Here is a 115,343-nt window from a genome sequence, read left to right on the forward strand (position 1 = left end):
CACTCGCCACCCAAGGAGCAAGCTCCTCTGTGCTGCCGTTCGACTTGCATGTGTTAGGCCTGCCGCCAGCGTTCACTCTGAGCCAGGATCAAACTCTTCACTTAAATTTTTCGATTCCACCTTGCGGCTTCATCAAAGCTTTGAGTGCAGACTTCGTTCCAGGCCAATTACTCGATCGCTGCATTTGCATGCTGCTATTGAATTGATTTGGACTCTGTTACGAACGTCTGCAAGATGGACAACCATCCACTCGCCAGACGCCCGCACAAGTCACCTGCGCACACTGTCAAAGATCTCGGGAACCGGCCTCAGCGCCTTGTTCCGTCCTCGCCACCGAAGTGCCCGAGGGAGCCGCACACTATACAGCAGTTTTCGTGAACGTCAACACCTGTTCGCGAACTTCTTGCTGCTTCCCGTTTCGTCCGAACCCTTCGTTTTCCGAAGCGTCCGTCTCACCGGGCCGCGCATCTTACAGCATCGTTTCGTTTCGTCAACCACCCGCCGAAACCGCCTGCCGTACCGCGCTCCGATCAACCATCCAACCGCCGATCGGGCCGCGCATCTTACAGCATCGTTTCAGTTCGTCAACACTCACCGAAACCGCTGTTTTTGCGCCTTCCCCGCACCCGGCGAACCGTCTGCGGGCCGCGCATCTTACAGCCTGTTTTCGATTCGTCAACACTCGTCGAAACCGCTGCTTTCCGCGCTTCCCACCGGCGATCTTCCTGCCAGCGGGCCGCGCATCTTACAGCCTGTTTCCGATCCGTCAACACGTATCGAAACCGCCGCCTTCCGCGCGCCCCGAAACAATCCAACTCGTCCCGGGGAGCCGCACATTATGCAGACATGAACAGGGCTTGGGAAGAGGTCGCGCGCCACTTCAGCGAAGTTTTTTCGAACCATCGAGTCACCCCGTACGAGCGACCGCTTTTTTGCCGCCCGCCGTCGGGGTCGGGCTACTGCTTGCTGACCTCACCCGCCAAGCGCGACAGGGGCGCTACTGGCAGGACGGCAGCGGATCGGTCCGCAAATTCACCGCCAGGCCCGGATGCCACATGAACGAAAAGGCCCGCGCAGTCGCGCGGGCCCATCGGGCGCTTGAATGGGCGCGCCCGGATCGGGCGTGCGGTCGCCTCAGGCGGCGATCAGGCGCACCCGGGCGAAATTGCGCTTGCCGACGGCCAGCACCCCCTCGAAGCCCGGGGCGAACAACTGCTGGGCGTCTTCGATCACGTTGCCGTCGATCCGCACCGCGCGCTCCTTGAGCTTGCGGTTGGCCTCGGAATTGCTCGGGGTCAGGCCGGCCGCGGTCAGCAGGGCGGCGATGCGCAGGCCCTCGGCGGGCACGCTGAGGTCGGTCAGCGGCAACAAGGCGGTGTCGCCCTCGCCGCGCACCGCGGCGTTCCAGCCGGCCACCGCCTGCTCGGCCGCGGCGGCGCCGTGGAACCGCGCCGCCAGCTCGCGCGCCAGGCGCAGCTTGAGGTCGCGCGGGTTGAGCTGGCCGGCCTCGATCTCGCCCTTCAGGCGCGCCGCCTCGGCGATGCCGATCTCGAAGCTGAGCAGGTCGATCCAGCGCCACATCAGCACGTCGTCGATCTTCATCGTCTTGGTGACGATATCGATCGCCGGCTCGTTGATGCCGATGTAGTTGCCCAGCGACTTGGACATCTTGTTGACGCCGTCCAGGCCTTCCAGCAGCGGCATGGTCAGCACGATCTGCGCCGGCTGGCCGTGGTGCTCCTGCAGGCCGCGGCCCATCAGCAGGTTGAATTTCTGGTCGGTGCCGCCGAGTTCGACGTCGCACTGCAGCGCCACCGAGTCGTAGCCCTGCACCAGCGGGTAGAGGAATTCGTGGATCGCGATGGGCTGCTGGGCGGCGTAGCGCTTGGCGAAGTCGTCGCGCTCGAGCATGCGCGCCACGGTGTGCTGGGCCGCCAGCTTGATCATGTCGGCCGCGCCCATCTGCCCGAACCACTCGGAATTGAAGCGGACCTCGGTGCGCTCCTTGTCCAGCACCTTGAACACCTGGTCGGCGTAGGTCTGGGCGTTGGCCAGCACGTCCTCGCGGGTCAGCGGCTTGCGGGTGACGTTCTTGCCGGTCGGGTCGCCGATCATTCCGGTGAAATCGCCGATCAGGAAGATCACCTGATGCCCCAGGTCCTGGAACTGGCGCATCTTGTTGAGCAGGACGGTATGGCCCAGGTGCAGGTCGGGCGCGGTCGGGTCGAAGCCGGCCTTGATGCGCAACGGGCGGCCCCCGGCCTTCATGGACGCGCCGAGCCGCGCCTCCAGCTCGTCGAGCTTGAGGATTTCGTCGGCGCCGCGGGCGATCAGGTCGAGGGCTTCTTGTACGGATGTGGACACGGGGGGACTCTGGGACTCGTCGGGTCGGCCGCGGCCGCGCTTTGCGCAATCGGTCACGGATTCAGGTTAATTGGGAGTTAAACGAAAACGGCCTCGTTCGATGCGAAAACCCCATTCAGCTCAAGGGTTTGACGCGTACAACTCGCGTGTCTATGGTAACGCCGCAACGCGGCCTTCACACCTCGAACGAGGGATCGATCCATGACAGTACCCGAGCAGGCTTCCAGTGTGGGCGCCGAACGACGCGAACGCCTGAAAGCCCTGCGCGAGGCCGCGCTTCGACGCCCCGTGCTGGCGCGTCATATTTCCGATGGTTTCAACGGCCGCTGGTCGGGCCGGCAGTGGGTGCAGGCCGGCCTGTTCGCGACCCTGGGCATGATGGTCGCGGCGATCGTGCCGGGCTTCAGCCAGCCCGCGCCGACCCTGCGCGCCCATGAGCCGCGCCAGTCGCTGGCGCTGGCTCTGCCGCCGCTGCCGCTGGCGCGGGTGCGCGGCCAGAACGGCGACAGTTGGCAGTTGGTCCGGGTCGGCCGCGGCCAGACCCTGGGCTCGGTGTTCGAGGATCTGGAGATCCCGGCCTCGACCCTGAGCAAGATCCTCGAACAGCCCGGCGCGAAAGACGCGCTGACGCGGATGAAACCCGGCACCGAACTCGCGTTCGACATGCCGGTCGACGGCAGCCTGCGCACCTTCCGCTACGACCGCGACGACAGCCACCGCATCGAGCTGAGCATCGCCGGCGACAAGATCACCCAGAAAGTCATCAACCGACCGACCGAGACCCGCACCGTGGTGCTCAGCGGCAAGGTCGGCAAGTCGCTGTTCCGCTCGGCGCGCAAGGTCGGCCTGACTCCGGCCAACATCAACACGCTGACCGACGAGATCTTCAAGTACGACATCGACTTCAACGAAGACGTCGGCGCCGACGACCGCTTCAGCGTGGTGGTCGAACAGACCTGGCGCGAAGGCGAGTTGCTCAAGACCGGCCCGGTGCTGGCGGCGACCTTCACCAGCGACGGCAAGCTGCACACCGGTTTCCGCTTCGAGCGCGGCGGCAAGGCCGAGTACTTCACCGGCGACGGCCGTCCGCTGAAGAAGAGCTTCATCCGCATGCCGATCCCCTACGCCCGCCTGACCTCGGGTTTCGGCTCGCGCCGTCACCCGGTGCTGGGCCGGATCCGCATGCACACCGGCGTCGACTACGCCGCCGGCACCGGCACTCCGATCATGGCCGCCGGCGACGCGCGGGTGCAGTTCGTCGGCTGGAAGGGCGGCTACGGCCGTGCGGTGATCCTCGATCACGGCCGCGGCTACACCACCCTGTACGGGCACATGTCCAACTTCGGCCGGGTCAAGCCGGGCCAGCGCATCGGCCAGGGCACGGTGATCGGCTACGTCGGCAGCTCCGGCCTGGCCACCGGCCCGCACCTACACTATGAATTCCGCATCAACGGCGTGCACCGCAATCCGCTGTCGATCACCATGCCGCCGCCGGAGCCGCTGAGCGGCATGGCGCTGGCGCAGTTCCGCACCCAGACCAGCGTCGCCCTGGCGCGCATTCGCCAGGTCGAGAACATCATCTACGCCGATGCGGGCTCGGCCCCGGCCGCGCCGGCCAAGACGGCGGCCAAGACGACGGCGAAGAAGAAGACCACGCGGGCCTGAGCGGCCGCCGCGGGTACGCAACGAGAGCCTCTTCGGAGGCTCTATTTTTTTGCGCCAGTTGTTAGCCTTCCACGATGGGACACAGGGAAGCCGCGCCGTGACTGAAACCTCTTCGACCCGCTCGGACGCCGGCGCGGGCCTGCCGCCCTCCGGCCTTTATCTTGGACTGATCTCCGGCACCAGCGCCGACGGGATCGATGCGGCGCTGGTGCGTTTCGCCGCCGGCACGCCGACCCGTTGCGAACTGGTGCTGGGCCGCACCTATGCCTGGGAAGCGCGGCTGCGCGAGCGCTTGGTCGAACTCGGCCAGGGCGGCGATGCGCGCGCGCTGGAAGAACTGGGCACGCTGGACGTGCAGGTCGCCGAAGCCTTCGCCGACGCCGCCACCGCGCTGATCGGCGAGGCCGGGATCGCCGCGGACGCAGTCGCCGCACTGGGCTCGCACGGCCAGACCGTGCGCCATCGCCCGGCCGGCGCCGGCTACGACGGTCGCCACCCCTTCACCTGGCAGATCGGCGACGGCGCGGTGATCGCCGAGCGCAGCGGCATGACCACGGTGGCCGACTTCCGCCGCCGCGACGTCGCCGCCGGCGGCCACGGCGCGCCGCTGATGCCGGCCTTCCACGCCGCCCTGCTGCACGACCCCGGCGAGGATCGGGCAGCGCTCAACCTCGGCGGCATCGCCAACTTCACCCTGCTGCCGGCGCGCGGCGAGGTGCGCGGCTTCGATACCGGGCCGGCCAACTGCCTGCTCGACGCCTGGGCGCTGCGCCACCTGGGCACGCCCTACGACGCCGACGGCCGCTTCGCCGCGTCCGGCGCGGTCGACGCCGGACTGCTCGCGCGCCTGCGCGGCGAGCCCTGGTTCGCCCTGCCGCCGCCGAAGAGCACCGGTCGCGAACAGTTCCACCTGACCTGGCTGGAGGCGCAGTTGCGCGGCGGCGAGGCGCCGCAGGACGTGCAGGCGACCTTGCTGGAACTCAGCGCGATCACCGTCGCCGATGCCCTGCGCGCGCACCAGCCGGCGACCCGACGGGTGCTGGCCTGCGGCGGCGGGGTGCGCAACGGCGCCTTGCTGGCGCGGATCGCGGCGCACCTGCCCGGGGTGACGGTGGAATCGACCGCGGCTTATGGCCTGGACCCGGACTTCGTCGAAGCGATGGGCTTCGCCTGGCTGGCGCGGCAGACCCTGGCCGGGCTGCCCGGCAACCTGCCCAGCGTCACCGGCGCGCGCGGGCTGCGCGTACTCGGCTGCGTGCACCCGGTGGCGTGAGCCGCTGCGGGGCGGCGGCGCAGGCCGGGCAGGCGGATTCGCCTGCCAGGACAGGACGAACGCCCTGGGCGCTGCGATGCCGAACGTTGCGGTGCGCGCGGCGCGGGCTTAGGCCGGATCGCGGTCGAGGCGGTACTCGTCCAGCAGGTCCAGGCCGCTCAGGTCCGGCCCGGCGGGCTTGGGCGCGACCGGCTCGGCGCGGCCGATCTTGGAGAAGCCCGGATCGCTGGGGATGCCCTCCAGCGCGGCGATAGCCTGCTGCAGCGCGATCGCGTCGGAATCGTCGAAGCGGCCGACCATCTCGGCCTCGACCGCGAACAGGCCGTTCTCGATCAGGTACAGCGCGGTACGCGGCAGGCTCCAGCCACGCGTTTCCGCGACCCGACGGATGCGGTCGGCCAAAACGCCGTCGAGGTTGTGCAGGATGATGTCGGTCACTGCCGGGAAAGGTGCCACCGCACACTGACGACCGCAACACAAAGTTGGCGGATTCGTGTTCAGGTACTCGACTGCCCCCGGCGCCGCGCCGATCCGGCACCGCCGTGCCGCCGTTTCGGCGAGACGGGAACGCCGTTCAGCCGCCCCGTCTTCAGCCGGCTGCCGCGGGCGGGCGGCGCAAGGCCAGCACGATGCACAGCACCAGCGCCGGCACGCCGATCAGCGCAGTGCCGACGAAGAACAGCGAATAGGCTTCCAGCAGGCTGCGGTCCAACGCCAGGTGCTCGACCGCCACCCCGGACAGCCCCTTGAGCAGCTTGCCGAGCAGGGCGTAGAACGAACTCAGCAGGGCGTACTGGGTGGCGGTGTAGCCGACGTTGGTCAGGCTCGACATGTAGCCGACCAGGGCCACGCCGGCGTAGCCGTTGCAGAAGTTGTCGATCACCATCGCCGCGGTGAACACGCCCGGGTCGTTGCCGTGGATGGCCAGGTAGGCGAAGGCCAGGTTCGAACCCGGGCCGAGCACCGCGCCGGCGAGCAGGGTCGGAATGAAGCCGAAGCGGACCGCGGTCAGGCCGGCGGCGGCGACCCCGGCGATGGTCGCGACCAGGCCGAACGAGCCGCGCACCGCGCCGACGGTTTCCTTGGCCACGCCGAGGTCGGCGTAGAACGGATTGGCCATCGGCCCGAACAGGAAGTCCGGCAGGCGATACAGGCTGATGGTCAGCAGCATCAGCAGCGCCCACTGGCCGTGCTGACGGAAGAAGGCCACGAACGGACCGACCAGGGCGTCGAACAGGCCCTGCAGCGTGAACAGCGCCGGATGCGGCACGGCCGCGGCCTGCAGCGACGCGGCCGGCTCGCGCGCGATCAGGGTCGCCAGCACGCCCACGCCCATCAGCGCCGCCATCGCGCCGTAGGACAGCGACCAGCCGGCCTGCGCGGCCAGGATCAGGATCAGCGAGTCGGTCACCAGCAGGGCGCCGCGGTAGCCCAGGGTCGAGGTCGAGGTCAGCAGGCCCTGCTGCTCGGGATTGGACGCGCTCTCGATGCGCCAGGCGTCGATGACGATGTCCTGGGTCGCCGAGGCGAAGGCCACCACCAGCGCCAGCGCGCCGAACACCAGCAACTGATTCAGCGCCACTCCGCCGAGCAGCAATTGGCCCTGGCGCGGCTCGACCAGGGCCATGCCGATCAGGGCGACGGCGGCGACCACTTGGGTCAACAGCATCCAGCCGCGACGGCGGCCCAGCCAGCGGCCGACCACGGGGGCGTCGAGTTTGTCGACCAACGGCGCCCACAGGAACTTCAGCGAATACGCCAGGCCGACCCAGGACAGGAAGCCGATCGTCGACAGCTCGATGCCGTTCTCGCGCATCCAGAAGCCGAGGGTGTTGCCGACCAGGTAGATCGGGATGCCCGAGCTGAACCCGAGCAACAGCATCACCAGCACCTTGGGCTCGCGCAGGTTGGCCAGCACCAGGCGCCAGCCCTTGCGCGCCGGCGCCGCCGCGCGCGCGCCCGCGGCGCCGGCCTCAGAGGTCATAGTCGACGACGAAGGGGGCATGGTCGGAGAAGCGCGGCTCCTTCAGGATCGAACAGCCGCGCAGCCGATCGCGCAGGCTCGGGGTGGCGAACTGGTAGTCGATCCGCCAACCCACGTCGTTGGCGCGCGCCGCGCCGCGGTTGCTCCACCAGGTGTAGTCCTGGCCCTCGGCCTTGAGCGCGCGGTAGGCGTCGACCCAGCCGCTGTCGTCGGCGCACACGCCGTTGAGCCAGTCGCGCTCGGGCGGCAGGCAGCCGGAGTTCTTCTGGTTGCTGGTCCAGTTCTTGATGTCCAGGCGGCTGCGCACGATGTTCCAGTCGCCGCACAGCACGTAGTCGCGGCCGCTGGCCAGCCATTGGTCGAGGATGGGCTTGAGCCATTCCATGACTTCGAACTTGAAGCCCTGGCGCAGCTCGCCGGACGAACCGGACGGAATGTAGAACGAGACCACGCTGAGGTTGCCGTAGCGCGCCTCGATGTAGCGGCCCTCGTCGTCGAACGGGGCCCAGCCCAGCGCGGTGCGGACCTCGTCCGGCTCGCGCTTGGAGTAGATCGCCACGCCGCTGTAGCCCTTCTTGGTGATCGCGTCGCGGAAGAAAGCGCGGTAGCCGTCGGGCAGGAAGGCCGGGCCGGCCAGCTGGTGCTCCTGGGCCTTGGTTTCCTGAACGCAGAGCACGTCGGCGTCCTGGGTCTTGAACCAATCGAAGAAGCCCTTGGTCGCAGCCGAGCGCAGACCGTTGGCGTTGAAGCTGATGATGCGCATGCGCGCTCCACGTCAGGGGTGCGGGGATCATAACAACGGGCACGGGTATCATGCCGGCCATGTCCTCGCCCCCGGCCTTTCCGACCGCCCCGCCGCCGGCGACCGCCGATGCGCCTGTGCGCGTCGTGGCGGTCGACGCCGCGCTGGCGCCGGCGGTGCGCGCATTGCAGGTCGCGCCCGAACAATGGCCCTTCGTCGGCGACGCGAGCGCCAACCTCGATCAGGCCTGGGCCGATCCGGCCAGCGAGGCGATGGCGATCCTTGCCGGCGAGCGGGTGGTCGGTTTCTACCGCCTGGATTTCGCGACGGCCGCGATCGCCGGCCGCGCCTTCGCCGAACCCAGCGTCGGTCTGCGCTCCTACGTCATCGACCGCGATGCGCAAGGCCGCGGCTACGGCCGCGCGGCCATCGCCGCCTGCCGCGACGACGTGCGCCGACGCCATCCGCAGCGGCGCCTGCTGGCCCTGACCGTCAACGTCCGCAATGCCGCCGCCATCGCCGTCTACCGCAAGGCCGGCTTCGCCGACACCGGCGAGCTCTACCACGGCGGCAGCGCCGGGCCGCAGCACCTGATGCTGCTGCGCCTGCAGCCGGCTGCCGATTCCTCTTCCCCCGATCCCGTTCGCGACGCCCCATGACCGACCACCGCTCCCGTTTCCTGCAACTGGCCCTCCAGGCCGAGGCCCTGCGCTTCGGCGAATTCACCCTGAAGTCCGGCCGGGTCAGCCCGTACTTCTTCAACGCCGGCCGCTTCGACTCCGGCGCCCGCCTGGCCGGCCTGGCGGCGTGCTACGCCGACGCGATCGAGCAGCACGGCCTGCCGTTCGACCTGCTGTTCGGCCCGGCCTACAAGGGGATTCCGCTGGCGACCGCGCTCGGCTGCGAATACGCGCGCCGCGGCCGCGACCTGCCGTTGGCGTTCAATCGCAAGGAGGCCAAGACCCACGGCGAGGGCGGCACCCTGATCGGCGCGCCGCTGGCCGGGCGCCGGGCGCTGATCGTCGACGACGTGATCACCGCCGGCACCGCGATCCGCGAGGCCCTGGGCCTGATCGGCGCGGCCGGCGGCGAAGTCGCCGGGATAGTCATCGCCCTGGACCGGCAAGAAGCCGTGGACCCGGCACAATCCCGACGCTCGGCGGCAGAAACTGTCGCAATCGAACACGGCTTGCCCGTGATCTCGATCGCCGGTCTCGACGACCTGCTGGCCTTCACCGGCGAAAGCGCGGAATTCTCCACGCAGCGCGAACGCTTGCTGGCCTACCGTGCCGCCTACGGCCGCGGCGACGCGGCCTGAACGATCTTCCGCGGCGACCGGCGCGCCGGCGCCGCGGGATCGAACCGTGACCGCTGCCGCAACCGGCGCGCATGCCATGGCCCGACTCTTGCTTGGTTTTGCTCGAATGACCGCGGGTTCCGACGGTACGAGGGCGCTATGAACCGAATCCCATCCCTGACCGCGGCTGCCGTGCTGCTGGCGCTGGCCTTGCCGTTCGCCGCCGGCGCCCAAGAGCAGACCGCGAAGAAGAAGCTGTACTGCTGGAACGAGGGCGGCCGCAAAGTCTGCGGCGACGCCCTGCCGGCCACGGCGGTGGACAGCGCGCGCACCGAGATCAGCTCGCGCAGCGGTCTGCCGGTGGGCCAGGTCGGGCGCGCCCTGACCCCGGAAGAGCGCATCGCCGCCGATCAGGCCGCGCGCGCGGCGCGCAGCGCGGCGATGGCGGAAGAGGCGAAGAAGCGCCGCGACCACGCCATGGCCGAGTCGTATTCGACCGAGGAAGAGCTGCGCAATTCCTTCCAGGAGCGGATCATCCTGCTCGACGAGACGGTCAAGGCCTCACGGCTCGGCATCGAGGGCCGTCGCCAGACCCTGCTGAGCCTGCTGCGCAAGGCCGGCGAAGCCGAGCTCGGCAACAAGCCAGTCGACAAGTCGCTGGCCGACAACATCCGCCACCAGCACGACGAGCTGCTGCGCCAGCAGGATCTGCTCAAGCAGCAATTGGTCGAACGCAGCCTGGCCGACGAAGACCTGGCCACCGCCCTGCTGCGCTACCAGTCGATGCGCAAGCGTCCCGGCCAAGGCTGAGCCGAGCGGCCGGCGGCCGGACGGTTTCGTCGCCGGCGCCGTCGTCCCAACGAAAACGCCGCGGCCAGGCCGCGGCGTTTTGCTGGGTTCCTCGCCGGCGGCGCCAGTGGCGCCGCCTTAGGCACGACGCTCAGAACGGCAAGGCCAAATCCGGCTTGAGCGCCAGCAACTGCTCGCGGAACGCGTCCTGGATCCGCTTCAACGCCTCGACGTTGTCGGCGTCGAAACGCATGACCAGGATCGGGGTGGTGTTGGACGCGCGCACCAGGCCCCAACCGTCGCTGAAGTCGACCCGCAGGCCGTCGATGGTGGACAGCCGCGCCCCGTCGAAGCTGGCCTCGTTGCGGAAGCGCTCGACGAAGCTGTGCGGGTCGCCGTTGGGTGCATCGACCTTGATCTCCGGGGTCGAGATGCCGTTGGGCAGGGCGTTGAGGGTCTCGCTCGGGCTCTGCGGCTGCGCGGCGAGGATCTCGAGCAGACGCGCGGCGGCGTAGATGCCGTCGTCGAAGCCGTACCAGCGTTCCTTGAAGAAGAAGTGGCCGCTCATTTCGCCGGCCAGCTCCGCATCGGTCTCGCGCATCTTGGCCTTGATCAGCGAGTGCCCGGTCTTCCACATCAGCGGGCTGCCGCCGTGGCGCAGGACATGGCCGGGCAAGCGGCCGGTGCACTTGACGTCGTAGATGATCATCGCGCCGGGGTTGCGTTCCAGCACGTCGGCCGCGAACAGCATCAGCAGGCGGTCCGGGAAGATGTTCTGGCCGTCGCGGGTGACCACGCCCAGACGGTCGCCGTCGCCGTCGAAGGCGATGCCGAAGTCGGCATTGAGGCGGCCGACCATCTTGATCAGGTCGTTGAGGTTGTGCGGCTCGCTCGGATCGGGGTGGTGGTTGGGGAACTCGCCGTCGATCTCGCAGTACAGCGGCGTGACCTCGGCGCCGATCGCCTCCAGCACGCGCGGGCCGACATCGCCGGCCACGCCGTTGCCGGCGTCGACCACGACCTTGAGCGGGCGGTCGATCTGGATGTCCGAGGCGATGCGCTGGACGTAATCCTCGGAAATGTCGCGATGGCTCAGCTGGCCCGGCTCCTGCGCGGTGTGCAGGCGGCCGCCGACGATGCGGCGGTAGAGGTCGGTGACGGCGTCGCCGGACAGGGTCTCGCCGCCGACCACGATCTTGAAGCCGTTGTAGTCCGGCGGATTGTGGCTGCCGGTGACCGAAACGCAGGAGCCGGCGCGCAGGTGATAGGCGCCGAAGTACACCACCGGCGTCGGCGCCATGCCGATGTCGACGACGTTGCGCCCGGCCTTGCGCAGGCCGGCGATCAGGCCTTCGACCATCGTCGGGCCGGACAGGCGGCCGTCGCGGCCGACCACGATCTCGCTGAGCCCCTGCTCCTGCATCACCGTGCCGATGGCGTGGCCGATCTTCTCGGCGACGCCCGCATCGAGGCTGCGTCCGACCACGCCGCGGATGTCGTAGGCGCGGAAGATGCCCGGATCGACGGCCAAGGGACCGGATGCGGCGGCTTGCGAGGATGGGGTCATGTCGTGAGCGTCCGGCTGGGGAGAGGCCGATATGGTCTCAGCCAGCGTCTGAACCGGACCTTCGTCCACCGCCGGCGGCGGCGCGTTGAAGCGTTGACGCAGGCGCGCCAGCACGAACCCGAGCACGGCGAAAATCACCGCGGCGATGAAGCAGGGAATCGCGCCCAGGCCGAACGGCCCGCCGGCCACGTCGGGCACCGCCGCCGCCACGCGCAGGTCGCTGCCGGGGATCTTGGCGGCGAGCGCTTCGGCGCCGTTGCCGAGCGCGGTGTCGCCGCGCTCGATCACGCTGAATCCGCCCTGGCGCAGGGCCAGGTAACTGCTGCCGTCGACCGGCGCGTTCTCCAGCGCGGCGCTGATGCGCTGCAAAGGCAGCTGCAGATACGCCACGCCGACCAACTGCTCGCCGACCCGGGCCGGCGCGGCCAGGGCCAGCACGGGCTTGCCGCCGGCGCGCACGATCGAGGCCATCGGCTTGTCGGCGACCATCGCCGCTTCCATCGCCGCCAGCCGGCCGTAGCCGCCCTTCGGCAACTGGGCGTAATCGGGGGCCAGATCCTGAGCCAACACCTCGCCCTCGCTGGCCCCGGCCCAGCCGCGGGTCAGCTGCGCCGAGGCGGCGGCGAAATCGCCGGCCTGCAGCGCGGCCTGCATGTCCGCCGCGGCCAGGCGCTCGCGCAAGCGCTTGTGCTCGACTCCGAGCGCGTTGTGCGCCTCGCCCACCGCCTGGTCGCGCAACTGGCTGATGTCGGCGCGGCGCTGGGTGTCGACATGCTGCTGCACGCCGCTCCAGCCCAACCACAGCGCCAGCACCAGGCTGACCGCCGCCAACGGCACCAACGCCGGCTTGAGCTGCGCGGCGCTGATCTGCGGTTTTTCCATCTTCAGATCGACCATTCCAAGATCCTTTCCCCTGTCTGTGCTACGCGCACGACCCGTTCAGTGTGCACCGGAGGCGGCGACCGATTCCGTCGACTACGCCTCGCGCCGAGCTAGCAGGCCGCGCGCCCCGCACATTCCTAGCAGGTTGCGTGCCATCGCCCCCCCCGGCGCCGGCCCGCCTTGCGCTCAACGCACGCCGGTATGGCCGAAGCCGCCGGCGCCGCGCTCGCTGCTTTCGAACTCCTCCACCACCTGCAGGCTGGCGCGCACGATCGGCAGCACCACCAGCTGGGCGATACGGTCCCCCGGCTGCATCGTAAAAGCCTCGCGGCCGCGATTCCACACACTGATCAGCAGCGGCCCCTGGTAATCGGCGTCGATCAGGCCGGTGCCGTTGCCGAGCACGATGCCGTGCTTATGGCCCAGCCCGGAGCGCGGCAGGATCACCGCGCACAGGCCAGGGTCGCCGAGGTGGATCGCCAGGCCCGAGGGCACCAGGGCGGTGTCGCCGGGATGCAGGACCAGCGATTGGTCCAGCGCAGCGCGCAGGTCCAGGCCGGCGCTGGCCGCGGTGGCATAGCTCGGCAGCGGCCATTCGCCGCCGTGGCGCGGGTCGAGGATCTTGATTTCCAGGGTGTGGTGCATCGAAAGCGTTCCGCTGAGAGAAAAGAGTCGGTCCGGCCCGCGCTGCGGCGCCGGCCCCGGGCCGCACGGGCGGCGGAAAGCGGGCTGACGCGGCGTCAGGCCGGCCAGCGTTCCAGGATCAGGTCGAGCAGGCGGTCGGCCAGCTCGGTCTTCGGCGCCGGCCCCAGCGCGCGTTCGCCATCGATCCAGTACACGGTCAGGGCGTTATCGTCGCTTTCGAAGCCGCTGCCGGCGACGCCGACGCGGTTGGCGGCGATCAGGTCGACGCGCTTCTTCTCCAGCTTGCCGCGGGCGTAGAACTCGACGTCGTGGGTCTCGGCGGCGAAACCGACCACCAGGGTCGGCCGCTGCGCGTGCACGGCGACCTCGGCCAGGATGTCCGGAGTACGCACCAGCGCCAGGGTCAGCTGCTCTTCCTTCTTCTTGATCTTGCCCGGGGCGACCTCGGCCGGCGCGTAGTCGGCGACCGCCGCCGCGCCGATGTAGGCGTCGGCCGGCAGCGCGCCGATCACGGCCTCGCGCATCTGCCGCGCCGAACGCACGTCGATGCGCTCCACGGCGGCCGGGGTCGGCAGCGACACCGGGCCGGCGATCAGGGTCACCCGGGCGCCGCGGCGCGCGGCGGCCTCGGCGATGGCGAAACCCATCTTGCCGCTGCTGCGGTTGCCGATGAAGCGGACCGGGTCGATGTCCTCGAAGGTCGGCCCGGCGCTGACCACCAGCCGGCGACCGGCCAGGTCGCGCAGGTCGCGTTCGCCGCCGCTCATGCGCCGGCTCCGGCCAGCGCAGCGACCAGCTCGTGCGGTTCCAGCAAGCGGCCCGGCCCCGATTCGGGTTCGGCCATGCGGCCTTCGCCGGGGCCGAAGAAGCGGACTCCGCGGCTGCGCAAGGTGGCGATGTTGGCCTGGGTGGCCGGGTGCCCCCACATCCGATGATTCATGGCCGGCGCGATGGTCACCGGCGCCTCGGACGCCAGGCACAGGGTGCTGATCAGGTCGTCGGCGAAGCCGTGGGCGAGCTTGGCGATCATGTCGGCGGTGGCCGGCGCGATCAGGATCCGCTGCGCCCAGCGCGCCAGTTCGATATGGCCCATCGCCAGCTCCGCCGCCTCGTCCCACAGCGAGGTGCGCACCGGATGGCCGGACAGGGCCTGGAAGGTCGCGGTGCCGACGAAACGGGTCGCGTTCTCGGTCATCGCCACGCGCACCTGAGCGCCGGCATCCTGCAGGCGGCGCACCAGGTCGGCGGCCTTGTAGGCGGCGATGCCGCCGCAGACGCAGAGCAGGATGCGCTGGTCGTGCAGCGTGGGTTGGGAATCTGGCGCCATGTTCGGCAGGGGCTCTTCGATACGGTTCGGACAACGGACACTGAGCGGGGGAACGTGATGCGGTCGCGACGGCACTCGCGTCGGCCGATCCCTACCCCGCTCCGGGCACCTAGCTTACCCGATGCGCCGGATCCGCCCGATGGCCGCCCCGGCCGGCGCCGCGGAGGCTGTGCGCATGAGAATCCACGAATGGCCCAGCGCGGAACGGCCGCGCGAAAAACTCCTGGCCCGCGGCGCCGGCGCGCTGTCCGACGCCGAGCTGCTGGCGATTTTCCTCGGCTCGGGCCTGCGCGGCCAGGACGCGGTCGGCACCGCCCGCAGCCTGCTCAGCCGCCACGGCCCGCTGCGCGCCTTGCTCGAACAGCCGCCGGCCCAGCTGATGCGCATGCGCGGAATCGGCGCCGCCCGCGCCTGCGCGCTCAAGGCCGCGCTGGAGCTGGCCTCGCGCAGCCTGCACGCCGAGCTCGAACGCGGCGCGGCCCTGTCCGACCCCGGCTCGGCCGGGTTGTATTTCGCCCAGCGCCTGCGCGGCCTGCAGCACGAAGTGTTCGCGGCCATGTTCCTGGACGCGCGGCACCGGGTGATCGGCTTCGAGGAGCTGTTCCAGGGCACGGTCGACGGCGCCGAGGTGCATCCGCGCGAGGTGGTGCGGCGCGCGCTGCAACGCAACGCCGCGGCGGTCATCGTAGGTCACAACCACCCCAGCGGCAATGCCGAGCCCAGCCAGGCCGACCGCCAGGTCACCGCCCGGCTGCGCCATGCCCTGTCCCTGGTCGACGTGCGCCTGCTGGATCACTTCGTGGTCGGCGACGGTCGGCCGGTGTCGATGGCCGAGCGCGGCTGGATGTAAGGCGACGAACGAATGCAGGGCCGTAGCGGGCGGGTCGCCGGGGGCATGGCGGAAGGAACGACGGACGGGGCGAGCGCCGACGCCAACGGGAGACGAGCGGGCAAAGGCGAGGGTGCGGGTACGCTCCGGGTCGGGCACCGCATTCTCGGCATGACCGGCAGCGCAGCGATCGCGGGCCGGCGTCGGAAGAGCCGGTCTTCACTCATTCCTCACCCCTGTGTCCTCACTTCTATCGCCGTCGCCGCCGCCCCGGGCAGCGGCGGAAGCTAGTAAAATGCCCGGTTCCGTAACGCCCGCGAACACGCCCATTCCCGTGAAAGCCACCCTTCAAGCGCTCGTCGCGCAGGCCATTGACGCCCTGCGCTCCGCCGGCACCCTGCCGGCCGATCTGCCTGCGCCCGATTTCGTCATCGAGCGTCCCAAGACCCGCGCCCAGGGCGACTTCTCGACCAACGCCGCGATGCTGCTGGCCAAGCCGGCGCGCGCCAATCCGCGCGAGATCGCGCAGAAGCTGGTCGATGCGCTGCCGGCCAACGCCGACATCGCCCGGGTCGAGATCGCCGGGCCGGGCTTCATCAATTTCCATGTCGACGAATCCGCCTGGCGCCGCCAGCTCGGCGAAGTGTTCGCCGACGGCGCCGGCTACGGCCGCAACGCCAGCGGCGGCGGCCGCCGCGCCGGGGTCGAGTTCGTCTCCGCCAATCCGACCGGTCCGCTGCACGTCGGCCACGGTCGCGCCGGCGTGATCGGCGACTGCATCGCCCGCGTGCTCGCCGCCAACGGCTGGGACGTGGCGCGCGAGTTCTACTACAACGACGCCGGCGTGCAGATCAACAACCTGGCGATCTCCACTCAGCTGCGCGCGCGCGGCCTCAAGCCCGGCGACGAAGGCTGGCCGGAAGCGGCCTACAACGGCGACTACATCGCCGACGTCGCCCGCGCCTATCTGGACCGCGCCACGGTCGAATTTGAGAACCACGCCGTCACCGGCAAGGGCGACATCGACGACCTCGACGCGATCCGCCAGTTCGCCGTGGCCTACCTGCGCCGCGAACAGAACGAGGACCTGGCCGCGTTCGGCGTCGGCTTCGACGTCTACTTCCTGGAAAGCTCGCTGTACGAGCAGAACAAGGTCGAGGAGACCGTGCGCGAGCTGGTCGCGCACGGCCACACCTACGAGGAAGGCGGCGCGCTTTGGCTGCGCAGCACCGACTTCGGCGACGACAAAGACCGGGTGATGCGCAAGTCCGACGGCACCTACACCTACTTCGTGCCGGACGTCGCCTACCACCTGAGCAAATGGCAGCGCGGCTACGAGCGCGCGATCACCGAACTGGGCTCGGACCACCACGGCAGCCTGGCGCGCGTGCGCGCGGGCCTGCAGGCGCTCGACCAGGGCATTCCGCCGGGCTGGCCCGAGTACGTGCTGCACCAGATGGTCACGGTGATGCGCGGCGGCGAAGAAGTGAAATTGTCCAAGCGCGCCGGTAGCTACCTGACCCTGCGCGATCTGATCGACGAAGCCGGCCGCGACGCGGTGCGCTGGTTCCTGATCGCGCGCAAGCCCGATTCGCAGCTGACTTTCGACATCGACCTGGCGCGTTCGCAATCGCTCGACAACCCGGTCTACTACGTCCAGGTCTCGCATGCGCGCATGTGCGGCCTGATGCGTCAGTTGGCCGAACGCGGCCTCAGCTACGATCAGGCCGACGGCCTGGCCCAGCCGCTGGACCTGAACGACGCCGCCGCGCACGAGCTGGTGGTCACCCTGTTGCGCTACCGCGACGTGGTCGCGGCCGCCGGACGCGACCTGGAACCGCACCAGATCGCCGCTTATCTGTTGGAATTGGCGCAGACCTTCCAGACGTATTACAACGATCACCAGTTCCTGGTCGACGACGCCCATCAACGCCATGCGCGCCTGGTCCTGGCGATGGCGACCAAGCAAGTCCTGGCGAACGGTCTCGAGCTATTGGGGGTCCAGGCCCCGGAGGTGATGTAAGTGGCTGCACGTCGCGGAAAGTCCCAGGCCAAGCGCAACCATCAGAGCAACGAGAGCCTGCCCGGCTGGGCCTGGGGCGTGCTCGGGCTGTTGCTGGGCGTGGTCTTGATCCTGGTCGCGCCGAAGTTCCTCAAGTCCGAAGGCGACGGTTTCTTCCGTCCGCAGCCCAACCCCGACGCCCAGCCGGCGGCGGTGGCGGCCGACGAGGAATCCGTCGCGCCCGAAGGCGATACGCCTGCGCGCGCGGCCGCCGGCGAGCGCGCGCAGGCCGCCAAGGCCGAGCCGAAGGCCGCCGAGGCCAAGGACACCGACTACGATTTCTACACCCTGCTGCCGGGCAAGGAAGTCGAGATGAGCGATGCCGAACTCGCTGCGACCGAGGCCGCCGAGGAGCAGCGCCGCGCCGCGCAGCAGCGCCGCGCCAACCAGGCCGCCGCCACCCAGATCGCGGCGAACGGCTCGTCCGGCCAGACCGCGCCGGCGGCGACACCGGCCCGGCCGTTGCCGGCGCCGGTCGCGTCCAATCCGCAGCCCGCCGCGCAACCGGCGCAGAACGCGCCGGCCACGGCCAGCCTGCCCAAGCCGGTCGACACCATCGCTCCGCCGCCGGCACGGCCGAACGCCGCCGCCCAGATCGCGGCGTCCGCTCCCGTCGGCGCGACGCCCAAGCCGCCGAGCGTCTCGGCTAGCCAGGGCGCGGCGGCCAAACCGGACGCCGCGGCGGCCGCGATCGACGACAAGACCCGCTACCTGCTGCAGGCCGGCGCCTTCCAGGCGTCCGGCCAGGCCGAGGAGATGAAGGCCAAGATCGCCATGCTCGGTCTCGGCGCCCGGGTCGAGTCAGCGCAGATCGGCGGCAAGACCGTCTACCGCGTGCGCATGGGGCCCTACGGCACCGCCGGCGACCTGGCCGAGGCCAAGCGCAAGCTCGCCGACGGCGGGCTGCCGGGGATGGCGATCAAGGTGCAGTAAGCGCCGCCGCAGCGCGAACGACGTACAGGCCGGGCCTAGCGCCGGCCTTTGTTTTTTCGTCGACCGCACGCGGACGACATCGGCCGTCCGGGCAGCGCCCGGCGCCGCCGAGGTGACGCCGCACGTCGGCGCAGTGACGCCTTCCGGCAGTGCGCGCCGTCACAGCGCGACGTCGGTCACCCTGATCGTCACTTCCGGCCTATTAGACTTCGCCGGCTAGTCGTCGTTGGGGAAGTAATGAACAAGCGCGTATTGAACGGCTGCCTCGGTGCGGCAGGCCTGTTGTTGCTGTTCGCGATGGTCACCAAGCTGTCCGGCCTGGACGCCCGGCAGATGATCGAAACCGGTGCCGGCGCGATTCCGTTGCTCGATATCGCCGCGGCCCTGGTGGCGATGGGGGTCGGCGGCGCGATCGCGCGCCATGCGCAATTCCGCTGGATCGCCCTGTTGCTGATGGTCGCGATGTGGACCCTGACCCTGTTCGCGGTGGTATCGATGGCCCTGCCCGACAGCCCGCCGCCCATGCGCAGCATGTTCGGCGCCCTGCGCTACAACGCGATCGCGATCGTGCTGACCGTGGTGGCCGCGTTCGTCGGCGCGGTGCTCGGCGAACGCCTCGGCCGCGGCCGGTTCGGCGCGCCGGCGCATTGAACCGGTCGCTGCGGCGCGCGCGCGCCGCAGCCTTCGCCCGGATGCGGCTCAGCCTCGCTTGAGCGCGATCAGCGCGGAGGTATCGGCTTCGCCGTAGCCGCGCTCGATCAGTTCGGCGTAGTCGGCCAGCGCCTGCTCGATGGTGTTGGTGCGCACGCCGCTGTCGCGGGCCATGCCGTGGACGATGCGCAGGTCCTTGAGCATGTGCAGGCACTTGAAGCCCGGCGCGAATTCGCTGCGCAGCATGGTCTCGCCGCGCTTTTCCAGGAACCAGTTGCCGGCCGCGCCGGCCATCAGCGTCGGCAGCAGCCGTTCCGCGTCCAGGCCCAGCTTTTCGCCGAGGGCCAGGCCTTCGCACACCGCTTCGTTGATCCCGGCCACCAGCACCTGGTTGACCGCCTTGGTCGCCTGGCCCGCGCCGGTCTCGCCCATGTGGGTGATGCGTGCGGCATAGGCGCCGATCACCTCGCGCACGCGCTCGAGCTGGGCGGCGTCGCCGCCGACCATGATCGACAGCTTGCCGTTGCGCGCGCCCTCGGCGCCGCCGGACACCGGCGCGTCGAGGAAGCCGATGTCGTGCACCGCCAGCAGCGCCGCCGCACGGCGCGCGGTTTCCACCGACACGGTCGAGTGATCGACCACGATCGCGCCGGGCTTGAGCACCTCGGCCAGCGCAGTCACGTTCTCCAACACGTCGGCGTCGAGCGACACGCACAGGATCACCACGTCGCAGTCGGCGAAGTTGGCCGCGGAGCGGGCCGCGCGCACCTCCAGCTCGGCCGCCAAAGCGTCGGCCCTGGCCTGCGTCCGATTGCCGACCGCGGTCAGCATGCCCTTGCCGTGAACGTGCCGCGCCATCGGCGCGCCCATCGCTCCCAGACCGATCACCCCTGCTTTCATTTCGACCTTCTGCCCGTGCGGGCGCTTATGTTGCAAAAACTGAATGGAGCATCGACCGCGAAACCGGACCGGACACGGCCGGCGCGCACGCCGATCTTTTCATGGACGGCGGCGGCGCGCCCAGGTCCGCGGACCGCAGCCGTGCGGATACGTGAACGCTTCAGCGCCGATTCGGTGAAACCGGTCCGACGCCGCTCAGGCCGCCTGCCACTCGAACACGTCGATCCGCGACGAGCCGGTCAGGTGCAGCGGATCGCCGAACGCCAGCACCCGCGCCTCGTCGATGTCGCTGGCGCGCAGCACGTAGGCCCCGCCGCTCTTGTCGGAAAAACCGCCGGCCAGCTCCAGCCGGCCCCGATCGCGCAGGCCGTCGAGGAAATCGCGGTGCGGACCGATCTGCGCCGTGTCGAACTGCGGCAGGCGCATGGCCATGACCAGATAGCGGTTCATCGTGTCGTCCTCAGGCCAGCGGCGCGTCGTCGAGATAGGTATAGCCGGTCAGCCCCGCCTCCAGCGCCTGGTCCAGGCGCTGCGCCTCGTCGGCCGGCAGGTTCGCCGCCGCGACCTTGGCGCGGTAGGTCGCGCGCAGGTCGGCCAGCTTGTAGCCGACGTAGTCGAGCATGACGTCGGTGGTGTCGCCGCGGCGCTGCTGCGCCAGCCGGTAACCGTCGCCGTCGACGCGCACTTCGACCGCGTCGGTGTCGCCGAACAGGTTATGGATGTCGCCGAGAATTTCCTGGTACGCGCCGACCAGGAAGAAGCCGAGCCGGTAGCTCTGGCCCGGATTGAGCGTGTGCAGCGGCAGCGAGCTGTCCAGGCCCTCGGTTTCGACGTAAGTGTCGATCTTGCCGTCGGAGTCGCAGGTCAGGTCGGCGATCACGCCGCGCCGCGACGGCGCCTCGTCGAGGCGCTCGATCGGCGCGATCGGGAACACCTGGTCGATCGCCCACACGTCCGGCATCGACTCGAACACGCTGAAATTGACGAAGTACTTGTCGACCAGGCGCTCGTTGAGCTCGTCGAGCAGGTCGCGATGGCTGCGCTCGCCCACGTCCAGGCGCGCGCGCACCGCATGGGCGATGGCGTAGAACAGGTCGTCGATGCGCGCGCGATGGGTCAGGTCGATCTGGCCCAGCGCGTACAAAGACAGGCCCTCGCCGTGATGATGTTGGGCCTCGTGGAAGAGTTCCACCGCCGGGCGCTGGTCGAGTTCGTCGTGGATCTCGCGCAGATGGCGGATCACCGCCGGCTCGTCCTCGTGCGCCGGCGGTACCCGGCCTTCCGGCGCCTCCTCGATCTCCGAGACGTTGGCGACCAGCACGGCGTGATGCGCGGTCATCGCGCGGCCGCATTCGGTGACCAGGCGCGGCGGCGCCAGGCCGTATTCCTGGCAGGCTTCGGCCAGCGGCTGGACGATGTTGGAGGCGTACTGGTTGACGCCGTAGTTGATCGAGCAATAGCTGCGCGAGCGGGTGCCTTCGTAGTCGATGCCCAAGCCGCCGCCGACGTCCATGTAGCGCACCTTGGCGCCGAGCTTGGACAGTTCGACGAAGTAGCGGGTCGCCTCGCGCATGCCGTTGGCGATGTCGCGCACGTTGGAGATCTGCGAGCCCATGTGGAAGTGCAGCAGGCCCAGGCAGTCCTGCAGGCCGTTGTCGCGCAACTGCTTCCACAGATCCAGCACCTGGCGCGGGCTGAGGCCGAACTTGGCCTTGTCGCCGCCGCTGTTCTGCCATTTGCCGGCGCCCAGCGAAGCCAGGCGCATGCGCACGCCGAGGCCGGGCTTGACGCCCAGGGCCTTGGCCTCCTCGAACACCAGCGCCAGCTCCGACGGCTTTTCGACCACGATGAAGGTCTCCATGCCCAGCTTGCGCCCGATCAGGGCCAGGCGGATGTACTCGCGGTCCTTGTAGCCGTTGCAGACGATCAGCCCGCCCGGCCGGCTCAAGGCCAGCACCGCCATCAGTTCGGGCTTGCTGCCCGCTTCCAGGCCGAAGCCGTCGCCGGCGTGCGAGGCCAGCGTGCCGGCCACGCCGTGATGCTGGTTGACCTTGATCGGGTACACCGCGGTGTAGCCGCCGGCGTAGTCCCAGTCCTGCATGGCCTGGGCGAACGCGGCCTGCAGCTTGCCCAGGCGGTCGCCGAGGATGTCGGGGAAACGCACCAGCACCGGCAGCTTGGCGCCGGCGGCGCGCGCCGCATCGACCACCTCGGGCAGGACCACGGTCGGGCCGCGCTCGCCGCGCGGCTTGACCACGATGCGGCCGGCGCCGTCGATGTCGAAATAGCCCTCGGACCAATGCGGAATCGAATAGGTCTTGCGGGCCTGATCGAGCGACCAGTCGGACATCGGCGTGCTACCAGCGTGCGGGGAGGAGCGGGCATTCTAGCGTCGTCCGCCCCCCGGGTCCCGCCCGGCGGGGGCGTCCGCGCTCAGCCGCGGACGTAGTCGGGCCCGCCCAACGCCTGGATCCGCTTGGCCACGGCCCGTTCGGCGCCGGCGTCCAGGACGATGCACGAGCCCGGCAGCTCGATCGCGTCGACCACCTTCTGCAGCGCGCCCGACTGGCTCCAGCGCCAGCCGCGGGTTTTCACCAGCACCACGTAATGCGGCACGCCGCTGTCGTCGCCCGGGATCGCCTTGCGCGCGATCCAGGCACGGGCGACGTTGCCGGCGCGTTGCAGCCCGGTCACGGCCACGGCAAGCGCCTGCGGCGCCAGCGCATGCGGCAGGAACTCGTCCTTGGCGCCGATCTGCTCGCGCGCCTGCAAAGCCAGCGCGCGTTGGCGCTGCAAGGCTTCGATCCGACGCCACACGGCCTGGTGGCCGGCTCGGTCGCCGATCTCGCGGTAATGGCGCTCCAGCACCGACAGGCCGGACTCGAGCAGGCGCGGGTCCAGGGCGATGGCGCGCTCGACATGGTCGACGCCGGCGACGTCGTTGCGCGCCAGCAGCCAGGCGCCGTAGCGGCCATGGCTGAGCGCGTGCTCCGGCAGGGCCTGCAGCGCGGCGCGATAGAGCGGGCCGACATCGCTGTCCGGCCGCAACTGCTCGACCAGCGAAGCGTACTCGGCACGCTCCTCGCCGCTCAGCGCGTCCGCGCGCGCGTCTAGCTCGCTCAGCCGGGCCTGATCGTCGGCATGCCGCAGGTGGCTTTCGCGCCACTGCGGCCCGGCCTGTTCCTGCCATTCCCGGCTGAACTGCCGCTCCAGCGCGTCGGCCAGCGGGCCGAGCAGGACCTGCGCCGCATCGGCCGCCGGCGCCGCAGGCGGCGCGGGCGTCTGCGCCAGGGCCTGCAGACGCTGGCTCAGGGTCGGATGGGTGTCGTCCAGGTCCGGCGCCCGTCCCAGCAATTCCTGCAGCCGCGCCGGCGCCTGCGGGTCCGGCTGGGCCAGGTCGGCCGCCATGTCGCGGAACAACAGCGCCGGCGGCTCGGGCTGGGCCGGCACGCGGCCCTGCACGGCCGGCCAGAAGTCGCGCTCCAGGCGCGCGTCGCTCAAGCCCAGCCGCTGCAGAGCCTGCGCCAGCGGCGCCGCGCCGACCACCCGCGCGGCGGTGGCGTCGGCATCGTATTCCTGTGCCCGGGCCAGCACGAAGCTGTAGGCGTCGAAGTAGGGCGCGTACCAGCCGAAGAAGCGCACGAACGCCGCGGTCGTCCAGGAGCGCCGCTCGGCCAGGCCGTGCAGCACCCGGTACCAGCCGGCGCGCACGCGGTAGATCCAGCCGGAAAACCGGCTGTGGCCGCCGCCGAAATGACCGAACTCGTGCGCGATCACCGCCGCGAGCTGGTCGCGGTCGAGCAGTCGCATCAGCGGCAGGCCGAGCACCAGATAGTGCTCGTGGCCGAGCAGGCCGAGCGCGCGCGGCACGCTGGCCGCACCGGCGTTGAGCGAGGAATCGAGCAGGATCGCGCGCAACGGCGGCGCTCCGGCCTCGCGGCGCAGGCGCTCGATTTCGGCTTCCAGGGCCGGTGCCTCGCCCGGCTGCAGCGCGTGGCCGGCCGGCGGCTCGAACTTCACCCACAGCGCCTTGAGCATGAAGCCGCCGAAGGCGACCGGAATCCACACCACCTTGATCAGCTTGAGCAGCAGCAAGGGACTGATCGCGACCAGCGCGGCCACCAGCCCGACCGACAGGCCCAGCGCCAGCAGCACGCTGCCGCCCAACACCGCAAAGCCCAGTGCGGCCAGCAGGCCGAGCTTGAACTTGTACGTCCCCGGCGCCCGCTGCGCCTGCGCTTCCAGCCGGTCCACCAACTGCCGGTACCGCTCCATGGTCGCCATCCCGGCGCTCCCCCTTTCCCTGAATGCGGTCATCATAGACCGCGCCCGCCGCCGCAGGCGCCTGCATTACAGTCCCTTACAATATCGCCCCCTCGCCTTCCCGCCGCGCCACCGTCATCGGCGCGGCTTACCCTGGAAGCGCGTCCCGTCACCGGAATCCATCGGCATGAGCAGCAACACCTCCTGGCATTACGAAAACTTCGACCCGACCGGTTCGTCGATCGGCTATCGGATCACCCGCAAGCTCGATGAGGTGCAGTCGCCGTTCCAGAAGATCGAGATCTACGAGACGACCGACTGGGGCAACCTGATGCTGATCGACGGCGCGGTCATGCTGACCACGCGCGACAACTTCCTCTATCACGAGATGATGTCGCACCCGGCGCTGTTCACCCATCGCGCGCCCAAGAACGTGGTCATCATCGGCGGCGGCGACTGCGGCACCCTGCGCGAAGTGCTCAAGCACGACGGTGTCGAAGAGGCCGTGCAGTGCGACATCGACGAGCAGGTCACGCGCATGGCCGAGAAGTGGTTCCCGGAACTGTGCGAGCGCAACGCCGACCCGCGCGCGCAGCTGCTGTTCGACGACGGCATCGCCTACATGGCCAACCGTCCGGCCAACAGCGTCGACATCGTCATCGTCGACTCCACCGATCCGGTCGGCCCGGCCGAAGGCCTGTTCAACAAGGCTTTCTACGACAGCTGCTTCCGCGCCCTGCGCGAGGACGGCATCCTGGTCCAGCAGTCCGAGTCGCCGCTGATGCTGCTCAAGCTGATCCAGGAAATGCGCACCGAAATGGGCAAGGCCGGCTTCCGGACCTTCAAAACCCTGCCGTTCCCGCAGCCGTGCTACCCGACCGGCTGGTGGAGCTGCACCCTGGCGCGCAAAGGCGACGGCTTCGAATTCCGCCAGGCCGACGCACAGGCCAAGGGCTTCGCGACCCAGTACTACAACGCCGGCATCCACCAGGGCGCGCTGTCGACTCCGGCCTTCGTCGCCGAAGCGCTGGGCGAGTAAACGCCGCAGCCGCCCGTCCGGCGCCGATGCGGCGCCGGACGACGCACTCGAGTCCGGCAGGCGCCGGGCTCCGCGCCGTCCGAAACCGTGCCTTGCGCAACGCAATGCACGTATTGCGTGCCCGCCGCGCACGCACGCAACCGCGCCAACGGCTCGACGGCCTCGGTCGCCAAACTGCGCGAACCGCTTTTGCGCTCGCACCGCTCGCGAGAGGTGTGCGGGCGCTTGGATTGTGCGACTTCAGGCGCGCGAGCCCGATAGAGCCCATGCATATGTACCGTTGAAACAATCTATTTCCCAAATGGGAAATCGCCCCGCATCGTAGCCGGCAGACACCGGGCACTCGACGAAGCCGCCGCATCGCACTGGCGATCGGCGGCCCGAACTCGCATTCGGCATCTCCTCACGCACACCGATGCAGGCGCGCGACTCGCCTGCCAAGCAGCGCCCCGCTGTTTCGGCCTGCCTCGGCGTTGGATGGAGCGGCGACGGCGACCGATGCGCCCGCACGCTTTGAGTCACAGCCGACAGGAGTATGTATGTCCCAGATTCTGCGTTCCGCCTCGATCGTCGCCGCGCTCGGGGTCGCCGCCTGCAGCGGCCAGGCCAGCCGCCCCGCCCCTGCGCCGTCCGCGACGGTGGAGATGATGCCGGCCTCCGGCAGCCGGGTCAGCGGCAAGCTGGTCGTGCGTCCGAAGGGCGACCGGATGTACGTGAGCGGCGAGATCGCCGGACTGGAACCCGGCAGCACCCATGCCATCCACATCCATGAGAAAGGCGATTGCAGCGCCGCCGATGCCAGCAGCGCCGGCGGCCATTTCAATCCGGCCGGGCAACCGCACGGCCAGGTCGAGCATGGCGCCCATCACGCCGGCGACATGAACAATCTGGTCGCCGATGCCAAGGGCGTGGCCAAGGTCGAAGCCTACGCCAGCGGCGTCGCGCTCGGCGGCGGCGCGGCCGACGACATCGCCGGCCGCGCGGTGATCGTTCACGCCGCACCGGACGACTACAAAAGCCAGCCGACCGGCAATGCCGGCGCGCGCCAGGCCTGCGGCGTCATCGAACTCGCGCTCTGAGCGATCGCGAGCGATCGCAGCGATCCGCGTGGATCGCTGCGACGGCGCCCTTTGTCGACGATACGAGCGCCAGCCTGCGCTGCGAACACGTGCCGGCCAATGCCGACAGCGCGTGCACGCCCGTGGCGATGCGCCGTGTCCGCCAGGCCGGCGGGCGTCGCTGCGCCCTCGCCGCTCAGCCGAACAGCTTCGCCGCGCCGACGTTGAGCGCATACCCGCCCACCGTCAGCACGCCGAACAGGATCGCCGCCAGCAGCATCGGCTTGGCGCCGGCCTGCTTGATCGCGCCGACATGGGTGCGCAGCCCCAGCGCCGCCATCGCCATCGCCAGCAGCACGGTATCGAGCTGCACGATCGCCGCCTTCGCCGTCGCCGGCAGCAGATGCAGCGAGTTCAGTCCGCTGACCGCGACGAAGCCGAGCGCGAACCAGGGGACCACGATCTTCGACGCGCGCGCGGCGCCGTCGGCCGCGCCGACGCGCGAAGACAGCAGCAACAGGAACGGCGCCAGCAGCATCACCCGCAGCATCTTCTCGATCACCGCCGCCGAGGCCGCGGTCTCGCCGACCGCGCGCCCGGCCACCACCACCTGGGCGACTTCGTGGATGGTCGAACCGGCGTAGACGCCGTAAGCGTGTTCGCTCAGGCCCAGATACGGATACAGCCACGGGTACGCGAACATGCCGACGGTGCCGAACACCACCACCGTCGCCACCGCCACCGACACCTTGTGCGCTTGCGCGCGCACCACCGGCTCGGTCGCCATCACCGCCGCCGCGCCGCAGATCGCGCTGCCGGCGCCGATCAGCATCGATGTCTCGCGGTCGAGCTTGAGCCAGCGCGTGCCCAGCCAGGTGGCCAGGCCGAACACGCTCGCCACCACCACCGCATCGATCGCCAGCCCGGCCCAGCCCACTCCGGCGATTTCCTGGAAGGTGACCCGGAAGCCGTACAGCACGATGCCCAGCCGCAGCAGCCGTGCCTTGCAGAAGTCCACACCGCTGCCGGTGGCCGGCGCCAGCGCCGGGAAGAAGGTGTTGCCGGCGGCGATGCCGAGCACGATGGCCAGGGTCAGCGCGCTCAAGCCCAGCCCTTGCAGCGCCGGCAACGTGGCCAGACCCATCGCCGCGGCGGCGATCGCGCCGGTCAGCGCCAGCCCCGGCCAGAACCCGCGCTGCCGGTGAACCCCGAGCGGGGCGGCGGGGGCGGACGAGGTCGGATTCAGGGCGGACACGGTGGCGGGCTCCCGCGGAAACTGGCGCCACGGTAGGCCTGCCCGTTCAGGGAGTCCAATACATATAATTCAAGTATCCATGAGCTGGACTCATGCAATGAACTTGCACCTGCTGCGCGTATTCCTGACCGTGGTCGAGCAGCAAGGCTTCTCGCGCGCCGCCGAGGCCTTGTTCGTCAGCCAGTCGGCGGTGTCCAAGGCCGTGCGCGAACTCGAACACCAGCTCGACCTGCCGCTGATCGAACGCAGCGGCGGCGACGCCAAGGCGGTGCGCGGGGTGCGCCTGACCGAACACGGCCGGGCGGTGTTCGAACATGCGCGGGCGATCTTCGCCCTGGAACGGATCGCGATCGAAGACGTGCGCGACCGGGTCGAGCTGCGCCAGGGCCGGCTGCGCATCGGCGCCAGCACCACCATCGCCGGCTACTGGCTGCCGCAGCGGATCGGCCCGTTCGTGCGCCGCCACCCGGGCCTGGCCTTCGAACTGGTGGTCGGCAACACCGAGGAGGTCAGCCGCGCGGTGATCGATTGCGCGGTCGACCTGGGCTTCGTCGAGGGCCGGGTCGAAGACCCGCGCATCGAGTCGACGCTGTGGCGCAGCGAACCGCTGCGCCTGATCGCCGCCTCCGGCAGCGCGCTCGGCGCACGCCGCCGACCCTCGCTGGAGGAACTGGCGCGGCAGACCTGGCTGCTGCGCGAGCCCGGATCGGGCACGCGCCAGGTCGCCGAATCGCTGTTCGCCGTCCATGCCATCGTCCCGTCGCGGGTGATCGAGATCGGCAGCAACGAGGCGATCGCGCGCGCGGTCGCCGCCGGCGCCGGCATCGCGCTGCTGCCGGAAACCGTGATCGCCGACCTGGCGACCATGCGCCGGGTACGCACGATCGGCTTCGACGGCGGAGACGGCGACCAAGACCGGGCCTTGAACCGACCTTTGTACCGGCTGGAACTGGTCAACCGCCCGCGCGCGCCGGCCCTGCAAGCCTTCCTCGACGCCGACCGCGAGGATTGAAGGCTCCGGCGATCCCCGATCACCGCGCAGCACGGGCGAGGAGCGGCGCAAACCGCGACCGCATTCCCCCGGCCGCGCCGCCGCCCGCCGCAGCCCGCGAAACAATCGTCCGCGCAAACACTGTCGCTCGCACACGCGCCCGTGCGCCAACGGCGTTCGAAACGATCTCTGCGCGCACGGGCCCGCGATGCCCCGGAGCGCTGTCGCGAGCGCCGATCGATCGACGTCTTCTCCTGAGCGAAACGGCGCGCTACGGCGACGCCGCAGCCGACTTACAACGCGTCGCCGTCCAGCTCTCCGGTGCGGATGCGCACCGCGCGTTCCAGATCCCAGACGAAGATCTTGCCGTCGCCGATCTTGCCGGTGCCGGCCGCTTTCATGATCGCCTCGACCACGGTTTCGACCTGATCGTCGGTGACCGCGACCTCGAGCTTGATCTTGGGCAGGAAGTCGACCACGTACTCGGCGCCGCGATAGAGCTCGGTATGCCCCTTCTGGCGGCCGAAGCCCTTGACCTCGGTAGCGGTGATGCCGGCCACGCCGGCCTCGGCGAGCGCTTCGCGCACGTCGTCGAGCTTGAACGGCTTGATCACCGCCATGACCATCTTCATACGCCTGTCTCCACCGCGCCGATTGCGTCCGCCGCACCCGGATCGGTGCGGCGACTGGCGCGCAGGATAGCGCGCCGGCGCGCCGCGACCTAGCCGCGCGCCGGCCGCCCGCCGTCGCGCGGCGGGATGGACGGCGTTCACATCGCCTGCGCGGCATGCGTCGGAGGATGGCAACGCTGGATGAAGACTCCGGCGAACCGCCCGAACCAAGGCTTGCCGGCCGCGTCGGCGCCATGATGTAGTGACCGCCTCATCCACTCCGGACTTTTCCCACAGCCCGCCGCGGCCTCGGCCGACGGCGTCGCCCCGGTCCGACGCCGACACTGGCGTCCTGCCGGAGGAGCACTTCCCCTCATGATCGACCTGAACGCCATCGACGACCTCGCCCGCCGCCTCAGCTCCCTGGTTCCGCCGGGTTTGCGCGAAAGCCGCGAGGAATTGCAACAGAACTTCAAGTCGGTGCTGCAGACCGGCCTGTCCAAACTCGATCTGGTCACCCGCGAAGAATTCGAAGTCCAGCGCGCGGTGCTGCTGCGCACGCGCGAGAAACTCGAAGAACTGCAGCGCACCGTGGCCGAACTCGAAGCCCAGCTCGACAACGCGTCGACGCCGCAGCACTGACGCCCGACGGCATCGCGCCGTCGCGGCGCTGACAGGCGCCCGCCCACGGGCATCGGCGGTGCCGGTGCCCTCCTCCTTCTTCCCCTCGCCCCGCGCGCGGCGGCCGAATCTGCGGCGATGCGGCCTTTTGCCGCACCCTGTAGCGACCGTCGCCGGTCATCGCTGCCGCGCGCGAACGGCCTGAGTTGCGGCCAAGGAAGGCGCAAAAAAGACAACGCTCACTCGCCGCCCATCGAGGCATCGAACACTCGCGTCCTCCTGCCCCCGCGATGCAGGCCACCGCGACGAAACTCACGATGGCCCAGCGCGGCTATCGCCGAGCGAGCCCGCGCGCGACGCAGCCGCGGCAATCCGCCTGCCGCGCCGCTTGCAACATCGCCTCTCCCCGCGCAGCGCTTGCTCCGGCGCCACACTCGCCGCCGCACACTGCGATGCGGCATTTTCCGACGACCGCGCGCCGCAGCCACCGACGGCATCGAACTGCGCCCTCGCCCAGACTGCGGCCATCGTCATCGGAACCGGACCATGCCTACACGATGCCCGCCGCCGCCCGCCAGGAACCGGCGATGAACCTCGCCCTCGTCCACAGCCGCGCGCGCAGCGGCGTACGCGCGCCCGCGGTGCGGGTCGAAGTGCACCTCGGCGGCGGGCTGCCGTCGATGTCGATCGTCGGCCTGCCGGAGGCCGCGGTGCGCGAAGCCAAGGACCGGGTGCGCGCGGCGATCCAATGCGCGCGCTTCGAGTTTCCGCAGCGGCGCATCACCGTCAATCTGGCGCCGGCCGACCTGCCCAAGGACGGCGGCCGTTACGATCTGGCGATCGCGCTCGGCATCCTCGCCGCCAGCGGCCAGATTCCGCTCGACGCGTTGGGCGAATGCGAGTTCCTCGGCGAACTCGGCCTGACCGGCGAACTGCGCGCCGTCGACGGCGTGTTGCCGGCGGCGCTGGCCGCCGCGGCCGCTGGCAGGCGCTTGATCGTGCCGGCAGGCAACGGCGCCGAAGCCGCGTTGGCCAGCCGGGTCGAAGCGCGCACCGGCCGCACGCTGCTGGAAGTCTGCGGCCAACTCGCCGGCCGGCAAACCCTGCCGCTGGCGCAGGCCGTGCCGCTGCAGCACGCACCCGGACCGGACCTGCGCGACGTGCGCGGCCAGGCGCAGGCGCGGCGCGCGCTGGAGATCGCCGCAGCCGGTGCGCATCACCTGCTGCTGATCGGTCCGCCCGGCTGCGGCAAGACCCTGCTCGCCTCGCGCCTGCCCGGCCTGTTGCCCGAAGCCAGCGAAGACGAAGCCCTGGAAACGGCCGCCGTGGCTTCGGTGGCCGGCCGCGCGGACGGTCGCGGCCTGGACCCGGCGCGCTGGCGCGAGCGCCCGTTCCGCGCCCCGCACCACACCGCCAGCGCGGTCGCGTTGATCGGCGGCGGCGCCGACCCGCGTCCCGGCGAGGTCTCGCTGGCCCACCATGGCGTGTTGTTCCTCGACGAATTGCCCGAATGGGAACGGCGCGCGCTGGAAGTGCTGCGCGAACCGCTGGAATCGGGCACGGTGACGGTGTCGCGCGCGGCGCGCAGCGCCGAGTTTCCGGCGCGGTTCCAATTGGTCGCGGCGATGAATCCCTGCCCCTGCGGCTGGGCCGGCGACAGCAGCGGCCGTTGCCGCTGCGCCGAGGAAGCGATCCGCCGCTACCGCGCGCGCATCTCCGGGCCGCTGCTCGACCGCATCGACCTGCACCTGGAGGTGCCGCGACTGCCGCCGGCGCAACTGCGCCCCGACCAGCCCGAAGGCGAGAGCAGCGCCTGCGTGCGCGAACGCGTGCTCGCCGCGCGCGAGCGCCAACACGCGCGCGCCGGCCAGCCCAACGCCCGCCTCGACCAAGCCCAGACCGAAACGCATTGCCGCCTGACCGCGCGCGATCAGGCCCTGCTCGAGCGCGCGGTCGAAGGGCTGCAATTGTCGGCGCGGTCGCTGCACCGGATCCTGCGCGTCGCCCGCACCATCGCCGACCTCGCCGGCAGCGAAAGCATCGCCACCGCGCACCTGACCGAAGCGATCGGCTACCGGCGCGGCGAACGCGGCAGCGCCCATGCGCCACAGGCCGCGTAGCGCGAGCGGTGCCCGCTCATGGTCCGGACGATTGCGGCCGGACGATCGCGGCCCGCCGGCTACGCGCATCGTCCATCACTCAGCGATGCTGCGACGCTGCGGACCGCTATCGGGCGAACCTCTTCGCCCCGCCGACGCAGATCACCGCGCCCAGCGTCACCGCCAGCATGGTCCAGCTCACGTTTTCGTGCAGCAGCAACGCAGCCAGGCCCAGGCCCATGAACGGCTGCAGCAACTGCAATTGCCCGACCGCGGCGATGCCGCCTTGGGTCAGGCCGCGATACCAGAACACGAAACCGATCAGCATGCTGAAAAGCGAGACATAGGCCAGCCCCAGCCAGGCCGGTACACCGACGTGGCGCAACGAGGCCGGCGTGGTCCATACGGTGATCGCGAGCATCGCCGGCAGCGCCAGCACCAGCGCCCAACTGATGACCTGCCAGCCTCCCAGCGTGCGCGACAGCCGTGCGCCTTCGGCGTAGCCCAGGCCGCATAGCACGATCGCGGCCAGCATCAGCAAGTCGCCGCGCAGCGAGGTTTCGATCCCGCCCCAGGCGGCATAGCCGACGACGAACGCGCTGCCGAGCAGCGAAAACAGCCAGAACGGCGGCCGCGGACGCTCGCCGCCGCGCAGCACCGCGAACACCGCCGTGCACAGCGGCAGCAGGCCGACGAACACGATCGAATGCGCGGCGGTCACGTGCTGCAAGGCCAGGGCGGTCAGCAAGGGGAACCCGACCACACAGCCCAGGGCGGTGACGGCGATGGACGGCAGGTCCGCGAGTTGCGGCCGCGGCTGCCGCAACAGCACCAGCAGGGCCAGGCCCAGCACGGCGGCGATGGTGGCCCGCGCGCAGGTCAGGAAGGTCGGATCGAAATCGGCGACGGCGATCCGCGTCGCCGGCAGCGAGCCGGCGAAGATGGCCACGCCGATGAAACCGTTGATCCAGCCGCGGGTGCTCGTTTTCACCGAAGACTCCTTCATCGCCGGCGCCCAGCAAATCACCCGGCGGTCGGCTCGAACAGGCACAATCCCAATACAATTCGAAGTGACTGTTATGGCAATAGAACCAGCACAGTCGAAGGAGATCGGATGCAACGCAAGGGCACGCGCATCGCCGCGGTGATGGCGGACGTCCGTTCGAAGATCGCCGCCCGGGCCTATCTGCCGGGGACGCGCCTGCCCTCGGTGCGCGCCCAGGCGCGGGCGATGCGGCTGTCGGTCTCGACCGTGGTCGAGGCGTATGAGCGGCTGGCCGCCGAAGGCGCGGTCGCCTCCCGTCCGGGCTCGGGCTTCTACGTCGCCGGTCCGGCCGCGCCCCTGGCGCTGACCGACATCGGCCCGCGGCTGGACCGTGCGATCGACCCGTTATGGGTCTCGCGTCAGGCGCTGGAAACCGGTGCCGGATCGCTCAAGCCGGGCTGCGGCTGGCTGCCGGCGTCGTGGATGTACGAAGCGGGAATGCGTCGCGCCCTGCGCGCGCTGGCGCGGGCGGACACGCTGGAGCTGACCGACTACGCCACGCCGCTGGGCCATCCGGCGCTGCGCCGTTTCCTGTGCCGGCGCCTGGCCGCCACCGGGGTCGAAGCCGCGCCCGAACAGCTCCTGCTGACCGAATCAGGCACTCAGGCGATCGACTTGATCTGCCGCTATCTGCTCGAACCGGGCGATACCGTGCTGGTCGACGATCCGTGCTATTTCAACTTCCATGCCCTGCTCAAGGCGCATCGCGCGCACGTGGTGGGCGTGCCCTACACCGCCAACGGCCCGGACCTGGAGCGCTTCGAGACTGCGCTGCGCGAGCATGCGCCGCGGCTCTACATCACCAACTCCGGCATCCACAATCCCACCGGCGCGACGCTGTCGCCGGTGGTCGCCCATCGCGTGCTCAAGCTCGCCGATGCGGCGGGGCTGGCGATCGTCGAGGACGACATCTTCGCCGACTTCGAGCTCGCGCCGGCGCCGCGCCTGGCCGCGTTCGACGGTCTGGCGCGGGTGGCGCATATCGGCAGCTTCTCCAAGACCATCTCCGCCTCGCTGCGCTGCGGCTACATCGCCGCGCCGGCCGGTTGGATCGAGGGCCTGACCGACCTGAAGATCGCCACCAGTTTCGGCGGCGGACGCCTGGCCGCCGACGCGGTGCTGACCGCACTGACCGACGCCGGCTATCGCCGGCACATGGAGGCGGTGCGGCTGCGCCTGGCCGAGGCGATGGACAAAACCCTGAGCCGGCTGCAGGCGCTCGGCATCGAGCCCTGGCTGCGGCCGCAGGCCGGCATGTTCGCCTGGTGCCGGCTGCCCGACGGCAGCGACGCCGCCGCCATCGCCCGTACCTGCCTGAAGGACGGAGTGGTCCTGGCGCCGGGCAATGCCTTCAGCCAGTCGCAGAGCGCCGGCGATTTCCTGCGCTTCAACGTCGCCCAATCCGCCGACAGCCGGGTGTTCGAGGTCCTGGCGCGCGCCATCGCCGCTCCGCCGTAACGCCTCACCGGCGCCTGCCCGTCGCATGCCCGATCCGGGCAACCCCGCCCCACGCGCCCCAGAACCAGCGACATCGGTCGCCGCCGCCGCGGCGCGCGGCCACGACGACAACGTGCGCGGTAAGCGACGAGCATGCCGACTGCGGTGCGCCCCATAAGAAACAAAGCCTTAGGCCGTTTTATTCCCGTTTTATACCCGCGGCTGCGCTGGCTTCGGCGCGCCGCGGCCACCTACCCTGGACCGGTCTCCCAGCCACAGGAAGTGCTCATGTTTTGCATCCGTGCTTTACCTCCCCTGATCGTCGCCGTTGCCGCCGCCATCGCCTTCGTCCCCAGCGCCCGGGCGCACGAAACCCTGCCGCCGGACTGGTGCCTGGACAGCAAGCGCGAAGCCGAGATCGTCGCCAAGTTCGAGTTCGACGGCGACGAGCTGCGCGAAGTGGCCGACAAGTGCGGCATCGTCGAGCACGACGACTGGCTGACCGCCAGCGCGACGCTCGCCGCCTATTGCAAGATCGTCACGCCGCTGAAGGACGCCGTGCCCTTCGTGTTCGGCCCCGACAGCTATGCCGGCGAAGGCCACCACGCCGAGTATCGCCTCGACGACGGCGCCACCGGCGTTTGCGCGGTGTGTCCGCCGCGGCCGGCCAAGTGAACCGATGCGGCAGGGACGCCGCTCACACCATCGCGTCGCGACGGGTATAGGCCAATACCGCATCGACGCGTTGCTGCAAGGCGGCGCGGCTGTCGGCCGGCAGCCCGTCGCAACGGCTCAGTACGTAGTAGGCCGAGCGCAGCACGTCGCGCCAGCGCGGATTGCGCGGCAGTTTGGACACGGCCAGATAACGCTCCAGCGCCCGCGCGCGCAGGCGGCCGTCGTCGATGTTGACCCGCCAGATCCGGCTCTTCTCCGCCAGTTCCAGGCGACCGGTGCCGGTGGCGCGTTCCCAGGCTTCGAGCGTGGCCAACATCAGTTCGACCAGACTGCGGCGGAAGCCGTCGCGCATCGCCGCGTCGGCGGCGCCGTCGGCGGCCGCGACGGACGCCGCGCCGACCACGACACCGGGCTCCGCGCCGGTCGCATCCGTCGCATCCGTCGCATCCGTCGCGGCCGTTGCGGCGATCGGCGCGCCGGCCGTCGTAGCGGCGTCGCTCGGTTGCAGCGCCAGCACCACCAGCCCGTCGCCGCCCGACCAGGGTTCCAATGCCGCGATCAACGGCCGGCCCTGACGCGTGGCCAGCGACAGGCGCTGCGCCGCACTGTCTTCCATGCGTTCCAGCGCCGAGGCCAGGGCATGGCCGCCGGCCTCGTCGAAAAACCCCGCCAGCGGCTGCCCGACCAGGCCCTCCTCGTCGCCGGCGCCGAGGCGCAAGCGGCCGGCGCGGTTCACCGCGAGCACCTGGCCTTCCGCATCGAGCAGGCACAACGCGTCGTCGCGGCTGTCGAGCAGGGCCTGCAGCAGGCTGCGGTCTTCGGCCAGGGCGTCGGCCTCGCGCCGATAGCGCGCCAGCTCCTCCTCGTGGCGCACGCGCCGCGCCTCCTCGCGCAAGCGCTCGCGCTGGCGCCGCCGCTGCAACAGCAACCACACGCCCAGCACCGCCGCCAACCCTGCCGCTCCGGCGAACCACAGCATCAGCGTGCGCTGCTGGAACTGCGCGCTGCGCAGTCGGTTTTCGCTCTCCAGCGCGGCGATGGTGCGTTGCTGCTCAGCGGATTCGAAACGCACCCGCAACCAGTCCAACTGACGGTCGTGCTGGGCGCGCGCCAGGGCGATCGCCTTGGCGTGCGCTTCGCGCAGGGTGGCGTTGGCCGCGGCGGCCTCGCCGGCGCTTTCCTGAGCGGCGGCCAGCGCTTCGAGCAAGGCCACCCGCATCGGATCGCCCTCAGGCACCGCCGCCAAGGCTTCGCGCAATCGGGCCGCGGCCACCGCCGTGTTTCCGGACAACTGCGCGGTGCGCGCGATCTGCAGCTGCAGCGCCGGCGGCAATGGCAGCTTCCAGGCGTCGGCCAGGGCCAACGCGGCGGCGCTCCAGCGCTGCGCCTGGGCGATGCCGCCCTGCGACAGCGCGACCCGGGTCAGGCCGTCGTGCACGCGCAATTCGTACACCCGGTTGCCGTCGGCGCGATAGGCCGCCAGCGCCTCCTGCAACCAGGCAGAGGCCTGGCGCGCATCGCCGGTGTCCAATGCGACCTCGGCCATGGTTTCCAGCACATGCGCGGCTTCCACCGGCTCGGCCTTGGCCCGGTACGCGGCCAGGGCATCGCGGTAGTAGCGCATCGCCGGTTCGGTTTCGCCGAGTTCGCGATAGACGTCGGCGAGATTGTTCAGCACCGCGCCGGAGACCTCGCCGCGCGCGCGCTGGATGTCCAGGCTCGCGGTAAGGCTGCGCAGGGCGCCGCGGAAATCGCCGAGCCGGCGCAAGGCCGCGCCGACGTTGCTCAGGTCGCGCGCGGTCGCGGCGCGATCGCCGAGTTCGGCCGACAGGGCGGCCGCGCATTCGAAGCGCGTCAGCGCCTGCGGAACCGCTTCGCGACGGAAGTCGAGGATGCCGCGACGGCGCACCAGCTCGTAACGCAGGCCGGCGTCGCCGGGGTTGCCGATCACCGCTTCGGCGCAATCCAGCGCGCGCTCGGCCTCGTCGAGACGTCCCGCCTCGAGTTGCGACTTGGCCTGCGCGAACAGCGCCGCGGCGCCGCCGTCGGCGGCGGTAGGCGCGATCTTGGCCCGTTGCAGGCACAAGGCCGGCTGCGGCAAGGTCCGGGCGGCCCGCGGCGGGTCGCACTGGGCCGCGGCCTGCGCGCTCGCGCAGACGCTCGACACGGCGACGGCGATCCAGGCGCCCAGCCACACCGCCGCGCGAGTCCGCACCGGGGGACGACAACGAACCGCCTCGGCCCATCCAGGCATCGCGCCGCCCCTAGTCCTTATCCGCCGGCATGCCGGCAGCCGGCCCCGGGCCGTCGGGGGCGATCGCATCGTCCGGTCGCGCGGGCCGGCGTCCGCCGGCGCAGGCGCGCTGCCCGCAGACCCGCACGCTGTGCCGGTCCGCGACCCCAAGCTTGCTCATCTGCCACCTGCCTCATGCGGATATGGGCCCAGCGCGGAGTGCGTCCGTCCGGGCGAAACACCTCGTCCTTGTCGGGGTCGGGCCCAGCTTAGCAGCCCGCTCAGGAGCGCTGATAGCCGGCCCGACCGCGGCGCGGCAAGCCGGGAGCCGCGGCCGGCCGGTGCGCGGCGCCCGATCCGCACCGGACGTCGCGACGGCGCCGAACGTGCCGGCGACGGCAGCGCTCCGTTGCCGATGCCTGAGCCTTTCGCCGGCACGCCATCCACCGCCGTCGCAGGCCGGGCCGGTGCGCCGTGCGCGCTCGACCGTGGCGAGGCAGGCATCGCGAAGACACGCGACGAAGCGCCTGCACAGCGAGCCTCTTCGAACACAAGCCGACGCCCGCGAGCGTCGATGCGTCCGTGACGCGAGTCGCGAACGCACGCATTCGCTACACATCCGATCGTGCGGAAACATCTCGAAAACATGTCGTTTCGATGACAAACGGTATCCGTGATCTCCCTAGCTAGTCGATCCCTTCGCTTGTTGTTCTAATCCGCCGACCTCCCCTCAGCGCAGGCGATCGCCCCATGGGCTTCCCGACTCTCGACGGCGTTTCCTACTACCCGCAGTACTTCCAGCAGCCGGCGCAGACGGTGCCGCCGCCGCAACCGCAAGAGCAATTCCACACCGTCGAAAACGGCGAGAGCTTGGAGTCGATCGCGCAGAAGTACAGCACGCCGGAAGCGCCGGTCACCGCGCAGGACATCGCGGACCGCAACCAGATCGACGCCGGCGACGTGCAGCCGGGCCAGAGTCTGATCGTGCCGACGATCAAGCAGCACGCCGCACCCAAGGCAGCGCCGAACGCCACGCCCGAGCAGGGCAAGAGCGACCAGGCGATGAGCAAGTACCTCACTGCCGAGGACAATCTGACCGCATTCGAGAGCGGCTACCAGCGCAACCACAACGACCCGGACTATCAGCCGCTGCGCAGCGGCTACGCCAGCCAGGCCGATACCGCGCGCACCGAACTGCGCGACGCGATCGGCGCCGAGATCAAGGCCGAATTCGCCGCGCACTCGCGCCCGACCGGCGACATCTTCGACAGCAAGGCGATCGAGCAGTACGGCGCGGCGGTGATCAAGCGCTACGAAAACGACCCGGCCGGCAAGGCCGCGGCCGAGGCCGCGGTCAAGGACTTCGGCGTGCAGCACGAAGTCGACACCGCGCTGTCGACCGCCAACGCCATGGGCGACGCCAAGGGCGCGGTCGAATCGCTGAGCCGCGATCTGTCCAAGCTGTCGCCGGAGGCGCAGTCGCGGTTGCTGTCCAGCCCGGGCTTCGACAAGCTGATGGACGAGAAGATCGTGCCGTCGTTCACCAAGCCGCTGCAGGGCGAGCCATGGGAGAACGCGCGCAACGGCGCGAGCGCACCGCCGAAGGAAAGCCTGCTGCAGTTGCAGGCCTTGGTCGAGAAGGCCGATCCGCGCGTCGCCAACGAACTGGCCGGACGCGGCGTCGATGCCCTGAACGATTTCTTCCAGCGCGCCGAGAAGGACGGCTACAGCATTCGTCTGGGCATCGAAGGCACCACCGCCCTGGTGCAAATCGCCGGACGCGTCGGCAACACGGCGGACGGCCTTGCGGTGGTCCAGCGCATGGCCGACCTGCCGGTCGACGCCAGCCAGATCCATCTCGCCGTGGCCGACGGCGCGCGTCCCGACCTGCTGGTCGCGATCGCCAAGGCCGGCGGCGGCGACCGCATCACCGCCACCGCGATCGAAGGCGTAAAGACCTATGCCGGCAGCCTCAACGGCGATGTCGACAAGCTGGCCAAGGCCACCGACGAGCTGACCTGGCTGATCAGCAATCACGGCGGCTCGATGACGCCGGATCAGCTCAACAAGGCGATCCAGGACTACACCGCCGACAAACTCAAGAAAGACCCGAACTGGGAAAAGAACATCCAGGCGATGGAGGAAAAGGTCGCCCAGGGCGGCCAGACCCTGCTCGACCAGATCGAAAGCCTGAGCAACCTGCCGCCGGACCAGAAGGCCGCCGCCGACAAGGCCATCGAGGGCATCCTCGGCGACAGCAAGTCCTCGTACGCGATCAGCCTGGCGCTCAAGAAGCATCCGGAATACATCGACACCGAGGCCGGCAAGCGGCTGATGCAGAAGAACGCCTACGACGCCAAGCTCGGCGAGCAGGGGCTGAAGCTGACCAAGGAACTGGCCAACGCCTACATCCGCAACGACGTGCTCTCGGCGGCGCAGAACTACGACCCGCGCAACCCGGCCAGCATCCAGCAAGCCGAGCAGGCGATCGAGCGGCTCAAGAACCCGACCCTGGTCAAGGCGCTGGGCATGGACGTCGACAGCAGCAAGTACCAGAGCTACGTCAAGCTGGTCGATGAGCTGAAGAAGAGCCTGCCGGCGGCCGGCGACGGCACCCAGCAGATCGTCGACAAGCTCAAGACCCACGCCGAGGCGATGGACAACGTCGACAAGCGGTTCACCGCCGAAGGCCATCGCCCGACCTTCGAGAAGAACCAGCCGGTCGGCCAGGTGCTGCGGATGGTCGGGGTCGGTTTCGCCACCATCGGCTACCTCAATTCGCAGGGCAAGGCCAACGACGGCCAGTTCACCCTGGCCAACCGCAACGACATCAAGGCCATCGTCGACGCCGCCTCGCTGGGCCAGAAGGGCACCGAGCTCGCGGTCGGCCTGGGCATGGTCGCCGAGAATTCGGCCCTGGGCCGCTTCGGCGCCGGCAACCGCGCCAACGACAACACCAGCCTCGATCCGGGCCGGATGACCCGCGCCGACCGCGTGTTCGGCCACCTCAGCGCCGGGCTCGATTACTGGGCGGCGGCGACCAGCTACTCCGCAGGAGACAACGTCCGCGCCGGCTTGTACGCGGTCAGCGGCGTCGGCGGCACCATGGCCGCGCTGTCGGGCACCAGCCTCGCCGCTTCGCTCGGCGCCGGCAGCTGGCTGGGACCGGTCGGCATCGCTCTGGTCGCGATCGGCACCATCGGCCTGACCATGAAGGATCGGGTCGATCACTCCAATGCGCACATGAACGAAACCTCGGCCAAGTTCCTGAGCCATGCCGGTTTCGGCGAGGCCGCCTCCACGGCGCTGGTCGATCAGAGCGGCGAAGGCTGGAGCCCGGTGACGCTGCTCGCGCGCTATGCCAGCGACAAGGGCTACAAGCTCGACGACCCCGCGGACCAGCAGAAGTTCGCGCTCTGGATCAAGGGGCTGGACAGCGGCAAGCTCGAGCGGCTGCGCGATGAGATGCACCACGCCCTGGACGACATCGACGGCGACGTCGGCAAGTTCGGCGGCGACACCACGGTCTATCGGCCGGAGAAGTTCATTCACGGCGGCAACGGCATGGCGGTGAAGGTGCCTGCGAACATCAGCACCATCGGCCACCTGGATGCGGTCATCCGCGACCTCGGCCTGCCGGAGTTGCCGAAGGCCTGAGGCATGGCGCGCCGAGCGCGGCGCTGCGGTGCAGCGAATCGCCCTTCCCCCTTTTTTGGGGGGAAGGCATCCGGCGGCGGATGACAAGCGCCTACGGGTTCGCGCAACTCGAGCGGCTTCCTCCTTTTAAAAAGGGGTTGTCGTCATTCGCTTTCGCTGCGCCCTGCGTGGCCCGCTCAACCCGCTGCGCGCGCCAGCATCGCCAGGCTCTCCTCGGCCAAACTGCGCGTCAGCGCGTACGCCGACAGATCCCGCCCCAGCCGCGCCGCCTGCCCCGACCACAGCGGGGTGAAATCGGCGCCTCCGGCGGCTTCGGCCTGCGCGCGCAACGGCGCCAAGGCACCGCCGGCGAGCGGGAATTCCGGGGCCAGCGGCGACATCGGGCCGAGTTCGCGCATCAGCCGGTTGACGATCCCGCGCGCCGGCCGGCCGGTGAACAGATTGGTCAGCGCCGTGCCGTCGTCGCGCGCCTCGCGCAGGGCTTGACGGTGCATAGGCGACAACTTCGCTTCGGGACAGAACAGATACGCCGTGCCCAGCTGCACCGCGGCTGCGCCCAGCGCGAACGCGGCGACGATGCCGCGCGCATCGCCGATGCCGCCGGCGGCGATCACCGGCACCCGCACCGCATCGACCACCTGCGGCAACAGCGCGAACAGGCCGAGCTGGGTCGAGACGCCGTCTTGCAACGGGCCGTCGTAGAGAAACACGCCGCGATGGCCGCCGGCCTCCGCCCCCTGGGCGACGATCGCATCGCAGCCGTTCGCCTCCAGCCAGCGCGCTTCGGCCACCGTGGTCGCCGAGGAGATCACCCGCGCTCCGGCCGCACGCACGCGTTCGAGCAAAGGCGCCGCCGGCAGGCCGAAATGGAAACTGACCACCTGCGGCCGCACCTGCTCGACCAGCTCGCAATAGGCCTCGTCGAACGGCGCACGGACGGACGGCGTCAGCGGCATCGCCGGGTCCAGGCCGTATTCGCGGTAGTAGCCGGCCAGCCGATCGCGCCAGGCCGCCTCGCGCGCGGGGTCCGGCTCGGGCGGCCGATGACAGAAGAAATTGAGATTCAGCGGCGCCGCGGTCGCCTCACGCACCTGCCGGCACTGCGCCAACGCCTGCTCGACGCCGAGCATCGCGCACGGCAGCGAGCCGAGCGCGCCGGCCTGCATGGCGCCGATCGCCAGCTCGGCCAGATTCGGCCCGGCCATCGGCGCCTGCACGATCGGCAATGGGATGCCGAACAAGTCCTGGATACGGCGGTCGGGCCACATGCGCGCGCACCTGTCGCAACGGAGCTACAGCATGACATCGTCCCGTGTGCGTCGTCTCGCCGCGGCCGGTACGCAGCGTTGCGCGCTACTGCGGCGCTCGCGGCCAGATCGCGCCGCTGGGATCGAACTCGGTATTGCGCATGCGTTCGCCGCGCCAGCCGAAGCCGCAGATCGCCAAGGGACCTTCGACCAGCGGGTCCAGGCCGAACGCGCGCTCGATATCGACCTCGTTGATCGCCGCGGTGACGAACGCCCCCAGGCCCAGCTCGGTCGCGCTGAGATACAGGGTCTGCGACAGGTGGCCGCTGTCCAGCACCAGGGCCCGATAGGCCTTGGCGTGGTAACGGTATTTCCAGAAGCTGCGCGCGTAGCGCGGCGTCAACACCGCCATCGCCGCGGCGTCGGCGAACCAGTGCTGGCCGGCCAGGGCGCGCAGCGCGAACGCATGCAGCTCGCCTTCGGGCGCCGGCAGCGGCTCCAACGCGTGCTCGACCGGGTGGTAGTGATAGAGCCCCGGGGCGATGCCGTCGACCCGCTGCACGATCAGATAAGCCTCGGTCGGGTGCAGGCCGCCGCCGGAAGGCGAGTGCTTCTTGAGGAAAACGGTGTCGTCGGCGACGGCGACCATCGACTGCGCGGCGAACACGCGCTGCAGCATGTGCGCGAACAGCTCGCGGCTCAGCGCGCGCTCGGGATCGAAGTTGCGGCAGGTGGCGCGCTGCGCGAGCAGGCGGTCGAAGTCGGTGTCGCCGACGCGCGGCAGGGCCAGCGTCGGCCCGGCATCGGCGCGCGAGGGCGCATGCGCCGGCGGCGCGCCGAGCTTACGCCGCAGGTCCGGCGCGGTGTGCAGTTGGTTGGCCTCCATCGCGCCGACGCTGTCCAGGCCCTGCCAGCGCGCCAGCCGGTGCATCATCGCCGCGGCCGGCCACCAATGCGCCTCGCGCAGGCGTTCGTCGCGCTCGCGCAGCGCCGCCCGCGCGGGCGGGTCGCCGTCGCTCAGCACCAGGCCCGCGTCGAGCAGGCCCGCCAAGGTCGCCGCATCGGCGTCGAAAGCCGCCGCCTCGCTCCATTCGCCCGGACTGATCCGGCCAAGCAATTCGCGCTGCGCCGCATCGATCTCGATCTCGCCGTCCAGGTGCGCGGCCAGCGCCAGCCAGCGCCGCTGCCGCGCCAACCCGGCGCCGCCGGCCAACAGCGACGACAGATCGAACGCCACGTCTTCGCGCGGCTCCAGGAACAGCACGCTGCAACGGCGGATACGCATGAACGCCCCGAGTGGTGGTAGGACCGCCGCCGCGCGGCGCGTGCGGCGCGCGAATCGCGCCGGCAGGCGCCATGATGCCGGGCGATGCCGCAGGCAGCTAGCTGAACGCGTTCATCGGATCGCCATTGGCCGACCGTTCTGCGCTTTCGCGTGACTGCTCTGTGGAGCCCGAAGGTTGTGAGTCGCTCCATATCAGGGATAAATTCCGCCGCAGACAGATCCAAGACGGATCTTCACAAGGGGAAACAGATGTCCATCGAAAACACCGGCCAGGGCGGGCATCCGCCGTTGGCGCCCGAAATCGCCGACAAGTTGCTCGACTTGCTGAGCTCGGACGACCAGTTCCGCCAACTCTTCGCCAGCAACCCCGAAGGGGCGCTGCAGAGCGTCGGCCTGGCGCCGCTGCAGAGCGAAGCCGCGCTGACCGGCGGCAGCTGCCTCAACGTCAGCTTGCTGGCGAGCAAAGAGGAACTGCAGGCCTCGCGCGACGTGCTGCGCGATTACTTCACTTCGGCCGGCACCCACACGGTGGTGTTCGTGCTCGAGTTCGGCCATGTCCAGGCCACCGCGGCCGGCGCCGTCGGCCCCGGCGGCACGATCGGCTCGGGCGGCGGCACGCTGAGCTGAACCGCATCGGCGATTCCGCGCGGCGCCGGGCCGGGGAGCCTGCCGCCGCGACGGAACCGCCCGTCGCGCTCCGTCGTATCGACCTCGCCGCCGTCCGATCGCGGCACAGATCGCGCCGGATCGCGCTGCGGTCCGGCGAACCCTCGAGCAGCGCCGCCGCCGGCGCCCGGTCGAAGCCGATGCGGCGCCTCAGCCCGCGGCGGCGACCGGCGCGAGCACCTGGATCAGGGCCGCCGTGCGCGGCGCCTCGCGCCGGGCGCGCGCAGCATCGGCCACGTTCATCGCCAGATAGACCTGGCCGCCGATCGGCTCGGCGTAAGCGCGGCCGCGGTGGTCGGCGATCCAGCGGTTCTCGCTCGCCGCCTCTTCTGCCCGGCCGGCCGCCAGCAGCGCATCGCGCAACGCGACCCGGGCCTGGAACGGTTCGCTGCCGTCGAGCAGAGCGCGCAGTTCGCGCACCGCGCGTTGCGGATCGCCGCCCAGGCGCGCCTGCTCGGCATAGGCGATCCGCAGCAGCTTGCGCGATTGCCCGTTGCCGCTGACATCGACCAGCCCGGCCACGCGCGGCAGCAAACGTTCGGCGACGCCGCGCTCGCCCTGGCGTTGCGCCAGCCGCACCGCGGCCAACGCGATCGCCGACAAGTCGTCCTGGTCGGCGCTGCCGGGCTTGACCGCGTCGTTGAGCACGCCCTGGGCGAACTGTTCGATCTCGCTCGCGCTGGGCGGGTTCTGCCCCGATACGCTGCGCACCAGCAAATCGGTGAAGCGCATCGGATGCCGCACCAGCAGCCCGGCGTCGCGCGCCGCCTCGGCGGCCTTGCGCGACAGTTCGCGCGCGCGGGTCAGGTCGTCCTGGTCCAGGGCCACGGCGATGCGTTCGAACTGCACGGTCAGGTTGGCCGAGCCGATGTCGCCGTCGGCGCTGAGCGCGTCGAGCATCCGGTTGGCCTCGTCGAAACGGCGCATCGCCGCCAGCGCGGCCGCGTGGCGGCGGTTGGGCGGGTAGTGGCCGCTGGCCTCGGCCTGCTTGAACGATTCGATCGCCTTGGCGTAGCGCTCCTGCGACAAATGCACCCGGCCGGCCAGTTCGAAGGCGACGTTGCGCAGCGGTTCCTGCGGCGCGGTCGCCGCGGTGGTGGCCGCCAGCGCGCTGTCGAAACGGTTGGCGAGGAATTCCGACCAGGCGTACTGGTAGCGGCCGGCGAAGTAGTCCGGGTAGACCCCGGCCAGCAGCTTCCACTTCGGCGGCGCGCGCAGCGAAGGCTGCGGGCCGAACTCCGCCGCCCAGGCGTCCAGGTACAGCGCTTCGCGCGGAGTCAGGTGGTCGCGCAGTTGCTGCGCCTTTTCCAGATAAGGCCGCGCCGCATCGGTGTCGGCGTTGCTGACGTACACGCGCATCACGCCCATATGGGCGAGCGCGAAATTCGAATCGATCTGCACCGCGCGCTGGAAGTACTGCAAGGCCTCGTCGAACTGGCGGTGCGCATAGGCCTTGCTGCCCAGGGCGTAGGCGCGCAGCGCGTCGAGGTTGCCGGTGGCGACCTTGGGCAGCGGTTCGGAGTCCTTCTCGATGTTCTTCAGCGCTTCGCCGAGCTTGCCGCGCAGCACACCGGTGACCTCGTCGATCGAGGCCAGCGCCGAGGCCGCGCCGACGCCGTCGGCGGATTCGGCGTAGACCGTGGTCTGGGTGTGGGGATCGATGACCTCGGCGCTGACCCGCACCCGCCCGCCGACCTCGGCCACGGTCGGCAAGATCACTGCGCGCGCGCCGTCGCGCAGCGCGATCTCCGAGGCGATCGCGCGGTCGAGCACGGTGTCGGGCTTGCGATGCATGCGGTCGAGGGTGTCGCGCGCCTTCAGATCGGACAGCACGTTGACGTAGCGCGACTGCTCCAGGCTGATCCGGAACGCCTGCTCCAGCGAATCGTCGAGCACGCTCTGCCCGGTCAGATTGCGCAAGTCGCCGACCACCACCCAGTCGCGCTGGTTGAAAGCGATCGCCGGCTGCGGCCGGGTCGCGAACCAGATGCCGGTGCCGATCACCGCCAGCACCGCGATCTCGGCCGCCAGCGCCGCCGGGCGCCGCCACAGGGGGATGTCGCGCCAGGCCTTGGGCCCGTTCGGCGGCGCGCGCAGCGGCGCGATGCCGGGCTCGCCGACCTCGTAGATTTCCTGCGGCTCGGGCACGCCCTTGAAGCGCCAGCGGCCGTGCGATTTCCACAGCAGCTGCTGGCCGCGCTCGCCCAGCTCGCGCGCGGCGCGATGGGCCAGCGGCTCGGCCACCGCCGAGAGCAGGATCTGGCCCGGCCGCGCGGTCGCCATCAGCCGGCCCGCCATCGGCTTGGCCAGGCCCTCGACCTCGACCGGCTTGGCCCCGACCCGCACCGCCTCGTCGCTGTTGCGCCAGGTCAGCACTTCGCCGACGTGCAAGCCGGCGCGGGCCTTGAGCTCGACCTTGCGGCTGGCGCCGAGTTCGCGCAGGCCGCGGGCGTAGTCCAGGGCGAAGCCGAGGCCGTCGATCGGGCGCTCGAACAGCAGCAGCAGGCCGTCGGAGCGGTCGATCAAGCGCCCGCGCCAACGCTGCTGCAGCTGCAGCACCAGGCGGTCGTGCTCGCGGAACAGACCCGCCGCCGGGCCGTCGCCGAGCCGTTCGACCAGAGTGGTCGAATCGCACAGGTCGGTCAGCAACAGGGTCCGCAGTTGCGGCCCGTCGGGGTTCGGGCGATGGGCGTCGTTCATCAACGGCATCCTTGTCGACGACGGCTCAGGCCGGCGTCAGTTCGGCATCCTGCCAGTGCACCCGATTGCCGCCCAGGCGCTTGGCCTGATACAGCGCGCCGTCGGCATGCGCATACCAATCGTTCCAATCGTACTTGGCGCTGACCAGGCAGGCGCCGACGCTAACCGAGCAGATCGTCGGCGGCGACTGCGGGATCGCCAGCAGGCCGTGCACGGTCGCGACGATGAATTCGGCGAAACGCATGACGTCCTGGCGGGTCGAGGCGGCCACCAGCAGGCAGAACTCGTCGCCGCCGAGGCGGCAGGCGATGTCCTCCGGCCCGGCCACCGAGCGCAGGATGTTGGCCACGCTCTGCAGCACCCGGTCGCCGGCCAGATGTCCGTGGTCGTCGTTGACCTGCTTGAAGCGGTCGCAGTCGACCAGGATCAGGCCCATGGTTTCGGGCATGCCCAGGGCGCGGCTCTCCTGCAGGTGCAGGGTCAGGCCGCGGCGGTTGTACAGGCCGGTCAGATCGTCGGTGCGGACCAGCTCTTCGGTCTGGTTGAGCTGGTGGGTGGTGGCGTAGAGGCTGTCGAGCGCGGCCTCCAGGTCCTGATTGCGCCGGCGCAGGCGCCGGATCAGGCTTTGTTCGTTGAGCACCACGCGCATGATCGCGCGGCGCAGAAAATGCGAGACCAGGGCCGGGTCGCGGTCGACCAGGCGCTGGAACTCCTCGTGGCGCAGTTCGACCAGCAGGCCGTCGGTGGCGGCGATGGCGTCGGCGCTGCGGGCGTGGTCGCCGATCAGCAGACCGAGCTCGCCGAAGAATTCGCGCACGCCCAGGCGCTTGGTCACCAGGTCGTCGCCGAAGTCGAGCAGCACCGCGCCGCGGGCGATCACGAACATGGTGGTGCCCAGTTCGCCGCGACGGAACACGACCTGGCCGGCTTCGACCCGGCGCGGCCGGCCGATCTCGGCGAACAATTCGAATTCGCCGGGCGTCAGGACGGCCGTCGCCGCATCCGTCGGCGCCGCGGTCGCAGTCGTATTGTCGGTCTCACGGGCCATCGTCGGCACCGTCACGTCGCGATTCATCCCGATCTCCCCACACCCCGCGTCCTGTGGGGTCACAGCGGCAGGATAGCACCTGGTCTGAACGGCTAACGCCGTGCACCGGCCGGATCGGCCAGCGCTCCGCCGAGGGCCCAGGTCTATTCACCGCGGGGCCATCATGGCACGGCGCCCGCGGCGGACGCATGTTGCGGCGACGCAACCCTGCGAGCCGCCGCGCACCGACGGCGGACGTGTGCCGGCCTATTTATTAATGGGGGTAGCCAGGCAAGCCCGAGGCCCGGGATGGTGGCCTGTTCAGCAGCCCCGTGGCGCGTCCCGGCAAGCGGCCGTCCTAGCCAATTGGTCGTAGCAAGGCCGCGACAGGCGTGGCGGCCCTATGCGGGCCGGGTGGTATCGGTCACTCGCGGCTAGGCCGTGGGGTCTCGGCCTGCCTACTCCCGCTTCCCCAACTCCTAAGGCGTTGCCGTTGCCGTTGCCGTTGCCGTTGCCGTTGCCGTTGCCGTTGCCGTTGCCGTTGCCGTAAAGAGATTGGCACCGCATTGAACTTGCGAGAACGTCCTGAAGCCCCGGAGGGCGGCCCGCAGGCAGACGGGCCGTGCGCGGTCAGGCCAGGGAGGGCCGGTGCGGACCAGCCCCGCGCACGCTCCGTCCCATAACGGCTTTTGATCCGAAACCGCCATGGCGTTTTCTTTGGTTACTTTTGACCGAAGGAAATCCCGTAGGACGTTGTCGCCTTGGACAAAGAAAGTGACCCGGCCGCTTGCGGACGGAAGCTTGGCTTTGCGCTTTGCGTCTTAAAGCCTCAGAGGCCTTCGAACGACAAACGCCGCGAGACCGCACGAGCGCAGTCGCGGCTTACGCCGCTCCTACAGGAGGCCCAGGACAAAGACGCGGCGAGAGTGAAGGATGGCGGTCGCGGCTTGCGCCGCTCCTACCTCGCGAGGGTCTCGGGCTTCGATCGATGGCGAAGGCGTTGATTCCTCTGCGCGTCCCGTGGTCGCGGCTCGCGCCGCTCCTACAGTGAGGAAGTGCGGTAACGGCGGCGCAAAACACGAGGGCCCCGCGCGGGACCCTCGGGGCGGCGGCGCCACAACGCCGCCGCGATCGGCCCGGTCCGCGGCCTCAGGCCGCGACTTTGGCGCCGTCGTGGAACTGCTCTTCCTCGGTCGACCCCTTCAGCGCCACGGTCGAGGACTGTCCGCCCTGGATAGTCTGGGTCACCGCGTCGAAATAACCGGTGCCCACCTCGCGCTGATGCTTGACCGCGGTGAAGCCCTTCTCGGCGGCGGCGAACTCGGCCTCCTGCAACTCGACGAAAGCGCTCATCTGTCGGCGCGCGTAGCCGTGCGCCAGGTTGAACATCGAGTAGTTCAGCGAGTGGAAGCCGGCCAGGGTGATGAACTGGAACTTGTAGCCGTAGGAGGCGATTTCCTTCTGGAACTTGGCGATGGTCGCGTCGTCCAGGTTCTTCTTCCAGTTGAAGCTCGGCGAGCAGTTGTAGGCCAGCAGCTTGCCGGGGAACTGGGCGTGGATGGCTTCGGCGAACTGGCGCGCGAACGCCAGGTCCGGCTTGCCGGTCTCGCACCACACCAGGTCGGCGTAGGGCGCGTAAGCCAGGCCGCGGCTGATCGCCTGGTCCAGGCCGTTGCGGGTCTTGTAGAAACCCTCGACGGTGCGCTCGCCGGTGGTGAAGGGCCGATCGTTCGGGTCGATGTCGGCGGTCAGCAGGTCGGCGGCTTCGGCGTCGGTGCGCGCAACGATCAACGTCGGCACGCCCATCACGTCGGAGGCCAGGCGCGCGGCGACCAGCTTCTCGACCGCTTCGCGGGTCGGCACCAGCACCTTGCCGCCCATGTGGCCGCACTTCTTGACCGAGGCCAACTGGTCTTCGAAATGCACGCCGGAGGCACCGGCCTCGATCATGCCCTTCATCAGTTCGAAGGCGTTGAGCACGCCGCCGAAGCCGGCTTCGGCGTCGGCCACGATCGGCTGCAGGAAGTCGACCTCGCCGCTGCCCTCCGAGCACTGGATCTGATCGGCGCGCAGCAGGGTGTTGTTGATCCGGCGCACGACCTGCGGCACCGAGTTGGCCGGATACAGCGACTGGTCGGGGTACATCTCGCCGGCGATGTTGGCGTCGGCGGCGACCTGCCAGCCCGACAGATAGATCGCCTTGAGGCCGGCCTTGACCTGCTGCATGGCCTGGTTGCCGGTCAGCGCGCCGAGGGCGTTGATGAAGTCTTCGGTCTGCAGGTAGTTCCACAGCTTGGCCGCGCCGAGCTTGGCGATGGAGTGCTCGACCGGCACGGTGCCGCGCAGGCGCACCACGTCCTCGGCGGAGTACGGGCGGGTGATGCCGGCCCAGCGCGGATTGGTCGCCCAATCGTGGCGGAGTTGGTCGGCGGTCGGCAGCGTGTGGCTCATGACTTCGATTCCTTAGCGTTGGGTCGGGTGACGTGGGAGTACTGCGTCTGTAGGAGCGGCGTGAGCCTCGACCGCGGCATCCGGCTCGCGATGGCGTCGCGGTTGGGCGGTCGCGGCCGACGACCGAAACCAATCCCGGGGCAAGGCCGCACCTGCAAGTGGCGGGGGATCAGTCGATGCGTTCGTAAGCCGGCAGGGTCAGGAACTCTTCCAGGGTGTCGGCGTGGGTCAGGCGATCGAGCATCGCGATGGCCTCGTCGAGCTTGGAGCCGCCCGGCAGCTTCATGCGCTCGGCGAGCTTGCTCGGCAGGCCGATCAGGGCGCGTTCGAGCAGGGCGAAGTCGACCGGCGTGCCGTCGTCGAGGAACAGGCTGTCGGCATGCAGCCACTGCCACAACTGGGTGCGGGCGATCTCGGCGGTGGCGGCGTCTTCCATCAGCCAGTGGATCGGCACGCAGCCGTTGCCTTCCAGCCAGGCCGCCAGGTAGCGCACGCAAACTTCGACATTGCCCTCGAAACCGGCGCGGGTGACCGTGCCCAGGCAAGGCTTGATCAGGTCATCGCGGATGATCAGCACGTCGTCGCGCAGCACGTGCTGCTGATGCGGGGTCGGCATGCGCTCGTCGAAGATCCGCATCGCCAGCGGGATCAGCGCCGGATGCGCGACCCAGGTGCCGTCGTGGCCGGCGGTGACCTCGCGCAGCTTGTCGGCGCGGACCTTGGCCAGCGCGGCTTCGTTGCCGGCCTCGTCGCCGCTGATCGGAATCTGCGCCGCCATGCCGCCCATCGCGTGCGCGCCGCGCTTGTGGCAGGTCTGGATCAGCAGTTCGGAATAGGCGCGTAGGAACGGCTGGGTCATGGTGACTTGGCCGCGCTCGGGCAGGACCTTGTCGCGGTGCGCGCGGAAGGTCTTGAGGTAGGAGAACACGTAGTCCCAGCGGCCGCAGTTGAGGCCGGCGATGCGCGTGCGCAGCGCGTGCAGGATCTCGTCCATCTCGAACACCGCCGGCAAGGTCTCGATCAGCACGGTGACCTTGATCTGGCCCGGCGCCAGGCCGAGTTCGGCCTCGACCCGGTCGAGCACCTCGTTCCACAGCTGCGCCTCTTCCATCGACTGCAGCTTGGGCAGGTAGAAGTAGGGGCCGCGGTCCAGCGCCGCCAGCGCCTTGGCGTTGTGGAAGGCGAACAGGCCCAGGTCGAACAGGCTGCCGGACATGGCCGCGCCGTCGATGCGCACATGCTTCTCGTCCAGGTGCCAGCCGCGCGGGCGCACCATCAGCACCGCCTGCTCTTCGAACGGCTTGAGGGTGTAGTGCTTGGCGCCGTCCGGAGCCATCCAGTCCAGGGTGCCGGCGACCGCCTTGCGCAGCGCGCGCTGGCCGGTCAGCAGGTTGGCCCAGGTCGGCGAGGTGCTGTCCTCGAAGTCGGCCATGTAGACCTTGGCCCCGGAGTTCAGCGCATTGATGACCATCTTCGGATCGACCGGGCCGGTGATCTCGACCCGGCGGTCGAGCAGCGCGGTCGGCAGCGGGGCGACCCGCCATTGACCGTTGCGGATCGCGGCAGTGTCGGCGCGGAAGTCCGGCAGGCCGCCGGCATCGAAATAGGCCTGGCGCTCGCGGCGCGCGGCCAGGCGGGCCTGGCGCGCCGGTTCGAAGCGGCGGTGCAGACCGGCGAGGAAGTCCAGGGCGGCCGGGGTCAGCAGCGACTCCTGACCGGCCACGACGGCGGTCAGTTCGATGCCGTCGCCCGGCGACCGTTGCTGGGGATGGGGGTCCTGCCACTGCGCGATCACTGCCGACATGGTGCGACTCCTGGGGGAGAGGGCCGCTCCCGACGAGCCGACCCGACGCCTCCGACCATGCGCCGGCGTGTTGTATTTGACAATCAAGTTTTTTCAATGCATATCATTTGCAAAACTTATATTTGTCTGTCACATGACACCGCCCCGCACCCTAAGTCCGCGATTCGCTTACAAAAGCGACCGGCTCAAGCCGCTGCGCGCGTTCTGTCAAACGGCGCGCCTGGGCTCGGTCTCACGTGCGGCTGAGGCGCTTTACCTCAGCCAGCCGGCCGTGACACTGCAGTTACAGGCCCTGGAGCGCGAGATGGGCGTGCGCCTGCTCGAGCGCAGCGGGCGCCGGGTGGCGTTGACCCGCGAGGGCGAGGCGCTGTACGAACTGGCCCGGCCCCTGGTCGAGGGCCTGGACGCTCTGGACGGCACCTTCCGCGAGCGGATCCGCGGCCTGGACGCCGGCGAGCTCAACGTCGCCGCCGGCAGCTCGACCATCCTCTACCTGCTGCCCAAGATCGTCGAAGCCTTCCGCGCCTCGCATCCGGAGGTGCGCCTGACCCTGCACAACGTCACCGGCGCCGGCGGCCTGGACCTGCTGCGCTCGGACGGGGTCGACCTGGCGGTGGGCTCGATGCTCGACGTGCCCGGCGACCTCAGCTACGCCCCGGTGTACCGCTTCGAGCCGATGCTGATCGCGCCGCGCAAGCACCCCCTGGCCCAGCTCGAGCGGGTGACCCTGCAGGACCTCAGCCCCTACGGCCTGATCCTGCCGCCGCAGCGCCTGACCACCTACCGCATGGTCGACCTGGTGTTCCAGCAGAACCGCGTGCCGTACACGGTCGCGCTGGAAGTCGGCGGCTGGGAAGTCATCAAGCAGTACGTGGCGATGGGCCTGGGCATCAGCATCGTCACCGCGATCTGCCTGACCGAGGCCGATCGCGCGCGGCTGTGCGTGCGCTCGCTGGCCGAGTATTTCCCGTCGCGCAGCTACGGCGTGGTGGTGCGCAAGGGCAAGTACCTGTCGCCGCAGGCGCGCGCCTTCACCGAGCTGATCCAGCCGGCGCTGTTCGAGCGCGCGGACTACTACGCGACCGGTCAGTCCGATCGCTGAGCGACGGGCGCCGCGGCGGCGGAAAACAACCGCGGCGGGAGCTCGCGCTCCCGCCGCTGCGCCGCTCGGACGCTGCCGCCCGAGCGGCTATCGATCGACGCGGCTCAGTAGCGCACGCCGATCGTTGCGCCGCTGAAACCGCTGGCCGCGTACAAGCTCAGGTACACATAGCCGGTCGGCGGATTCGGCACCACCAGGGTTTCGGCGTTGCCGGGCTGGGTCGAGCGGTAGTTGTGCGCGGTGCGGGTCGCCCAGCTGCCGTTGGTGTTGATGTACAGGTCGGCATTGCCGCTGCCGCCGGCGACCTCGATGCGCAACTGCGGCGTACCCGCCGGCACGTACAGATAGAAGTACGCCGTGTTGCCCGCGGTCGCGGCGACGTTGCTGCGCGCGCAGTTCCGGCCGAGCTGACGGGTATCCGCGCCGCTGCATTCGGGCAGGCCCGGCGCGGCGACCGCGACCGTGCGCACGGCCTTGGCGGTGGCGCCGCGGTCGTCGGTGACGGTCAGAGTCACGGTGTAGCTGCCGGCTGCGGCGTAGGTCTTGCTCGGGTGCTGCTCGTTCGAGCCGCTGCCGTCGCCGAAGCTCCACTGCCAGGCCACCACGCGCCCGTCCGGATCGGTCGAGCCGTCGCTGAAACGCACGCCCAGCCCGTTGACGGCCGCGGTGAACGCCGCGGTGGGCGTCTGGTTCGGCGTGGTGCCGCAGCCGGAGCCGTCGGGCTGGGCCACGCACGGCAGCCAGGCGCGGAACGCCGCATCGTTGCTGCCGCCCAGGCTGCTCATGTAGCCGGCATAGCCGGTGTAGTTGCCGGGACGGAAGTAACCGAGGATGGCGTTGACCTGCTCGCGGCGCTTCTCGAACATGAAACGCACCGCCAGATAGCCCCAGCGATAGACCAGGTTCTGACCGCTGTTGTAGTCGTTACCGTAGACCCGGCTCAGCGCATGAGTCGCACGCCCGGCCTCTTCCTGCGCCGCGGTATTGGCCAGGTTGCGGTACGAGTAGGACATGTACTCGGCCAGGCCCTCCACCCACCACACGGTCTTCTGCGACATCGCGGCGTTGAAATCGCCGTGCATGTCGAAACGGCCGTCCAGGTAGTGCACGTACTCGTGGGTCAGATTCCAGATCTCGAAGCGCGGCCGCACCCAATCGGCTTCGTGGGCGATGAAGCGCGCCTGGTTGCCGGCCTGGGCCGGGTTGCCTTCCAGGTACATGCCGCCGTTGTTGGTGTCGATGCCGAAGATCGCGCCGGCGTAGATGCCGTAATCGTCGCTGCTGTCGAACACCACCATTTCCAGGGCCGCATTCTGGTCGTTGGCGACCGGCGTGCGTTGGGTGCCCAGGGCCTGGTGGAAGTAGTTCTCCTGGCCGGCGACGATGCTGCAGGCCTCGCCGAACTCGGCCGCGCTCATCGCCTGGGCGCGGATGCGCAGGGTCGCGCTGCAGGTGTGGCGCAGCGGCAGCGCCGCCGCTTCGACCCGCGCCTTGAAGTCGCACAGGCCGTAATAACTGCAGTTGCCGCGATCGTAATAGTCGGCCATTTCGCCGACCCCGACCCACAGCCGAGCGGTCGGGCCGGTCACCGCACCGCGGTCGAGCAGCGCCTTGACCCGCGCGCGCGCCAGGGCCTTGAGGCTGCCGTCGTACTGCAGGAAGCGCCCCAGCTCGCGGCCGGCGTTCGACACCAGATAGGCCTCCGGCTGGCTCAGCCGGGCGAAGTGGCGGTCGGCGAAGCCGTACAGCGACTCGACGATCGACGAATCGGCTTGCACCGCGGCGCGGAACGCCGGGTCCTGGTGGCCGCGGAAGGTCACGTTGTAGGCGTTGTTGACCGCCACCTTCATCCAATAGAACGCGTTGTAGCGGCTGTCGTAGCCGGCGAGCAGGCGCCTGACCACGTACAGATAGCGCGCGTTCTCGACCGCACTGTCGATCAGGGTCACGTACTCGGCCAACGTCTCGCCGTGCACGTCGTCGACGCGGCCGAACTGGGCGTTGGCGGCGAAAGCATCCAGCGCCGGGCGGATCGCGTTCTGCAACGCGGCGCCGTAGCTGCCGACCGAGCTGTCGTAGTACTGCACGTAGTAGCCGGCGCGCAGGAACAGCACCAACTGCAGGGTGCTGTCGGCGTTGCTGCCGTCGTAGCGCTGCGCCGACGTGGTCAGGGCGTTGGCGACGGTGACCATCTGCGCTTCGCGGAAGGTGCCATGGGCGACGCTGCCGCCGAGGCCGAACAGGGCGTTGATGCAATCGGCGTCGGCGGCCTTGATCGCGCTCACCAGGGCGTTGCCGCTGAGCGCGGCGAAACCGTTCGGGTCGCAGGCGGCCTTGGCCGATCGCTTCGCGCTCGCCTTCAGCGAAGGACGCTGCAACAGGTCGCGACCGGAATCGGCCAGATCGTAGGCGCCGGCGTCGGGCTGCAACAGCTGGGGCTGTTGCGGCGCGCGGCGGGCCGGGTCGAGCGATTGCGGCTGACGGTGTTCGCCGTAGATCTGGCGTTCGGTGCTGGGGCTCTTGCGTCCGGCCGAGCGCACGACCGGCGCGCGCGCCGAAGCGATCGTCGATACCGGCCCACGGACCAGTTGCGGCGACGATGGGGCCTCGGCCTGCCATGGCAGGGCGAAACTCAACAGGCTTACGGCGGCGGCCGCCAGCCCGATCAACAGGGCGTGGGCCGGCCGCGGTTTGGGTGCGAAAGACATCGCTTGTCTCCTCTCAGGATAGGCGGCTGCGCCGCCGCGCGCAGCGCGGCCGGTTGCGCAGCCGGGGGCATGACGAGAACGGCGATCGGTGGTGGGCATCTCTCCTGCGTCGTAGGGATCGACGGGCGACGCGCGCCCGCTGCGGGGGATCGGTCCGATCGGCAACGCGGGCGCGACGGCGCCCGGCCCGGCGGGCGATGAGCCTCCGGGAGCTGGCAGGGCGCAATGGAGAGGCGGACAGGCCGCGGAGGAACGGGCGCCGGCCGGGCGCAGCCCGGCACCGGCTGAAGCGCGCCGGCGCTGCGGATTGCGGCCAGGACGGGCCCCCTGACCCGGTCGACCGAGGGCAAGGCCGCCACGGTCATGAAGCCGTCACAAATGCCCGCTAATCGGTATAACGTATACGCTATGACTGCAGCTGGAAGATTTCCGTGACCGCGGTCGAGCGGTGGCGGTCGAGCCGACGAACGGCACACCGGCCGCACCGGATCGGGCGAGATCGGATCGGCGGAACCGGATCGGGCAAGTTCCCGCCGCCGCCCGCGCCTCCTCGCCTCGCCCGCCGCCGGGATCCGACGCCCACCTGCCAGCGCGTGCGGCGCTTGGTTAGACTGTGACGATGAGCATTGTCCCGCGTTCGCTGTCCGACCAAGCCTTCGAAGTGGTGCGCGAACGGATTCTTTCGACCCAGATTCCGCCGCTCACGCCTATCCGCCAGGAATTGCTGGCCGAGGAACTCGGCATCAGCAAGATCCCGCTGCGCGAAGCGCTGGGACGGCTGGAAGAGCAAGGCCTGCTGTGCTCGCACCCGAACCGCGGCTTCTTCGTGCCGGCGCTGACCGCGGTGGAAGCCGAGGAAGTGTTCGCGCTGCGGCTGAAGATCGAGCCCGATGCGGCCGCGGACGCCTGCTGCGACGCCGGCGACGACGAACGCGAGGCCGCGCGCGCGGCGCTGGCCGCACTGGAATCGGCGTCCGACGCCGACGTGCGCAATGCGGTGACCTTCAACCGCCGCTTCCATCTGAGCCTGGTGCGGCCGGGCGGTCGCGCGATCACCACCCAGTTGGTCGAGCGCCTGCACGTATTGGCCGAACGCTACGTGCGCAAGCACCTGGAACCGGAAGGGCGCGAGGCCCGCGCCGCTAGCGAGCACCGGGCCCTGCTCGAGGCCTGGCTGGCGCGCGATGCGGCCCGGGTGTCGCGGTTGCTCAGCGCACACATCGTCTCGACCCTGCACGACCTGCGCCAACAGCTGCCGCCGGCCGACCCGGCGGCGAGCGCCCCGCCGCCGCGCCGCCGCCAGCGCCGCTGAAGCCGCGGCGCCCGCCGTGCGGCGGCGCGCAAGCGCTCAGGTGGTGCCGTGGTGCTTGCCCTGCCAGGGTTTGTACCAGTCGCGGATGCGGCGCATGTCGGCTTCCATGTCGTCGCCGAGATGGAACTCCTGGCCGATCCCGATGACTTTGTCCGGGTAATGGAAATAGGCCGGAATCACCGGCACGTCGGCGGCCTTGGCGATCTTCCAGAAACCGGCCTTCCAGCGCTCGACCACTTTGCGCGTGCCTTCCGGGGCGATTCCGAGCCAGAACTTCTCGGCGCCGCGGATCATCGCGGTGGCCTGGTCGATCACGCCGTGCGCGGCGCTGCGGTCGATCGGGATCACCCCCAGCCGGCGCAGCAGCCAGCCCAGCCCCGGCACCCGGAACAACGACTCCTTGGCGATGATCTTCACGTCCAGGCCGAGCGCGGCCTTGGCGGCGAAGCCCCACACGCCGTCCCAGTTGGACGAGTGCGGGGCGCCGATCAGCACCGCGCGCGGCACGTCGGGAAACTGGCCGACCATGCGCCAGCCGCCCAGGCGCAGGATGCTGCGGCCGATCCAACGGGTCAGACGGTTGGGCGGAACCCGCGGCGCGTTCGGCGGCAGCGGCAGGACGACGTCGTCCGTGGCGGTTCGGTCGGCAGGCATGCGCGCGCGGCTCTCCTTCAATCCCAACTGCGTTGCGAACGCTCGCGCTTGGTCGCGCTGCGTTCGCGCTTGGCCCCGAGCCGGCGCTCCTTGGCGGCGCGGCTGGGCTTGGTGGCGATGCGCGGCTTGGGCGCGCGCAAGCCGCTGTCGACGAACGCCGCCAGACGCTCGCGCGCGTCCTCGCGGTTGCGTTCCTGGGTGCGGAAACGCTGCGCGCTGATCACCAGCACGCCCTCGCCGGTCATGCGCCGGTCGCGCTTGGCCAACAGCCGCGCGCGCACCGCCTCGGGCAGGGTCGGTGACTGCGCGACATCGAAGCGCAGCTCCACCGCCGTGGCGACCTTGTTGACGTTTTGCCCGCCGGGGCCGGTCGAGCGCACGAAGCGTTCGACCAGCTCCTGTTCGGGGATGGTGATGGACTGGGCCGTCATGCGTTCCTCCGCGGGCGATTGTAGACCGGCGCGCGACCGCGCCGATGACGTCGCCTTGACGTTACCGGCCGGTACCGCAGCGACTGCGACCGCTGTCGTTGACGGGGCCGGAACGGAGGGGGACCATGCCCGAACCGGTCGATGGAGGACATCCGCATGAAGCGCCCCCTGCTGTTTTCGCTGCTCGCGCCGGCCCTGGCCTGCGCGCTCGCCGCCCCGGCCTGGGCCCAGTACGACCCGGCCAACGTCGACGCGATGGCCTCGCCGCGCGCCCAGCAGCAGATGCGCCAGTCGGCCCAGGCGGTGGCCGAAACCATGGTCGGACGCCGCGCCAACGCCACCGACCAGCGCGTCCTGGACCAGTACATGAGCCAGCAGAATGCACTGGCGCGGCAGCTGCAGAGCGCCGCCCATGCCGCCGGCGGCGCCCTGCCCGCCGGCTACGGCACCGCGCCCGCGTACCTCGAGGCGGGCGACGAAGGCTATGCCAGCCTGCCCCACGACAGCCGCGACGGCGAGCTCAGCCCGTCCGAGCTGCAGGCCCTGACCCGGCTGGCGCAAACCCCGGAAGGCCGGCGGGTGATGCAGCAGCTGAGCCAGCAGGGCTACGACGTCGGCAACCGCGGCGCGGCTTACGGCTACGGCAGCGGGCCGGCGCAGAAGCCGGGCCGGGTGCTCGGCCAGGCCTTCCTGCTCGACCTGCTCAACGCCGCGCACAACTCCGCGCTGCGGCCGAAGGTCATCTACAAGGACGGTTCGCGGCCCTGAGGCCGGGCCGCACGCGCGGCGCCGACCCCTCGCCGCACGCATTGACGCCGCCGTGCGCGGCGCCGACCATGCCGGCTTCTTTCATGGAGGAAGCCCGATGCGTCTGTCCCGCCCCCTGCTCGCCGCGTCCCTGTACGCCGCGTTCTGCCTCGCCCCGGCCCAGGCCGCGCGCCCGAGCGACGCCCAGATCGACCAGCTGATGGAGTCGATGAACTACGAGCGCATGAGGCGCGAGATCGTGCAGCAGATGCGCGGTTCGGCTGAAATGATGGCCCAGGCCGCCGCCGGCGATCAGCTCACTCCCGAACAGCGCGCCAGCCTCGCCAAGGCGATGGAAAAGCAGATGGCGTCGGTGGAGAAACTGCTGGAGTGGAAGCAGGTCGCGCCGATCTACCGCAAGGTGTACGGCGACGTGTTCGAAGCCGCCGAAGTGCAGGCGATGATCGATTTCTACCGCACCCCGGCCGGCAAGAGCATCCTGGAAAAGATGCCGCTGGCGATGGGCCGCACCATGCAGGAAATGCAGCCGCTGATGAAGCGCCTGTTCGAAGACATGCAACGCGATCTGCAGCGCGACATGCAGGCGTTGATGCTCGAGTCCGGCGATCACGCCGGCCACGATCACGGCCACGAGCCGGTCCCGGCGCCGTATGCCCCGCCGGCGCCCCCTGCGCCTCCGGCCCCGCCGAAGCCGTCCAAGGGCGACTGAGCCCGCGCCGCCTCGCTCAGCCCGACGGCGGCGCGTCCAGGCCGAACAACGCCAGCGCCTTGGCGAACTCGGCGTCGACCCGCGCCGACGCCTCGATCCGGCGCCCGTCCGCCGGATGAGCGAACGCCAGGCGCTGCGCGTGCAGCAGCATGCGATGGATGCCGAGCATGCGGAACTGGCGGTTGTGGCGGCCGTCGCCGTGGCTGGTGTCGCCGATCAGGTGATGCGAGAGATGCTTGAGGTGGCGGCGGATCTGGCGGAAGCGCCCGGTCAGCGGCTGCGCCCGCAACAGCGCGTAGCGCGAGGTGGGGAATCCGGCCGAAGGCAGGTCCAGCTCGGCCCGTGCCAGCACCCGGAACCGCGTCTGCGCCGGCTTCTTGAGCGGCTTGCCGGGGCCGCCGTCGAGGTCGTGATCGACCTCGAACGCGTCCTCGCCCGGCCAGCCGCGGCACACGGCCAGATAGTCCTTTTCCACCTCGCGCGACATCAGCACCTTGCCCAGGGCCGAAGCCGTCTCGCGCTCGAACGCCAGCAACAGGCAGCCGCTGGTGGCCCGGTCGAGGCGGTGGACCAGGAAGATCGGCCGGCCGAACTGCTCGCGCAGGCGGTCGGCGACGAAGTCGGTCTCGCCGCGCGCCAGCGCGCTGTCGTGAACCATCAGCCCCGCCGGCTTGTCGATGACTGCCAGGACCTCGTCGGCGTACAGCACCGGTAGTGCGCTGTCGGCGGCGGCAGGGTTCGGAATTGCATCGTTCATGCGGCCGGGCATCGCCTCGAAAGTGTCCGGCGGCTATTTTCGTCTATTGCGTCCGGCGCTCCCAGCCCGGCGCCGTTAACAGGAAGCTTTCATGACGCCGTTTCTGCCTTCGCCCCGCCCCGCCCTGCTCGCCGCCGCGCTGGCCCTGGCCTGCGCCTTCGGTCCTGCCGCAGCCGCGCCGACGCCGTTGCCGACGGGCGTGCAGGCCGGCCCCTGCGTCGAGGGCATCTGCGAATACCGGCTCGGCAACGGCCTGCGCGTGCTGCTGTTCCCCGACGCGAGCCGGCCGACGGTGACCGTGAACCTGATCTACCGGGTCGGCTCCAAGCAGGAGAACTACGGCGAAACCGGCATGGCGCACCTGCTGGAGCATCTACTGTTCAAAGGCACGCCGACGCATCGCGACATTCCCGGCGAGATGAAGAAGCGCGGCATCGGCTTCAACGCCGAGACCTCGCTGGAGCGCACCAACTACTACGCCAGCTTCCCCGCCAACGATGCCACCCTGGACTGGCTGCTCGGTCTGGAAGCCGACCGCATGGTCCATTCCGACATCGCCCGCAAGGACCTCGACAGCGAGATGACGGTGGTCCGCAACGAAATGGAGAACGGCGAGAACAGCCCGGCCGCGGCGCTGGTCGAACGGGTGCGATCGACCGCCTACCTGTGGCACCGCTACGGCAACAGCACCATCGGCGCGCGCAGCGACGTCGAAGGCGTGCCGATCGAACGCCTGCAGGCCTATTACCGCGCCTGGTACCGGCCCGACAACGCGACCCTGGTGCTGGCCGGCCGCTTCGACCCCGCCGCGACCCTGGGCTCGATCGCGCGCCGCTTCGGCCCGATCGCGCGTCCGGCCGAACCGATGCGGTCGTTCTACACGGTCGAGCCGGCGCAGGACGGCGAACGCGAGGTCACCGTGCGCCGGGTCGGCGACATCCGCCTGCTGATGGCCGCCTACCACATCCCGGCCGCGACCCATGCCGACGCGGCCGCGCTGGCCGTACTCGAAGACGTGCTCGGCCACGTGCCGGGCGGGCGCCTGCACAAGGCCCTGGTCGAAACCGGCCTGGCGGCCAGCGCCGGCGGCGGCGCCGAACAGATGCGCGACCCGGGCTTGTTCAGCGCGATCGCGGCCTTGCCCAAGGACGGCGACGAGGCCAAGGCCCGGCAAGCCCTGCTCGACCAGCTCGAACAGATCGCACGCCAGCCGGTCACCGCGGCCGAAGTCGAAGCCGCGCAGCAACGGCTGCGCAACGGCTTCGAACTGGCCTACACCAACGTGTCCTCGGTCGCGATGGGCCTGTCCGACGCGGTCGCCAGCGGCGACTGGCGGCTGTACTTCCATCAGCGCGATGCGCTGGACAAGGTCACCGCGCAGGACGTCAACCGGGTCGCGCGCGACTATCTGACCGCCAACAACCGCACCTTCGGCCGCTTCGTGCCCAGCCAGACCGCGCAGCGCGCGGCGATCCCCGCCGCCCCGGATGCTGCCGTCCTGCTCAAGGACTACGTCGGCAAGGCCGCGGTCGCGGCCGGCGAGCATTTCGATCCGACTCCGGCCAACATCCAGGCGCGCACCGAAACCGTGGTCATCGACACCGGCGGCGGGCGCTCGCTCAAGCTCGCCCTGCTGCCGAAAAAGACCCGCGGCGGCACGGTCAGCGTCACCGCCTCGTTCAATTTCGGCAACGTCGACGCGCTCAAAGGCCGCGAAGTCGCCGGCAGCGTCGCCGGCGCGCTGATGATGCGCGGCGCGCAAGGCCTGAGCCGCGAGCAGATCGACCAGCGCTTCGATGCGCTCAAGACCGCCGCGCGCGTCGGCGGCAGCCTGCAGTCGGCGCGCATCGACCTGACCACCCGCCGCGAACAACTCGCCGACGCGCTGTCCCTGGCGGCGCAGGTGCTGCGCACGCCGACCTATCCCGATGCCGAATTCGAGCAGTACCGGCTGCAGGCGATCACCGGCATGGAAGCCTCGCGCCAGGAGCCCGGCAGCATCGCCGGCCTGGCCCTGGCCAAGCACTTCGACCCGTGGCCGGCCGGGCATCCGTTGCGCGCGCTGAGCCTGGACGAATCGCTGGCCGCGCTCAAAGCGCTCAAGCTCGCCGACGTGCGCGCCTTCCACCGCGACTTCTACGGCACGGCCGAAGGCCAGATCAGCGTGGTCGGCGATTTCGACCCGGTCGCGCTCAAGCGCCAGTTGCAAAGCCTGTTCGCCGATTGGCGCGCGCCGCAGGCGTTCGCGCCGATCGCCACAAGTTACACCGCGGTCGCCGCCGAACAGCGCCGCTTCGAAACCCCGGACAAGCCCAACGGCGTGTTGCTGGCGCGCGCCAACCTCTCGCTGAAGGACACCGATCCCGACTACCCGGCCCTGGTCGCAGCCAACTACATCCTCGGCGGCGGCACGATCAAGTCGCGCCTGGGCGACCGCATCCGCCAGCGCGACGGCCTCAGTTACGGAGTCGGCAGCGACATCGACGCCGACACCAGCCGCGACGGCCGCGACGACGCCGGCAACTGGTCGGTGGAGGCGATCGCCGCGCCGGAGAACCTGGACAAGGTCGAACGCGCCATGCGCGAGGAAATCGACCGCCTGCTGCGCGACGGCGTGCAGGCCGACGAATTGCGCGATGCGGTGTCCGGCCTGCTGACCCAGCGCGAACAGGCGCGCGCCTCCGACGCCGCCATCGCCGCGGGGCTGGCCGGCAATCTGTTCTACGGCCGTACCATGCAGTTCTCCGCCGACTTCGACGCCGCGCTCAAGGCGCTGACCGTCGATCAGGTCAACGCCGCGATCCGCAAGCACCTCAAGCCGGACCAGCTCAGCGTCTACCTGGCCGGCGATTTCGCCGCCGCGGCCAAAGGCGGCTCGCCGGCGAAGGCTCCGGCCACGGGGGCGGCATCCGCGGCCGGCGATGCCGGCGCGGGCCAGTAAGCGCGGCCGGACGCCGACAGGCCGTGCCGGGTGGCCGGCGGATGCGCGCTCGGCTACGGACGCTCGCGCCGCGGCCGGCGAGCTCGCAGTCGCGGCTCGCGCCGCTCCTACCCCGCGCGCATCGTCGTCCGCACCCGCTCTATAGCTTCCCTTTGAAAAGGAAGCGGAGGGATTCAGGTTGCCGTTGCTGCTGCCGCGCCCTACCCGCCGCGCGGCCGCCGCGGCCATGCCGCCAGCAGGGCCCACAGGCCGCCCAGTCCGGCGATCCAGGACGAGGCCGGGATCGACCAGAACCTCGGCCCGCCGGACTCCATGCCGTACAGCACCGCCGCCACGATTAGCAGGCCGGTGCCGAGAATCGCCGACACCGTGCGCCGCACCGCATCCTGGATGCTGCGGTTGAGATCGATGATGTCCTGCGAGCGCATCTTCAGCTCGTGCTCGCCCGAGACCTGCTGGTTCAACCAGGTGTGCAGCAGCCGCGGCATTTCCGGCGCGCGCGTGACCAGCTCCGGCAGGCGCTTGCGGAACTCGCCGGCCAACCGCTGCGGGCTGTAGCGCTCCAGCAGGATGCGCTGCAGCACCGGCCGCGCCACCGCCCAGATGTCGAGCTTGGGATCGAGCAGGCGGCCGACGCCTTCGATGTTGAGCAGGGTCTTCTGCAGCAGGATCAGCTGCGGCTGCAGGGTCAGTTCGTAGCGCTGCGCGGTGCGGAACAGCTTGACCAGCACCTCGGCCAGCGAGATCTCGCTCAGCGGCCGGGTGAAGTACGGCTCGCACACCGCGCGCGTGGCGGCCTCGAGCTCGTCGATGCGCATGTGCGCCGGAATCCAGCCGGCCTGCACATGCAGCTCGGCGATGCGGCGGTAGTCGCGGTTGAAGATCGCCATGAAGTTCTCGGCGAGGTAGTACTGATCCTCGTCCGACAACTGGCCCATGATGCCGAAGTCCAGGGCGATGAAGCGCGGATTGCTGCGCCGCGCGGGATCGCTGTCGACCCAGATGTTGCCGGCGTGCGCGTCGGCGTGGAAGAAATTGTCGCGGAACACCTGGGTGTAGAACACCCGCACGCCCTTGGCGGCCAGCGCCCGGCGGTCGATGCCGGCGGCGTCGAGCGCGGCGATGTCGTCGGAAGGAATGCCGTACACCCGCTCCAGGGTCAGCGCGCGCTCGCTGGTGTGCGACCAGATCACCTCGGGCACGTACATGTCGTCGCTGTCGGCCCAGAACCGGCGCAGCACGCTGGCGTTGGCGCCCTCGCGCTGCAGGTCCAGTTCGGCGGCGAGGGTGCTTTCGATCTCGGCCACCACCGCGCGCGGGCGGATCTTGTCGGCCTTGGGATGGGCGCGCTCGACCAGCGCGGCCAGCGCCTTGAGCAGGGCGATGTCGCCCGCGATCTTGCCCTCGATGTCGGGGCGCAGCACCTTGACCACGACCTCGCGCCCGCCGTGCAGGCGCGCGGCGTGGACCTGGGCGATCGACGCCGAGGCCAGCGGCTCGATATCGAAGGAGTCGAAGGCCTCGTCGATGCGCCGCTCCAGCGCCGCCTCGACGATCCTGCGAGCGGTCTCGCCGTCGAACGGCGCGACCCGGTCCTGCAGCAGGGCCAGCTCGATCGCGATGTCCGGCGGCACCAGGTCGCGGCGGGTGGAGAGGATCTGGCCGAACTTGACGAAGATCGGCCCCAGTTCCTGCAACGCCAGGCGCAGGCGCGCGCCGCGCGACATCGCCGCGACCTCGGCCGAGGCGCGCGGCACGAACGGCCGCGCCAGCTTGAGCCAACGCTCGAACGGAGTGTCGTCGAGCAGCGCGTCCAGACGATAGCGCAGCAGCACGCGGCCGATGCGCCAGGCGCGGGCGGCCGACCTCATGCGCGCCGCCCGGCGCGGTCGCGCAGGCGCGCCACGCGCGCAGCCAGGCGCTCGACGTCGTCGCGCACCGCGTCGACGTCGTCGTGGAAGGCGTTGAGTTCGTCGCGCGGCACCACGTCGCGCGATTCCTCGGTCACGTACTCGGCGACGTTGCCGGCCAGCGCGCCGGCGGCGCCGCGAGCGTGGCGCAGAGCCGCGGCGATGGTGTCGGCGATCTGCACCCCGAGCACTTCGCCGAAGGCCGCGGCGAAGGGTTGGCGCCAGTCCGGATCGAAACGCTCGGCCAGCCGCTGCAGGCGCCGGGCCAGATCGGCATCGCCTTCGATGCGCAGCTGCCCGACCGGCGCGGCGCGCTCGTTGCGCGCTGCGCCGAGCAGGTTCGGCAATTGCGACAGGATCGCGCCCAGGGTGCTGCGCACGGCCAGATCGGGCTCGTCGCTGCTGCGCACCGGGCCCACTTCGAGCCGGTCGCCGGCGACCAGGATCCGCATCGCCAGCGACGGCGAGGCCAGGTGCAGGGCGATGCTGCGTCCGTCGAGCGCGCGCAGGCCGTCGCGGGTGTCGGGGTCGAGCGCCAGGGCGCGGTTCAGCGCGGCTTCGAGGGCGCGCCCGGCCAAGGGCTTGAGCGCATCCAGGGGCGAGGCGGAGTCGGTCATGCGGCCATTCTAGCCGGCTCGCCGCAAGCGGCCGTCAGGGGCGGCCCGAAGCCGCCAGATGATGCGCACGCACCCGCTCCAGCCCCTCGTCGAAACCGACCCGGGGGACATAGCCGAAATCGCGCCGCGCCGGGCCCATGTCGTACCAGTGCACGGTCGACAGCTGTTCGGCCAGGAACCGGGTCATCGGCGGCTCGCCCTTGAGCGGCAACAGCGTCCACAGCCCTTCGCAGACCGCGCCGATGAGGTAGGCGGCGCGGAACGGCAGGGTCTTGTCGACCTGCGGCGCGCCGACCGCGCCGAGCAGGCCGTTGACCGTCTCGCGCACCGTGCGCGGGTCGCCGTTGCTGATGAAATAAGCCTTGCCGGCGCAGGCCGCGCCGGGGGCGAGGTGTTCGAAGGCGTCGAAATGCGCCTGCGCCGCATTGTCGATGTAGGTCGTGTCCATGCGGTTGTAGCCGCCGCCGACGAAGCGCAGGCGGCCCCGGCGCGCGCGTTCGACCAGGCGCGGCAGCAATTGATTGTCGCCCACGCCCCAGATCAGGCGCGGGCGCAACGCCACGGTCGCCAGGTCCGGACCATTCGCGGCCAGCACCGCTTTCTCGGCGACGGTCTTGGTGGTGGCGTAGGCGGCCTTGAAGCCTTCGCCGTAGGGCACGGTCTCGGCGGTGCCGCCTTCGACCGGGTGGGTCGCGCGGTGGGTCACGCTGGGCGTGGAGGTGTAGACCAGCCGGCCGATGCGGTGCGCGCGGCAGGCGTCGATCACGTTCTGGGTGCCGACCACGTTGGCCTGGTGGTAGCTCTGGTAGCTGCCCCAGGCACCGGCCTTGGCGGCATTGTGGAAGACCGCCTCGCAACCGCTGGCGGCGGCGATCACCGCCTCGCGGTCGGCGAGGTCGCCCTGCACCTGGGTCACGCCGATCTCGTCCAGCGCCGGATAGCGGCCGCGGTTGAAGCTGACCACCTCGTGGCCGCGCGCGACCAAACCGCGACACAGGGCCTGGCCGAGAAAACCGCCGCCGCCGGTGACCAGGATCTTCATCGTCGAAAACTTCCGTGAAAGCGCAGCGCGCGGCTGCGGAGAGGCTTGCGCATGATAGGCCGCGTGGATGGGCTTGGCACGGACGGCAGCCGGGAACGCTTTGCGCCCGCCACGAAGGCGACAGCAGCAAGAGCAAATCCCTACGCCCGCCGCACGGCCTTCCCCCCCCTCAGTCAAAAGGGCAACCGCAGTTCACGACTCAGGGAAGGCGGCTCACGCTACCCGGTTGCGGCGACGACGTCCGGCTCCTGGCTCCTGGCTCCCGACTCCCGACTCGCGACTCCCGAACGCGCCACCCTGCGTCGTTTCGACGCAGCCCGCGGGCTTGTCAGCCCGGCGCCGCCTGCGCGGCGAGCTTCTCGCGGCCGATCTTGGCGTTGTGGCGGATATCGACCGGGAACCCCGGGTGGAAGCGGATCCGCTCGATCCCGGCGGTATGCGCGAACTGCGCGCCGATCGCGCGCAACTCGCCGGCGATGCGCTCGCACTCCGCCGACGGCGTACGCGGATCGTGCAGTTCCACCCACAGCAACGGCTGCTGCGCGCCGAACGCGCCGGTGCCGACCAGGGCGGTGCGGCGCACCTTGGGATGGGTGTTGAACACCGGTTCGACCTGCTCGGTGTACAGCGGGCCGTGCGCGGTCTCGACCCGGTGGGTCTTGCGCCCGCAAAACCAAAGCCGCCCTTCCTCGTCGAGATAGCCGACATCGCCCATGCGATGGACGATGCGCTCGACGCCGTCGCGGACCTCGCGGATCTTGGCCGACCGGGTCGCGGCATCGCGGCGGAAATAGCTGTCGGTCGCGGTCGGCCCGGCGACGGTGATCTCGCCGACCGCGCCGGCCGGCAGCACCCAGTCGTCCGACCATTGCTCGATCGGCGCATCGTCGATGCGGATGATCCGCACCTCGTTGCGCGGCACCGGCCGGCCGACGCAGGTACCGGCGCCGCGCTCGGTCGCGGCGCGGGTGGATTGCAGCTCGCGGCCTTCGATCACCGCCACCGGCAAACATTCGGTGGCGCCGTACGGAGTCCAGAACTGAGCATCGCGCGGCAGCAGTTCGCGCAGCGCGGCGACCGTGTCGGGCGGCACCGGCGCGCCGGCCGACGTGACCCGCTTCACCCCCGGCAAGGGCTGGCCATGGCGCGCCAGCACCGCCATCAATGCCGGCGAACCGAACAACTGGTCGACGCCGAAGCGATGGATCGCATCGAGCAGCTTGACCGGATCGGCCTGCGCCGGCCGGGTCGGGTCCATGTCGGGAATGATCGAGGTCAGCCCCAACGCCGGGTCGAACAGCGCGAACGGCGGGAACGTCGGCAAATCGACGCCGCCCGGCATCAGGCCGAAGGCCTCGCCCATCATTTCGATCTGGGCGACGAAATGCCGGTGCCGGAACACCACGCCCTTGGGCACGCCGGTCGAGCCGCTGGTGAACACCACGGCGGCGACCTCGTCGGCCCGGGTGTCGGCCAGTTGCGAAGCCGCGCCGGCGCCGGCGCGCTCGATCCGCTGCAGCGTGTCGTCGGCCAGGAACGCATAGCGCCCGGTGGTGATGCGAATCCGCGCCGACTTGGCCCAGCCCAGCACCACCCGCGCGATATGCGCCAGCGGAATGCCGATGAAGGCCTCCGGCGCGGCCTCGTCCAGGCACTGGCGCAGCGCGCGCTTGTCGATGCCCGGGTCGATCAGCACCGGCACCGCACCGAGCTTGAACAGCGCGAACATCAGCAGGAAGAACTCCGGCGACGGCCGCACCATCACCGCGGTGCGGGTGCCGCGGACGATGCCGCGCGCGGCCAGGCCGGCGGCGATCGCGTCGCTGCGCCGGTCCAGCTCGCCGTAGCTCAGGGCGACATCGTAAGCGGCCAGACCGTCGGCGCGGCGCGTGCCGGGGCAGCGCATGGCGATGCGCTCGGGCGACTGCGCGGCCAGCGCCGGCAGCGCCGAGGCGATGTTGCAGCGTTCGCCTTGCGCGGCGGAGGCATCAGGGCTCATCGGCTCAGCCCAGCCGGTGGCGGTCGAGGAAGGCGCGCATTTCCGGCACCAGCAGCGCCGCCTTGTCTTCCAGCACGTAATGGCCGGCGTCCTCGAAGGCGCGCACCTGCGCCTGCGGCAGCGCGTCGGTGAAGCCCTTGAGGAAGTGATGGTCGAACACGAAATCGCGCAGGCCCCAGCCGATGAAGGCCGGGCGGTCGGCGTACTGCGGCAGCTTGGCCGCCATCGCCTGCACCAGCGGCCAGGCCTTGTCGCCCTCGCCGAGCGGGATGTCCTGGACGAAGCGCGAGGTGGCGATGCGGTTCGCCCAAGAATCGTATGGAGCCAGGTAGGCGCGGCGCACCTCGGCCGGCATCGGCGTGGCCACGCCCAGGCGCGCGGCGCCGCCGGCGAAAGCGTTGAGGCCGCGGATCAGGCCGGTGCCCAGGGCCGAATCGCGGCCCAGGCGCAGGCGCTTGGGCAGCGGCTTGGCCGCCGGCAACGGGAACGCGCCGGTGTTGGTGACGATCAGGCGCTGGATCTGCTCGCCGTGCTTGAGCCCCCAGCCGAAGCCGATGCCGCCGCCCCAGTCGTGCACCGCCAGGCTCATCGGCCCGGTCACGCCCAGGTGCTGCAACAGCCGCTCGACGTCGTCGACCCGCGACTGCAGGGTGTATTCGTAGCGCTCGTCGCCGGGTTTGTCCGACAGGCCCATGCCGACATGGTCGGGGACGATGCAGCGATAGCGGTCGCGCAGGCCCAGCACCAGCTTGCGCCAGTAATAGCTCCACGACGGGTTGCCATGCAGCATCACCACGACCTCGCCGTCGCGCGGGCCTTCGTCGAGATAGCTCATCGCGATCCCGGGGCGGACTTCGAAGCGCTGCGGCTGGAACGGGTAGTCGGGGAAACTGCGGCTGGACGTCATCGGCGGCTCGTGGACGGCGCGCGGCGGGCGCGGCCTGGGCGGACAGGGGCGCCATTATCGGCTGCCGGGGGCCGATGGGGAATTTTCCGGGCCGCGCGGCCCGATCGGGGCCCCCGGCCGCTCCCGCCGGGCCGTTCGCCGCCGCTCCGGCCAGGCTCAGGCCGGTGCCGCCTCCGGCGCGAACTTGCGCCACAGGGCTTCGAACTGGCCGACGAAGCAGCGCAGCAGGTTGGCGTCGTCGGTGACCACCAAGTTCTCCTCGTTGCTGGCGGTGGCGCTGCGGGTCCAGTTGAAGCTGCCGTTGGCCAGCACCCGGCCGTCGAACACGGCGAACTTGTGGTGCATGTGGAACGGGCTGTCGTCGATCCGCACCGGCACGCCGAGCTCGCGCAGGCGCAACACATCGCTGCCTTCGTCGAACTTCTTGTCGTTGTCGCTGAGCACGCGCACGGCGATGCCGCGCCGGTGGCAGACGACGATCTCCTCGGCCAGGCGGTCGTCGGAAATGGTGTAGACGCAGATGTCGAGGCTGCGCTTCGCGCCGCGGCACAGCTCGCGCAGTTTGCGCAGGCACGCGTCGCCGGGCGCGAAGTAGGCGCTGGACACGGTCGCGGGCGCGGCCGCGACCACGTCCAGGGTCTTGACCACCTGTTCCAGCCAGCGCAACGCGTCGAGCGTGCGCGCCGGTTCGGCCAGCATCAACTCGCGCGACATGGCGAAGGCGCGGTTGCGCAGGTAGCGCACCCGGTCGGCGGCCAGGCCGGCGCCGAGTTCGCGCAGTTCGAACTTTTCCTCGTTGTCGAGCTGGGCGTCGGCGATGCTGTCGCGCAAGGCCTGGTCGAGTCGGGCGAAGTCCATGCTCGGTCCTCAGCGCGGCACGCGGCCGTTGAGCCGGTCGGCGAATTCGTTGAGCGCGCGCTGCAGTTCGCGCTGTTGCTCGGTCATCGCCGCGCGGGTCGGCGCATCCTGGAGCTCGCGTTCGCCGAGCTGCTTGAACAGTTCGACCAGGGCCTCGTTGATCCGCGCCTGGCGATCGCCGCTGTCCTGCAGCCGCTCGACCAGCGGGTGCAGGGCCTGCTGCAACGAGGGGCCGAGCCCGTGCAGCAATTCGGCCAGAGGCTGCGCGGCCGGTACCGGGACAGCTTGCTCCGGCGCTGCGGCGACGCGCGCCTCGCCCTGCGCCGCGCTCAGGCGTTCCAGCGCGGCCAGCAACTGCGGCCACGGCGCCGGCTCGGGCCCGGCGACCGGCGTCGCTGCGGTCTGCGCGGCCGCATCCAGGCCGCGCACGCTTTCGACCAGATCGGCCAGCTGCGCCACCACCCGCCCGCCGACGTCGTCGTCGGCCGCGCCCATCGCCTTGTTGCGCAGGAAATCGCGCTTGATCTGCGCCCAGCGCGCGCTCTGCGCCGGGTCGAGGAGGCCGCGCAGCTCGCCGAGCTTCAGCAGGTTCTCCTCCGCGCCCGAGGTCAGCAGCTGCGCTTCGCCCAGGTAATGATCGCCGATCAACTGCTGCAGCTCGGCCGGATTCATCACCGGCGAGATCTTCTCGGCCAGCTTGTTCATGTTGCGGTAGCTGCCCTGCAGCTTGAACGGCGGCTCGACCCGGTAGCGTTCGGCCTGGGCCGCGCTGGCGATGTATTGCTGGTTGACCTTGTAGACCACGTCGCGCACCACGATCAGCCGTTCCAGGGTCGCGACGATCTCGTTGATCTCCGCGCCGCTGTAGGCATGGCTGAGTTCGTTGGCCGAAAACGCGCCGCCCTCGGCCTTGGCGACGAAGCGGTACAAGTCGGCCATCTCGCGCGTGGCCAGCGGCGCCAGCACCGGGTTGCTGGTCAGGCTGTTCTCGATGTAGCTGAGCAGGAACGCCTGCTCCATGCCGCCGAGCACGTCGCCGAGGTTGTAGATGTCGGCGCGGTTGGCCAGCATGTCCGGAATCTTGAACACCTCGCCGGACTCGGTGTACGGGTTGCCGGCCATGACCACGCAAAACTTCTTGCCGCGCATGTCGTAGGTGCGAGTGTGGCCTTTCCACACGCCCTCGATGCGGCGAGTGCCGTCGCACAGCGAGATGAACTTCTGCAGGAACTCGGGATGGGTGTGCTGGATGTCGTCGACGTACAGCATCACGTTGTTGCCCATCTCCAGCGCCAGGTTGAGCTTTTCCAGCTCCTGGCGCGAGGTCGCGTCCGGCGCCTGCGCCGGGTCGAGCGAGCGCACCTCGTGGCCCAGCGCGGGGCCGTTGATCTTCATGAAGATCAGGCCCAGCCGGTGCGCCACGTACTCCATCAGCGTGGTTTTTCCGTAGCCGGGCGGCGAGATCATCATCAGCAGGCCCATCAGGTCGCTGCGCTTGCTCTCGCCGACCGTGCCCATCTGCTTGGCCAGGTTGTCGCCGATCACGCCCAGGTAGACGTCGTTGATCAGTTTGTTGCGCACGAACGAGCTCAGCGGCCGCGGCTTGAACTCCTCCAGGCGCAGCGCCGCGCGCTCGCGCGCGACCACCTGCTGGCGCAGGGCGTGGTAGCGCTGGAAGCCGGGCACGAAGCGCTCGCGATGCTCCCGCAGGCGCGCCGACCAGTCGTCGATGGCCACGGTCATGCGGCCCCCGGCGATGCGCGGATGCTCGCCGAGCAGGCCTTGCACGGTCGCGCCGAGATCGAGTTCGGTCGGCAGCCTGGGGAAGCGTTCGTCGAGCAGCAGCAGGGCCGCCGCCTCCGTCGCATAGGGCGCCAGCGGCGCCAGTTCCGGCGTGCGCGCCAGCGCCTCGACCCAGTGCAGGGCCAGCGACCAGCGCGCGCCCAGGCGCTGTTCCAGGCTCTGCAGCGCGGCGGCGAAGCCGTCCCACATGCGCGCCGCGGTCAGCTTCTCGCGCAACGCCTTGGCCAACCGCTGGCCGTATTTGCTGATCGCGAACTGCGGCCGCTCCGCCGCCAGCTCCAGGCTCAGGTACTCGGCCGCACCGCCGTGCAGCGTCGGCTCCAGGGCCAGCGTCTGCTGCTCGGCGTAAGCCTGCAGTGCCGTCGCGATCTCCGCGCGCAAGGTCTGCAGGGCCTCGCCGGCGCCGAACAGGCGCTCGACGTCGGCGGCCGTGCGCGCGCGCTGCGGCCATTGCCGCGCGGCGTCGCTCTCGCCGGCCTGCGACCAGAACAGCATCGCCCAGGCCCGCTCCGCCGGCGCGTAGGCCAGGCGGCCGGCGCTGTCGCGCAGCGGCAACAAGGCTTGCAAGATCAAGGCGGCATCGTGGTCGTGGATGCCTTTCTCGTAGCCTTCGCGGTAGCGCGGAGCGGCGAAGTCGCGCAGGCTCCGCGCCAACGCCTCGGGCTGGGCCAGCTGTTGGCGCAGCAGGTCCAGGCTGAGGCCCTCGCGCTGCGCCTGGGCCGCCTCGATCGCCAGTCCGGCCAGGTACTCGCCGCGGTACAGCTGCGGCGACTCGGAATCCAGCGACACGCCCCAGTAGGCGCGCGCCGCGTCCAGCTCGGCGTCGGCGATCGGCTCGAAGAAGTCGGTGCCGGTCAGGTGCAGATGCAACGCGTCGCCGCGCGGCATCAGGGTCAGGTCCAGCTCCTGGGTGTTGACGCTGAAACGGTGGCGCGGACCGAGCTTGATCACGTCGCCGCCGGCTTCGAACAGCTCGCTGCGGTCGCGCAGCGCGCGCACCGCCTGGTCGCGCGCGCCCTTGAGTCGGGCCTCGACGTCGTCGGCCTTGACGCTGTCCTTGAGCGCGCGCAGGCGCTCGGCCAGTTCGCGCAGTTTGAGGATCAGCGCGTCGCCGGCGAAAAAAGCGTTGAGTTCGTCGGCGTCGGCGAAGCGCGCCGTGCGCCGTCCCAGGCCTTCGAGAATACGGGTCGCAGCGTCCATCACCGCCTGCGCCTTGCGCTGGCGGTCGTCGAGCAAAGCCTGCTTGTGCGCCTCGAAGGTTTCCAGCAACTCCTCGCGCTTGGCCAGGATGTCGCCGAGGAAGCCTTCGTGCTCGCCGAACTGGCTTTCCAGTTCCTCCAGCTGCACCAGCAGGCGCGAGAGTTGCTCGTCGGCCTTCTCCGGGTCCTGGGCCAGGGCCAGCGCGCTGGCGACGCTCTGCCCGAACAGGCTGAACTGCGCGCCGAACTGAGCCACCGATTCGGCCGAGCCGAGCTGCTTGCGGCGTTGCTCGGCCCGCGCCTTGGCCTGGTTGAGTTTGGCGTAGATTCCGGAGATCGTCTCGACGATGCGGGTGCGCTGGGTGGCATCGTCGACCTTGAGCGTGGCCATCAGCGCCGACAGCATGTCCAGGTCGGCCGACATGGCCTGCATCTGCGTCAGCGGTTCGGCCAGCTGGGCCACGCTGACGGCCTGCTGCGCCTGCGCCTCCAGCGCCTGCAGGCGCTCGCCCAACGGCGCCAGCGCCTTGTCGTCGGCGAGGAAGGCGCCCGTGGCGGCACCGATGCGCGCGTGCGCGGCGACCAGCGCCTGCTCCATCGCGTCGATCGCGGCCACGTCGATGTAGCGGTAGTCGCGGATGGTCAGCAGATGCCCGCGCTGCGCGGCTAGGCCGTTGAGCGCGTCGACGAACTCCTGCGCCCGGTTCCAGTTCTCCGGCTGCAGGCTGTCGAGCAGGGCCTTGTGCTTGCGCTGCGCCTCGCCCAGCGCGCGCTCGGACTGGCCGCGGATGCTCTCCACCTTCTCGTACTCGTCCAGTACCGACTCGGCGGTAGCGGCGATCTCGCGCAACAGCGGCGCCAGTTCGCCGCAATCGGGCTCGGCCAGCCAGTGGTGGGCGTCGAACAGGCGGCGGGTGTTCTGGGCTAGCAGACCGTAGCGCTGCGCCGAGACTTCGCCGGCCTCGATCTCGCGGCTGAGGCTGACCAGTTCGGACACGCCGCGCACCAGCTCGGCATTGCCGATCTTGCCCATGAAGGTATTGCCGGCCGGCTGCCGCGCCGCGTATTCGTCGCTGGCGTAGGGCGTTTGCCAGACCTGCATCGGATGGACCCGGGTCGGCTCGTCGCTTTCGGTGGCGAAGATCACCATGCGCCCGTCTTCCAGGCGCGCATAACCGTGGCCGAAGATCGGCGTCTGCAGGCGACGCTCGATCATGTTGTAGGTGAACATGGCCGTGCGGCCCTGCTCGGGTTCGTAGAACAGGTACAGCACGTCCTCGCCGTTGGGCGAGCGGATGCTGCGCTTGTAGCGCATGCCCTGCATCGACTGTTCGAAGCGTTTGTGCTCGCCGCTTTGCAGATAGTAGCCGCCGGGGAAAATGATGCCGTGGTCTTCCGGCAACTGGACGCAGGCCAGGCCGATCTCGTCCAGGCGCACCACCTTGCGGCTGAGGGTGTTGAACACCAGGTAGCGCCAATGCTCCTCGCGGTACGGCAGGATCTTGAGCAGGATCAGGCTGCCGACCTGGGCGTAGTCGACCTGGGCGTCGTCCAGCGACTGGGTCTTGTCGGCGACCGGTTCGCGGTAGATGCCCTGGCCGTCCTCGGTGTTGTTCTCGACCTTGATGGTCAAGTCGCCGTTGACGGTCTCGACGAATACGCTGTCGAGGATGTTCAGATGCGGGTGGCGGCCGTTGACCGTTCTGTCGCGGCCGGCGCGGACCCACTCGAAGTCGTACGGCGCGGGCAGGGCGATGTCGCGTTCGCCGCGGTTGTCGATGTAGCGCACCTCGCCGTCGGGCGAGACCGACCAACGGAACACGCGCAGGTCGGTGATGCGCTCGCCGATCTGGAACGCGGCCAGCAGCTTGCCGTCGCGCACGATCAGCTGGATCAGCCGGGTGTGCTTGTAATAGGCGTAGAGCTCGCGGAAGTCATTGGCGAAGCTGTCGACGCCGAGGAAGCTGCCCTTGAGCTCGACCGGCGTGACATCGTAGCCCTCCGGCCCCTGCACCAGCTTGTACAGGCAGAACACGTCGGCGACCGCGGTCTCCTTCTTGAGCCCCATGAACACGTTGTAGCCGAACAGCAGGCAGTCGCCGACTTGGACGATGTCGCGGGCGACGCAGTTGTGTTCGGTGCGGATGCGGAAGCGGCCGATGGCCTCCATCTGGCTGCTGCCGAATTCCTCCAGGCGCCGCCGGTTCAAGTCCTGGGCGATACCGCGCAGACGCTGGCCCTGTTCGGCCAGGCGCTTGCTTAGCACTTCGTAAGCGCCGCCCTGGGCCACCGCCTGGTCGACCGCCGCGCCGCCCTCGCCCTTGGCCGCCGCCGCGACCGCTTGAGTGTCCGCCATGTGTCCGTCCTAACCCTCCGGCCGGCCGCGCACGGCCGGCGTCACACCGATGCGCCGCCGAGCGGCGGCGCGTTCCCTGGTCCGGCCGCCGCTCAGGAGTCCAGCGCGGCCTCGCCGGCGAGCTTGCCGTCGCCCTTGCCGTCGGCCTTGACCAACAGCCGCTGCAACACGTCCTGCACGATCGGGCTCTTGCCGGCCACGCCTTCGATCGCCTTGCCGACCGACAGCGCCTTGGCGAAGGAATCGAAGAACGCGCCCTCGCCGCCGACGATGTCGATGTTGGCCTTGCTGAGCGCGGCGGCCAGCACCTCGGACTGCTCCTTGGCGATTTCCTTGTTCGCCTCGATGCCGGCCAGGGCCTGCTCGAAGCTCTTCTCCAACTGCATGCGGAACTCTTCGTGGGCGCGGGCCTGATCGCTGAGCGAATCCAGCGCGCCGAACTTCTGCCCCAGGCCCTCGGCCTCGGCCTTGAACTTCTGCAGCAACACCTCGGCTTCCGACAGGCCCAGGTCCTTGGTCGCCTTGGCCTTGGCCACGCCGAGCTGTTCCTCGCCGCGCGCCTGCGCGAACAGGTTTTCTTCCAGCACCTTGGCGTCGGCCAGGCCCTGTTTCTGCTTGGCCTCGGCCTGGACTTCGATCACCCGCGCCTGAGCCAAGCCCTTTTCCTGCTCGCCGCGGGCCTCGGCGGCCAGGGTTTCGGCGATGACGCGCGCCTGCGCCAGGCCCTCCTTCTCGGCCGCCGCCGCGGCCACTTCGCGTACCCGCGCATCGGCCAGACCCGGCGCGGCGCGCTCGGCCTCGATGCCTTCGGCCAGTTTCTTCTTGGCCTCGGCGCTCTTGCCGGCCGCTTCCAGTTCGGCCTGGGCCAGCACGGTCATCTGCGCCGCCTTGTGCTTGGACGCGACTTCGTCGGCCTCGGCCTGCTTGACCTGGCGCACCAGCTCTTCCTCGGCCGCGGCCTGCGCGGCGAGCACGGTGACCTGCTTGGCGCGGTCGGCTTCCGACACCTGCCGCACTTCCTTGATCCGCTCCTCTTCCTGGGCCACGGTCTTCTCGACCGCGATCCGCTCGCGGATCACGTTGGCGATGTCCTTACGCTGCTCTTCCAGCGCCTTTTCTTTGTCGATCCGGTTCAGCTCGACCTCGCGCTCGCGGGCCACCACTTCCAGGTCCTTGGCCCGGGTCACCTTCTCGACCTCGATCACCACCGCGCGCTGGCGGTTCTGCTGCGCGACTTCGACTTCGCGCAGGCGGTTTTCTTCGCGAATGTCGAGCTGCTCCTGCACCGCGATGCGCGCCTGCTCGGCCTTGAGCCGCTCTTCCTCGCGCACCTTGGCGGTCTCGGCTTCCTCGCGCGCCTTGATCGTCTCGATCTCGCGCTTCTGCCGCGCTTCGGCGTCGGCCTGCTGGCGCTCCAGGGCCAGCATGGCCTCGCGGGTTTCGACGTTCTTCTTGGTGATCGCCAGTTGCTCGTTGCGCTCGAGCTCGTTGGTGATGACGTTCTGCGCCGCGGTCAGCTCGGTGATCTTGCGGATGCCCTCGGCGTCGAGGATGTTGTTCGGGTCCAGCGAGGCCTTCGGGGTCTGCTCGAGGTAGTCGATCGCCACGTCCTCGAGCACGTAGCCGTTGAGGTCGTTGCCGATCACCTCGATGATGCGGTCGCGGAACTCCTGCCGGTTCTCGAACAGCTTGACGAACTCGATCTGCTTGCCGACGGTCTTCAGCGCCTCGGAGAACTTGGCGTTGAACAGTTCGTTGACCGCGGTGCGGTCGGAGGCGCGGTCGACGCCGATCGCCTTGGCGACCTTGAGCACGTCCTGCTGGGTCTCGTTGACCCGCAGGTAGAACGCGACGGTGATGTCGGCGCGCATGTTGTCCTTGCAGATCAGGCCGTCTTTGGCCCGGCGGTCGACTTCCAGGGTGATCAGGGAGATCTGCATGAACTCCTTCTTGTAGATCACCGGATAGACCAGCGCGCCGGTGAAATGCACCTTCGGCGTGGACGACATGTCGTTGACGATCAAGGCCGTGCCCTGCGGCACCTTGATGTAGAAGGCTTTGAACATCAGCAACATGACGAACAGGATCAGCAGCGACACGCCGATCAGCGTCAGCACCATGATTGCAGTACCCATTTGCATCTCCCTATGACTCAAACAGCAAGATTCGACCGTCCTCATGCGCGGCCGCGGCGGCCGCTGCGACTCCGACGCCGGACGGACGCCGTCGGACGGATTGCGTCGCGGCTCAGCTGCCGCGGAACTCGTCCTCGCTGACCACGCGGTAGGCATTGCGGTCTTCGAGGTATTCGATCAGCACCACGCGGTCGCCGCGCTGGAAGCGCACCGGGTCGTCGTCGCGGATCTGCAGGATCAGCCCGGCGCCGCCGTCTTCCATGCTGGCGGTGCCGGTGACGGCGTTGACCGGGCTGCGCACCACCGCGACCTGGCCCAGGATCGGCCGCGGCGGGCCGGGCTGCATCTTGCGCAGCAATCGGCGCAGCGGACGCAGCGCCAGGGCCGAAACCGGAATCGCCACGGCGAAGGCGATCACGATCGCGGCCACGCCGCCGGCGATCTGCAGCGCGACGCCGGGCAGATGCCGCAGCAAGTAAACGTCGGCCAGGTAGGTCAGGGCCCAGGACACGCCGATCAGCACGCTCAGCACCACGGTCACCGGGATGCCGCCCAGGCCCAGCCGCATCAGCGGGTCGAACAGGCCTTGCTGGTGGTGGTGAGCGCCGTCGGCGAGGGTGTGGTCGCCCAGGCCGTGGCCGCCGTGACCGTGACCGTCGCCGCCGATCCAGCCGTCGATCATCTCGCCGCCGACCAGGCCCAGCGCCGACAGCAGCCAATAGCCGATCACCACGCCGAGCAGCACGGTGTAGAACGCCGTCGGCAACGAAAACACCGTGGTCAGAAATTCGCCCATCGCCCCTCCCCTTCCGCTTCCCGCTCGCCGCGCACGGCGCGGCACGATGCCGGTCAGCCCGGCAGCTTCTGTCGCAAGCGTTGCAACACCGCTTCGGCGCCGGCCTCGTCGCGCAGAATCCCGGCTTCGCGCAGCTTGCGCTCCAATGCGTCGCCGCCGTCCTGGCGCGCGAGTTCGGCCGCGGCCTCCATGCGCGCGCCGCGCTCGGCCTGCTTGCGCTTGATCCGCGCCAGCGAGTCGACTGCGGTCTGCAGCCGGCTTTGCGGGCCGGCGTAGCGGTGCGCGACCGCGGCCTGGGCGCGCTGCATGCTTTCGGTCGCCTTGACCGTGTCCAATTGCTGCTTCAGCCGGCGGATATTGCCCTCGGCCATGGCGATGGCCTTGCGCAGCTCGGTCGCGGCCGCGGCGAGCTGGGCGACATGGCCTTCCTGCTCGCGCCGATGCGCTTCCAGTTGCACCACCTTGTCGGCCACTTCCAGCGCCAGCGACTGGTCGCCGGCCTGCAGCGCCTTGAGCGCATAGCCTTCGTACTCGCCGACCTTGTCGGCCGAATCGCTCAGCTCGCGTTCGGCCAGCTTGTGCCGCGCCATCAGCTGCGCCAGCGATTCGCGCGACTGGCGCAGCTCCAGGTCGCAATCGCGGATTTCCTGGTCGAGGATGCGCAGCGCCTGACTGTCGGCCAGCGCTTCGCCGAGCTCGTGCGCGCCGCCGCGCAGCGAGGTCAGCAGTTTGTTCCAGATGCCTTCGCTGCCGTCGGACTTGGGCATGTCAGGCCGCCTCCAGCAGCAGCTGCGGTTCGTAGGCCTCGGTGGCCTTGATGACGTTGTCGGCCAGGGTTTCGATTTCGTACAGGACGTTGGACAACGACGAGGCCGCGCTCAGCGCACCGAACATCATGTACACCGCCTCGCCGTCGGCCAGGGTCTCGATGCCGATGGTCGACAGCGGGAAGAAGGCCTTGTGGGTGCGCAGCACCTCTTCGTTGAACGCGGCCGGATCGCGCACGTGGGCCACCGGCCACAGCAGCGCCTCGACCACGATCTGCTCGCCGACCACGGCCACGAACAGCGGCAGGTCGCCGTATTCGGCCATGACCAGGTGCAGGCTGGCTTCGGCGCCGTCGATCAGCTCGATCTGCGAGTCGCCGTAGACGAATTCTTCGGTCTGCGTCAGGGCCTCGTACAGCCCGCGCGCGGTCCAGACCTTGCCATCGCTCATCGTGCCCTCTCCTCGTGCCCGCGCCGGCATCGCCCCGCGCGGTTGCCGCATGCGCTTTTCCACCGCCAGCAGTTCGTCGGCGAACTCCGGCAATACCCACAGCTCTTTCTTGACCAGCCCCTTCTCGCGCAGGCGTTCGCGATGGCGGCGCTGGTAGTAGGCGGAGGATCGGCGTTGTTCCATGGCGTTCACATTACGGCATCACATGTGATTGCTGCAAGACATGACATGTGAGAGTCGACGAACGGCAGGACAGCGCGGATCGCGCGCCAAATAGTTTTGGATCAATGCCTTAGAACCCATCCCGGGGCCAGCCCGGGCGTCGTGCGCCATTGCGCGAAGGGACGAAAAGGGGCGGCGGAATTACGCCGGACACGTCCACCGCCCTGCCGGGCGGGCCGGAGCGGCTTCCCCGCCGTCCTTTTCAGGCGGCCAGGCGCTGGACGGCGTTGGCTCAGGCCGGAATGCCGTGTTGGCGCCGGGCCAGGTCGATGCGCCGCCGGACCTCGGCATCGAGTTCGCCGAGTTCGGCCTGTTTGAAGATGTTGCCGAGCACGCGCTTCTCGTCGTCGTCGACGACCTGGTCGCGCAGGGCCAGATCGAGCAGGTTTTGCAGTTCGGCGGCGTCGAGCCGGCCATCGTTGGCGAACACCGGGATCGAGGCGAGTGCGATCGCGAGGTGGCTCTTGGGCTGGGTCATGCGGGCAACTCCGTTGCGGGGATGGGCGTCCTGAGCACGAGCCGGTCGGGCGCTCGTGCGATGCTCCGACTATAGCAAGCGCTTATGTCGCGCCGCTTTATGCAGGCGCGGCGTAAGCCGCGACAGCCGGAGCGGTGAAATGCCGCGCGGCCGCTCGAAACCCAATCGCGCCACACGGCTTCGATGCAGCGCATCCGGGCTTCGGTCGGTACGCTTGCGTAAATCGCTGCGATTGTCGCGGCTTACGCCGCTCCTACAGGAGAGCGCAGCACCAGGGCGTGGCGACGCGAGAACACTGCAGCGCGGTCGCGGCTTGCGACGTTCCTACAGGAGAGCGCAGCACCGGGGCGTGGCGACGCGAGAACGCTGCAGCGCGGTCGCGGCTTGCGACGCTCCTACCCTCCAAGGCAAGGCCCCACGCCTCTCATTCCCCACTCCCCACTCCCCACGCCCCACTCCCCACGCCCCACTCCCCACTCGCGAATCCCAAATCCCGAATCCCCAAAAAGCAAAAGCCCGATGCTCGCGCACCGGGCTTTCGCATTCGACCGAGCCCTCGGGCTCAATCGCGCATCACCACACCACTTCGGCCATCGAGCAGTTTAGACCCGAGCCGATGCCGAGCAGGGCGACGCGGTTGCCCTTCTTCAGGCGGCCCATCTCGCGCAGCTTGCTCAGCACGATCGGCACCGAGGCCGGGCCGATGTTGCCGTGCTCGCCGAAGATGGTCATGACCTTGTTCGGGTCGATGCCGAAGGCCTTGAGGAAGGCCTGGGTGTGGGCGCGGCTGACCTGGTGGATGACGAATTCGTCGAGCTCCTCGACCGCCCAGCCCAGCGCGGCCTTGGCCGCGGCGAAGGTCTTCTGGCCGAGCTTGAGGCCTTCGATCATCAGCATGCGGCCGTCGGCGACCATGCGGTCGTGGTGCAAGTCGCCCAGGCACAGCTGGTTCCATTCGGTGGCCGAGCGGGTCACGCCGCCGCGGTAGCGCGGCGCGCCCGGCGCCAGCTCGCTGCGCGCCAGCACCATCGCCGCGGCGCCCGAGCCCAGGGTCAGGGTCGCCATCTCGTCGCGCAACTGCGCTTCGGTGACATCGGCCTTGCTCAGACGCTCGAGGGTCTTCTCGTAGGCGAGATTGGCGGTTTCGCCGTCGACGACCAGGGCATAGTCGATTTCGCCGCGCTCGATCATGCGGCCGGCGATGTCCATGCCGTTGATGAAGGCCAGGCAGGCGTTGGCGACGTCGAAGTTCTGGCAGTTCTCGCCCAGACGCAGGTTGCCGGCGACGATGCTGGCCGTGGACGGCTCCAGGTAATCGCGGCTGACCGAGGTGTTGACCAGCAGGCCGATGCGGTCGGCATCGACCCCGGCATCGGCAAGCGCCTTGACCGCGGCCAGGGTGGCGGCGTCGGAGGCGCGCACTTCGCCGTCCCACAGACGACGCTCGTGCACGCCGGCCACGTCCTGCAGCACGTTGACCTTGATGCCCAGGCGATCGAGGGTCGGCTTGAGGCGGGCGTTGATCTCGTCGGAGGTCAGCTTGCGCGGAGCATCGACGTGAGCGAGCCCGGCGATGGCGACGTGTTGGAACAGCATGGGCGCGAACCCTAGGCGGAAAAGTGCGACAGGTTAGCGCCTTCACGCCCCCCATGCACCCTTTCCGAACCGCCCCTGAACCGTGTCCCAGCCGCCGAAAAGACCTATTAACCCTTATATATCAATCGGTTACAGCGCAAATGTGCTGTCCGAAAAGCCGTACGCCGGCGTTCGGATTTGCCGCTTCAGCCGCCCACCGGATAGGTCTGGGCCGCAGAGCCGGGCGCGGTTTGCGCGGCCGGGGCGGCTGCGGCACCGCCGCAACGGTAGGCCGCGAAGCGCTGCTGGCCCTGCGCGGGCGCGGCCAGCGGCTGGATCGTATCGGCCTGCAGGCCCGGCGCTTCATTGCGGGCCAGGGTCTCCAGTTCCTCGCGCACGCGCAACTCGTTGCGCTCGTAGAAGGCGACGTTGTGCTTGACCGCCACCACCACTTCGCCGCGCTTCTCGCAGGCCGGCGCGGGGCCCGCCGAGAGCACGCGCACCGCCTGCGCGCCCGGCGCCATCTGCACCCAGGTGCAGGCCGAAACGGTCAGGGCCAGGGACAGGATTGCCAACGCGCGCATGCGGACCTCGCTCAGGATTCGATCGCGCGCATTGTCGCCGGATTCGGCTGAGCGCGGTAGGAATACGGATTGTCCTCGGCAAGCGAAGACGGACGGGGCGCATTGAGCGGGCTTTGATCCCCCCGTCCCTTTCAGCCTCACCCAAGCGAAGAGGGCCGCGTCGACGACGCGGCCCTCCTTGCCGTCCCCGCCGCCCCCCTTTTTTGAAGCACAGGGGCCGGAGGCTCTGTTGTCGCCGTTATCGCACCGGCTTGCCGTCGTGATCGATCACCTGCACCTGCCCGAGCTTGAGCCCGCGGATCGGCTGCTCGATCTTGGACAGGTCGCCGACCACCACCCAGGTCAGCGCCGCCGGGTCCAGGCGCTTGGCCGCGGCTTGGACCAGCGCCGGGGTCATGGCCTCGTTGCGCGTCCTGTACTCGAGGATGTAATCGGCCGGGCGGCCGTAGCGCTGGTCGGCGCTGATCTGCGCCATCAGCGCGTCGTTGGTCTCGTACGCGCCCGGCAGGCTGAGGGTGTTGGCGGCGCGGATCTTGGCCACCTCGGCCTGCGTCACCGGCGCGCTGCCGTCGACGAAGGAGCCGATCTCGCGCTTGAGCTCGGCCAACGATTCGACCGTCTTGTCCGACTGCACCGCCGCCTGGGCGATCCACGGCCGCTGGCCCTTGGCGTTGCCCGAGCCGCTGTAGGAGCCGTAGGCCCAGTGCTTGTCCTCGCGCAGATTCATGTTCAGGCGCGAACTGAACTCGCCGCCGAGCACGCCGTTGGCGAAGTCGAAATCGATCGTGCCGGCGTCGCCGGTCGGCGGGATCAGCTCGCCGACGTAGATGTTGGACTGGATCGCGCCGGGCTGGTCGACCAGGAACACACGCGGCGCCTTGGGCCGCGCGACCGTGTTCAAGGCCGGCAGGGCCGGCGCGTCGGCCGCCGGCTTCCAGTCGCTGAAGCGGCGCTCGAGCTCGGGCACGATCGCCTCCAGGCTGGTATCGCCGACCACGAACACCCGCGCGCGGTGCGGCTGCAGCCAATCGCGATGGAAGGCGACCAGCTGCTCGCGCTTGAGCCCGGCGATCGAGGCCTCGGTGCCGGTACCGGTGAACGGAATCGCGTAAGCGTGGCCTTCGCCGTACAACAGCGGCGGCAGCACGCGCAGCGCGGCGGTCTGCGGCCGCGCCTTCTCCTGCTTGATCCCGGCCAGCCATTGCGCGCGCACGCGCTCGATTTCGGCCTCTTCGAAGCGCGGGCGGCGGATCACGTCGGCGAACAGGTCCAGCGACTCGCCGAGTTTGTCGGTCAAGGCCGACATGGCGACGTTGGCGCTGTCCAGGCTGGCGCTGGACGACAGTTCCACGCCCAGCGCTTCCTTGCGCGCCGACAGCGCCAGCGCGCCGTACTCGCCGGCGCCCTCATCGAGCATGGCCATGGCGAAGCTGGCGGTGCCGACCGGATGGCCGAGATCGGCGCTGAAGCCGCCGGGAAACTCCATCCACAGCTGCACCACCGGGGTCTGACGGCGCTCGACCAGCACCACCTCGGTGCCGTTGCTCAGCGTCGCGCGCTGCGGCGCGGGGAAGCGCAGCTCCGGGAAGCGGTCGGTCTTGGGCACGCCGGCGCTGCGATCGACGTCGGAGGCGACGGTCTTGTAGCGCGGGTCGGCGGCCGGGATCGGGGCCGGCTTCGTGGCCGGCGCGGCGTGCGCGGTTTCCGGCAGCGACGAGGCCGGTTTGTCGCCAGGCTGGACCAGCAGGGTATGCGAGCCGGTCCCGAGCCAGGTGCGGCCGGCGGCCTGTACGCTGGCCGGCGTCGCCGCGGCGATCCGCGCCAGATCGTCGCGGAAACAGTCGGGCTTGCCGGAGAACACGGCGCAACGCGCCAGCACGTCGGACTTGCCGCCGAAGCCGCCGATGCGCTCGATGCCGCGGATGAAATCGGCGCGCAGCGAGGTCTGGGCCTGCTCGAGTTCCTGCGCGGTCGGGCCCTGTTCGATCAGGCGGCGGATTTCTTCGTCGATCGCCGCGCGGACCTTGGCCGGGTCCACGCCCTGCTTGACGTTGGCGACCACCACCAGGGTGCCGCTGATCTCGGCGTCGTTGCTCGACACGCTGGCGCTGTCGGCGATGCGGTCGCGGTGGACCAGGCGCGCGTCCAGGCGCGAGGCGGCGCTGCCGCCGAGGATCTGCGCGAACAGTTCCAGGTCGGCGCCGTCGCGGGCGCCGAACTGGGCCACCGGCCAGGCGCGGTAGACGCGCGCCTGCGGCACCCGGTCGGGCACCACTTCCTCGGTGTCGCGCTCGCGCTTGGGCACGCGCGCGGCCATCTTCGGCACCGTAGCGCTGGCCGGAATGTCGCCGAAGTAACGCAGCGCCTTTTCCTTGGCCGTGGCCAGGTCGATGTCGCCGGCCAGCACCAGCACCGCGTTGTTGGGGCCGTACCAGCTGCGGAACCAGGTCTTGACGTCGTCCAGCGAAGCCGCGTCGAGGTCGGCCATCGAGCCGATGGTCTGCCAGCTGTAGGGATGATCGGCCGGGTACAGGGCTTCGTAGAGCTTGGCGCTGATGCGGCGGCCGTAAGGCTGGTTCTCGCCCTGGCGCTTCTCGTTCTGGACCACGCCGCGCTGCTCGTCGAGGGTCTTCTGATCGATCGCGCCGAGCAGATGGCCCATGCGGTCGGATTCCATCCACAGCGCCATGTCCAGCGCGGTGGTCGGCACGTTCTGGAAATAGTTGGTGCGGTCGACGTTGGTGGTGCCGTTCTGGTCGGTCACCCCGACCAGTTCGAACGGAGCGAAGAACTCGCCCTTGTGGTTTTCCGAGCCCTGGAACATCAGGTGCTCGAACAGGTGGGCGAAGCCGGTGCGGCCGGGCTGCTCGTTCTTGCTGCCGACGTGGTACCAGACGTTGACCGCGACGATCGGCGCCTTGCGGTCGGTGTGCACGATCACCCGCAGGCCGTTGGGCAGGGTGAATTCCTCGTAGGGAATCGAGACTTCGGCGCGCGGCGCGGCCAGCGCCGGCGTGCATACCGCGCCGCCAAGCGCGGCGCCCAGCGCCAGGGCGAGCACGGCGGCGCGCGGCAGGGATCGGGTCGGGAAGGAGGGCATGGGCGGGGCTCCGGTCGGGCGTCCGTGCGGGACGAAGCCGCCATCCTAGGCCGTAGCGGCCGCAGCGGCATGGGCCGGCGGTCACAGGGGGGGATGCCGCGCCGCTGCGTTGCGCGTCGCATAATGGCGTCATGTTCGAGGTCATCCTGTACCAGCCCGAGATACCGCCCAACACCGGCAACGTCATCCGCCTGTGCGCGAACACCGGCGCGCGCCTGCACCTGGTCGCACCGCTGGGGTTCAGCCTGGAGGACAAGCAACTGCGCCGCGCCGGGCTGGACTATCACGAGTACGCCAGCCTGCAGGTCCACGAGAGCCTGCATGCGGCATTGCAGGCGATCGCGCCGCCGCGACTGTTCGCGCTGAGCACGCGCAGCCAAGTGCGTTACGACCGCGTCGCCTACGCGCCCGGCGATGCCTTCCTGTTCGGCCCGGAAACCCGCGGCCTACCCGAGGACGTGCTCGAGCGCATCCCGGCCGAGCACCGCCTGCGCCTGCCGATGCGCCCGGACAATCGCAGCCTGAATCTGTCCAATTCGGTCGCGGTGGTGGTGTTCGAGGCCTGGCGCCAACACGGCTTCGACGGCGGCGCCTGAGCGCCGCGCAGGAACAGGCGAAAAAGGCTCCCCCGGGCGTCGGATCGCGCCGGGGGAGCAAGTCCACTCAGGGAGAGGTCGCCGGGGCGCGCGCCGCACCGCGCGTAGCCCAGGCCAAGCCGAACGCGCCGAGCAGACCGACCGCGCAGAACGTCGCCCACGGCAGCCACGGCAGGCGCAACGCCGCGGCCAGGTCGATCAGGCCGCCGCCGGCGAGACTGCCGAGCCCGCCGCCGACCGCCAGGCTCAGCGAACTCACGCCGAGGAAGGTGCCGAGCGCACGCGGATCGGCCAGGTCGGCGATCAGGGTCTGCTGGCTGGGCCGGGTCAGCACCGCACCGATCGCGAACGCGGCCACGCAGGCCAGGAATGCGGCAAAACTCCCGACCAGAGCGAACGCGCCGATCGCCAGCGCCATCAGCGCCGTGCCCAGCACCAGCATCTGCGCGCTGCTCAACCAGCGTTGCAACCAGCGCACCAGCGCGTACTGCAGCGCCAGGGTCAGGCCGGCGCTGAGCGCGAACATGATGCCGACGCTGTCGGTGTCGCCGGTCAGCCGCTGCGCGAGCAGCGGCAGGCTCAGATTGATCTGCACCGCGACGAACCAGTACAGCATCAGCAGCCCGACCAGGACCAGGAAAGGCCGGTTGCGCCGCACCCGCTGCAGACCGTCGCGCAGCGGCGGCGGCCGCGCCGGCGGCGGCACTTTCGGCAACCAGCGCACGGCGATGACGAAATTGGCGGCGAAGCAGGCCGCGGCCCCGAGGCAGACCAGGGCGAAGTCATAGCGCAGCAAGGCCACGCCGAGCAGCGGCCCGAGCGTGGTCGCCGCGCCGCCGATCCAGTTGCTGAGCGCGTAATAGCGCGGCCGGCTGCGCTCGTCGGTGAGCGCCGCGATCGAGGCCTGGTAAGGCGCTTCGAACATGGCCCCGCCGAGCGCAGCCAGCAGCATCGCCAGCAACAGCCAGCGCAGTTCGGTCGCGTAAGCCAGGCTGGCGAAGCCCAGCGCACGCAGCAGCACGCCGAGGCAGATCATGCGCCGCGCCCCGTAGCGGTCGGCGAGCAGGCCGCCGAGCAGGGCCAGGCCCTGCTGGGCGACCTGGCGCAGCGCCAGCGCGCCGCCGACCGCGGCCGCGGCCAGGCCGAGGCGATCGACGAAATGCACCGCGACCAACGGCATGAGCATGGCGAAGCCGGTCACCATGAAGAAGGTGTAGAGCAGCAGACCGTTGAGGCCGCGCCGGCGTTCGGCTTCGCTGGCCGGCGCCGGCACAAGGGCAGCATCGAGCGCGCTCACCGCCGCGCCTCAGGCCGCGCGCGCGTCACCGCGGCCAATGCCGGCGGCGCGGTAGAGATGGATCGGGGTCGGATCGGCGCTGAACTGCGAAAACGGAAACGGTTCGGCCGACACCGCGGCGACGCCGTGGCCGAGAAAGCGCGGCACGATCGCGCTGCCGGTCTGGGCGTAGACCACCAGCGGCACGCCGCGCGCGCGCAGCGTGGCCAGGATCTCGTCGAAGGACCCGTTGCTGAGCGTCATCCCGGTGGCGATGACCAGATCGGCCGCGGCCAGCACCGGACGCATGTCGCGCGCGACCTCGGTGCCGTCGGCGGTGAACTCGAGATTGAAGTCGCAGGGCAGGCACACGCCGCCGTGCGAGCGGATCGCCTCGACCAGGGGATTGACCACGCCGATCAGGCCGACCCGCATGCCGGGCGCGATCCGCAGCAGGCTGGCGATCGCCGCGTCGCGCGCCTGCGCGCGCTGCAGCGGCGTGCCGTGCGGCAGCAAACGCGGCTCGGCCCCGGCCTGTTCGCGATGCGGCCGGACCAGCGCCAGATAGGCGTCGAGCGCGGCGATCCGCACCGGCGTGCGCGGATCGCGCAGCAACTCGGCGAGCGCGCGGCCGGACAGCTCCTCGGCCGCCGACGGGTCGAGCTGGTCGCGTTCGACGCAGCAGCCGCCGAACGCGGACTCGACCCGCAGCACCAGGTAGTGATTGCGGTACTTGGTGTCGGTGCCGGGGAACTGGGTGCTCTGGCGCACCCAGAACGCGCCGACCGCGTGCAGGCCGGCCGGGTCCGGGCCGTAGTCGCCGCGCAGCACGGCCTGGGTGAGGTCGGCGACGCTGGCCGGGGCAACAAGGGTTTCGAAGGTCATGGCAGTCGCTCAGGCAGCCGGGTCGGCGTAGGTCAGGGCCAGGCGCGACAGCGCGCGCTCGGCGTAGGCGCGGGCCTGCAGGCCGTCGCGGTCGCTGGCGATCACGTGGCCGAGGTAGCAGGCGTTGTCGATCGGCGCGGAGACGTCGCTGCCGGCGACCGCGGCCAAGCTCCAGCGCTCGACGTGAGGATCGGCGTCGAGGCCGGCGGAGCCGTCCAGGGCCGCGACCTTGCCGGCGCGCGGCGGCACCAGGAACTTGATCGCCGCGCTGGCCACGCCGGTGTCGCGCCGTCGCAGGTCGGGCTCGCGGCCCAGGGCCAGCTCGATCTGCGCATCGAGCAGGTCGATGCCGGTCACGCGCTGGATCAGTTCGGCGATGTAATTGCCGCCGGGGCGCGGATTGATCTCGACGATGCGCGGCCCCTGCGCGGTCAGTTTGACCTCGGTGTGGCTGAGGCCGTGGTCGTGGCCGACCGCGGACAGCGCGCCGCGCACCAGGTCTTCCACCGCGCGCGCCTGCACGGGATCGAGCCGGGCCGGGAACATATGCCCGTCCTCGACGAAATAGGGAAAGCCGGTCAGGCTCTTGTCGGTGATGCCGATCACCGTGGTCGCGCCGCGATAGGTGCAGGCCTCGACGCTGACCTCCTCGCCGTGCAGGTACTCCTCCAGCAGCAGCAGGGGCACCCGCGCCTGATCGCGGAAGTTGCGCGGGAACTGCTCCAGCGCGTCGAACGCCGCGCACAACTCTTCCTCGTCGCGAACCAAGCGGACGAAGGCGCTGGAGGCCAGGTCGGTCGGCTTGAGGATCAGCGGGTAGCCGATGCGCTGCGCCTCGCGCCGGCACTCGTCCCAGGACGCGGTGACGGCGAACTTCGGGTTCGGCAGCCCGGCGCGCTCGATCGCCTCGCGCACCCGGTCTTTGCGCCGCTCGTCGACCACGTTGGCCGAGAACGCCTGCGGCAGGTCCAGCGCCTGCGCCACCTGGGCCACGGTGTCGATGTAGTAGTCGCAGATGGTGACCACGCCGTCGAAGTTCAGGATCGCGTGCTGGGCGCGCAGGAACTCGATCAGCGCCGGCACGTCGTTGGTCTCGGCGCTGAGCACGTGTTCGGCGTGCTCGATCACCGGGTGGATCTCGCACGTGCGCGTATCGCGGTAGTGGTCGCGGTTGCGGGTGACGAAGGTGTAGCGGTGGCCGAGCCGGGCGATCGCCGGCGGAAAGATCCGCCCGGTGCCGCCGACCCAGCTTTCGATCATCAACAGGTGCGCCATCGCAGTCTCCTGAGGGCGAGGGGGTGGGTTGCGTATCAGTGCGCCAGCGCCGGCTCGGCCGTCGCCGGCGCGACACAGCCGGAAGCAGCGGGCTCGAATCGGGCCGGGTCGAAATCGGCGCGTCCCCAGGCCATCGCCGACCACGGCAGTTGCAGCTGCTGCAGCGACTCGATCGCAACCGGCGCCAGCGCATCCGGGTCGAGCGCACGCTCGTACTCGGCGAACACGCCCTCGACGTAGCGGTGGCCGGTATCGGCGGCGAGGAACACCACGTTGCGCTGCGGATCGCGCCGCGCCTCGCGGCGCGCGACCAGGTAGCAGCAGCCGCTGGACAGACCGGCGAACACCGCGTGCTCGCGCAGCAGCGCCACCGCGCCGGACAGGCCGTAGTCGAACGAAACCCAATGCACCTGGTCGTACAGGGCATGGCGTACGTTGCGGAACGGGATCGAACTGCCGATGCCGGCGATGATGATGCCGGGGTCTTCGAGGTGCTGGCAGCCAAAGGTCATGCTGCCGAACGGCTGCACGCCGATCAGTTGCACGCCCGGCTCGGCGGCGCGCAACGCGCGCGCCAGCCCGCCGGTGGAACAGCCCGAGCCGACCCCGCCGACCACGCTCAGCGGCGCGCAGTCCAGGCCGGCGACGATCTGCGCTGCGACCGGCGCGTAGCCGTCGTAGTGGATGTCGTCGTGGTATTGCTGCATCCAGTGCAGGTTGGGATCGGCGGCGAGCAGTTCGCGAATCCGCGCCACGCGCAGGCTCTGGTCCAGCTTCAGGGTCGGCTGCGGCTCGACCTGCTCGACCGTGGCGCCGAGGATGCGCAGCTGCAGCATCAGGGCGCGGTCGACGGTCTTGGAGCCGACGATATGGCACTTGAGCCCGAACTTGTGGCAGGCCAAGGCCAGGGCATAGGCGTAAATGCCGCTGGAACTGTCGATCAACGTCGCCTCCGGACCGATCCGTCCGCTGTCGAGCAGGCCCTGCACCGCCGCCAGGGTCGAATAGACCTTCATGGTCTCGAAGCGGGCGACGTAGAGATTGCGTTCCAGCCGGATCAGGTCCGGCGCCTTGATCGCATCGGCGATGTGCGCATGCGGGCTCATCGGACCCCCGTTTCGATGAAGCGGCAGGCGTGGCCGAGACCACGGAAGAACGAGGACAACGCCCCCATGCGCAGCGCATCGGGCCGCAGCGCGTACAGGTAGCCGATCAGGCTGCCGGTGTGCGCGACCAGCACGCCGTCGGCGCCGAACTCGCGCCGGCGTTCGAGCAGTTCTTGCAGATGCCGTTTGGGAGTGACGCCTTGGGCGAGTTCGGCGCTGCGCGTGGCGCAGGCGCAGATCGCGGCGACGTCGTGGGCGGCGAACGCATCCAGCGCCCGGCGCAGGTTCGCCCGATAGGCCGGCAACTGCCGCCGGTAGTGGCTCAGCAGGGGCGCGGCCAGCTTTTCGGTTTCGACCGTGCCGCCCTCGTCGATGTAGCAGGCGTGCAGGCGCAGCGGCGCGTCGAAGGTCTGCAGCACCTGCTGGCGGCCGCTGAGGTACAGCGCATGGCTGTCCAGAAACACGCTGTCGGAGCGCTCGATGCCGCGCAGCAGGGCCGAGATCGCCGGTGCCGGCGTGTCCAGGCCGAAGATCCGGTCCAGGCAGCGGATGGTGGCGACGATGTCGGCGGTCGAACTGGCCATGCCCTTGCCCAGCGGCAGTTCCGAGTCGTGGCTCCAGCGTCCGTGCGGCAAGCGTCGCCGGTGCCGATGCAGGTACAGCTCGATCGCGCGCCGGCATTTGTCCTTGCCGGCCAGGTCGGCGTCGATGTCGCCGTCCTCGCCGGGCGCGAAATGGATCCAGCTGTAGCGCCGCACCGGCAGCGAAATGATGCCGATCTGCAGTTCGCCCTCGTGTTCGCACGGGCCTTGCAACAACTCGCCCAGCGTGCCGTGGCAGACCCCGCTGTGTATCGTCCGCAGCGGCGGCACGTCCCCCTGCCCCCTCGCCGCCGCCTCGGCCGCATCGCGGCCGCCCGCACTCCGTGTCGCCGTTCGCTCCTGCCGCAGCATCGCCGCGTCTCCCGTCAGAAGGTTCAACCGCCGAAATCGACCGTCAGTTGCGCGCTGAAGCGGCGACCGTCGGTCAAGCCGAAACTGTTGTGGCCGTAGATGTTCCAGGTGTAGGTGTCGGCGACGTTGGCGACCAGCACGCGCAGGCTGGCCGGCGCCTCGCCGAGGCGGAAGCGGTAGCGCGCGCCGAGATCGACCAGGGTGTAGGCCGGCACCCGGTTGACGCCGTCGCGAGAAGCCACGCGCTCGCCGTAATGGCTCATCGCCAGATCGAACGACAGGCCGGGCCGCCACGCCGGGCGATACTCCAGGTCGGTGCGCAGCAGGCGTTCGGCCTGGCCGATCGGACGCTCGCCCACCCGGCCCAGCCGCACCGCTTCGCCGCCGACCCGCGGCCGCATCAGCACCGCGCCGGCGACCAGGCTCCAACGGTCCGACGGCCGCCCGCTCAGGCTCAGTTCGACGCCGCGATGGCGAACTTCGCCGATCGCGCCGAACACGTTGCGCTCGTCGGTGGTGAAGTACGGCTTGCGCACGTCGAAGGCGCCGGCGACCAGGCTCAGGCCGTCGCCGAATTTCCAGCGCAGGCCGGCGTCGCTCTGGCGGGTGCGGATCGCCTGCAACGCCTGGTTGCGGTTGGCCGCATCGTCCGGCGCGATGCCGCTCTCTTCCAGGCCGCGGGTATGGCCGGCGTACAACGCCAGGGCCGGACTCAGGTACAGCGCCGCGCTGGCGCTCGGCAGCCAGGGATCGTCGCGGCTGGCGGTGCGCGGCAGGCCGGGCTGGTCGACCGTTTTTTCGTAATGGCTGCGCTGCAGGCCCAGATTGAGTTCGCCGACCTCGCGCCAACGGCCCTCGTAGGCCAGGCCCGCGGTCCACTGCCGCACCCGGTCGTGGCTGCGCGGACCGAACGCGAACGCCGACGGCCTCGGCACCGGCCGCGCCTCGCCGAGCGCGCGTTCGCCCAGGTCCAGCGCCGGCGCCGAACCGCCGTATTCGTTGTGCAGACGGCGCGCGCGTACCGCCGCATGCAGCACGTGCAGACGCGGCCCCTCGGCGAAGCTGCGGCTCAGGCGCAACTCGCCGCTGCTGCTGGCGTAGCGCTGGCGCGGATCGGCGATCACCTTTTCGCGCGTGCGGCCGTCGGGCGTGGTGCCGGCGAACAGTTCGGCGAACCCGCTGGGCTGATGGTTGATCGAACGGAATACGCCGCCGGACAGCGCCCAGTCGCGGCCGAAGCGGGCCTTGCCGAGTACGCCGTAATTGCGGCTGTCGTACTCGTTGTCCGACCAGCTCTGGCCGAAATGGCGACGGCGCTCGATCCGCGGCGGAAGGTGATTGGCGGAGGTCAGGATGGTCGGCGCCACCTCTTCGTCGCGGCCACGCGAGATACTCCAGAACGGCAGGATCTCGACGTTCTCGCTCGGCCGCCAGCGCGGCACCAGGCCGGCACGCAGATAGCGCGCGTCGGCGCCGTCGTAGTACTCCTCGCGCGCTACCGCGATCCCGGCGGCCAGGCCCAACGTGCCCGGCACGATCGGCAAGCGCGCATCCAGCTCCAGCGCCGGCGCGGCGTAGGCGTTGAGCGCGCCCAGCACGCTGACCACGCGTTCGTCGCCGGCCTTCTTCAGCCGGTAGTCGACGATCCCGGTCGGGGCCGGAAACGGGTAGCTCAGCGCCGACAGGCCGACCCGGATGCTCGAGCCCTCGACCAGCGCCGGCGGAACCGTGCCCTGGCGGTCGAAGTACACCCCGTCCATGCGCACGTTGCCGGCATCGACCGGCGAAAAGCCGCGCACCTGCTTGCTGCTGTACAGGCCGATGCTCTCGTTGCCGAGAGTCGCGCCGAAGGCGTCCTCGGCCGCGGTCACGGCATTGTCGCCGGCGCGTTGCGCGGCGGCTTCGCCGCTGCAGGCGAGCAGGCCGCAGCCCAGGGTCCAACTCCATACTCGCAGGCTCATGCTCACAACTCCGTGGGCCAGTCGCGCAGGCGACGCCAGGCCAATGCGATACCGATGCCGCTCAGCGCCCACAGCCACAGCGCGAACGGCCACGCCATCGCCGCGCGCTGGGCGCCGCTGCGTTCGCCGCCGTGCCAGGCCGGAATGTCGTCGTACTCGGCGAAGTTCAGTCGTCCGTAGGTGCCGTCGGCCGACGCCGCGCCGATCCGGCGCTGGATGCGCGGATAGAACCAGTCGCGCAGGCGCTGCTGATAGACGCGCACCTGCGCTTCGAAGGCGCGATGGCGCTGCGCATCGGTGCCGGCCAACCTTGCCAATGCCTCCTGCAAGCCCAACGTCGGCGACAGATAGCCGGCCACGACCGACACGCGTTCGCGCCCGTCCCGCGCCCGTTCGCGCTGTCGTTGCAACGGCGCCAGCCGCCGTTCCAGCTCCGGCGCCAGGAAGCTCAGGCGTGTCGCGTAGTCCAGGCCGGCCGCGCGCTCGGCGGCGTCGACGCGTCCGTTGCGGCGCAGTTGCGCGGCGACGATCCGGTCGCGCTGCGCCGCGATGGCGTCGTTGTGGCGGCGTTGCGCATCGACATAGGCCACGGCCGACGGCGCCGGCCACGCGCGTTCGGCGGCCGCACTGCCGAGCATCGGCACGCCGACCGCGAGCAGGGCCCAGAGCGCGGCCAGGGTCGCGATCGCCCCGGCCGCGTTCGGCCAGGCTGCCGCCACCACGCCGCCCAACGCCACCCAGAACGCCACGTAGGCCAGCAGCAGGACCGCTGCGGCGGCCAATTCGCGCCAGGCCGCGCCCGCCTCCACGCCGGCTGCGGCCAGGGCAGCCGCAGTCAACGCCAGGACTGCCGGCGCCAGCCACAGATAGATCGCGGCGATGCGCGCGCCGAGCCACACGCGGGCGGAGACGCGCTGCGCGGCGATCAGGCGCAGCATGCCGTGATCGCGCTCGAAGGTCGCCAGCAGGCCGACCAGCAGGATGGCCGTGATCGGCAGCAACTGGGCCAGGACGAAACCGAGGTCGAAGCGGCCCAGCGCCAGTCCACGCGGGTTTTCGAAGTCGTAGGCCGGTTCGATCCCGAACGGGGTTTCCAGTTTGACCGGCAGCCGGCTCGGCAACAGATCGCTGGCGCCGACCGCGAGCGGCGACAACGGCAGATGCGGTTTGTCGGCGTGCACGCGGAGGAAATAGCGGCTGAAGCCGGCGATGTCGGTCGGATCTTGCCAATACGGCACCCGCTCCGCGGCGGGCTCGGCATAGCGCCGCGCACGCTCGCGGATCTGCGCCGCCCAGGCCGCGTCGCTGGCGCGACTGCGTTCGATCGCCGCGTCCTGAGCGTGGTGCAGCGCGGCGCCGTTGTGCGCGCCCCACAGCATCGCCGCGCCGAGCAAGGCCAACAGCGTCCACAACAGGCGGCTGCGACCGAGCTGACGCAGTTCCCAGCGCAGCAGATGGGCGAAGTTCACCGGTGCGGCGTCGCTCGCCGCGGTCGTCGGCAGCGCGCTCATGGCCGCAACCTGCGCGCGGCGCGCGCCAGGGCCCAGCACGCCAGCGCCACCCATACCGCCAGCGCCCACAGGGCCCAACCGGCGGCGCCGCCGGCCTGGATCAGGCTGGGCGAACGGTGAACGAATTCGGGAATCTGCGCCCACAGCCGCGCATCGCCGCCGGGCTTGGCGCTGTCGCCGTTCGGCTGACGCATGACTTCCCGGTTCATGCGGTTGACCAGCTCGCGCCGGTAGTGCTCGGCGCCGTCGACGAAGCGGCGGTGATGATGGAAATCGCTGCCGGCCAGCCAGGGCGACAGCGTCTGCATCGCCGCGCTCGGCGACAACAGGCCGACCGCAGCGAACGCCTGGTCTTGCGCTTCGACCCGATCGTAGAAATTGCCCAGCACGCGATCGAAGGCCGCGTGCGAATGCCGTTCGCTGAGATCGAGCTCGGCGCCGCGCAGGTTCACCGGCAAAGCCTCGGCGCGGTCGGCGCCGTAGCGTGCGAGCAGTTCGGCGCGACGCTGCTGCGCCTGCTCGGCGGTCCAGTAGGCCGGCGCTTCGTCCTGCAACTGCTGCTTCACCGACTGCGTCGCCGGCAACGGCCGGGCCTGCTCGACCGCGCTGCTGGCCCAGCGCGGCAGGGCCAAGGCGAGCAGAATCCACAGCCCGAACAACAGCGCCAGGGCGCCGCGCACGCTGCCGGCGAGCAGCGACGCGGCCACCCCGAGCGCGCTGAGGAGCCCCAAATACGCGCTCATCGCCGTCGCCCACAACGCCAGGCGCAGCAATGCGTCGGCGTCCCAACCGACGACGACCCAAAGGGCGACCGTCGCCGCCAGCGTCACCGGCACGACCAGGACCAGGCTCAGGATCGACCAGATCGCCAAGCCCTTGGCGATCACGATCGTGCGCGGCCGCAACGCCGCGCCCAGCGCCAAGCGCAAGGTGCCGCGCTCGCGGTCCATCGCCACCGCCGTGAAGGCGAGCAGGAAAGCGATCAGCGGCGCCAGTCCGATCAGCAGGCCGGCCGGGCTGGTCAGGCCGGCGCGCTGCAAGGCCGAGGCCTCGCCCTGCGGCCGGTATAGCAGATCGTTCTGCACGTGCGCTTCCAGCCACACGGTCTGGCCGACGAAGGGCTCCACGCCCGGGTCCAGGGCGGCCAGCAGCGGCGTCGGCTTGAACGCGAAGATGCTGTAGTGCGCGGCCGAATGCGGGTCCTTCTCGCCTTGGCCCAGCCAGCGTGCGCGTTCGGCCGCGGCGACCTCGCGCTTGGCCGCATTGGCGTCGATCACCTGGCCGAGGTTGACCGCGAACGCGATCAGCACCAGCGCCGCCAAACACCACAACGCCCGCCAGGCGCGCCGGTCGCGCCGCAGCAGCAGGCCTTCGTAGGCGGTCAGCGCGGCGATCATGCGCCGAACTCCGGCTCGGCCGAGGCCAGCGCGTGCAGGTACAAGGCCTCGATCTGCGCCGGCGACAACTCGGCGGTGGCGCGCTCGGTCAACAAGCGGCCGCCGCGCAGGATGCCGAGCCGGTCGGCGACGTCCTTGACCCGGTACAGATCGTGGGTCGCCATCAACACCGCCAGGCCGCGCCGCACCGCGGCGCGCACGCCGAGCGAGAGATCGTTGGCGGCGCTGGCGTCCAGGCCCGAGGTCGGCTCGTCGAGCAACAGCAGCTGCGCGTTTTTGGCCAGTGCGATCGCCAGCCCGACCTTCTGCCGCATGCCCTTGGAGAACCCGGCGGCGGGACGCTCGTGCGCTTCGGACTGCAAGCCGGCGTCGGCGAGCAGGGCGCGCGCCTGCGCCGGATCGAGCCGGCGACCGCCGAGCAAGGCGAAGTAGCTCAGGTTTTCGATCGCGCTCAGGCGTGGATGCAGCATCACCGTTTCCGGCAGATAGGCGATGCGCGCGCGCGCCGCCAGCGGGTCGCGGTCCACGCGCAGGCCGGCGACCTCGACGTGGCCGGCATCCGGGCTCAGGAATCCGAGGATCAGGTTCAAGGTGGTGGTCTTGCCGGCGCCGTTCGGGCCGAGCAAGGCGTAGACCTCGCCCGGCCGCAGCGCGATCGACAGCCCCCGCAGCGCCTGGCGGTCGCCGAAATCCTTGCGTACTTCGTGCAGGCGCAGGGCCGGCACGGACGCGTCGACGCGATGGTTCTGCAGCAAAGTCATAGATTCACCCGCAGGCTGAGTTCGACACTGCGCGGCGCGGCCAGCAACAGTTGATCCGCGGCGCCGCCCGACCAGTCGGCGTACAGCGCGTCGCCGAGGTTGCGCCCGTGCAGGGCGACCTCGCCGAACGGCAGCCGGTAGGCGATCGACGCGTCCCAGACCGTGCGCGCGCCGACCCGGATGCGATTGGCGTTGTCGGTGTAGTAGCGGCCGACGTAGCGGGCGCCGGCGGCCAGGGTCACCGGCCGTTGCGCGAAGCGATAGCTCGCGCGCAGGTCGGCGATGCGCTCGGGCACGTTGGGCGGCACGTTGCCGGCACGGTCGGCGCCGCCGGCTTCGCGCAGCACGTCGAAGCGCGCGCGCAGTGCGGCCAGGCTGGCGTCCAGGCGCAGCCCGCGGGTCGGCATGGCCGCAGCGGTCAGTTCCACGCCGCGCGACGATTGGCGCCCGCCCTGCACCGACAGATTGGCGTTGAGCGGATCGCGGGTGACAATGTCGTCCTGTTCGATCCAGTAGCCGGCCAGGCCCCATTCGAAACGGCCCTGCCACAGCCGGCTTTTGATTCCGGCGTCGATCGCGCGGCCGTGGGTCAGGTCGAAGCGCGCGTTCGCCGCCGACAGCAAGGGCAGGCTGCCGACCGGCGCCACCGCGGCGCTGTATTGGGCGTAGAGCTGGGTGTCGGGCGCCAGGTCGAACACCGTGCCCAGGCGCCAGGACAGCGGCGAATAGTCGCGCCGAAACCCGGTACGTGCGCCGGTGTTGAGGTCGACGATGCTTCGCCGCAGTGCGATCCGGTCGTAGCGCAGGCCGCCGAGCAGCAGCCATCGAGGGCTGAGATTGAGCGCGTCTTCGGCGAACAGCGAGGCCACCCGGGTGGTCGAATCGAAATCGACCCGATTGCCGGCACCGGGGTAGTTCGCGGCCAGATCGGCGAAACCGGCGCTGCCGCGCGCGCGAGAGAACGGGTCCAGCGGCGAGGTCGTACCGAAGCGGCGCATGACGTCGAAGTCGCCGTCGCTGAGTTCCATCCCGAGCGTGGCGCGGTTGCGCCGTCCGCCGAGCATGCCGTCGCCGCGCAGGCTCAGGCGCTCGACCCAGTAGCGATGGTCGTGCTCGATGCGCGTGGTGCTGCGGTCCAGGCGTCCGCGCAGCGCGTCGTAGCGATAGGTTTCCGAATTCCACCAGCGCCGCCGCGCCTGATAGAGGCTGAACTCGTTGACCAGATGCAGGCCGTCGTCCAGTCGCCAATCGGCGCGCGTGCGCAACCAGTCGCTGCGTGCGTCCTGCAGCGCGTTGTCGACGTTGTGGTTGCGCCGGCGCAGGGCACGGTCGATCACCCGGCCGTCGGCGCTGCGCACCAGCCCGCCCGGATCGCGTGCCGCCGCGCGCGGCAACAGCGGCGTGCCCCAGTAGGCGCCGTCGTAGTCGTCCTGGTAGTGGTCCAGCGCCGCCTCGACGTCGAAGGCTTCATTCGGGCGCCAACGCCAGGACAGGCTGGCCGAACTGGAGTCGCTGGCGTTGTCGTCGACATAGCCGTCGCTGCGCCGGTGGCTGGCGACCGCGCGCAGTGCGGCGTTTTCGCCCAGCGGCAGATTCGCGTCCACGCCGATGCGGCGACTGCCGAAGCTGCCCCAGCCCAGTTGCGCCTGCAAGTCGCGTTCGCCCGGCCGCGCACGCTTGGGCACCAGGTTGATCGCACCGGCCAGCGCGCCCTCGCCGTACAGCACCGAGGCCGGCCCTTTGAGCACTTCGATGCGTTCGAAACTCCAGCTGTCGAAGTCGCGGGTCACCAGCGGCGCGGCGGTCTGGCGCGCGCCGTCGAACAGCAAAGCGATGGCGCCGCCGCTGAAACCGCGCATCGAGGCCGAGCCCGGCGCCGACGGCAGCGCCCCGGCCAGCACGCCCGGCGCCGCATTGAGCGCTTCGACGCTGCCGCGCAGGCCGCGCGACTGCAGCAGCTCCTGGTCCAGCACCTCGATCGCGGCCGGAGTTTCGCGCACGCTCAGGCCGAGTCGCGAAGCGGTCGCACTGGGTTGATCGCGGCCCGGGCTCAGCCCGACCCCGCCCTGGACGGTGACTTTGTCGAGCAGGGTCGGCGCGCCGCCGGCCGCCTCCTGCGCCGCCGCGGTCCCCGCCAGCGCCAAGCCGGCCGCCAAGACTCCCTGCCCCATGCGCGCCGTGCGGCGCCCCCGATCGCGTCTGCCCGCCATGATTCCCCGTCCTGCTGAACTGTGACCCACTGAATGAAACGATATAACATTTCATTCAAGCAGCGACAGTACGGGGAACGGCGGGAGCGCGTCAATACGCTTCGGGTCGATTCGGTCCGGAATTGCGACGTGGGTAGCGGGCCTCGCCGCCGACGCGCGGCCGGAGGCGAGGCGCAAGCCTTAGTGCAGGCGGATGAAATCGTTGGCCGAGGTGCGGCGCGACCGCCGCGCGACCTCGAAACCGTTCGACGAGCCCTTGCGGTCGGTGTTGCCTTCGATGCTGAGGAAGCTGTCGCGGTCGCCGTCGAAGGCGAAACCGGTGTGGATCCAGTCGCTGGCGGTCTTGCGCACCAGGAAGATGCCGCAGCCGCCCGGCGCGGCGATGTCGCGGCCGCCGGTGACGCTGCGCCCGGCGACGAAGCGGCCGACCTGTTTGGCCTGAGCCGCCAACTCGTCGCAGCCGAAGCTGCCGGCGATCGGCGGCGCGCCGCCGAGGGCTTCGGCGGCCTGGCGCAGGACGAAGCTGACGAAGCCTGCGCACCAGAGCATGGCGTCGCCCTGGCTGCCCTTCATGTACAGCCGCACCCAGGGGCCGCGATTGGCGCCGCCCAATTCGATCGGATGCGCGGCCAGGTGTTGCTCGGCGAACCAGCGCACCGCCTGGGCGTACGGCTTGGACGGCGCGACCGCGGGCAAGGCGACGATGCGCGCCAGCGGCTCGATCAAGGCCTCCCACAGGGCCTCGTCGAGCACGCCGGAGAAACCCAGCTGTTTGCGCCGGGCGAACTCGGCCAGCGCGCGCCCGGTGGCCGGTCCGAACTTGCCGTCCACCGGCGTGCCGTTGCCGTGATAGCCCAGCCATTCCTGGACCCGCTTGGTCGCCGCGCCGCTCGCGCCCTGACTCAGCGCGCCCGGAAACTCGAGCTCGCGCTGCACATAAGACTGATCCTGCAAGGCCATGAAACACACTCCCTGGCGGCGGCATCCCTGCGCGCGCACGTCCCGCCGCCCGTCTCGCCCCGGACGCTGCGTTCGCGCGCCGCGGCGCCCTGCCGCGACATTCCAGCCAACGCGGCGCGACCGCCGGCGCGGTCACCGCGGCAGCGTTCGTTTCTGCAACGCCGGTCGACGCCGGCGGCCTACAGCGCGTCGTGGAAGATCAGGCCCAGGGTGTGGCGGCGACCGGCGCGCACGCGGCTGACGCCGTGCTTGAGCGCGACCCGATAGTGGCCGCACGCGCCGGACTGCGGGCGTTGCCGCACCGCGAACGCGACCGCATCGCCCTGGCGCAGCGGCACCACCTCGACCCGCGACTGCATCCGCGGCCGCTGCTCGGTCAGGACGAATTCGCCGCCGTCGAAATCGCGCCCGGGTTCGGACAGCAGGATCGCCACCTGCAGCGGGAACAGGTGCTCGCCGTACACGTCTTGGTGCAGGCAGTTGTAGTCGCCTTCGCCATAGCGCAGCAGCAAAGGCGTCGGACACCGCTGCCCGGCCTCGTGGCAACGCCGCAGGTAATCGCGCAGCGTCGGCGGATAGCTCGCAGCGTCGCCCAGCGCTCGGTTCCAGCGCGCGGCGACCTGCGACAACGGCGGATACAGGGCGCTGCGCAACGCCTGCACCGGCGCCGGCAGGGGATAGCGGTAGTAGCGATACTCGCCGCGGCCGAAGCCGTGCCGAGCCATCGTCACCCGGCTGCGATAGCGCACATCGTCGTCGTAGGCCTCGGCCAACGCCGCGCACTCCTGCGGCGCGAGCAGGCCCGGCAGCACCGCATTGCCGCGCTCGTCCAGCTCCGCGCCGATGCGCATCCAATCCTGCGTGGCGACGCGCGCGGCGTAGCCCGCTGCGTCGACTGCGGCGGTGCCGGGATCGGCCTCGATCTGCGTACCGAACAGGGGCAACGATGAAGTACGGCGCACGTTCGCGGCTCCTGCATGACTTTCGTCACCCCATGATCCGTTTTCGCGCCGGGCGCGCTATCCGAATCCTGCTGCTGGCTGAATCGATTCGGGCCGCATCGGCCCGCAGCGATCTTTGCCGAATCTGCTGCGTGCGCACCGGTTCGACGGAAATATTCAGCCGCCAGCCAGACAAACGCGGACGGCGGACGATACGCGCACGTCGATCTCGGACTTATGGCCTAGATCGACAGGACTTATGACCTACCGCAGCGCGCCAAGGACCATGCGCAGAACGTTAAGTTCCTAATAAAAACCCCTGGAAATTCAGGTTCGATTGCAATGCGCCGACGATACTGCGCACACCGAATCGCAAGGACGCCTCACTCCGAAGCGCGCGATCCGGAATAAAACCAATAAGAGGCTCAGACCTTATGAAGCGTGCATTGCTTGCCCTCACCCTCGCCGCCGCCCTGCCGTTCGCCGCCGCCAATGCGGCCGAGGGCGTGTCCTACAACTACGTCGAGGCCGGCTACGCCAAGACCGACGCCAAGAACAGCTACGCCGATGCCGACGGCTGGGCGATCAACGGCTCCTACGCCTTCCACCCGAACTTCCATGTGTTCGGCGGTTACAGCAAGCAGGAAACCGACTCGCAGAATTTCTTCGGTCTGCGCGTTCCCGGCTACGACGTCGACCAGTGGAACGTCGGCGTGGGCTACAACCACGAACTGACCAAGCGCGTCGACCTGGTTACCCGCGTCGCTTACCAGCAGGACAAGCACGAATTGCGCTGGGACCGGAAGCTCAAGGGCGGCAGCGTCGAAGCCGGCGTGCGCGGCACCCTGACCCCGAACTGGGAAGGCTATGCCTTCGCCGGTTACCAGGACTACGACAAGCACTACGACGGCAAGTTCTACGGCCGCATCGGCACCCAGGTGAAGTTCAACCAGAGCTGGGGCATCACCGCCGACGCCAAGTTCATCGATGGCGGCCAGAAAGAGTTCTTCATCGGCCCGCGCTTCAGCTTCTAAAGAAAGCGCTACCGGGAAGCACCCGGCAACAATCGCGATTCTTTCTCTCTCTCCCCCGAAACGTCGCGATGAGCCCGGCCGCAAGGCCGGGCTCTTTTTTTGCGCTACATCTTTCGCGCTACCTCGGCCGCGCAGCCGTCGTCGCAAGGCGGTCGCGGCGTATGAGCGCAGGAAATCCCCTTGAAATCCCGGTGGGACGCCGCGACGCCACGGGAAACCGGCGCAGCTCAGTCCTGATCGGCTTCGGTTTTTTCGCCAACGCCTTGCAGTGCCTGCTGCAGGGCCTCGCCGAGCTCGCGTTCGAGCTGCTTTTCCGTGGCGCGCTCGGGCGTGGCCATGCGCAGTTCCTCGCAGGCCACCGAATCGGAATGCTCGGCGCATACCTTGCGGATGCCGGCCAGCAGCGCGTCGTCGCCGGCGTTGAGATAGGCCGAGACGACGTTACCGCAGCCCTCGCGCACGTGCATCGCGCAGACCTTGTCGTAGGCCGCCGCCGCGCCCTTCCAGTCGCCGCCCAGCGCGGCGACGTGGCCGATGCCCATGCAGGCCGACATCGAGCCGCGCGCGCAGCAGGCTTCGGCGCCGCCGGGTTCGGTCAGCGCGCATTGGTCGACCTTGTACGCCGTTTCCCTGAGCTTGGAGCCCGGTTGCGGCAGCGCGATCGGCGCGCACTGGCCGGCGCGCGCGCGCCGGTAGACGTGGTAGCGGGTCCAGTCGTCCTGGCCGACCAGGGTGTCGGCGTCGATCCAGCGCAGCACGAAATCGTCGCCCTTGTCGTGGCGCACCAGCACCTCGTCCTCGCGCAGGCGGTAGGGCATGGTCGCCGCGTCGTCTTCCGACAGCGCCGCGTTGCCGTCGTCGAAGCGGAGACCGCCGAACAGCGACCCGTCGTCGGACACATACCAGCCGCAGGGCTGGCGCGGCGACTGCCGCGGCGGCGCGTCGCGCAGCGCGGTGCCGGTCCAGCGCGCGGCGCGGTCGCAGGCGTTCTTGCTCAGCCGGCGGTCGCAGGTGGACTGCGAGATCGCACGCGTCGATGCGTAGCGCCCGGCGATCCATTCCTGCTCGGCCAGCGATTCGCAGGCCCCGCCGCTGCCGATGTCGTCGCAGGCGATGCGCAAGGCCGCGATCGAAGCCGGGCTCAGCGCATCGGTACGGAACATCACCAGCGGCGCGTCCGCCTCGCTCGGGGTCAGCGCCTTGGCCCAGACCTCGCAGGCGTAGGGGCTGCGGTCCTCGCGGCAATGGCGCTCGAGCTTGCGCAGGCGATCGGGTTGCTTGCCCTCGGGGTCGTAGCTGAGCACGTCGACGCAGGACTGGACGTCGCCGGCGGCGCAATCGGCGGCGCTGTCGTTGTCCTGGCCGGCCGCGTAGGCGACCCCGTCGTTGCGGTGCGCGGCGCAGGTCGCCGCCTTGACCCGCTTCAGGCGCTTGGGCTGCGGCTCGAACAGGCTGGGCTGGCGCTCCAGGTCGCCGTCCGGCAGCAGCTTGTATTCGGTGCTGAGGGTGCTGTCGGCGTTGCGCACGCGGACCCGGTCGCCGTCGATGCGGTAACGGTACGGGCCCTGGGGCGAAACGAAGCCTTCGCGGTCGTGGGCGATCGCGCGCTCGCCGTCGAAGCTCAAGGTGCCGTCGTACTCCTCGCCGCTGTCGTAGGTGCCGCAGGGCGCGTCGGCGGCGAACGCCGACGGCGCCAGCGCGAAACAAAGCAGCAACGGAATTGCGCGGAGAATTCGCATATCGTCCTTCCTTGGGGCATGGGCGCGGCCCGACCGCACCGGCCGCCGCGCGCTGACGCGTGCGGGACGATGCGGCGACGGGCCGGGGATCAACCGAACAGGTCGGTCGGGTATTCGGGCTTCTGCTCGCGCGAGAGCAGCTTGCGCAGGCCGTCGGCGGGGGTGATGCGGCCGTGCAGCACTTCGCGAACTGCGCTGGAGATCGGCAGCTCGATGCCGTGGCGTTCGGCCTGGCGCATGACTTCGTCGGCGGTCTGCACCGACTCGACCACCTGGCCGATTTCGCGCACCGCGTCTTCGATGGACTGGCCGCGGCCCAGGGCCAGGCCGAGACGGCGATTGCGCGACAGATCGCCGGTGCAGGTCAGCACCAGGTCGCCGAGGCCGGCCAGGCCCATCAGGGTCTCGGGTTGGCCGCCGATGGCCTGGTTGAGCCGCAGCATCTCGTTGAGGCCGCGGGTGATCAGGCCGGCACGCGCGTTGAGGCCGAGCTGCATGCCGTCGGCGACGCCGGTGGCGACTGCGAGCACATTCTTCATCGCTCCGCCGAGTTCGGCGCCGAGCATGTCGTCGCCGGTGTAGGCGCGGAACGCCGGCCCATGCAGGGCGTCGGCCACCGCCTGGGCGAAATCGGCGTCGTCGGAATGCACGGTCAGCGCAGTCGGCAGGCCTTGCGCGACTTCCTTGGCGAACGAGGGGCCGGTGACGACGGCCAACGGCACGCCGGGGCCGAGCACCTCTTCGGCGACTTCGTGCAGGAAGCGGCCGCTGCCGGGCTCGAAGCCCTTGGTCGCCCAGGCCACGCCGGCATGCGCGGGCCGGTGCGGGGCCAGGGCGCGCAGGGTTTCGGCGAAAGCGTGCGAAGGCGTCACCACCAGCACCAGATCGGCCTCGCGCAGCGACTGCGCCAGATCGGTGGTCGCACGCAGGCTCGCCGGCAAGGCGATGCCGGGCAGGTAGCGCGGGTTCTCGTGGCGGCTATCGATGGCCGCGGCGACCTCGGCATCGCGTCCCCACAGCACGGTCGGATGACCGTGCCGGGCGATCAGCGCGGCCAGGGCGGTGCCCCAGGAACCGGCGCCGAGCACCGCTATGCGCGGTTTCGGCGCCGTGTCGGACGTATCGTGCGTCATGCGCGAACGGGTCCGGGCGCGGGGATCAGGCGTTGCCCGCGGTTTCCGCGTCGGCCAGACCGCCATCGGCCTGGGACGCGCGCTGGCGCAGGCCTTCGGCGTACAGGGCGTCGAAATTGATCGGCTGCAGGAAGAACGGCGGGAAGCCGCCGGCCTGGATCAGATCGCTGATCAGCTGGCGTGCGTACGGGTACAGCACGTTCGGGCAGTGGGTGCCGAGCATCGCGTCCAGGGTCGGGCCGTCGAAGCCGATCAAGCCGAACACGCCGGCCTGCTTCACTTCGGCCAGGTACATCGGCTTGTCGTTGGCGGCGCAGGTCAGGGTGATGCCGAGCACGACTTCGAACGCGTTCTCGCCCACGCGCTGCACGTTCTGCGACAGATTCAGCTGCAGCTGCGGCTGGGCGGCTTCGGCGAACACGGCCGGCGCGCCGGGGACCTCGAAGGAGACGTCCTTGACGTAGATCTTTTCGACGGTGAACGCGGGGCCGGTTGCGGCTTCTTCGGCCTGCGCGGCAGCGCCGTTGACGTTTTCTTCGGACATCGGGTGATTCCCCCAGCGGAATGAGTTTCGGAAAAGAAGGTTTCGGAAAAGAGCTCGATTATGCCCGCTCGCGGGGAGCGGGCCAAACCGCCTCGCGACGGCCCGAGTCAGTGGATTGAGGCGAATCCGGGCCAATCAAGGGCCCGCGCGACCCGCGTCACGGGACGGTGCCGGCCTCAGTCTAGCCGGTGCCGATGGCGGCGGTGCGACAGCTCAGGCGCGGCCCTTGACCAGCGGCAGTTCGGCCTGCATCCAGGCCTGGATGCCGCCGTCGAGCCAGTAGACCTGCTCGAAACCGGCCTTCTTGAGCCGCTTGGCGGCATCGGCCGAGGCCTGGCCGGTGCGGCACACGGCGACCACCGGCAGCGCCTTGGCGCCGTTGAGCAGCTTGCTTTCCGGATCGAACTGGCTCGGCTGCACCGAGCGGCTGCCGGCGATGTGGCCCTTTTCGAAGTCGTTGCTGGCCGACAGGTCGATCACCAGGGCGTTGTCGCGGTTGATCAGCGCGGTCAGCTCGGCCGGGCGCAAGGCCTTGTAGCCGCGGAACAGGCGCGCGATCTCGGTGTACAGGATGGCCAGGGTCAGGCCGACGAAGCCCAACGACAGGTACATGTGGCGGCCGGCGAACGCCAGCAGTTCATCGAAGCTCACGGCAGACTCTTTCCGGATCGGCGCTCAACGGGCCTTGCGGGCCCGAACGGGGCGGCGATTGTCGCCCAGCGCGGGCCGGGGCGCAAAAGCCGGTAAACAGCGGGCGGGGCTTGGCGGGCGGCGCAAAGCCGGGGCGCGGCGATCGGCCCGCCCCGCCCCGACCCGAACGGAGGTAGAGAGGAACCAGCGCCGGCGGCCCCGCCGGCTCCTGGCGCCGCACGCTAGGGCCGGGTCGTTACTGGCCTTCCCACAGATCCGGCAGGCCGCTGATCAGCCACCAGGTCTTGCTCTCGGGGTCCCAGGTCCAGGCCTCGACGTAGCGCACGCTGCGCTCGGCCAGGGTATGGCGATTGATCACGCCGATGTTGATCACCCGCGCCGCCGAGCCCTTCTCCTTGTCCACTTCGGTGCCGGCGTCGTGGTAGGAGGAAATCTGGATTTGCTTGTAACGCTCCAGCTGCATCGCGGTCGGCGCCAGTTTCTTGCGCAGATCGGGATCGATCATGTTGGCCGCGCCTTCGAAGTCGCCCCAACGGATCGCGGCCGAATAGGCGTACTGGGCTTCGGTCAGCTTGTTGTTCTGCGTACCGGTGGTCTGGCAGCCGGCCAGGGTCAGCACGGCGAATACGGCCAGGGCCGCCCAGCAGGTCTTCAGCAACGCTCGCATCTGTGCGCTCCGGCAGGAATGAGGTTCGATGCGCATCCTACCGGGCGCGTCAGGGCTTAGCGATGGCGACGTAGCGCGCCGTGAACTCGGTCGCGATCCCGCCTTCCGGCAGCAACGCGCGCGCGACCAGCGAGGTGCGGGCGCGGCCGCGCTCGCGCAGGGTCGCCAGGAAGCTGTCCCAGTCGGCCTCGGCCGACAACTCGGCGTGCACGTCGAGGTCGGCGAACAGCGGCGCCAGGTAACGGATCTGACTGTCGGCGACGAACACGTCGGCCCGCAGCCCGGCCTGCTCCACGCCCAGCGAGACCACGCCCCACGAGGCCAGCGTCATCATCGACGCCAGGCTGCCGCCGAAGGCGCAGCCCTTGTCGTTGACGTGATGCGCCAGCGGCGAGTGCAGGCGCAGGCGGCGGCCGTCGTAACCGGCGATGGAAACTTGCATCGCCGCGACCGGCGGCATCGATTGGTAGTGCGCGTGGAGGCGTTGCAGAGCGGCGTCGTAAGTCATCGGAACCGGAGCGAAGGTGGGGGATGGCGAGCGTGCGCGTCGGCGTCGCACTGCCCTGGACCGGTGCGCTGTGCCAAGCTGGATGCATGAGCCGCGCACCGCGTCAGCCGCCGCGATGGTACGTGATCTCGCTGCGTCCGAGCGGCGAGCACGCGCCTTTGCGTCGCCTCGCCGCGCAATACGGCGGCGGATTGATCGCCTTGTCGCCGTGGCGCTTGCGCACCCGCGACGACGCCGACACGCGCGCCGCACTCGATCGCGCCCTGGCCGCGACGCGCGCGCTGGCGACCAGCCCGGCCGCGGCGCGCGCGTTGCGCGAACTGCGCCCGGATTGGCGAGCGTCGCCGACGCAGCGCTGGTACGCGGTCGGCGCCGGCACCGCCGCGGCGCTGGCGGCCGCCGGCATCGCCCAGGTGCGCTGGCCGCGACGCATGGACAGCGAGGGCTTGCTGGATCTGCCGGAGCTGCAGGACCTGCGCGGCGAAGACTTCGCCCTGCTCAGCGCGCCCGGCGGCCGCGGCCTGATCGAACCGGCGCTGCGCGCGCGCGGCGCACGGGTGATCCGCGCCGACGTCTACGAGCGCGTCGCGCAGGCGCCGTCGCGCGCGCAGGCACAGCGTCTGTGTGCACTGGAGGCGCCGGCGTTGCTGGCGCTGTCCAGCGGCGAAGCGCTGCAGCGACTGCTGGCGCAATTGCCCGATGCGGCCGGCGCGGCCCTGCGCCGGGCCCGGGTCAGCGCGGCCAGTCCGCGTCTGGCCGAACTCGCGCGCGGGCTGGGTTTCGCCGACGTCGCGGTCGCCGACGGCCCGCTGCCGGAGCAACTGCTGGCCGACGGACTGCGTCCGACGCCGTGACCGGTTGCGGCGGCCGATGCCGTCAAGGCTGTCTTGATGCCCGCTTCCGGTAGCATGGCCGAGCCATGAACTCCCCCCTCGACACCGTGTCCCCCCCTTCTGCGCCTCCCCCGCCGCGCCGCGGCTCCGCCGCCTGGTTCTGGCTGATCGTCGTGCTGCTGCTCGCCGCCGGCGGCGGTTGGTTCGGCTGGCGCGAATGGCAGCACCGGCAGGCCGAAGTGCGCGCCGCCGAAGCCGACGCCGACCAGCGCCTGGAGGCGCTGAACCAGCGCCTGGACACGATGCGCACCAACCAGGAGGCACAGAACCGCCGCCTGGTCCAGGCCGACAACACCAACCGGGTGCTGCGCGACGAGTTGCACGGCATCGGCCAGCGCGCCGCGCTGATCGAAGACAGCGTGTCCAAGCTCGCCGATCCCGATCGCCACGGCGCCCAGGCGATGCGCCTGGACGAGACCGAACTGCTGCTGACCCTGGGCCAGCAACGCCTGCTGATCGCCGGCGACCTGGAAGGCGCGCGCCGCGCCTACGCCCTGGCCGGCGGCGTGCTCGACGGCATCGACGACCCGGCCTATCTGAGCCTGCGCCAGACCCTGCTGCAGGAGTCCGCCGCGCTCAAGGAACTGGGCATCGAGCCGCGGGTGCAGGCGATGGCCAAGCTCGATGCGCTGGCGCAGGGCCTGAGCCTGCCGGCGGCGACGCCGGCGCAGGCCGCCGCGGCGGAGGCGCCGTGGTGGAAGCGCGCCTTCGGGGTGCTGATCGACGTGCAGCCGCGCGACCGCAGCATCGCCACCCACCCCGACGACCGCGCCGCCGCGCTGGCCGGCCTGCAGCTGGAAATCACCCTGGCCCGCGCCGCCGCCGAGCGCCGCGACGTCGAGGGCTATCGCGCCGCGCTCAAGCGCGCCGAAGCCTGGGTGCTGCGCCTGTCGCCGCCGTCGCCGGCGCAGCAGCGCCAGCTGGCCCAGCTGCGCGAACTGGCGGCGCTGCCGCTTTCACTTTCGGTTCCGACCCTGGGCACCACACTGCAGCAGTTGCGCCAGCTGCGTACGGCCGGTTGAACGGCCGCCCCGAACGCCGGCGCGATAAGGAGGTGCCGCAATGAACCTGTTCCGCAATCTGCTGTTCTGGATCGTGCTCGCGCTGGTCGGTGCGCTGGTCGCGCAACTGCTGGTGCAGGACCCGGGCGAAATCGTCGTCACCTACGGCGAGAACCGCTACCTCACCAACCTGCCCAAGGCGCTGCTGATGCTGGTCGGCGGCCTGCTCGCGCTGTGGCTGGTGTGGAAGGCGCTGAGCCTGCCGTTCGTGGCCATGCGCAGGCACCGCAAGAAGCAGGCGCGGGCGCGGCTGCTCGACGGCCTGGACGCCTTGCACCAGGGCCATTGGACGCGCGCCGAGAAGTCGCTGGGGCTGGCCGCGCGCAGCCCGGAAGTGCGCGCGATCGCCGAAGTCGGCGCCGCGCGCGCCGCCGCCGCGCGCGGCGATGCGGCGGCGAAGATGCAGCATCTGGACGCGCTCGCGGTCGATCATCCGATCGCGCGCGCGCTGACCGTGGCCGAATTCGCGCTCGCCGAGCAACGCCCCGGCGACGCCCTCGCCGCGCTCGACGCGCCGGCCGCGCAACCCTTGCCGCCGCGCGGCCTGGCCTTGCGCGCGCAGGCGCTGGCCGCGCTCGGCCGCGCCGGCGAGGCCTACGGCCTGCTCGGCGCGCTGCGCCAGCATGCGGTGTGGCCGCCGGAACAATTGAACCGGCAGGAAGCGACCTGGGCCGAAGCCGCATTGCGCGAAGCGGCCGACGCCAACGTGCTGGCCGATCATTGGGAGGCCCTGCCCAAGCCGCTCAAGACCGATCCGGCCGCCGTCGCCGCCTACGCCGAGCGCGCCGCCGCGCTGCGCTGGGAAGAGGCCGCCGCCAAGAGCGTGGAGCAGGCCCTGGAGGCGCGCTGGGACGAATCGCTGGCGGCGCTGTACGGACGTCTGCCGATCGGCCGCTTGGAGGAACGCCGCGCCCACGCCGAGCGCTGGCTGGCCGCGCATCCGGGCAGCCCCGCCTTGCTGGTGACCCTGGCCCGGCTCGCCCGCGCCCAGGGCCAGTGGCCGCAGGCCGAAGCCTATCTGCACCGCGCCCTGGCCCAGGGCGCCAACGCCGAAGCCTGGGAGGAACTCGGCCACGGCTTCGCCCAGGCCGGCGACGAGAGCCGCGCCCGCCTGAGCTACGTCAACGCCCTGCGCGCCGCGCGCGGCGAAACGGCCACCGAATTGCCCGGCCGCGACCTGCGCCAGAAGCTGTTCGACGAGGCGGTGGTCGAGGAGCGCGACGAGTTCGGCATGCCGCGGCTGCGCGGCTGAGCGCGGCAGGTGCGCGCAGACACGAAAACGGCGCCGCAGGGCGCCGTTTCCGTTTTGCGGGGCGCGTCAGCGAATCAGCGCAGCGGCACGCTCAGGATCGACGGATTCGTCGCCGGCGAGCTGAAAGTCACGCTGCCGCCGAGCCGGCTGGCCGAGGCGTAGCGCGGGTCTTCGGTGTCGATCACCAGCACCAGCCGGCGCCCGGCCGGGATGTCCCAGCTGGTCGCTTCCAGGCGCAGGTCCAGGGTCTGGGCCACGCCCGGCGTCGCCCCGCGCAACGAGTACGGCTTGTGGCTTAGCAGCGAGCCGTTGCCGAGCAGATCGACGCTGTAGAGGTAGGCGAACAGGCTGAGCTCGGACTGGCTCGGGGTCACGGTGATGCGCAACTGCGGCATGCCGCTGAGCTGGCGCGGCAGCCAATGCGTCGGCGTCTCCCAGACCGCGGCGCCGGCGCGCGCGACCAGCGGAATCGAAGCCTGCGGCGCGACCTGCAGCGACTGCAGGAAGCCGCTGATCATGGCGATGCCGGAATCGGCGACGGTGGGCAGGCCGGTGAGGATGGAATGGCGCCAGCCGGTGCTCGGCGACGCGCTGAGATCGCCGGTCGGCGCGATCAGGCCGCTCGGCCGGGTCAGCGCGAACACGGTCGCGCCGCTCTGCACCGCGTTCCAGTCGGCGTAGCCGCGCCAGTCGCCGTCCTGCGATTTCAGCCGCACCCGCGGTTCGCGGTCGACGCCGTTGTCCCGCCCCTGCAAATGGCGATCGAACCAACGCCCGACCGCATCGTAGATATCGTTCGGCAGGCCCAGCGCGCCGGGCGCCTCGACCGTGGCGTGGTCGCCGTGACTGAACAGCAACTGCTTGGGCCCGGTCAAACGGCCGTAGAAGTCGATGTACTGCCCCGGGGTGAACAGGCTGTCGTTATAGGCGTTGGCGAGCAGCACCGCGGTGCCGTTGCGGTTGAGCGCGGCGACGTCGGTGATCGGGCTGCGCTGCGGCACCACCGGCAGCAGATCGGCGACTGCGCCGTCGTAATCGCCGAAGGCGATCTTGGCGGTCGCGCCGGCCAGCTCCGGCCCCGGCCGGCCGGTCAACGCGCCGGCCAGCACCAGCAGGCTGGTGCCCTGCTTGCTCACCGTGCGATTGGCGTACAGCGAAGCCTCCAGGTCGGCCCAGCCGCTCAGCGCGGCCACCGCCTTGATCCGCGGGTCGCGTTCGGCGGCGAGCAGACTGATGCCGGCGCCGTAGGAAATGCCGCTGGCGCCGATCCGCTGCGGATGGGACGGGGTGTGCGCCAGCGCCCAGTCGATCACCGCGCTGACGTCCTCGACCGTGCCCGGCCCGGCGATGTCGATCAGTCCCTGCGAATCCCAGAACCCGCGCGAGGTGTAGCTGACCACCACGTAGCCGCGGCTGGCGAGCAGGCCGCCGCGGCCGACGTATTCGAGGTTCGGCACCGCCCAGCTGGCCGGCATCACCAGCAGCGGGAACGGCCCCGGGCCCTGGTCCTTGGGCACCATCACGAAGGCGCCGAGCTCGGCGCCGTCCCAGCCGGGAATGCGCTGGTAAGCGCCGGTGAAACCGCCGGCCCAGACCGGCGAAACCACGACGCACAGAAACAGACACAACAGCCACGACCGGATTACGCGCATGAGATCGTCCCCTCCCAAGGACCGTCCAGCACGAATGGATACGTTTGCGTATGGTGCGTTGCGGGACGACCGTACCATCGCGCATGGAGGCGCTACAACGGCTGCGAACCCGACTTTCGTGAACCCGCGCGATCCGGGTCACGGAACCCGCAACGGGATCGCCGCGAACCGCGCGCATTCCGGCAACGCCCGGATGGCGGCGCCGGCTGACGCGGCAGCACGCAGCGGGCAAGGGCGCTGGAAAACGCGCCGGCGCGAACGCGGCATCGCTCGCCGCCGTGTTCGCACGGCGTCAGGCACGATCGCGACGCCATGATCGCGAGGCCGGCGCCGGATCGCGGGCCTGGCGCCCGCGCCGGGGCTCAGAAATGGACGATCGCGCCGTCGTCGTCGAGGCGGGCGTTGCGCGTGTCGCGCGCCTGGACCAGTTGCAACTGCGCCGCGACGATCTGGCCGAGGTAGTCGCGGGTTTCGGCGTCTTCGACCCGCTGCAGGGCCGGATCGGCGCGCACGGCGAGAAAGCTCGCGCGCGCTTCGTCGAAGCGACCCAGCCGCCGCTGCAGTTCGCCGACCACCAACCGCGCATGCACCCCCTCCTCGCTGCCGGCCTGACGCTGCGCGCGCTGTCGCCAGGCCTGCAAGGCTTGCTCGGCATAGCGCGGATAGCGTTCGGCATCGGCGTCCCAGGTCGCCTGCAACCAGACGTTGGCGGCGGCGTCGGGGCTGGCGCCGGCGAACGCCATTTGCCGCGCGAGCCGGTAGTACGGCGTCTCGTTGGCGATCCAGCCGCGGTACTCCTCGGAGGCGACGAAGGCGCGCAGCCTGGTCAGTTCCTCGGCGCTGTATTCGCGTTGCTCGACCACGATGAAGCCGTTGCCCGGGCAGGCCGGCAGCGGCGCCGGCGCGGCGATCGGACCGAACGGGCGGGTGTCGAAGTAGCGCCCGAACGACGTGCCCGAGCTCATCACCCGGGCGGTGAAGGACTTGCCATCGATCGGGCAGACCAGGGTCTGGTCGGCGAAGGTCAGGGCCTGCGCCGGCGAGGCGGCCAGGATCAACAGCAACAGGGCGAACGGACGGGACATGACGACTCCTTGTCGTGCGGGGGACGTGTCAGAGAACGCGCGAGAGGGCGAGCCGGGGTCGTGCGACGACCGGCACCGCAGCGGACGCCGCGGTGGCTCGCCCGGCCGTGACGGCACGCACATATTGCCCCCCGTCCCGGCCCGGCGGCGACCCGTCGGCGCGGGGCGTTACGTTTGATCCCACATTCCCCGACACGGCGCCCCTCATGGCCCTGAGCGATCTGTTCCGCTACGGCGCACAGCCGAACCTGCTGCTGATCATCACCGACCAGGAACGCAGCCTGGCGCAGTGGCCCGAACCCTACCGGGCCAAGCTCGGCGCCCGGCTCAAGGCGATGCGGCGCCTGGCCGGGCATGGCCTGAGCTTCGATCGCGCCTACACCGGCGCCTGCATGTGCACGCCGAGCCGGGCGACCTTCCTGACCAGCCAGTACCCCGCGGTCACCGGCTGCACCACCACCGGCGCCGATTCGCTGCCGCTGCCCGACGTGCTGCCCAACCTGGCCACCGTCGCGCAAGCCGCCGGCTACGGCTGCTATTGGATCGGCAAATGGCATCTGCTCGGCGGTAACGAGCCCGGCAGCAGCCCGAACGATCTGAGCCGCTGGGGCTTTTCCGACTGGGACCCGAACGATGCCGGGCTGAGCCTGGGCCCGACCTATCTGGGCGGCGGCACCCTGGCCACGGCGCCGCCGTCGCCCGGCGCGCCGAACCAGAACGATCAGCGCTATCTGGCCGACGCGCTCAAGTTCCTCGCCGCGCCGCCGCCGTCGCCCTATTGCCTGGTGGTATCGCTGGTCAATCCGCACGACTCGCATCTGGGCTTCCTCGACCTGGCCGCGACCTACTACGACGCCACGGTGTACGGCGCCAGCGGTGCGTCGGTGCCGGCCAACGCCGGCGAAGACCTCGCCGGCAAACCGCGCGCGCAGGCCAGTTACGCCTGGAGCGCGATGGCCGCAACCGGGGCGCAGCAGCAGGACTTCGTCGATTTCTACGCTTATCTGCTCGAGTACGTGGATTCGCAGATCCTGCAG

At 70.2% G+C, this 115,343-nt stretch carries 87 protein-coding genes, 1 rRNA gene and 2 pseudogenes (2 of these 90 running past the window's edge); 29 read left to right on the forward strand and 61 right to left on the reverse strand.

The window, feature by feature from the left end; translation table 11 throughout:
- Both V2J18_RS20445 and tyrS read right to left on the reverse strand, forming a co-directional pair.
- Nucleotides 1-104 (reverse strand): 16S ribosomal RNA (locus tag V2J18_RS20445) (it extends 1,441 nt beyond the left edge of the window).
- 1,030 nt (nucleotides 105-1,134) lie between these two features.
- Nucleotides 1,135-2,364 (reverse strand): tyrosine--tRNA ligase, encoded by a 1,230-nt coding sequence (gene tyrS, locus V2J18_RS20450; RefSeq protein WP_336132725.1) that lies wholly within the window; start codon nucleotides 2,362-2,364, stop codon nucleotides 1,135-1,137.
- Nucleotides 2,365-2,565: 201 nt separating this feature from the next.
- On the opposite strand from tyrS, the gene V2J18_RS20455 reads away from it, so the two are divergent.
- A complete protein-coding gene (locus tag V2J18_RS20455; RefSeq protein WP_336132726.1) occupies nucleotides 2,566-4,029 on the forward strand; it encodes a peptidoglycan DD-metalloendopeptidase family protein in 1,464 nt (487 codons plus the stop codon).
- A gap of 97 nt (nucleotides 4,030-4,126) precedes the next feature.
- Nucleotides 4,127-5,302 carry an anhydro-N-acetylmuramic acid kinase gene (locus V2J18_RS20460; protein WP_336132727.1) on the forward strand — a complete coding sequence of 392 codons (1,176 nt, stop codon included), beginning with the start codon at nucleotides 4,127-4,129 and terminating at the stop codon, nucleotides 5,300-5,302.
- Between the two features lie 108 nt (nucleotides 5,303-5,410).
- Here V2J18_RS20460 and V2J18_RS20465 read toward each other — a convergent pair whose 3' ends face one another.
- The 3 genes from V2J18_RS20465 to V2J18_RS20475 all read right to left on the reverse strand — a co-directional run bounded on the left by V2J18_RS20465 (nucleotide 5,411) and on the right by V2J18_RS20475 (nucleotide 8,049).
- Nucleotides 5,411-5,740, reverse strand: a complete 330-nt coding sequence (locus V2J18_RS20465) for a hypothetical protein (protein WP_336132728.1) — start codon at nucleotides 5,738-5,740, stop codon at nucleotides 5,411-5,413.
- Nucleotides 5,741-5,891: 151 nt separating this feature from the next.
- A complete protein-coding gene (locus V2J18_RS20470) occupies nucleotides 5,892-7,286 on the reverse strand; it encodes an AmpG family muropeptide MFS transporter (protein WP_336132729.1) in 1,395 nt (464 codons plus the stop codon).
- The gene (locus V2J18_RS20475; protein ID WP_336132730.1) at nucleotides 7,276-8,049 is read right to left on the reverse strand and encodes an exodeoxyribonuclease III; all 774 of its coding nucleotides are present in this window, start codon (nucleotides 8,047-8,049) and stop codon (nucleotides 7,276-7,278) included. The genes V2J18_RS20470 and V2J18_RS20475 overlap by 11 nt, the downstream gene beginning before the upstream one ends.
- Before the next feature lie 59 nt (nucleotides 8,050-8,108).
- On the opposite strand from V2J18_RS20475, the gene V2J18_RS20480 reads away from it, so the two are divergent.
- The 3 genes from V2J18_RS20480 (at nucleotide 8,109) to V2J18_RS20490 (ending at nucleotide 10,135) form a co-directional block, all read left to right on the forward strand.
- Nucleotides 8,109-8,687 carry a GNAT family N-acetyltransferase gene (locus V2J18_RS20480; RefSeq protein WP_336132732.1) on the forward strand — a complete coding sequence of 193 codons (579 nt, stop codon included), beginning with the start codon at nucleotides 8,109-8,111 and terminating at the stop codon, nucleotides 8,685-8,687.
- Complete coding sequence (gene pyrE, locus V2J18_RS20485; protein ID WP_336132734.1) at nucleotides 8,684-9,346, forward strand: orotate phosphoribosyltransferase; 663 nt, start codon at nucleotides 8,684-8,686, stop codon at nucleotides 9,344-9,346. The genes V2J18_RS20480 and pyrE overlap by 4 nt, the downstream gene beginning before the upstream one ends.
- Before the next feature lie 138 nt (nucleotides 9,347-9,484).
- On the forward strand, nucleotides 9,485-10,135 hold the full coding sequence (locus V2J18_RS20490; protein ID WP_064746204.1) for a hypothetical protein: 651 nt from the start codon (nucleotides 9,485-9,487) through the stop codon (nucleotides 10,133-10,135).
- A 130-nt stretch (nucleotides 10,136-10,265) separates the two neighbouring features.
- On the opposite strand, the gene V2J18_RS20495 is transcribed toward V2J18_RS20490, so the two are convergent.
- The 3 genes and pseudogenes from V2J18_RS20495 to coaBC all read right to left on the reverse strand — a co-directional run bounded on the left by V2J18_RS20495 (nucleotide 10,266) and on the right by coaBC (nucleotide 14,535).
- Nucleotides 10,266-12,578, reverse strand: a complete 2,313-nt coding sequence (locus V2J18_RS20495; RefSeq protein ID WP_079247981.1) for a phosphomannomutase/phosphoglucomutase — start codon at nucleotides 12,576-12,578, stop codon at nucleotides 10,266-10,268.
- Between the two features lie 171 nt (nucleotides 12,579-12,749).
- Nucleotides 12,750-13,208, reverse strand: coding sequence for a dUTP diphosphatase (gene dut / locus V2J18_RS20500; protein ID WP_064746203.1), 459 nt, complete (start codon nucleotides 13,206-13,208; stop codon nucleotides 12,750-12,752).
- Between the two features lie 95 nt (nucleotides 13,209-13,303).
- A pseudogene (gene coaBC / locus V2J18_RS20505) lies at nucleotides 13,304-14,535 on the reverse strand (bifunctional phosphopantothenoylcysteine decarboxylase/phosphopantothenate--cysteine ligase CoaBC).
- 175 nt (nucleotides 14,536-14,710) lie between these two features.
- On the opposite strand from coaBC, the gene radC reads away from it, so the two are divergent.
- The 4 genes from radC to V2J18_RS20525 all read left to right on the forward strand — a co-directional run bounded on the left by radC (nucleotide 14,711) and on the right by V2J18_RS20525 (nucleotide 19,010).
- Nucleotides 14,711-15,385, forward strand: coding sequence for a RadC family protein (gene radC / locus V2J18_RS20510; protein WP_064746217.1), 675 nt, complete (start codon nucleotides 14,711-14,713; stop codon nucleotides 15,383-15,385).
- A gap of 313 nt (nucleotides 15,386-15,698) precedes the next feature.
- A complete protein-coding gene (argS, locus tag V2J18_RS20515) occupies nucleotides 15,699-17,387 on the forward strand; it encodes an arginine--tRNA ligase (RefSeq protein ID WP_064746202.1) in 1,689 nt (562 codons plus the stop codon).
- Nucleotides 17,388-18,359 carry an SPOR domain-containing protein gene (locus tag V2J18_RS20520; protein WP_336132736.1) on the forward strand — a complete coding sequence of 324 codons (972 nt, stop codon included), beginning with the start codon at nucleotides 17,388-17,390 and terminating at the stop codon, nucleotides 18,357-18,359.
- 237 nt (nucleotides 18,360-18,596) lie between these two features.
- Nucleotides 18,597-19,010: a hypothetical protein gene (locus V2J18_RS20525; RefSeq protein ID WP_064746200.1), complete on the forward strand. Its 414-nt coding sequence runs from the start codon at nucleotides 18,597-18,599 to the stop codon at nucleotides 19,008-19,010.
- Between the two features lie 48 nt (nucleotides 19,011-19,058).
- Here the strand turns inward: V2J18_RS20525 and V2J18_RS20530 are convergent, their stop codons facing one another.
- The 4 genes from V2J18_RS20530 to V2J18_RS20545 all read right to left on the reverse strand — a co-directional run bounded on the left by V2J18_RS20530 (nucleotide 19,059) and on the right by V2J18_RS20545 (nucleotide 24,185).
- A complete protein-coding gene (locus tag V2J18_RS20530; protein ID WP_064746199.1) occupies nucleotides 19,059-19,910 on the reverse strand; it encodes an NAD(P)-dependent oxidoreductase in 852 nt (283 codons plus the stop codon).
- Nucleotides 19,911-20,105: 195 nt separating this feature from the next.
- Nucleotides 20,106-20,360, reverse strand: coding sequence for a YciI family protein (locus tag V2J18_RS20535; RefSeq protein ID WP_064746198.1), 255 nt, complete (start codon nucleotides 20,358-20,360; stop codon nucleotides 20,106-20,108).
- A gap of 10 nt (nucleotides 20,361-20,370) precedes the next feature.
- A complete protein-coding gene (gene speA / locus V2J18_RS20540; RefSeq protein ID WP_064746197.1) occupies nucleotides 20,371-22,260 on the reverse strand; it encodes an arginine decarboxylase in 1,890 nt (629 codons plus the stop codon).
- An 83-nt stretch (nucleotides 22,261-22,343) separates the two neighbouring features.
- A complete protein-coding gene (locus V2J18_RS20545; protein ID WP_336132738.1) occupies nucleotides 22,344-24,185 on the reverse strand; it encodes a M48 family metalloprotease in 1,842 nt (613 codons plus the stop codon).
- A gap of 175 nt (nucleotides 24,186-24,360) precedes the next feature.
- On the opposite strand from V2J18_RS20545, the gene speE reads away from it, so the two are divergent.
- On the forward strand, nucleotides 24,361-25,212 hold the full coding sequence (speE, locus tag V2J18_RS20550; RefSeq protein WP_064746195.1) for a polyamine aminopropyltransferase: 852 nt from the start codon (nucleotides 24,361-24,363) through the stop codon (nucleotides 25,210-25,212).
- Nucleotides 25,213-25,751: 539 nt separating this feature from the next.
- Nucleotides 25,752-26,291, forward strand: coding sequence for a superoxide dismutase family protein (locus tag V2J18_RS20555; protein WP_336132740.1), 540 nt, complete (start codon nucleotides 25,752-25,754; stop codon nucleotides 26,289-26,291).
- Between the two features lie 175 nt (nucleotides 26,292-26,466).
- Here the strand turns inward: V2J18_RS20555 and V2J18_RS20560 are convergent, their stop codons facing one another.
- Nucleotides 26,467-27,447, reverse strand: coding sequence for a YeiH family protein (locus V2J18_RS20560; RefSeq protein ID WP_336133153.1), 981 nt, complete (start codon nucleotides 27,445-27,447; stop codon nucleotides 26,467-26,469).
- Between the two features lie 175 nt (nucleotides 27,448-27,622).
- Between V2J18_RS20560 and V2J18_RS20565 the strand changes: the two genes are divergently transcribed.
- Nucleotides 27,623-28,537, forward strand: a complete 915-nt coding sequence (locus V2J18_RS20565) for a LysR substrate-binding domain-containing protein (RefSeq protein ID WP_336132741.1) — start codon at nucleotides 27,623-27,625, stop codon at nucleotides 28,535-28,537.
- A 272-nt stretch (nucleotides 28,538-28,809) separates the two neighbouring features.
- Here the strand turns inward: V2J18_RS20565 and V2J18_RS20570 are convergent, their stop codons facing one another.
- Complete coding sequence (locus V2J18_RS20570) at nucleotides 28,810-29,148, reverse strand: P-II family nitrogen regulator (RefSeq protein ID WP_064746193.1); 339 nt, start codon at nucleotides 29,146-29,148, stop codon at nucleotides 28,810-28,812.
- A 354-nt stretch (nucleotides 29,149-29,502) separates the two neighbouring features.
- On the opposite strand from V2J18_RS20570, the gene ubiK reads away from it, so the two are divergent.
- Together ubiK and V2J18_RS20580 are read left to right on the forward strand one after the other, a co-directional pair.
- On the forward strand, nucleotides 29,503-29,769 hold the full coding sequence (gene ubiK, locus V2J18_RS20575) for a ubiquinone biosynthesis accessory factor UbiK (RefSeq protein WP_064746192.1): 267 nt from the start codon (nucleotides 29,503-29,505) through the stop codon (nucleotides 29,767-29,769).
- Nucleotides 29,770-30,335: 566 nt separating this feature from the next.
- Nucleotides 30,336-31,868 carry a YifB family Mg chelatase-like AAA ATPase gene (locus V2J18_RS20580; protein ID WP_064746213.1) on the forward strand — a complete coding sequence of 511 codons (1,533 nt, stop codon included), beginning with the start codon at nucleotides 30,336-30,338 and terminating at the stop codon, nucleotides 31,866-31,868.
- A 106-nt stretch (nucleotides 31,869-31,974) separates the two neighbouring features.
- Here V2J18_RS20580 and V2J18_RS20585 read toward each other — a convergent pair whose 3' ends face one another.
- Nucleotides 31,975-32,838, reverse strand: coding sequence for a DMT family transporter (locus tag V2J18_RS20585; RefSeq protein ID WP_087960653.1), 864 nt, complete (start codon nucleotides 32,836-32,838; stop codon nucleotides 31,975-31,977).
- Between the two features lie 123 nt (nucleotides 32,839-32,961).
- On the opposite strand from V2J18_RS20585, the gene V2J18_RS20590 reads away from it, so the two are divergent.
- On the forward strand, nucleotides 32,962-34,350 hold the full coding sequence (locus V2J18_RS20590) for an aminotransferase-like domain-containing protein (protein WP_064746190.1): 1,389 nt from the start codon (nucleotides 32,962-32,964) through the stop codon (nucleotides 34,348-34,350).
- A gap of 267 nt (nucleotides 34,351-34,617) precedes the next feature.
- Entirely contained in the window at nucleotides 34,618-35,004 is a 387-nt protein-coding gene (locus tag V2J18_RS20595) for a hypothetical protein (protein WP_064746189.1), read from the forward strand.
- A gap of 22 nt (nucleotides 35,005-35,026) precedes the next feature.
- On the opposite strand, the gene V2J18_RS20600 is transcribed toward V2J18_RS20595, so the two are convergent.
- A complete protein-coding gene (locus tag V2J18_RS20600; RefSeq protein WP_336132742.1) occupies nucleotides 35,027-37,171 on the reverse strand; it encodes a tetratricopeptide repeat protein in 2,145 nt (714 codons plus the stop codon).
- A gap of 816 nt (nucleotides 37,172-37,987) precedes the next feature.
- Between V2J18_RS20600 and V2J18_RS20605 the strand changes: the two genes are divergently transcribed.
- A complete protein-coding gene (locus tag V2J18_RS20605) occupies nucleotides 37,988-40,894 on the forward strand; it encodes a LysM peptidoglycan-binding domain-containing protein (protein WP_336132743.1) in 2,907 nt (968 codons plus the stop codon).
- Nucleotides 40,895-41,070: 176 nt separating this feature from the next.
- On the opposite strand, the gene V2J18_RS20610 is transcribed toward V2J18_RS20605, so the two are convergent.
- Both V2J18_RS20610 and V2J18_RS20615 read right to left on the reverse strand, forming a co-directional pair.
- On the reverse strand, nucleotides 41,071-42,162 hold the full coding sequence (locus V2J18_RS20610) for an NAD(P)H-dependent flavin oxidoreductase (RefSeq protein WP_336132744.1): 1,092 nt from the start codon (nucleotides 42,160-42,162) through the stop codon (nucleotides 41,071-41,073).
- Between the two features lie 85 nt (nucleotides 42,163-42,247).
- Complete coding sequence (locus V2J18_RS20615) at nucleotides 42,248-43,426, reverse strand: putative peptide maturation dehydrogenase (RefSeq protein ID WP_336132745.1); 1,179 nt, start codon at nucleotides 43,424-43,426, stop codon at nucleotides 42,248-42,250.
- 249 nt (nucleotides 43,427-43,675) lie between these two features.
- On the opposite strand from V2J18_RS20615, the gene V2J18_RS20620 reads away from it, so the two are divergent.
- Complete coding sequence (locus V2J18_RS20620) at nucleotides 43,676-44,053, forward strand: NHLP-related RiPP peptide (protein ID WP_064746184.1); 378 nt, start codon at nucleotides 43,676-43,678, stop codon at nucleotides 44,051-44,053.
- A 189-nt stretch (nucleotides 44,054-44,242) separates the two neighbouring features.
- On the opposite strand, the gene V2J18_RS20625 is transcribed toward V2J18_RS20620, so the two are convergent.
- The 4 genes from V2J18_RS20625 to aceB all read right to left on the reverse strand — a co-directional run bounded on the left by V2J18_RS20625 (nucleotide 44,243) and on the right by aceB (nucleotide 52,074).
- On the reverse strand, nucleotides 44,243-46,792 hold the full coding sequence (locus tag V2J18_RS20625) for a putative peptide modification system cyclase (RefSeq protein ID WP_336132746.1): 2,550 nt from the start codon (nucleotides 46,790-46,792) through the stop codon (nucleotides 44,243-44,245).
- Nucleotides 46,793-46,817: 25 nt separating this feature from the next.
- Nucleotides 46,818-47,867: a GGDEF domain-containing protein gene (locus tag V2J18_RS20630; protein WP_425606084.1), complete on the reverse strand. Its 1,050-nt coding sequence runs from the start codon at nucleotides 47,865-47,867 to the stop codon at nucleotides 46,818-46,820.
- Nucleotides 47,868-48,968: 1,101 nt separating this feature from the next.
- Nucleotides 48,969-50,270, reverse strand: a complete 1,302-nt coding sequence (gene aceA / locus V2J18_RS20635; RefSeq protein WP_336132747.1) for an isocitrate lyase — start codon at nucleotides 50,268-50,270, stop codon at nucleotides 48,969-48,971.
- A 169-nt stretch (nucleotides 50,271-50,439) separates the two neighbouring features.
- Entirely contained in the window at nucleotides 50,440-52,074 is a 1,635-nt protein-coding gene (gene aceB / locus V2J18_RS20640) for a malate synthase A (RefSeq protein WP_336132748.1), read from the reverse strand.
- Between the two features lie 133 nt (nucleotides 52,075-52,207).
- On the opposite strand from aceB, the gene V2J18_RS20645 reads away from it, so the two are divergent.
- A complete protein-coding gene (locus V2J18_RS20645; protein ID WP_064746893.1) occupies nucleotides 52,208-53,176 on the forward strand; it encodes a LysR family transcriptional regulator in 969 nt (322 codons plus the stop codon).
- Nucleotides 53,177-53,280: 104 nt separating this feature from the next.
- Here the strand turns inward: V2J18_RS20645 and V2J18_RS20650 are convergent, their stop codons facing one another.
- Complete coding sequence (locus V2J18_RS20650) at nucleotides 53,281-55,884, reverse strand: collagenase (RefSeq protein ID WP_336132749.1); 2,604 nt, start codon at nucleotides 55,882-55,884, stop codon at nucleotides 53,281-53,283.
- A 619-nt stretch (nucleotides 55,885-56,503) separates the two neighbouring features.
- On the opposite strand from V2J18_RS20650, the gene V2J18_RS20655 reads away from it, so the two are divergent.
- On the forward strand, nucleotides 56,504-57,196 hold the full coding sequence (locus V2J18_RS20655) for a GntR family transcriptional regulator (protein WP_336132750.1): 693 nt from the start codon (nucleotides 56,504-56,506) through the stop codon (nucleotides 57,194-57,196).
- A 36-nt stretch (nucleotides 57,197-57,232) separates the two neighbouring features.
- Here V2J18_RS20655 and V2J18_RS20660 read toward each other — a convergent pair whose 3' ends face one another.
- Together V2J18_RS20660 and arfB are read right to left on the reverse strand one after the other, a co-directional pair.
- A complete protein-coding gene (locus V2J18_RS20660; protein ID WP_064749114.1) occupies nucleotides 57,233-57,850 on the reverse strand; it encodes a lysophospholipid acyltransferase family protein in 618 nt (205 codons plus the stop codon).
- 17 nt (nucleotides 57,851-57,867) lie between these two features.
- Nucleotides 57,868-58,281, reverse strand: coding sequence for an alternative ribosome rescue aminoacyl-tRNA hydrolase ArfB (arfB, locus tag V2J18_RS20665; RefSeq protein ID WP_064749048.1), 414 nt, complete (start codon nucleotides 58,279-58,281; stop codon nucleotides 57,868-57,870).
- A 156-nt stretch (nucleotides 58,282-58,437) separates the two neighbouring features.
- On the opposite strand from arfB, the gene V2J18_RS20670 reads away from it, so the two are divergent.
- A complete protein-coding gene (locus tag V2J18_RS20670) occupies nucleotides 58,438-59,049 on the forward strand; it encodes a hypothetical protein (RefSeq protein ID WP_064749050.1) in 612 nt (203 codons plus the stop codon).
- A gap of 97 nt (nucleotides 59,050-59,146) precedes the next feature.
- Nucleotides 59,147-59,758, forward strand: coding sequence for a DUF2059 domain-containing protein (locus V2J18_RS20675; protein WP_336132751.1), 612 nt, complete (start codon nucleotides 59,147-59,149; stop codon nucleotides 59,756-59,758).
- Between the two features lie 16 nt (nucleotides 59,759-59,774).
- On the opposite strand, the gene V2J18_RS20680 is transcribed toward V2J18_RS20675, so the two are convergent.
- Nucleotides 59,775-60,515: a pseudouridine synthase gene (locus V2J18_RS20680; RefSeq protein WP_425606085.1), complete on the reverse strand. Its 741-nt coding sequence runs from the start codon at nucleotides 60,513-60,515 to the stop codon at nucleotides 59,775-59,777.
- 91 nt (nucleotides 60,516-60,606) lie between these two features.
- On the opposite strand from V2J18_RS20680, the gene V2J18_RS20685 reads away from it, so the two are divergent.
- Nucleotides 60,607-63,456 (forward strand): M16 family metallopeptidase, encoded by a 2,850-nt coding sequence (locus V2J18_RS20685; RefSeq protein ID WP_336132752.1) that lies wholly within the window; start codon nucleotides 60,607-60,609, stop codon nucleotides 63,454-63,456.
- A gap of 200 nt (nucleotides 63,457-63,656) precedes the next feature.
- Here the strand turns inward: V2J18_RS20685 and ubiB are convergent, their stop codons facing one another.
- The 15 genes and pseudogenes from ubiB to V2J18_RS20760 form a co-directional block, all read right to left on the reverse strand.
- Nucleotides 63,657-65,327, reverse strand: coding sequence for a ubiquinone biosynthesis regulatory protein kinase UbiB (ubiB, locus tag V2J18_RS20690; protein WP_064749057.1), 1,671 nt, complete (start codon nucleotides 65,325-65,327; stop codon nucleotides 63,657-63,659).
- Nucleotides 65,324-65,983 carry a ubiquinone biosynthesis accessory factor UbiJ gene (locus V2J18_RS20695; protein WP_336132753.1) on the reverse strand — a complete coding sequence of 220 codons (660 nt, stop codon included), beginning with the start codon at nucleotides 65,981-65,983 and terminating at the stop codon, nucleotides 65,324-65,326. Before V2J18_RS20695 ends, ubiB begins: the two co-directional genes overlap by 4 nt.
- 34 nt (nucleotides 65,984-66,017) lie before the next feature.
- On the reverse strand, nucleotides 66,018-67,025 hold the full coding sequence (oleD, locus tag V2J18_RS20700; RefSeq protein WP_336132754.1) for a 2-alkyl-3-oxoalkanoate reductase: 1,008 nt from the start codon (nucleotides 67,023-67,025) through the stop codon (nucleotides 66,018-66,020).
- A gap of 328 nt (nucleotides 67,026-67,353) precedes the next feature.
- A complete protein-coding gene (gene oleC, locus V2J18_RS20705; RefSeq protein ID WP_336132755.1) occupies nucleotides 67,354-69,024 on the reverse strand; it encodes an olefin beta-lactone synthetase in 1,671 nt (556 codons plus the stop codon).
- A gap of 4 nt (nucleotides 69,025-69,028) precedes the next feature.
- Nucleotides 69,029-69,931 carry an alpha/beta fold hydrolase gene (locus V2J18_RS20710; protein ID WP_064749062.1) on the reverse strand — a complete coding sequence of 301 codons (903 nt, stop codon included), beginning with the start codon at nucleotides 69,929-69,931 and terminating at the stop codon, nucleotides 69,029-69,031.
- A gap of 156 nt (nucleotides 69,932-70,087) precedes the next feature.
- Complete coding sequence (locus V2J18_RS20715; protein WP_336132756.1) at nucleotides 70,088-70,789, reverse strand: phospholipase D-like domain-containing protein; 702 nt, start codon at nucleotides 70,787-70,789, stop codon at nucleotides 70,088-70,090.
- A gap of 9 nt (nucleotides 70,790-70,798) precedes the next feature.
- On the reverse strand, nucleotides 70,799-76,147 hold the full coding sequence (locus V2J18_RS20720; protein WP_336132757.1) for a DNA repair ATPase: 5,349 nt from the start codon (nucleotides 76,145-76,147) through the stop codon (nucleotides 70,799-70,801).
- Between the two features lie 92 nt (nucleotides 76,148-76,239).
- Nucleotides 76,240-78,282 carry a flotillin family protein gene (locus V2J18_RS20725; protein WP_222423780.1) on the reverse strand — a complete coding sequence of 681 codons (2,043 nt, stop codon included), beginning with the start codon at nucleotides 78,280-78,282 and terminating at the stop codon, nucleotides 76,240-76,242.
- 112 nt (nucleotides 78,283-78,394) lie between these two features.
- Nucleotides 78,395-79,078 carry a hypothetical protein gene (locus tag V2J18_RS20730; protein ID WP_064749065.1) on the reverse strand — a complete coding sequence of 228 codons (684 nt, stop codon included), beginning with the start codon at nucleotides 79,076-79,078 and terminating at the stop codon, nucleotides 78,395-78,397.
- A 53-nt stretch (nucleotides 79,079-79,131) separates the two neighbouring features.
- Nucleotides 79,132-79,845 carry a PspA/IM30 family protein gene (locus V2J18_RS20735; protein ID WP_064749066.1) on the reverse strand — a complete coding sequence of 238 codons (714 nt, stop codon included), beginning with the start codon at nucleotides 79,843-79,845 and terminating at the stop codon, nucleotides 79,132-79,134.
- 1 nt (nucleotide 79,846) lies between these two features.
- A complete protein-coding gene (gene bacA, locus V2J18_RS20740) occupies nucleotides 79,847-80,479 on the reverse strand; it encodes a biofilm formation regulator BacA (protein WP_064749067.1) in 633 nt (210 codons plus the stop codon).
- Between the two features lie 271 nt (nucleotides 80,480-80,750).
- Nucleotides 80,751-80,996, reverse strand: a complete 246-nt coding sequence (locus tag V2J18_RS20745) for a hypothetical protein (RefSeq protein WP_336132758.1) — start codon at nucleotides 80,994-80,996, stop codon at nucleotides 80,751-80,753.
- Between the two features lie 573 nt (nucleotides 80,997-81,569).
- Nucleotides 81,570-82,592, reverse strand: a complete 1,023-nt coding sequence (locus V2J18_RS20750; protein ID WP_064749069.1) for a 3-oxoacyl-ACP synthase III — start codon at nucleotides 82,590-82,592, stop codon at nucleotides 81,570-81,572.
- A gap of 260 nt (nucleotides 82,593-82,852) precedes the next feature.
- A pseudogene (locus V2J18_RS20755) lies at nucleotides 82,853-83,155 on the reverse strand (DUF4156 domain-containing protein); the annotation flags it as partial.
- Between the two features lie 238 nt (nucleotides 83,156-83,393).
- Nucleotides 83,394-86,255, reverse strand: a complete 2,862-nt coding sequence (locus V2J18_RS20760; protein ID WP_336132759.1) for a M16 family metallopeptidase — start codon at nucleotides 86,253-86,255, stop codon at nucleotides 83,394-83,396.
- Nucleotides 86,256-86,386: 131 nt separating this feature from the next.
- Here V2J18_RS20760 and V2J18_RS20765 point away from each other — a divergent pair, with 131 nt between their 5' ends.
- Entirely contained in the window at nucleotides 86,387-86,851 is a 465-nt protein-coding gene (locus V2J18_RS20765; RefSeq protein WP_064749071.1) for a tRNA (cytidine(34)-2'-O)-methyltransferase, read from the forward strand.
- 67 nt (nucleotides 86,852-86,918) lie between these two features.
- Here V2J18_RS20765 and V2J18_RS20770 read toward each other — a convergent pair whose 3' ends face one another.
- From V2J18_RS20770 to V2J18_RS20825, 12 genes are all read right to left on the reverse strand, one after another.
- The gene (locus V2J18_RS20770) at nucleotides 86,919-88,148 is read right to left on the reverse strand and encodes an MFS transporter (RefSeq protein WP_336132760.1); all 1,230 of its coding nucleotides are present in this window, start codon (nucleotides 88,146-88,148) and stop codon (nucleotides 86,919-86,921) included.
- Nucleotides 88,149-88,157: 9 nt separating this feature from the next.
- On the reverse strand, nucleotides 88,158-89,012 hold the full coding sequence (locus tag V2J18_RS20775) for a Rossmann-like domain-containing protein (RefSeq protein ID WP_336132761.1): 855 nt from the start codon (nucleotides 89,010-89,012) through the stop codon (nucleotides 88,158-88,160).
- Between the two features lie 9 nt (nucleotides 89,013-89,021).
- Nucleotides 89,022-90,287, reverse strand: a complete 1,266-nt coding sequence (locus tag V2J18_RS20780; RefSeq protein WP_336132762.1) for an ATP-grasp domain-containing protein — start codon at nucleotides 90,285-90,287, stop codon at nucleotides 89,022-89,024.
- A 35-nt stretch (nucleotides 90,288-90,322) separates the two neighbouring features.
- Nucleotides 90,323-91,393: a pyridoxal-phosphate dependent enzyme gene (locus V2J18_RS20785; RefSeq protein WP_336132763.1), complete on the reverse strand. Its 1,071-nt coding sequence runs from the start codon at nucleotides 91,391-91,393 to the stop codon at nucleotides 90,323-90,325.
- Nucleotides 91,390-92,265: a GHMP family kinase ATP-binding protein gene (locus tag V2J18_RS20790; protein WP_336132764.1), complete on the reverse strand. Its 876-nt coding sequence runs from the start codon at nucleotides 92,263-92,265 to the stop codon at nucleotides 91,390-91,392. The genes V2J18_RS20785 and V2J18_RS20790 overlap by 4 nt, the downstream gene beginning before the upstream one ends.
- Before the next feature lie 104 nt (nucleotides 92,266-92,369).
- A complete protein-coding gene (locus V2J18_RS20795) occupies nucleotides 92,370-94,307 on the reverse strand; it encodes a TonB-dependent receptor (protein WP_336132765.1) in 1,938 nt (645 codons plus the stop codon).
- A 2-nt stretch (nucleotides 94,308-94,309) separates the two neighbouring features.
- The gene (locus V2J18_RS20800; RefSeq protein ID WP_336132766.1) at nucleotides 94,310-95,818 is read right to left on the reverse strand and encodes a DUF3526 domain-containing protein; all 1,509 of its coding nucleotides are present in this window, start codon (nucleotides 95,816-95,818) and stop codon (nucleotides 94,310-94,312) included.
- The gene (locus tag V2J18_RS20805; protein ID WP_336132767.1) at nucleotides 95,815-97,215 is read right to left on the reverse strand and encodes a DUF3526 domain-containing protein; all 1,401 of its coding nucleotides are present in this window, start codon (nucleotides 97,213-97,215) and stop codon (nucleotides 95,815-95,817) included. Before V2J18_RS20805 ends, V2J18_RS20800 begins: the two co-directional genes overlap by 4 nt.
- Nucleotides 97,212-97,976: an ABC transporter ATP-binding protein gene (locus V2J18_RS20810; RefSeq protein ID WP_064749080.1), complete on the reverse strand. Its 765-nt coding sequence runs from the start codon at nucleotides 97,974-97,976 to the stop codon at nucleotides 97,212-97,214. Before V2J18_RS20810 ends, V2J18_RS20805 begins: the two co-directional genes overlap by 4 nt.
- Nucleotides 97,973-100,186, reverse strand: coding sequence for a TonB-dependent receptor (locus tag V2J18_RS20815; protein ID WP_336132768.1), 2,214 nt, complete (start codon nucleotides 100,184-100,186; stop codon nucleotides 97,973-97,975). Before V2J18_RS20815 ends, V2J18_RS20810 begins: the two co-directional genes overlap by 4 nt.
- Nucleotides 100,187-100,366: 180 nt before the next feature.
- Nucleotides 100,367-101,146, reverse strand: a complete 780-nt coding sequence (locus tag V2J18_RS20820; protein ID WP_064749082.1) for a peptidoglycan-binding domain-containing protein — start codon at nucleotides 101,144-101,146, stop codon at nucleotides 100,367-100,369.
- A gap of 179 nt (nucleotides 101,147-101,325) precedes the next feature.
- Nucleotides 101,326-102,108, reverse strand: coding sequence for a 2OG-Fe(II) oxygenase (locus V2J18_RS20825; protein WP_261370161.1), 783 nt, complete (start codon nucleotides 102,106-102,108; stop codon nucleotides 101,326-101,328).
- Nucleotides 102,109-102,521: 413 nt separating this feature from the next.
- Between V2J18_RS20825 and V2J18_RS20830 the strand changes: the two genes are divergently transcribed.
- Nucleotides 102,522-103,121, forward strand: a complete 600-nt coding sequence (locus V2J18_RS20830) for a porin (protein ID WP_064749084.1) — start codon at nucleotides 102,522-102,524, stop codon at nucleotides 103,119-103,121.
- 227 nt (nucleotides 103,122-103,348) lie between these two features.
- Here V2J18_RS20830 and V2J18_RS20835 read toward each other — a convergent pair whose 3' ends face one another.
- The 6 genes from V2J18_RS20835 to V2J18_RS20860 all read right to left on the reverse strand — a co-directional run bounded on the left by V2J18_RS20835 (nucleotide 103,349) and on the right by V2J18_RS20860 (nucleotide 108,363).
- Entirely contained in the window at nucleotides 103,349-104,860 is a 1,512-nt protein-coding gene (locus V2J18_RS20835) for a hypothetical protein (RefSeq protein ID WP_336132769.1), read from the reverse strand.
- 89 nt (nucleotides 104,861-104,949) lie between these two features.
- The gene (locus tag V2J18_RS20840) at nucleotides 104,950-105,993 is read right to left on the reverse strand and encodes an NAD(P)H-dependent glycerol-3-phosphate dehydrogenase (RefSeq protein ID WP_064749088.1); all 1,044 of its coding nucleotides are present in this window, start codon (nucleotides 105,991-105,993) and stop codon (nucleotides 104,950-104,952) included.
- Nucleotides 105,994-106,018: 25 nt separating this feature from the next.
- A complete protein-coding gene (gene secB / locus V2J18_RS20845) occupies nucleotides 106,019-106,537 on the reverse strand; it encodes a protein-export chaperone SecB (RefSeq protein ID WP_064749090.1) in 519 nt (172 codons plus the stop codon).
- A gap of 213 nt (nucleotides 106,538-106,750) precedes the next feature.
- A complete protein-coding gene (locus tag V2J18_RS20850) occupies nucleotides 106,751-107,188 on the reverse strand; it encodes a rhodanese-like domain-containing protein (RefSeq protein ID WP_064749091.1) in 438 nt (145 codons plus the stop codon).
- A gap of 235 nt (nucleotides 107,189-107,423) precedes the next feature.
- Nucleotides 107,424-107,855 (reverse strand): hypothetical protein, encoded by a 432-nt coding sequence (locus V2J18_RS20855; protein WP_064749093.1) that lies wholly within the window; start codon nucleotides 107,853-107,855, stop codon nucleotides 107,424-107,426.
- 49 nt (nucleotides 107,856-107,904) lie between these two features.
- On the reverse strand, nucleotides 107,905-108,363 hold the full coding sequence (locus tag V2J18_RS20860; protein ID WP_064749094.1) for a YiiD C-terminal domain-containing protein: 459 nt from the start codon (nucleotides 108,361-108,363) through the stop codon (nucleotides 107,905-107,907).
- 86 nt (nucleotides 108,364-108,449) lie between these two features.
- On the opposite strand from V2J18_RS20860, the gene V2J18_RS20865 reads away from it, so the two are divergent.
- The 3 genes from V2J18_RS20865 to V2J18_RS20875 all read left to right on the forward strand — a co-directional run bounded on the left by V2J18_RS20865 (nucleotide 108,450) and on the right by V2J18_RS20875 (nucleotide 111,569).
- On the forward strand, nucleotides 108,450-109,217 hold the full coding sequence (locus V2J18_RS20865; RefSeq protein WP_064749116.1) for a uroporphyrinogen-III synthase: 768 nt from the start codon (nucleotides 108,450-108,452) through the stop codon (nucleotides 109,215-109,217).
- Between the two features lie 65 nt (nucleotides 109,218-109,282).
- On the forward strand, nucleotides 109,283-110,278 hold the full coding sequence (locus V2J18_RS20870) for a uroporphyrinogen-III C-methyltransferase (protein ID WP_336132771.1): 996 nt from the start codon (nucleotides 109,283-109,285) through the stop codon (nucleotides 110,276-110,278).
- A 40-nt stretch (nucleotides 110,279-110,318) separates the two neighbouring features.
- Nucleotides 110,319-111,569 (forward strand): heme biosynthesis HemY N-terminal domain-containing protein, encoded by a 1,251-nt coding sequence (locus tag V2J18_RS20875; protein WP_336132773.1) that lies wholly within the window; start codon nucleotides 110,319-110,321, stop codon nucleotides 111,567-111,569.
- 74 nt (nucleotides 111,570-111,643) lie between these two features.
- Here the strand turns inward: V2J18_RS20875 and V2J18_RS20880 are convergent, their stop codons facing one another.
- Complete coding sequence (locus tag V2J18_RS20880) at nucleotides 111,644-113,221, reverse strand: CocE/NonD family hydrolase (RefSeq protein ID WP_336132775.1); 1,578 nt, start codon at nucleotides 113,219-113,221, stop codon at nucleotides 111,644-111,646.
- A 362-nt stretch (nucleotides 113,222-113,583) separates the two neighbouring features.
- Nucleotides 113,584-114,306 (reverse strand): tetratricopeptide repeat protein, encoded by a 723-nt coding sequence (locus tag V2J18_RS20885; protein WP_336132776.1) that lies wholly within the window; start codon nucleotides 114,304-114,306, stop codon nucleotides 113,584-113,586.
- 206 nt (nucleotides 114,307-114,512) lie between these two features.
- On the opposite strand from V2J18_RS20885, the gene V2J18_RS20890 reads away from it, so the two are divergent.
- On the forward strand, nucleotides 114,513-115,343 hold the 5' portion of the coding sequence (locus V2J18_RS20890) for a sulfatase family protein (RefSeq protein ID WP_336132777.1). Its footprint extends 624 nt past the window's final position; only the first 831 of its 1,455 coding nucleotides appear in the window; it begins with the start codon at nucleotides 114,513-114,515; its stop codon lies off the right edge, out of view.

The organism is Lysobacter firmicutimachus (genome assembly GCF_037027445.1).
Taxonomy (GTDB): domain Bacteria; phylum Pseudomonadota; class Gammaproteobacteria; order Xanthomonadales; family Xanthomonadaceae; genus Lysobacter; species Lysobacter firmicutimachus.

Coding starts and splice junctions, on each gene's coding strand:
- V2J18_RS20455 (WP_336132726.1), top strand. CDS start 2,566: ATGACAGTACCCGAGCAGGCTTCCAGTGTGGGCGCCGAACGACGCGAA.
- V2J18_RS20470 (WP_336132729.1), bottom strand. CDS start 7,286: ATGACCTCTGAGGCCGGCGCCGCGGGCGCGCGCGCGGCGGCGCCGGCG.
- V2J18_RS20475 (WP_336132730.1), bottom strand. CDS start 8,049: ATGCGCATCATCAGCTTCAACGCCAACGGTCTGCGCTCGGCTGCGACC.
- V2J18_RS20480 (WP_336132732.1), top strand. CDS start 8,109: ATGTCCTCGCCCCCGGCCTTTCCGACCGCCCCGCCGCCGGCGACCGCC.
- pyrE (WP_336132734.1), top strand. CDS start 8,684: ATGACCGACCACCGCTCCCGTTTCCTGCAACTGGCCCTCCAGGCCGAG.
- V2J18_RS20490 (WP_064746204.1), top strand. CDS start 9,485: ATGAACCGAATCCCATCCCTGACCGCGGCTGCCGTGCTGCTGGCGCTG.
- V2J18_RS20495 (WP_079247981.1), bottom strand. CDS start 12,578: ATGGTCGATCTGAAGATGGAAAAACCGCAGATCAGCGCCGCGCAGCTC.
- dut (WP_064746203.1), bottom strand. CDS start 13,208: ATGCACCACACCCTGGAAATCAAGATCCTCGACCCGCGCCACGGCGGC.
- radC (WP_064746217.1), top strand. CDS start 14,711: ATGAGAATCCACGAATGGCCCAGCGCGGAACGGCCGCGCGAAAAACTC.
- V2J18_RS20525 (WP_064746200.1), top strand. CDS start 18,597: ATGAACAAGCGCGTATTGAACGGCTGCCTCGGTGCGGCAGGCCTGTTG.
- V2J18_RS20530 (WP_064746199.1), bottom strand. CDS start 19,910: ATGAAAGCAGGGGTGATCGGTCTGGGAGCGATGGGCGCGCCGATGGCG.
- V2J18_RS20535 (WP_064746198.1), bottom strand. CDS start 20,360: ATGAACCGCTATCTGGTCATGGCCATGCGCCTGCCGCAGTTCGACACG.
- speA (WP_064746197.1), bottom strand. CDS start 22,260: ATGTCCGACTGGTCGCTCGATCAGGCCCGCAAGACCTATTCGATTCCG.
- V2J18_RS20545 (WP_336132738.1), bottom strand. CDS start 24,185: ATGGAGCGGTACCGGCAGTTGGTGGACCGGCTGGAAGCGCAGGCGCAG.
- speE (WP_064746195.1), top strand. CDS start 24,361: ATGAGCAGCAACACCTCCTGGCATTACGAAAACTTCGACCCGACCGGT.
- V2J18_RS20555 (WP_336132740.1), top strand. CDS start 25,752: ATGTCCCAGATTCTGCGTTCCGCCTCGATCGTCGCCGCGCTCGGGGTC.
- V2J18_RS20565 (WP_336132741.1), top strand. CDS start 27,623: ATGAACTTGCACCTGCTGCGCGTATTCCTGACCGTGGTCGAGCAGCAA.
- V2J18_RS20570 (WP_064746193.1), bottom strand. CDS start 29,148: ATGAAGATGGTCATGGCGGTGATCAAGCCGTTCAAGCTCGACGACGTG.
- ubiK (WP_064746192.1), top strand. CDS start 29,503: ATGATCGACCTGAACGCCATCGACGACCTCGCCCGCCGCCTCAGCTCC.
- V2J18_RS20580 (WP_064746213.1), top strand. CDS start 30,336: ATGAACCTCGCCCTCGTCCACAGCCGCGCGCGCAGCGGCGTACGCGCG.
- V2J18_RS20590 (WP_064746190.1), top strand. CDS start 32,962: ATGCAACGCAAGGGCACGCGCATCGCCGCGGTGATGGCGGACGTCCGT.
- V2J18_RS20595 (WP_064746189.1), top strand. CDS start 34,618: ATGTTTTGCATCCGTGCTTTACCTCCCCTGATCGTCGCCGTTGCCGCC.
- V2J18_RS20605 (WP_336132743.1), top strand. CDS start 37,988: ATGGGCTTCCCGACTCTCGACGGCGTTTCCTACTACCCGCAGTACTTC.
- V2J18_RS20610 (WP_336132744.1), bottom strand. CDS start 42,162: ATGTGGCCCGACCGCCGTATCCAGGACTTGTTCGGCATCCCATTGCCG.
- V2J18_RS20615 (WP_336132745.1), bottom strand. CDS start 43,426: ATGCGTATCCGCCGTTGCAGCGTGCTGTTCCTGGAGCCGCGCGAAGAC.
- V2J18_RS20620 (WP_064746184.1), top strand. CDS start 43,676: ATGTCCATCGAAAACACCGGCCAGGGCGGGCATCCGCCGTTGGCGCCC.
- V2J18_RS20625 (WP_336132746.1), bottom strand. CDS start 46,792: ATGAACGACGCCCATCGCCCGAACCCCGACGGGCCGCAACTGCGGACC.
- V2J18_RS20630 (WP_425606084.1), bottom strand. CDS start 47,867: ATGAATCGCGACGTGACGGTGCCGACGATGGCCCGTGAGACCGACAAT.
- aceA (WP_336132747.1), bottom strand. CDS start 50,270: ATGAGCCACACGCTGCCGACCGCCGACCAACTCCGCCACGATTGGGCG.
- aceB (WP_336132748.1), bottom strand. CDS start 52,074: ATGTCGGCAGTGATCGCGCAGTGGCAGGACCCCCATCCCCAGCAACGG.
- V2J18_RS20645 (WP_064746893.1), top strand. CDS start 52,208: ATGACACCGCCCCGCACCCTAAGTCCGCGATTCGCTTACAAAAGCGAC.
- V2J18_RS20650 (WP_336132749.1), bottom strand. CDS start 55,884: ATGTCTTTCGCACCCAAACCGCGGCCGGCCCACGCCCTGTTGATCGGG.
- V2J18_RS20655 (WP_336132750.1), top strand. CDS start 56,504: ATGAGCATTGTCCCGCGTTCGCTGTCCGACCAAGCCTTCGAAGTGGTG.
- V2J18_RS20660 (WP_064749114.1), bottom strand. CDS start 57,850: ATGCCTGCCGACCGAACCGCCACGGACGACGTCGTCCTGCCGCTGCCG.
- arfB (WP_064749048.1), bottom strand. CDS start 58,281: ATGACGGCCCAGTCCATCACCATCCCCGAACAGGAGCTGGTCGAACGC.
- V2J18_RS20670 (WP_064749050.1), top strand. CDS start 58,438: ATGAAGCGCCCCCTGCTGTTTTCGCTGCTCGCGCCGGCCCTGGCCTGC.
- V2J18_RS20675 (WP_336132751.1), top strand. CDS start 59,147: ATGCGTCTGTCCCGCCCCCTGCTCGCCGCGTCCCTGTACGCCGCGTTC.
- V2J18_RS20680 (WP_425606085.1), bottom strand. CDS start 60,515: ATGAACGATGCAATTCCGAACCCTGCCGCCGCCGACAGCGCACTACCG.
- V2J18_RS20685 (WP_336132752.1), top strand. CDS start 60,607: ATGACGCCGTTTCTGCCTTCGCCCCGCCCCGCCCTGCTCGCCGCCGCG.
- ubiB (WP_064749057.1), bottom strand. CDS start 65,327: ATGAGGTCGGCCGCCCGCGCCTGGCGCATCGGCCGCGTGCTGCTGCGC.
- V2J18_RS20695 (WP_336132753.1), bottom strand. CDS start 65,983: ATGACCGACTCCGCCTCGCCCCTGGATGCGCTCAAGCCCTTGGCCGGG.
- oleD (WP_336132754.1), bottom strand. CDS start 67,025: ATGAAGATCCTGGTCACCGGCGGCGGCGGTTTTCTCGGCCAGGCCCTG.
- oleC (WP_336132755.1), bottom strand. CDS start 69,024: ATGAGCCCTGATGCCTCCGCCGCGCAAGGCGAACGCTGCAACATCGCC.
- V2J18_RS20710 (WP_064749062.1), bottom strand. CDS start 69,931: ATGACGTCCAGCCGCAGTTTCCCCGACTACCCGTTCCAGCCGCAGCGC.
- V2J18_RS20715 (WP_336132756.1), bottom strand. CDS start 70,789: ATGGACTTCGCCCGACTCGACCAGGCCTTGCGCGACAGCATCGCCGAC.
- V2J18_RS20720 (WP_336132757.1), bottom strand. CDS start 76,147: ATGGCGGACACTCAAGCGGTCGCGGCGGCGGCCAAGGGCGAGGGCGGC.
- V2J18_RS20725 (WP_222423780.1), bottom strand. CDS start 78,282: ATGGGTACTGCAATCATGGTGCTGACGCTGATCGGCGTGTCGCTGCTG.
- V2J18_RS20730 (WP_064749065.1), bottom strand. CDS start 79,078: ATGGGCGAATTTCTGACCACGGTGTTTTCGTTGCCGACGGCGTTCTAC.
- V2J18_RS20735 (WP_064749066.1), bottom strand. CDS start 79,845: ATGCCCAAGTCCGACGGCAGCGAAGGCATCTGGAACAAACTGCTGACC.
- bacA (WP_064749067.1), bottom strand. CDS start 80,479: ATGGAACAACGCCGATCCTCCGCCTACTACCAGCGCCGCCATCGCGAA.
- V2J18_RS20745 (WP_336132758.1), bottom strand. CDS start 80,996: ATGACCCAGCCCAAGAGCCACCTCGCGATCGCACTCGCCTCGATCCCG.
- V2J18_RS20750 (WP_064749069.1), bottom strand. CDS start 82,592: ATGCTGTTCCAACACGTCGCCATCGCCGGGCTCGCTCACGTCGATGCT.
- V2J18_RS20760 (WP_336132759.1), bottom strand. CDS start 86,255: ATGCCCTCCTTCCCGACCCGATCCCTGCCGCGCGCCGCCGTGCTCGCC.
- V2J18_RS20765 (WP_064749071.1), top strand. CDS start 86,387: ATGTTCGAGGTCATCCTGTACCAGCCCGAGATACCGCCCAACACCGGC.
- V2J18_RS20775 (WP_336132761.1), bottom strand. CDS start 89,012: ATGACCTTCGAAACCCTTGTTGCCCCGGCCAGCGTCGCCGACCTCACC.
- V2J18_RS20780 (WP_336132762.1), bottom strand. CDS start 90,287: ATGGCGCACCTGTTGATGATCGAAAGCTGGGTCGGCGGCACCGGGCGG.
- V2J18_RS20785 (WP_336132763.1), bottom strand. CDS start 91,393: ATGAGCCCGCATGCGCACATCGCCGATGCGATCAAGGCGCCGGACCTG.
- V2J18_RS20795 (WP_336132765.1), bottom strand. CDS start 94,307: ATGAGCCTGCGAGTATGGAGTTGGACCCTGGGCTGCGGCCTGCTCGCC.
- V2J18_RS20800 (WP_336132766.1), bottom strand. CDS start 95,818: ATGAGCGCGCTGCCGACGACCGCGGCGAGCGACGCCGCACCGGTGAAC.
- V2J18_RS20805 (WP_336132767.1), bottom strand. CDS start 97,215: ATGATCGCCGCGCTGACCGCCTACGAAGGCCTGCTGCTGCGGCGCGAC.
- V2J18_RS20810 (WP_064749080.1), bottom strand. CDS start 97,976: ATGACTTTGCTGCAGAACCATCGCGTCGACGCGTCCGTGCCGGCCCTG.
- V2J18_RS20815 (WP_336132768.1), bottom strand. CDS start 100,186: ATGGCGGGCAGACGCGATCGGGGGCGCCGCACGGCGCGCATGGGGCAG.
- V2J18_RS20820 (WP_064749082.1), bottom strand. CDS start 101,146: ATGGCCTTGCAGGATCAGTCTTATGTGCAGCGCGAGCTCGAGTTTCCG.
- V2J18_RS20830 (WP_064749084.1), top strand. CDS start 102,522: ATGAAGCGTGCATTGCTTGCCCTCACCCTCGCCGCCGCCCTGCCGTTC.
- V2J18_RS20835 (WP_336132769.1), bottom strand. CDS start 104,860: ATGCGAATTCTCCGCGCAATTCCGTTGCTGCTTTGTTTCGCGCTGGCG.
- V2J18_RS20840 (WP_064749088.1), bottom strand. CDS start 105,993: ATGACGCACGATACGTCCGACACGGCGCCGAAACCGCGCATAGCGGTG.
- secB (WP_064749090.1), bottom strand. CDS start 106,537: ATGTCCGAAGAAAACGTCAACGGCGCTGCCGCGCAGGCCGAAGAAGCC.
- V2J18_RS20855 (WP_064749093.1), bottom strand. CDS start 107,855: ATGCGAGCGTTGCTGAAGACCTGCTGGGCGGCCCTGGCCGTATTCGCC.
- V2J18_RS20860 (WP_064749094.1), bottom strand. CDS start 108,363: ATGACTTACGACGCCGCTCTGCAACGCCTCCACGCGCACTACCAATCG.
- V2J18_RS20865 (WP_064749116.1), top strand. CDS start 108,450: ATGAGCCGCGCACCGCGTCAGCCGCCGCGATGGTACGTGATCTCGCTG.
- V2J18_RS20870 (WP_336132771.1), top strand. CDS start 109,283: ATGAACTCCCCCCTCGACACCGTGTCCCCCCCTTCTGCGCCTCCCCCG.
- V2J18_RS20875 (WP_336132773.1), top strand. CDS start 110,319: ATGAACCTGTTCCGCAATCTGCTGTTCTGGATCGTGCTCGCGCTGGTC.
- V2J18_RS20880 (WP_336132775.1), bottom strand. CDS start 113,221: ATGCGCGTAATCCGGTCGTGGCTGTTGTGTCTGTTTCTGTGCGTCGTG.
- V2J18_RS20885 (WP_336132776.1), bottom strand. CDS start 114,306: ATGTCCCGTCCGTTCGCCCTGTTGCTGTTGATCCTGGCCGCCTCGCCG.